Source organism: Pseudarthrobacter sp. NPDC092419 (genome assembly GCF_044755045.1).
Lineage (GTDB): Bacteria > Actinomycetota > Actinomycetes > Actinomycetales > Micrococcaceae > Arthrobacter.
On the sequence record NZ_JBIVQF010000007.1, the window covers coordinates 1 to 112076 of the forward strand.

A 112076-nucleotide genomic window follows, 5' to 3' on the forward strand; every position below is an offset into this window, starting at 1 on the left:
TCCAGGGTGTGAACGATGTCCCGACTCACCGGTGAAGCATCAACTGGGAACGATGTCCCGACTCATGTGAGAACTATGTCGTGAAACTAGACACCTCATCTGCCACCCTTGTGAGAGCCTCCGGAACCACCAGGTTCCGGGGGCTTTTTCGTGCCCTTGGTGGTGTCCGGCTTTTCCCCGTTAAAAGGTCAAATCCCCGCGGCGTTTCACGGGGAATTGACCACCAGGCGGGGAGTGAAACCAGCCGTCGACACTGCCCGCAGCGTCGGCGTAGGCTGGCAGCATCGGCGTATGAGCCCCGATGCCCTGCGTCGATACTTTCATCGATGAAGGAGGATCCAATGAGTGCTGTGCGTGAGTTTATGACCACGGACGCGCGCTGTATCAAGGAAAGCCAGTCCCTCGTGGACGCGGCCCGGATGATGATGGACCTGGATTGCGGATCGCTGCCCATCTGCGGAGACGACGGCAAGCTGACGGGCATGGTCACCGACCGGGATATCGTCCTGAAGTGCGTTGCCACCGGCCGTAACCCGGCTGAGATGATGGCACGCGAACTCGCTACCGGCCGGCCGCACTGGGTTGACGCCGATGCCACTATCGACGCCGCGATTGAGCTGATGGAAAGGCACCAGATCAGGCGGCTGCCGGTCATTGCCGATCACAAACTGGTGGGCATCATCAGCCAGGGCGATATTGCACGGAATTACACCGAGCAGCGGGTTGGCGAGTTGGTGGAACATATTTCGGAGCGCCACCCCGCCTAAAGCGCGAACGCCCTACTGACCGCACCAATGGCCGCTTGCCGGCCATGTCCGCGGATCGGACCCCTTTCTTGGGGCCGGATCCGCGGACAGCTTTTTTAATGCGCCCACGCCAGCTTCGCGGGCCAACAGCTTCTGGGGTCAGTTCAGCGCAATCAGCAGCATCTGGCTTGTCCCGGGAATGCAGGTCTGCAGGATGGCCCGCGGGAATCCGCCGAACACCGCCACCACATCGTTGGTCGTCCCGGGATTGGGGACCTGGCCGCGGCCTGTCACGGTGTACGTTCCATAACCCGGCAGGCTCACGGTTTCGCCCACCCCGATACCGGAAAAACGTGCCCACCCGCCGCAGAAGTCGTGCTCGGTGATGAACAGCGAGTAGCCGTCGTTAGGGGTGAAGTGGATGGGCCCGATGCACGCGTCGATCAGTTCCTGACCGCCGGACCCGGCGACATGGATGGTCCGCACTGCGGGTGCAGGCGGAGGAGCAGGTGCCGGTGCCGGAGCCGGGGGCGGAGCAGGGGCGGGCGCGGGTGCTGGAGCGGGTGCAGGGGCAGGCGCGGGTGCTGGAGCCGGAGGGGGTGCGACGGCGGCGGCAGCTGCCTTCGCGGGCGACGGCGCCACGGCGGCCTTCTTGACAGAAGCCGGAGTTCCCGTCTGGGATGGGGCGGCCGGGCCGGCGCCCGTTCCTGAACTGCCGGCCGGGCTCGCGGCGGGATCGGCGAAGGCGTCGATGGGGAGGGCGGGGTGCACACGCCTGGCGGTGTAGTCCGCCAAAGCCGGGCCGTCGGGCGCAACTGCGCCGGCCGCCGTCGTACCCGCCGTGGCGGTTCCTGCGTCCTGTCCGTTGAATACTTCAGGCGTTGCGCTGAGGCTGAGGGTTGCGATGGTCAAGACTGCAACAAGGGCGCCCGCCGCCGCTCCCGCCCGGCGGCCGGGGTAGGGGAGCCCGGGGCCGGCAGGTCCGGTGCCTGGCGAAGGGGCGGTGAAGTCACTAGGGGGAATGGTGTTGAAGGGGTCCTCTTGCGGGTTCATGGGTAGGCCGTCCAGCTGCGGTCCTCCGGCCGGGGCGCGCCGCGTCACAGGCGGATACTCGGCACCCGGAGTCGGACAGGTGATCAGGGTGCGCCGGTGGCCCCGGCATCACGCCGGAGCCACCAGGGCGGAAGCGACCGCATACCCAGAAAATACGGAAGCCTGAACGGGACCGGATCCCGGCAGCTAACCCGGGAGACCCGCCCTTGCGTGGTCCTAGGAATCCCGAGTCTAGGAACGGGCCCCGGCGCCCGGCACGAGTACGCGGTACCCGGAAATCCGTGAGATTCGCTGGAGGGCCCGCACGGGTGTACTCAACTGGGGCAGCGGACTACCTGCCTGACGGGCGGGCTGCCCGCTGCCCGTCGCGTCTTGTTACTAGCGGGTAACATAGGCGCCATGCACCTGATTCTGCGAACCATCCTGATGCTTTTCCGCTCTGCCAGGCGGGCGCCGCTGACCATCTGGGACACGTCATCGCTGCCGATGCGCGTCCTGCCCACTGACGTGGACATCGCAGTCCACGTCAACAACGGCATGTATTTTTCGCTGATGGACCTGGGCCGGTTCGACCTCATGGTCCGCAGCGGTGTGTGGAAGCGGATGCGCCGGCGCGGATGGTCTCCGGTGGCGGCGGGGGAGACCATCGCGTTCCGGAAGTCCCTCCAGCTATGGCAGCGCTACACCGTCGAGACGCGCATCATCGGGCTGGACACCAAAGCGGTCTACTTCGAGCAGCGCATGGTGTCCGACGGCGAAATTTACGCGCGCGCGCATATCGCCACCCGGCTGGTCGCCAAGGGGCGGCCGGTCAGCCAGGACGAGATCCTGGAAGAATTCGGGCAGCCTCCGGCCCGCCTGGAACTGCCCGAGTGGATCCATGAGTGGCGGACCGCCAACAGCCTCCCGGGCGCCCGCACCCCGGCGCCGCACGCCTGGCACTCCTGAGCGTCAGGCCCCGACGTCGCGCCGTTCCAGTGCCGCGGCCGCCAGCACCACCAGCGCCGCGGAGAGTGCCCACAGCCATCCGGCGGCGGACCAGTCGGCGCCGCTGGCCACCGGCGAGTTCCCGTAGGCCCAGTGGTACGGGCTCAGGTTCAGCAGCCATTCCACGTCCTCGCTCTGGCGGCCGACGGCGTTGAACACGTACCCGAGGACGCCCACCGCCGCCCCGGCTGCTATGCCGTCGGTCTTCCGCCCGGTCACTGCGCCGGCACACAGGGCCGCCGTGCCGCTCAGGAGTGCCAGCCCGGCGAAAAGGACCGAGGCGCCGAAAAGGTTCTCCATCTTGATGCCCAGCTGTGAGGGCTCGTTGAGGAACCAGACGAGCAGGAAGACCCAGGCCGAGAGCACAACGATCCGCAGCGCCAGGGCCAGTGCCCGTTCCAGCACCACCTGCACCCGCCGGACGCCGTGTGCCAGCGTCAGTTCAAGCTGGCCGGATTCCTCGTCTCCGCCCACGGCGGCCGCACCCCAGGCGACGGATGCAATGGTCATCAGGAGGAAGCCCAGCAGCCCGTACAGTGTGGCCTGGGTGTAGCCGGGCCCGGTGGCGATCTGGTCGTAGTTCAGCGCCTTGGTCATTTCCGCCGGAAGGGCATCGATCATGTCCTGCATTTGTGCGCTGTCGCCGATGGACGGATAAAGCGGCAGGTACAGGAAGCATGCGCCCGCCAGCCCGGCGGCCCAGGCGAGGGTGGAGCGCCACGAGTCCACGAAGGAACGGCGGAACAGGGGAAGCGAAGTTTTCATCGCCCCTCCTCCTGCGGAACCGAGTACATCTTCAGGACGGCGTCCTCCAGGTCCGGTTCCTCCAGGACCAGGTCTACGAGCTCCAGCCAGCCCAGCATCCGGACCAGCGGCTGGATAGGGCCGGAGAGGGTCGCTGACAGCGTGACCGAGCCGTCGGACTCAAGCACCTCCACGTTTCCGACGCCGGGCACCTCACTGAGCAGCGCAACGGCGTCGTCCGCTGAAATTGCATGCGCCGTGAACCGGACGCGCCGCTGGGCACCTTCCCGGAGGCCGCTGACTGATTCGACGGCGATGATGCGCCCGTCGCGCAGGATGGCGACGGTGTCGGCGGTCTGCTGCACCTCGCTGAGAACGTGGGAGCTGAGGAATATGGTTTGGCCCCGGTGCCGTGCTTCGCGGACCATGGCGTGGAACTCCTGCTGCACCAGCGGATCCAGGCCGCTGGTGGGCTCGTCCAGGACCAGCAGCTCGGGCTGGTGCATGAACGCCTGGACCAGGCCCAGCTTCTGCTTGTTGCCTTTGGACAGCTTGCGGGTGTGCCGGTCCAGGTCCAGTCCCAGGCGTTCGGCCAGCTCGTCGACCCGTCCGGGCGGAACGGGACCGCTGATGGCCTGGTAGTGGTTCAGGAGCTTCCGGCCGGTGACCCGGCCCTCCAGGAACAGCTCGCCCGGCAGGTAACCGATGCGCCGCCGCAGCTCCGGACCGCCCGCCCGCGGGTCCGTGCCCAGCACCCGGACTTCGCCGCCACTGGGCCGGATGATGTCCAGCAGGCACCGCATGGTGGTGGTCTTGCCGGCGCCGTTGGGCCCGATCACGCCGAACACCGAACCGGGCTCTACCGTGAAATCCACGCCGTGAAGCACCTCCCGCCGGCCAAAGCTCTTGGTCAGGGACCGTGCCGAAATCGCGGCGGTCATGAGCCCTCCTGTCGCACGCACGCTTCACTGTTGCCCTCAGGGTAAGCGCCGCAGGGTGCACTGTATACGGCCTAACGTCCCGTATTCCCGATGACGCGGGGAGCGAACACCGCCCCAAATGCGGAACCATTCCGCGTACCGTGGACACATGGCTACCCTTGACATCACAGGTGAACAGTTCGCATCTACCATCGAAGGCAACGACATTGTCCTGGTGGACTTCTGGGCGGAGTGGTGCGGTCCCTGCAAGCAGTTCGGGCCCACGTACTCTGCTGTTTCCGAGAAGCACCCGGACGTAGTGTTCACCAAGGTGGACACGGAGGCTGAGCAGCAGCTCGCCGCCGAGGCCGGCATTTCTTCCATCCCCACCCTGATGGCGTTCCGCGAAAAGGTGCTGGTGTTCTCCCAGCCCGGTGCGCTGAACGCCCAGCAGCTGGAGCAGGTTGTGGAGGCCGTGAAGGGCCTGGACATGGAAGAGGTCCACGCACACGTGGCGCGCCAGCGGGAAGAAGCCGCCGCCGCCGCAGGCAAGCCGGCAGGCCAGCAGGACGGCACCCAGATCCCGGACGCCTAGTCCCTTAAAACCATCGACTGCTCCGTAAGTGCCACCTGAACCTTCAAAAGGGCACTTACGGAGCAGTCGATGCTTAAGGCCGGCCGCGCTAGATCCGCTCCACCTTCACGGGTTCGGCCAGCAGCGCGCTGAGGGATTCGTTCAGGTCCTGCACCGCGATGCCCTTGGAGTGCTTCTCAAGGTCCTCCTCCGACGCCCAGCGCTCGGTCAGCACCAGCTTTTCCTCGGTGGCTTCGGTCAGCTCGTAGCGGATGCAGCCGGGTTCGTTCACCACTTCGTCAATGGCGATTTCCAGGGCGAGCTTCACGCGGAAGAACTCGCCGTCGTTGGGGATGAACGTGGCCTGCAGGTCGATGGGTGCACTCATGCGTTTCAGAATACCGGCCGGCGCCGGCCCGATGCGGTAGCGTGCCTTCCATGCGCGCTTACACCGCCGGCGACACTGACGTCCCGCTGCTCGAAGAGACCATCGGCCACAACTTTGAACGGATTGCAGCGCAGTTCCCGCTGCATGACGCGCTGATCGAGGCGGCCCCGGTCCCGGGTGCGGATGCCCGGCGATGGAGCTACACCAAGATGAACGACGACGTCGACCGCCTGGCGCGCGCCCTGCTCGCCTTGGGCATTGCCAAGGGGGAGCGGGTCGGCATCTGGAGCCCCAACTGCGCCGAATGGACCCTCCTGCAGTACGCCACCGCCAAGGTGGGCGCGATCCTGGTCAACGTCAACCCGGCCTACCGCAGCCACGAGCTTGAGTTCGTGGTTAAGCAGAACGGCATGCGGATGCTGGTCGCCGCGCCCTCGGACCGCAACAGCGACTACGTGGGCATGGCCCGCGGCGCGCTCACCACCTGCCCGGAGCTGCGCGAACTCGTCTTCCTGCCGGCGCCGGGCGGGGAAGGGCCCGGCGGGGATGTGTACGACGCCGGCGTCCCCCTCAGCGAGGCAGAGCTGACGTACGCCGAGCTGCTTCGGCGCGCTGACGCCGTCGGGCATTCCGTGCTGAAGGAGCGCATGGCGGAACTTGACCCGCACGACCCGATCAACCTGCAGTACACCTCCGGAACCACCGGTTTCCCCAAGGGCGCGACGCTCACGCACCACAACATCCTGAACAACGGCTACGCCATCGGGGAGCTGCTGGCCTATACGGAGCACGATCGCGTGGTGATCCCGGTGCCGTTCTACCACTGCTTCGGCATGGTGATCGGCAACCTCAACGCGCTGAGCCACGGCGCTGCCACCATCATTCCGGGCCGTGGATTCTCGCCCGCCGCGGCACTGGAAGCCGTGCAGGACTTCGGCGGGACGTCTCTGTACGGGGTCCCCACGATGTTTATCGCCGAGCTCGCGCTGGAGGACTTCGGCTCCTACGACCTCTCCACGCTGCGGACCGGCGTCATGGCGGGCTCGCTGTGCCCCATCGAGGTGATGAACCGGGTCATTTCGGAGATGAACATGAAGGACGTGGCCATTTGCTACGGCATGACCGAAACCTCGCCGGTGTCCACCATGACCCGGCAGGGGGACACGCTCCGGCACCGCACCGAGACCGTGGGGCGCACCATGCCGCGGCTGGAGTCGCGGATTGTGGACCCGGCGTCTGGGGAGGTCCTGGAACGGGGGCAGATCGGCGAGCTGTGTACGCGCGGCTATGCCGTGATGGCCGGGTACTGGAACCAGCCGGAGAAAACGGCCGAGTCCATTGACGCCGACGGCTGGATGCACACCGGGGACCTGGCCCGGATGGATGAGGACGGGTACGTGGTGATCGAGGGCCGGATGAAGGACATGGTGATCCGCGGCGGCGAGAACATCTACCCGCGCGAGATCGAGGAGTTCCTCTATACCCACCCGGCCATCCAGGACGTGCAGGTGATCGGGGTCCCGGATGCGAAGTACGGGGAGGAGCTCATGGCCTGCGTGATCCTCAAGCCCGGAGCTGAAACCCTGGACGCGGCGGCGGTGGCGCAGTTCTGCCGCGGGAAGCTGGCTCACTACAAGATTCCCCGGTACGTGGAGGTCCGCGAGAGCTTCCCCATGACGGTGTCCGGAAAGGTCCGCAAGGTGGAGATGCGCGAGGAAGCCGTGGCCCGCCTCCGCCTGTAACCGTCAGTGGCGGCGGTGGTCCTGGATGGTCATCCGCGGGCCGAACGTGGGCTTGCGGAAGCCGCTGGCCTGGATCATCCGTACCACCCGCTGGCGGTGGCCGGTCCAGGGCTCCAGCAGCCGCAGCATGCCGGCGTCGTCCGTCCGGTGGCCGGTCAGTGCGGCACCCACGTAGGCGGCCAGGTGGTAGTCGCCCACGGAGATCGAGTCGGGGCAGCCGTGCGTGCGCTGCACCACCTCCGCCGCGGTCCAGATGCCGATGCCGGGGATGGTCTGCAGCTTGGCAGCTGCCTCCGCCGCGGGCAGCGCTGCCAGGCGTTCAAGCGCGACGGCGGACCGCAACGCCCGCATCACGGTGGCCGACCGCTGGGGTCCTACGCCCGCCTGGTGCCACTCCCAGCTGGGGACCTGCAGCCACTGGGCGGGGGTGGGGGCCAGCCGGAGCCCTGCGGGAGCGAGGGGAGCTGCCGGCGGTGGGGACCCGAACTTGTGCACCAGGTACCGGTAGGCCCGGCGCGCTTCGATGACCGTGACCTTCTGCTCCAGGATGATCGGCACCAGCTGGTCCACCATGCGCCCGCTGGCGGGCAGCCGCACGGCGCGGCTCTGCCGCCTGGCTTCACGCACCATCCGGGGGAGCGTGGCATGGAAGGCGGGTTCGTCGAAGCCGGACCAGTCGTCGCCGGAACCGAGGAGCCGGGGCACTGCAGCCACCGCAGCGGCCGCACCGGGACCCCACGCCCGGGCGTCGACTGCGCCGCCGCCCGCGGGGGCGAGGCGCAGCGTCACCGGGCCGTCCGGCGTCGTAAACGCATTCCACACCACGCCACCCTGCACGCTGAAGGAGGGGTCGCTGGCGCCGCGCAGCAGGGGCCCGAGAGTGCGGAGGAGATCCAATCCGCTGCCGGAATGCCACCGCAGGGAGGCGTCCGCCGCGGCGGCGGGCCGGGCGGTTGCGGCTGCGATGGTCATGCCTCCATCGTCCCACGCCGCCCCGACATCACCGGAAGCGGTAGCTTAGTATCCATGAAGTACGCCCAGTCCGTTTTGGACCTCATTGGCAATACCCCGCTCATCAAGCTGAACCACGTCACGGACGGCATTAAAGCCACTGTTCTGGTCAAACTTGAGTACGTGAACCCCGGCGGATCCATCAAGGACCGCATCGCGGTGAAGATGATCGAGGACGCCGAGCGCGACGGCAAACTCCAGCCCGGCGGGACCATCATCGAACCCACCTCGGGCAACACCGGTGTTGGCCTGGCGCTCGTGGCCCAGCAGAAGGGCTACAAGTGCATCTTCGTGGTCCCGGACAAGGTGGGCGAGGACAAGCGCGCCGTGCTCCAGGCCTACGGCGCGGAAGTCGTGGTGACCCCCACGTCCGTCCCGCCGGACAGCCCGCAGAGCTACTACGGCGTCTCGGACCGGCTGGTACGCGAGACCCCCGGCGCGTATAAGCCTGACCAGTTCTCCAACCCCGCGGCCCCCGGCAGCCATTACGAGACCACCGGCCCGGAGATCTGGCGCGACACCGACGGCAAGGTCACCCACTGCGTGATCGGCGCCGGCACCGGCGGCACCATCACGGGCACGGGCCGCTACCTCAAGGAGGTGTCGGCGGACCGTCCGGACTCCGACGGCGGCGTGGTCAAGATCATCGGCGCGGACCCCGAAGGTTCGGTCTACTCAGGCGGCACCGGACGCCCGTATTTCGTCGAGGGCGTGGGCGAGGACATGTGGCCGGGCAACTACGACAAGTCCGTCCCGGACCGGGTGATCGCGGTCAACGACGGCGACTCGTTCGCCATGACCCGCCGGCTGGCCCGGGAGGAGGGCCTGCTGGTGGGCGGCTCGTCCGGCATGGCGGTGGTGGCTGCGCTTGAGGCGGCAAGGGACCTGCCCGAGGAGGCTGTCGTCGTCGTGATCCTGCCCGACTCCGGCCGCGGGTACCTGGCGAAAATCTTCAACGATCAGTGGATGCGCTCCTATGGTTTCCTCTCCGGCGGCGAGGAAACGTCCGTGGGCGAGGTGATCAAGTCCAAGAACGGCGAACTGCCGGATCTGGTGCATATCCACCCCAACGAGTCGGTCCGGGACGTCATCAACATCATGAATGAGTTCGGCGTCAGCCACATTCCGGTCCTCTCACAGGAGCCGCCCGTGGTGATGGGTGAGGTGCTGGGCGCGGTGGATGAGCGTTCGCTCACGGCCAAGCTGTTCCGCGGCGAGGCGAAGCTGACGGACAAGATTTCCGAACACATGGGCCCCAAGCTGCCCGTGATCGGCTCGCTGGAGACCATCTCAGCCGCCCGCGAAATGCTCTCCGACGTGGACACCCTGATGGTTACGTTTGTGGGGGCACCGGTGGGAATCATCACCCGCCACGACCTCCTGGCATACCTCAGCAACTGACCTGCGCCAACCCGAAAAGGAGCACCATGACTGCCTCTGAGAACCAAGGCTTCAACACCCGCGCCGTGCACGCCGGCCAGGCTTTCGAACCGCGCACCGGTGCGGTGGTCCCGCCGCTGCACTTCAGCTCGACGTATGCCCAGGACGGCATCGGCGGGCTCCGCGACGGCTACGAGTATGGCCGCGGCGGCAACCCGACCCGCGATGCGCTGCAGGAGCAGCTGGCGGCGCTGGAGCTGGGCACCCACGCATATTCGTTCGGTTCCGGGCTCGCGGCAGAGGACTCGCTGATCCGGGCCCTTACCCGCCCGGGCGACCACATCGTGCTCGGCAACGATGCGTACGGCGGCACGTACCGGCTGATCAGCCGCGTGCTAGGGGAGTGGGGCATCGGGAACACCCCGGTGGACATGGCGGACCTGGATGCCGTGGCCAAGGCGGTGGCCGCGCAGCAGACCCGCATCGTCTGGGTGGAGACCCCCTCCAACCCGCTGATGAAGATCACCGATATCGCTGCGCTCGCCAAGGTAGCGCACGACGCCGGGGCCCTCCTTGTCGTGGACAACACCTTCGCTTCTCCCTACTTGCAGAACCCGCTTGCCCTGGGCGCCGACGTCGTGGTCCACTCCACGACGAAGTACATCGGCGGGCACTCCGACGTCGTCGGCGGCGCCGTGGTGGTCAAGGACGCGGAGCTGGCGGAGAAGATCGGCTTCGTGCAGTTCGCCGTCGGCGCCGTATCCGGTCCGATGGATGCCTTCCTGACCACCCGCGGCCTGAAGACCCTGGGCGTGCGGATGGACCGGCACAGCGAGAACGGCCAGGCCGTGGCCGAATGGCTGCTGGAGCGCCCAGAGGTGGAGGCCGTGCTGTACCCGGGCCTGCCCTCGCACCCGGGCCATGAACTGGCGAAGCAGCAGATGAAGAAGTTCGGCGGCATGGTGTCCGTGCAGTTCAAGGGCGGCGAGGCGGCGGCGCGGGCGGTTGCGGAAAACACCTCCGTGTTCACGCTTGCCGAGTCCTTGGGCGGCATCGAGTCGTTGATGAACTACCCGTCCGAGATGACCCACGCGTCCGTCAAGGGCACCGAACTGGCCGTCCCGGTCAACCTGCTCCGGCTCTCCTGCGGCATCGAGGACGCTGAAGACCTGATCGCGGACCTCGAACAGGCGTTCCGCTCCATCCCGTAGCCACCCGGCCACGCCGAATGGAGACGCCAGTAGGCTGGCAGCATGGAACCTCCCGTCGAAGCACCTGTCCGTCCCGTTGCGCTCATCACGGGGGCCGGGCGGCTGGCAGGCATCGGCGCGGGCATTGCCCGGCACCTGGCGGCGGACGGCTGGGACCTGGCCCTGGCGTACTGGCACCCCTACGATGCCCGCATGCCGTGGGGAAGCCAGCCGGACGACGTCGTACGCCTGACTGCCGAGCTGGAAGTCATCGGCGCCCGCGTCCATCTGCTTCCCTCTGACCTGGCTGATCCCGCCGTCCCGGACCGGCTGGTGGCGGACGCCGTAGAGCTGGCCGGGCCGCTGCAGGGGCTGGTGCTGAGCCATGCGGAATCGGTGGATTCGGGCATCCTGGACACCACGCTTGAGTCGTTCGAGCGCCACTTCGCGGTCAACACCCGGGCCAGCTGGCAGCTGATCGCGGCGTTCGCGCGGCAGGCAACGGACGACGGCGGCGCGATCGTTGCGCTGACCAGTGACCACACAGCGTTCAACCTTCCCTATGGGGCCTCGAAGGGGGCGCTCGACCGGATCATCATTGCCGCGGCGCGGGAGCTGGGACCGCAGGGCATCTCGGCCAACGTGCTGAACCCGGGGCCGGTTGATACAGGCTGGATGGCCCCGGAACTGAGGGAGGCACTCGCCGAACGCCAGCCGACCGGACGCCTGGGCACGCCCGCGGATGTCGCCGCCACGGTGGCCTTCCTCCTCTCGCCGGCCGGGCGCTGGGTGTCCGGCCAGCTGGTCAAGGCGGATGGCGGGTTTTCAGCCTGACGGTTGGGGCGGGACGCCGCTGGAGCTGACGCGGTGGCCTTGGTAGCTCCAGACGCCGGACGGTCATGGCCGGCTCGAACTCTTCGAATACATCCGTCCCCCACACAGCCGCGGGCCCCTACACTGGTGCCATGGAAACCGCCTCCGTCCTCGCAGTGTGCCGCGTCCACCAGCTCCTCGAGGATGAGAGCGCGGTCGGGATCACTGCCATCGACAAGCGCCCGACGGAAGGTCCCGTGAAAATCCACAAGCTGGGCCTCCGCGGCGACATTCAGGCCGACCGATACAACCACGGCGGTGAAGATCAGGCTGTCTACGCCTATTCCCAGGCTGACGCTGAATTCTGGTCGCAAGCGCTGGGCCGCGAGCTTCCGCCGGGCGTCTTCGGCGAGAACCTGCGGGTGGCCGGCATCGAGGCCACCGGCGCGGTGATCGGGGAGCGCTGGAAGATCGGCTTGGATGTCGAACTCGAGGTCACCTCCCCGCGCGTCCCGTGCGCCACGTTCCAGCGGCGCATGGACCAGCAGCAGTGGGTCAAGCGGTTTACCGAAGAAGGCCGTGTGGGCACCTACCTGCGCGTCATCCACACCGGTGCTATTCAGGCCGGGGACCACATCCACCGCACCTTCGTCCCGCGCCACGGCATCACCGTGGGGCAGTGGTTCAGCGAGCCCACGCCGGACCTGGTGGAGGCCCTGCGCGACGCCGAGGCCGATGGCGAGATCCGCCTCCAGGATGAGTACCACACCAAGTTCGACGCCGTCCTGCGCCGATTCGGCAGGTGACCCGGGCGAAGCATCCCGGCGCACGGCGGGCCATGTGCGCAAGCTCACCGCCGCCGTCGTGCGCTGAATTTCCGGTACGGCGCCCCGGTGCCCTACACTTGAAATATCCCCCACTCCGGAAATCCCTTATTCCTGCCCAATTTTTGAGGCAGGACTGGTAAGTGTTGGGGCCCGCGCAAGCGATGCGGGCATTTTCATAGGGAGAGCCGGCTAAAGAAAACGCTGTACAGACTGCTGGGATAGCAGCCAAGAGATGCAGCGGGAAGTCCTGCCACGGGATTGCGAAAGCGCCGGACTTCTGTGACCGGCCGGTCAACGTATGCCCGGCACCCACGGCACACGTACTGCGGCTCCGCTCACCTCGGGTAGTGCCGCCTGGCCCCCTATGGATGAGGAATCTTTCCCTATGCCCGAAAACCAGAACGAAAATTACGACGCCGACACCACAGTGATCGACGCTCCTGCAGCTTCCGCTGCCCCCGCCGAAGCGCCCGCGGCTCCCGCCGCCGAGGCTGAGGCAGAGGACAACTCCGTCAAGTTTGCCGACCTCGGCATCGACGGCCGCGTCCTCGCCGCCCTCCAGGATGTCGGCTACGAAAAGCCATCCCCCATCCAGGCCGCCACCATCCCGCTGCTGCTCGAAGGCCGCGACGTTGTGGGCCTGGCACAGACCGGTACCGGCAAGACTGCAGCATTCGCAGTGCCGGCACTGTCCCGCCTGGCTGAACTGCACGACCTCAACGGCCCGTCCCGCAAGACGCAGGCCCTGGTCCTGGCCCCCACCCGTGAACTTGCGCTCCAGGTGGCGGAGGCGTTCACCTCCTACGCCAAGCACATCGACGACTTCACCGTGCTGCCCGTCTACGGCGGCTCCGCCTATGGCCCCCAGCTGGCCGGCCTGCGCCGCGGCGCCCAGGTTGTTGTCGGTACCCCCGGCCGCGTGATCGACCACATCTCCAAGGGCTCGCTGGACCTGTCCGAACTCCAGTACCTGGTACTGGACGAGGCCGATGAAATGCTGCGCATGGGCTTCGCCGAAGACGTGGAGCAGATCTTCCAGCAGACCCCGGAAGACCGCCAGGTGGCGCTGTTCTCCGCCACGATGCCCAGCCAGATCCGCCGGATGTCCAAGCAGTACCTGAACAACCCCGAAGAGGTCTCGGTCAAGACCAAGACCTCCACGGGCGCCAACATCCGTCAGCGCTACCTGCAGGTCATGGGCCCGCACAAGCTGGACGCCCTGACCCGCATCCTCGAGGTGGAAGAGTTCGACGGCGTCATCGCCTTCGTGCGCACCAAGATGGCGACCGAGGACCTGGCCGACAAGCTGAAGTCCCGCGGTTTCCAGGCTGCCGCCATCAACGGCGACATTCCGCAGCAGCAGCGTGAACGCACTGTTGACGCGCTGAAGGAAGGCCGCATCGACATCCTGGTGGCCACCGACGTCGCCGCCCGCGGCCTGGACGTTGAGCGCATCAGCCACGTGGTCAACTACGACATCCCGCACGACACCGAGTCCTATGTGCACCGGATCGGCCGTACGGGCCGCGCGGGCCGCAACGGTGATGCGATCCTCTTCATGACGCCCCGCGAGAAGTACCTGCTGCGCGCCATCGAGAAGGCCACCCGCCAGCCGGTTGAGCAGATGCACCTGCCCACCGCCGAGACCGTGAACACGCTGCGCCTGGGCAAGTTCGCCGAGCGCATCACCGAGACCCTCGCCTCCGAGGATGTCTCGATGTTCCGCGACCTCATCGCCTCCTACGAGGAAGAGCACAAGGTGCCGGCAGCCGAAATCGCTGCAGCCCTTGCCGTGATGGCCCAGGGCGGCCAGCCGCTCCTGGTCAAGGAACTGCCGGCAGCTCCCGAGTTCCAGAAGCGTGAACGGTCCAAGGACGGCTTCGGGTCCCGCGGGCCCACCCGCCAGCTCACCGAGGGCAATGCCACCTACCGGATCGCGGTGGGACGCCGCCAGCGCGTCATGCCCGGCTCCATCGTGGGCGCCATCGCCAACGAAGGCGGCATCTCGTCCTCGCAGATCGGCGGCATCGACATCCGTTCGGACCACTCCCTGGTGGAGCTGCCCGCGGACCTCAGCCCCGAGCAGCTGCGCGCATTGTCCCGCACCCGGATCGGCGGCGAGCTGATCCACCTTGAGCTGGACAACGGCCGCCGTCCCTCCGGTGAGCGCGGCGCCTACCAGGGCAACCGCGGCGGTGACCGCGGCGGCAACTTCAAGGGCAGCGGCGGGTTCAAGCGCGAGTTCCGCAAAAGCGACGGCGAGCGGTCCTCTGCGGACCGTGGCGGACGTTCGTACAGCGAGCGCTCCTCCAGTGATTCCCGTTCCTTCGGCCACGGTGACGGTTCCCGCAAGCCCCGCGGCAATGACAGCGGACACCGCGATTTCAACCGCAAGGGCAAGTGGTAAACCTTCCGCAAGGTAGGTGACTGACGACGGCGGCGGACCGGCTGAATGCCGGCCCGCCGCCGTCGCCCGTTAACGCGGGCACACACTGCCGGGAGTGCGGTTGGTGTGGTGATGGACACATTGCCGCCCGGCCGGGTCGGTGAGGGGTCCTCCAAGGGGATTTCCGGCGTCGGCCGTCCTGATGGTGAAACCGTTAAAAGCCGCTAAAACCTGGGGAAAATCGAGGTGATGCGCACCTCTCTCAGGCAGGCTGCGAGCCCCGGGGGAAGGCCGGTTCCGCCGATTTGTTGGTGGTGAAATCTTCCGGTAGAGTATTTACTCGTTGCCCCCCTAGCTCAGTGGTAGAGCGCGTTCTTGGTAAGAACGAGGTCACCGGATCGATTCCGGTGGGGGGCTCTGAATGAGGGCCTGTGTCAAGGCGGTTTTGACCGGCTTGACGCAGGTTTTTCTCATTCGTGGCGGTGTAGCTCAGTTGGTTAGAGCGCACGACTCATAATCGTGAGGTCGGGAGATCGAGCCTCCCCACCGCTACATAGATAAGCCCCCGGAATCCGCGAGGATCCGGGGGTCTTTCGTTAACCGTTCCCCGGCGGCACCCATCCAAGCCGGCGGCTCAAGTCCCGGGTCGCGTTCTCCAGGGCGCCCACGAGGATGCGCTGCAGGTCCGCATCAGCGGCGGACGGTTCGGCCAGGCTGTAGGCGTGGGTGACCGCGATGGAGGCCACGACCCGCCCGGTCCTGTCGTGCACCGGTTTCGCGATGGACGTTAAGCCTTCCGTGACCTCGCCGAACTCGCGGGCGAACCCGGCCCGCCGCACCGCCGAGAGCTGCTCCTGCAGTTCGCCGTACGTGGCCGGACCCCGGCCGGTCCGCCGGATGAACGCGAAGTTGGGTGGGAACAGCGCGCGCAGTTGGTCGTTGCCGATGCCGGCCAGGATCACCCTGCCGGAGGCTGTCAGGTGTGCCGGGAGCCGGACGTCCTTCGCGGTGACCAGTGGTGCGCGCAGGGGAGCGGTCTGCTCGTGGATGTAGAGCGTCTCGTGGCCGTGCAGTACGGCCAGGTGTGCTGTTTCGCCCACCTTTGCCACGAGCCGTTCCAGGACCGGGCGGCCGTACCGGGCCAGCGGCGCCTGGAGACCGAAAGCCTGGCCGATTTCCCGCGCGGCGATGCCCAGGGCGTAGGCCTGTTCCTCAGGCAGGTGCGTCACGTAGCCCAGTGTCTGCATGCCCCGCAACAGCCGGAAAGTGGTGGACCGCGGGGCATCGACGGCCTCCGCTATCCTTGCCGCCGACACCGGGTTTGCCTGGGTGGCCAGGAAGCTCAGGATCAGCAGGGGACGCAACGAGCTGTCCACGCCACACCTCCCTGTGAGCCGAATCTCATATGTGAGACTCCATAGTCCCGGATTCCATTGTCCCTGATCCGGTTCCGCGGTGGGATGGTTGGGTACACGAAAATGCCGGACCCACTCCGTGGCCGGCAAAAGTCAGGAGACAAGTCCGATGGCCATCACCTCCGAGGCCCCGCGCACCACATCGCGTCATATGTGGAAGCTTTTTGTTTACAGCGGCATTGGCGCCTTCATGTTCTTCGTTCCGGTGACCATCGGTGCCAAGAACACCATCATGCTGGACCACATCGTTACGTTCCTCCAGGCCGGCATCGGCCCGGTCCTGCCCTACTACGCGCTGGCCGTCATCGTCGCCGGAGCAGCGTACCCGTTCATTACCGGAACCTGGAAGAAGACTCCCGTCGATGTGATCTTTTCCCTGTTCAAGGTGGTGGGCATGGCGGTGGGCTTCATGATGGTCTTCCGTGTTGGCCCCGCCTGGCTGTTCGAACCCGGCATGGGCCCGTTCCTCTTCGACAAGTTGGTCATCCCCGTGGGCCTGCTGGTACCGATCGGTGCTGTCTTCCTGGCCCTCCTGGTGAGCTATGGCCTGCTCGAGTTCATTGGCGTCCTGGTACAGCGGGTCATGCGGCCCATCTGGCGGACACCGGGGCGTTCAGCGATCGACGCCGTCGCCTCCTTCGTGGGCAGCTACTCTTTGGGACTGCTCATCACCAACCGGGTCTATAAAGAGGGCAAGTACACCGCCCGCGAGTCCGCAATCATCGCCACCGGTTTCTCCACTGTCTCTGCGACGTTCATGGTCATTGTCGCCAAGACCCTGGATCTCATGGGCCAGTGGACCGCCTACTTCTGGATCACCTTCCTGGTGACGTTCCTGGTCACCGCCATCACGGTCCGGATATGGCCCCTGAACAGCATCCCGGACGACTACCACCCGGACGCCGTGCCCCAGCCGGAAGAGCAGATCACCGGCCGCCGCCTCCAGGTTGCCTGGCGCGAAGCGCGAGCTACGGTGGACGCGGCTCCGTCCCTCGCGGCCAACGTGTGGACCAACGTCCGCGACGGCCTGCTGATGGCCATGGCCATCCTGCCGTCCATCCTTTCCATCGGCCTGCTGGGCCTGGTCCTGGCCACTTACACTCCGGTCTTCGACTGGGTGGGCTACATCTTCTACCCGTTCACCTGGGCCCTGCAGCTGCCCGAGCCCATGCTGGTGGCCAAGGCAAGCGCCGTGGGCGTGGCCGAGATGTTCCTGCCGGCCCTGCTGGCGGCAGAAGCCGCCCCCGTGGTGAAGTTCGTCATCGGCGTGGTGTCGGTTTCCGGGATCATCTTCTTCTCCGCCCTGGTGCCCTGCATCATGGCCACGGACATCCCCATCCCGGTGTGGAAGCTCGTGGTGATCTGGTTCCAGCGGGTTGCCCTGACCCTGATCCTGGTCACTCCCATCGCGTTCCTGCTGTTCCCCTCCTAGCCGCACCCCGACGTCGGGCTTAACCGGCTTTGGCCCGCATAAGCGGTGTGCAGCAGCACCGTTCATGCGGGCCAAGGCCGGTTTTGCGAAAGAGGTCCTCCGCTACCGCGCCTCCTGAACCTTGGCAGCTGTGACGCGGCCCTGCACGCCCCACACAGTGAACGCCAGCGCTGCCAGGGCAGTGGCCACCAGCAGCAGGAGCCCGATCGAGTAGCTGCGCGTGGCGGCATCGTACGTGGCGCCCATGATCAGCGGCGGGAAGTACCCGCCCAGGCCGCCGGCTGCGCTGACCACGCCGCTGATGCTGCCAACCTTGCCCTGCGGTGCCAGCACCCCTACCCACGCGAACACTCCGCCCGTTCCCAAGCCCAGTGCTGCGGCCATGCCGACGAACGTCAGGCCGGCTGGGATCTCGCCGTCGGGCCGCATGTTGACCACCCAGGCCAGGACGGCGACGGCGGCCAAGGATGCCACGACCACCGGCTTAGGCCCGAACTTGTCCGCCAGCACGCCGCCAATGGGCCGCGCCAGCACAGCCGCCAGCGCGAATCCGGCGGTCCGGGCACCGGCACCGGCGGGATCGAAGCTGTAGATATCGCGCAGGTAGGTAGGCAGGTACGTGGCAAACGAAACGAACCCGCCGAACACTACCGCGTACAGGAAGCACATCTTCCACGTCACCGGCGTCCGGGCGGCATCCAGGAGCTTGGGCACGACCGGCACGTGGTGGGGTTCCCAGTCCGGCGCCTCTTTCATCAGGAACCAGACCAGTGCGGCCATGGCGGCCAGGACTCCGGCGATGAGCAGGTGGGTCGGGAAATAGCCGATGCCTGCTACCAAGCGCGGGTTCAGGAACGCCGCGAGGGCGGTGCCGCCCATGCCGGCGCCGAACACTCCGGTGGCGAAGCCGCGCCGGGAGGGGTCGTACCAGGCGCTGACAAAGGGAATTCCGACGGCGAACACGGTACCTGCCACGCCCAGCAACAGTCCCGCGCCCAGCACCAGCGCGAACGAACTGAGCAGCCCGCCGATGGCCACGAGCATGAGCGGGATGATGGAGGCCAGCAGAACGAAGCTGAACATGGCCCGCCCGCCGTACTTGTCCGTCAGGGCTCCCACCACGATCCTGCCCAGCGAGCCCACGAACACGGGCATGGCCACCAGGATTCCCGTGGTGGCGGGGGTGAGCTCAAGGTTCTGGGTGTAGAAGGCCCCCAATGTTGCCACGGAGTTCCAGGCCCAGAACCCGGCCACGGAAGCGGCCGTGGCCAGCACCAGGTTGAGGGTGCGGCCGCTGGTGACGGCGGGGGATGTTCCAGACACGGTGGCTCTCCTTGAAGTATGTGCGGGCGGGACCGAGTGCCCCGGTCAGCGGTTGCGGGTGTCCCGGTCCGGCGTGCCGACGGGCTGCCAGCCCCGGCCACGGCGGTCCTTGTCACGGGAGCGGTAGACGATGTACGGGCGGAAGAGGTAATGCAGAGGGGCAGTGAACGCATGGACCAGCCGGGTGAATGGCCACAGGAAGAACAACACCATGCCCACCAGCGTGTGCAGGTGGAAGGAGAACGGAGCGGCGGCCATGGCGGCCACGTCCGGCTGGAAGATGAACAGCGAGCGGAACCAGGGGGCCACGGTCTCGCGGTAGTTGTGCCCGTGCTCGCCTTCGAAGACGCTCGCCAGCGTGGTCCACAGCCCGAACAAGATGGCAGCGGTGAGCACCACGTACATGGCTTTGTCGTTCCGGGTAGTGGCCATGAACACCGGGCCACTGGTCCGCCGCCGGTAGATCAGCAACGCGATCCCGCCCAGCGTGCCAACCCCCGCGATCCCGCCGACGAACAACGCGTTGAAGTGGTAGAAGTCCTGGCTGATCCCCACCGCCTCGGTCCAGGACTTGGGAATTACCAGGCCAAAGAAATGCCCGGCCACTACGGCCAGCAGCCCGAAGTGGAACAGCGGGGAAGCGATCCGCAGCAGTTTGGACTCGTACAGCTGCGAGGAACGGGTCGTCCAGCCGAACTGGTCGTAGCGGTAGCGCCACACCAGCCCGCCCACCAGCACCACCACCATCAGGTACGGCAGGACGCCCCACAGCAGGGTATCCAAGGGAGTCACTACGACGGCGGATCCGGGCGCGGTCTCAAAAGCCGGCATGGTCAGGCCCTCCTTACGGGCAATAGCCGGGGATCGTACGGGTCAAGGCCTACCGCTTCGGTGGGAGGTCCCAGGCCAGCCATGCGCATGACGTCCTGCTCGTCGCGGGGCGATTTGCCCGGCAGCGTGGCGCAGAGGGCCTCCAGGATCTTCGTGTGTGGCAGGCCGTCCCGCGCCAGGCCCAGACGGAGCATCTCCAGGCTGGGGCGGTAGCGGACCAACAGGGCATGGCCCGCCTCGAAATCCACCCGGGCCGCGTACTCCAGCACCATGGGCAGGTAATCCGGCAGTTCACCCTGGGTGTCCACCAGGATGTCGCTTTGCCGGTAGGCCTCCTTGAACGTGCCCAGGACCTCGCCGCGGCGCCGTGTGTCCCCATCCGTCCAGTAGCTCAGGTGCAGGGCGTGCCGTTTGCCCAGGTCGAACTCCCGGACATAGAAGGCCTGGAGCTCCATCGCAGGCGTGCCTTCGAGCTGGTCGAGCACGGCCTCGAAGCCGGCTGTGACACCAGGGAACTCTGCCAGCGCGGCGCGGATCAGCGGCACCCTGGCCACCAGGTCCTCGTCGGGATAGGACAGGCACCACGCGGCCGCAAGGTACAGTACCTGGCTGCGGCGGCTCATGGGCGGTCCTCCGCTGTGGACACGGGAGAGCCGGAGGGGCCGGAACGCTCCGGGAACAGCCCCGGCGGTGCTCCGTTGCCGTCCCAGTTGAGCAGGTTCACCCGGCCCCGCAGCGCCGAGTTGTCGGCAGCCGCGCCGGAGGTCTGCCGGTCGCGGAGGGCGTTGAACGTTTCCACGGCCACCGGGACGGGCCGGCCGCTGCCCTCCCCAAAGGGGGCTGAATCCTGCATGCCCGGGCCGCCGTCGAAATCCAGCGAGCAGCCCATCTCCTCGAGGTCGTGCGCCTGCTCCACGTGGGCCTTGGGAATGACGTAGCGTTCGTCGTATTTGGCGATGGCCATGAGCCGGTACATCTCGTACATGGTCTGCCCGTCCATGCCCACGGACTCCGGAATGGATTCGTCCGGGTCCTCGCCCATGCTGATGCCGCGCATGAACGAGCGCATGGCCGCGAGTTTCCGCAGCACCGCCGTCACCCGTTCGGTGTCCCCGGCCGTGAAGAGTTCGGCAAGGTATTCCACGGGGATCCGCAGCGCGTCGATGGCGCCGAACAGATTTCCCTGGTCCTCGCCGTCGTGCCCCTGCTCGCGCAGGAGGTCCACTACGGGGGAGAGGGGCGGCACGTACCAGACCATCGGCATGGTGCGGTACTCCGGGTGCAGCGGCAGGGCCACCTTATACACCTTGGCCAGCGCATACACGGGCGAGCGGCGGGCGGCATCCAGCCAGTCCTCCGGGATGCCCTGCGCCCGGGCCTCGGCCTGGACGGCGGGATCGTTGGGGTCCAGCAGGACGTCCATCTGGGCGTCGTAGAGTTCCTTCGGGTCGGTGACCGAGGCCGCAGCGGTGACCGCATCGGCGTCGTACAAAAACAGCCCCAGGTACCGCAGCCGGCCCACGCAGGTCTCGGAGCAGACGGTGGGCAGCCCCACTTCCACGCGCGGATAGCAGAACGTGCACTTCTCGGCCTTGCCGGTCTTGTGGTTGAAGTAGATCTTCTTGTACGGGCAGCCGGTGATGCACTGGCGCCAGCCGCGGCAGCGGTCCTGGTCCACCAGCACGATCCCGTCCTCCACCCGCTTGTAGATGGCGCCGGAAGGGCAGGACGCCATGCAGGACGGGTTGAGGCAGTGCTCGCAGATCCGCGGAAGATAGAACATGAACGTCTGCTCGTAGGCGAACTTGATCTTGTCCTCAGATTCGCGCCGGACCTTCTCCACCAGCGGGTCCAGGTGGCCGTTTTCCGCGGAGCCGCCCAGGTTGTCGTCCCAGTTGGCGGACCAGGTGATCTTGGTGTCCTCGCCGGTGATCAGGGATTTGGGCCTGGCCACGGGGAAGTCATCGCCCAGCGGTGCATCCACCAGGGTTTTGTAGTCGTAGGTCCACGGCTCGTAGTAGTCCTTGAGCTCAGGCTGCACCGGGCTGGCGAAGATGCCCAGCAGTTTCTTCACCCGGCCGCCGGCCTTGAGGACCAGCTTGCCGCGCTTGTTCAGGGTCCAGCCGCCGTACCAGCGGTCCTGGTCTTCGTAGCGGCGCGGGTACCCCTGCCCGGGCCGGGTTTCAACGTTGTTGAACCAGACGTACTCGGTGCCGGCACGGTTGGTCCAGGCCTGCTTGCAGGTCACGGAGCACGTATGGCAGCCGATGCACTTGTCCAGGTTCATCACCATGCCCATCTGGGCCATGACACGCATCAGTACTGCACCTCCTGTGAGCGGCGGCGGACGGTGGCCACCATGTCCCGCTGGTTTCCGGTGGGGCCGAGGTAGTTGAACGCGTACGCCAGCTGCGCGTACCCGCCGATCAGGTGGGACGGCTTCACGAGCAGCCGTGTCACGGAGTTGTGGATGCCGCCGCGGCGGCCCGTGGCCTCGGATTTGGGCACATCGATGGTGCGTTCCTGCGCGTGGTGGACGTACACAACCCCGGCGGGCATCCGGTGGCTGACCACGGCCCGTGCCACCAGCACGCCATTGATGTTCACGCATTCCACCCAGTCGTTGTCCTTGACCTCGATGGCGTCCGCGTCCGCCGGGCTCATCCAGACGGTGGGTCCGCCGCGGGAAAGCGAGAGCATCAGCAGGTTGTCCTGGTACTCGGAGTGGATGGACCACTTGGAATGCGGCGTCAGGTACCGAACCACCACTTCCATGGACCCGTCGCGGCCCAGCTTGGGTTCGCCGAACAGCCGGTGCATGTCCAGCGGCGGCCGGTAGATGGGCAGCGACTCGCCGATATCCGTGATCCAGTCGTGGTCCAGGAAGAAGTGCATCCGGCCGGTCAGGGTGTGGAAGGGCTTGAGCCGTTCAATGTTTATGGTGAACGGCGCGTAGCGGCGGCCGCCGGTTTCGGAACCGGACCATTCCGGTGAGGTGATCACCGGCACCGGACCGGCCTGCGTCTGGGCGAAGGTGATGAACTTTTCCTCGGATCCCTCGGCCAGGTCCGCCAGCTTCTGCCCGGTCCGCACCTCCAGGTCCTTGAACCCCTGTACCGAGAGCGCGCCGTTGGTGGTGCCGGAGAAGGCCAGGATGGCCTCCGCCATCTTCGCGTCTGTGTCCAGGGCGGGGAGTCCGTCCGCAGCGCCGCCGAGCATCACGCCGTTCGCGCGCCGCAGCCGCTCCAGAGGGCCGTCCAGTTTATAGGTGACGTTCTTGACGGTGAAGCCCAGCTTTCCGGCGAGGGGACCGACGGCGGCCAGCTTCTCCGCGATGGCCGTATAGTCACGCTCCACGACGGAAAAGACGGGCATGTTCTGGCCGGGTACCGCGGGAATGTCCGGGTTGCGCCAGTCGCGCACCACGCCGCCGGGCTGGGCCAGCTGGCCCGGGGTGTCGTGTTGCAGCGGCACGCTCACCAGGTCCCGGCGGACGCCCAGGTGGGTCTTGGCCAGCCGGGAAAACTCCTGCGCCAGCAGGTGGAAGGTATCAAAGTCGGTCTTGGTTTCCCACGGCGGGTCGATGGCCGGGGTGAAGGCGTGCACGAAGGGGTGCATGTCCGTGGAGGAGAGGTCGTGCTTTTCATACCAGGTTGCGGCGGGGAACACCACGTCGGAGAGGAGCGTGGTGGATGTCATCCGGAAGTCCGCGGAGACCAGCAGGTCCAGCTTCCCTTCGGGCGCCTGGTCGTGCCAGGCGACGTCCCGCGGCTTGAGCTCCGGCGGGTTGTCCTGGCCCATGACGTTGTTGTGCGTGCCCAGCAGATTCCGCAGGAAGTATTCGTTGCCCTTGGCGGAGGAGCCGAACAGGTTGGAGCGCCACAGCACCAGGGTGCGCGGCCAGTTGGCGGGGGCGTCCACGTCCTCGATGGCAGGGTTCAGGGTGCGGTCCTTCAGCGACTGGGCAATGTACGCGGGCGCGTCAGGCACCGCTCCGCTTGCGACGGCGGCCTCCGCCTCGTCCGCGACGTCCAGGGGGTTGCGGTCGAACTGGGGATAGAAGGGCATCCAGCCCAGCCGCGCCGACTGGGCCAGCGCATCCGCCGTGTGCAGCCCGTCCAGGCTGCCCGTGGACAGCGGGGACTTCAGCGCGTCCGCGGAGTAGCCGTCCTGCCGCCACTGGTCCGTATGCATGTACCAGTAGCCGGTGCCGATCATGGTCCGCGGCGGCCGGGACCAGTCCAGCGCGTTGGCCAGCGACACCCAGCCGGTCACGGGCCGGGTCTTTTCCTGGCCCACGTAGTGCGCCCAGCCGCCGCCGTTGCGTCCCATGCAGCCGGTGAGCATCACCAGGGCCAGGATGGCGCGGTAGGTGGTGTCGCCGTGGAACCACTGGCAGATGCCGGCGCCCATGATGATCATGGACCGGCCCTTGGACTGCTCGGCGTTCCGGGCGAACTCCCGGGCCACCCGCACGCAGGCCTGGGCGGGAACGCTGGTGATCTCCTCCTGCCAGGCGGGGGTGTAGGGCGTGGCCGCATCGTCGTACCCTGCGGCCCAGTCACCCGGCAGTCCCTCGCGGCCCACGCCGTACTGGGCCAGCATCAGGTCGAAGACCGTGGTCACCAGGTGCCCGCCCACTTCCATCACAGGCACCCCGCGGCGGAGCACGGAACCCGCCCCGCCGGCGTCCTCGAAGCAGGGGAGCAGGACCTCGGCGCTCTCGCCGGACACCTCGCGCAGGGACAGCGCCGGTTCCAGCCCCTCGAGGTCCAGGTTCCACTTGCCTTCACCGCTGCCGGAGTAGCGGAAGCCCAGGGACCCGTTGGGGACCGCTGCCCTGCCGGACTTCCGGTCGAACAGGACGGTGCGGAACGCCGCATCCTCGGCCCCGGCCTCGCCGGGGACGTCCAGGGCGGTGAGGAATTTCGACGGCGCCAGCCCGCCGCCGTCGTTCGCCTCCAGCGTGACCAGGAAGGGCAGGTCCGTGTACTGCTTGACGTAATCCGTGAAGAAGGGGACCTGCCGGTCCACGAAGAATTCCTTGAGCATCACGTGGCCCATGGCCATCGCCAGGGCTGCATCCGTGCCGGCCTGGGCGGGCAGCCACTCGTCCGCGAACTTGGTGTTGTCCGCGTAGTCAGGGCTTACGGTGACCACCTTGGTGCCCCGGTAGCGGACCTCCGCCATCCAGTGCGCGTCGGGGGTCCGGGTGACGGGGACGTTGGAGCCCCACATCATGAGGTAGCGGGCGTCCCACCAGTCGCCGGACTCGGGAACGTCCGTCTGGTCCCCGAATACCTGCGGGCTGGCCACGGGGAGGTCCGCATACCAGTCGTAGAAGGACGTCATTACCCCGCCGATCAGCTGGATGAAGCGCGTCCCCACCGCGTGCGACACCATGGACATCGCGGGGATTGGGGAGAACCCGGCGCAGCGGTCCGGGCCGTAGGTCTTGATGGTGTTCACGTGCGCGGCGGCGGCAATCTCGATGGCTTCCTGCCAGGACACCCGGACCAGCCCGCCCTTGCCGCGGGCCTGCTGGTACCGGCGCCGCTTCACAGGATCCGCCGCGATCTCCGCGAACGCCAGGACGGGGTCGCCCAGCCGGGCCTTCGCCTCGCGGTACATCTCCACCAGGACGCCGCGGGCATAGGGGAAGCGCACGCGCGTGGGGGAGTAGGTGTACCAGGAGAAAGCCGCACCGCGGGGGCAGCCGCGGGGCTCGTACTCCGGGCTGTTGGGGCCCACGGAAGGGTAGTCGGTCTGCTGGGATTCCCAGGTGATGATGCCGTCCTTGACGTACACCTTCCACGAACAGGAGCCGGTGCAGTTCACACCGTGCGTGGAACGGACCACCTTGTCGTGACTCCAGCGGTCGCGGTAGAAGACGTCGCCGCGCCGCCCGCCCTCGCGGAACACCGCCCTGCCGTCATCGGTCTGGTCCCATTTCGTGAAGAAACGGCCCAGTTTGAGCAGTGCGTCTGAGGCGGGTCCATCCAACCCGGCGTGTGGTCCGGCAGCCATGCCTTCCAAGCTAGGCGGGGGCCGGAAACCCGGAACAGGGCACAAAGGCCCTGTTCAGGGCCTTTTCCGCTTCTGAAGGAGGCACCTGGCAGGCAGAATGGTGGAATGACACGCATCGGCATTATCGGTGGCCACGGGAAAGTGGCCCTCCTCCTGTCCGAACTCCTCACCGGCGAGGGTCATTCCGTCACCTCGTTCATCCGCAACCCCGGCCATGCCGGCGATGTCGCTTCGACCGGAGCATCGCCGTCGGTCCTGGATGTGGAATACGCGACGACGGCGGAAATCGCCGAAGCGCTTAAGGGGCACGACGCTGTGGTCTGGTCCGCCGGGGCCGGGGGCGGCAATCCCGCGCGCACCTACGCGGTGGACCGCGACGCGGCGATCCGGTCCATGGATGCCGCGGTCCAGGCAGGCGTGGACCGGTATGTCATGGTCTCCTACCTGGGCGCCGGCAAGGATCATGGAGTGCCGGAAGACAGCAGCTTCTTTCCGTACGCAGAGGCCAAAGCGGCTGCGGATGAGTACTTGCGGGGCACCGGCCTGGCCTGGACCGTCCTGGGCCCGGGCGCGTTGACGGACAATCGCGGATCGGGGTTGATCGACGTCGGCCCTTCACCCGACGGGGGCCGGGACACTTCCCGGGCCAACACGGCCATGGTGGCGGCCGCTGTGCTGGACCTGCCCCAAACCGCAGGCCGGACCATCGAATTCCGCGACGGGGACCTGCCGGTGGCTGCCGCCCTGGACAGCCAGGAACCGACCTAAGGGCGGGCGCGCGCGCCGATTTCCAGGTCCAGGGAGTTCTTCTCCACGTAGTCCAAGGCGCACCGCACCGCGCCCGCGGCCACGATGGCATCGCCCAGCGGTGACAACTCGACCCGTGGGGGTGTGGCGGTGAACTGCGCCAGGCGTTTGCGGATGTCCGGCAGCATGCGGCCGGCCGAGTTTGCCACGCCGCCGCCGATGACCACCAGTTCCGGGTTGAGCATTGTGGCCACGGTACCGATGACCCGGGCCATCCTGTCCGCCAGCCGGTCAAGGATCCTGCCGGCCACGGAGTCACCGCCGGCGGCAGCCGCGAAGACGTCCTCCGCTGCCAGGCCGCTGGCCGGGATGCTCCGGAGCGCCGTGGGTTCGCCTCCGGCGACCGCTTCCGCGGCCCAGGACCTGGCCAGGTGCGCGATGCCGAAGGTGTCACCCACGCCCTCGACCAGGTCCAGGTACGCCAGCTCGCCGGCGCTGCCGCGGCTGCCATGGACCAGCCGGCCGCCCTCCAGCACGCCCGAGCCCAGGCGTTCGCTGGCCAGGATCACCACAACGTCGTCCACGCCGGCCGCGGTGCCGCGCCAGCGCTCGCCGAGCGCCGCAAGGTTTGCGTCATTTTCCAGCAGCACCGTCCAGCCGCGCCGCTCCTGCAGGGCCGTCTTCAATCCGATGTCGAACAGGCCCCAGAACTCCTGCGTGGCCAGCACGTTTCCATGCCGGTCCACGGGTGCGGCGACGCCGGCGCAGGCAGCCAGAACCTCGTTAGGGTCCGCCTCCGCCTCTGCGAGGGCGGCCAGCGCCACGTCCTCGATGACGGCCAGGCGCCCGGCGCCGCCGACGGAGGCAGCGAACGGACGGCCCGCCCGGCCGAGGGCCGTGCCTCTCAGGTCGGAGACCACCACGGACACCTTGGCGTAGCCGATGTCCAGGCCAAGGACGACGCCGGCGCGGTCGTTCAGTTCGAAACGCCGGGCAGGGCGGCCCTTCTGGGCAGTCCCTGCCGCCCTGTTGCTTTCCAGCTCCCGGATCCAGCCGCGCTCCATCAGGTCTTCGCAGACGGCGATGCCCGTGGCGCGCGTCAGTCCGGTCGCGGCCATGACTTCGGTGACGGTGACCGCCTGCGAAGCGCGCATGAAGTCCAGCACCGCTCCTGCGCTGACCCGGCGGAGCAGGCCGGGGGTAGCCGGGATCCAGTCGGGCATGCTGTTGACCTTTCTGCGGGCAGGGCCAGATAATGTGGAGAGTAATAAATTTAGAACCAATATAAATATAACCACAGCCACGAAAAGGATCAGCCTTGTCCACCACTGCCACCCTGGCAACCCTGTCCGATTCCGACCGCCTGGCCGACCCCAATTGGTGGCGCCAGGCCTCCGTCTACCAGATCTACCCGCGGAGCTTCTCGGACTCCAACGGGGACGGCATCGGCGACCTCAAGGGCATCACCGCAAAGGTCCCCTACCTGAAGTCCCTGGGGATCGACGCCGTGTGGCTAAGCCCGTTCTACCCCTCAGCGCTCGCCGACGGCGGCTACGACGTGGATGACTACCGCGATGTCGACCCGAAGCTCGGCACCCTTGCCGACTTCGACGAAATGGCCAAGGCAATGCACGCCGCCGGCATCAAACTCATCGCGGACATCGTGCCCAACCACTCATCGGACCGCCACGAATGGTTCAAGGAGGCGCTGGCGTCCCCCAAGGGATCCCCGGCCCGCGACCGCTACATCTTCCGGGACGGCAAGGGCCCCAACGGTGAGTTCCCGCCCTCGGACTGGGACTCAGTGTTCGGCGGCCCCGCCTGGGAGCGGATCACGGAACCGGACGGCACGCCGGGCCAGTGGTACATGCACATTTTCGCCAAGGAACAGCCGGACCTGAACTGGGCCAACCGCGAAATCCGCGAGGACTTCCTCAAGACCCTGCGCTTCTGGTCGGACCGCGGCGTGGACGGCTTCCGCGTTGACGTGGCGCATGCGCTGACCAAGGACCTCACAGAGCCCCTTCTGTCCAAGCTGGAACTGAGCGCCGCCAACACCGGCGTGGACGGATTCGACGACGGCTCGCATCCGTTCTGGGACCGCGACGAGGTCCACGAGATCTACACCGAGTGGCGCGAGGTCTTCAACGAGTACAACCCGCCGCGGACCGCCGTGGCCGAGGCCTGGGTGCACGCTTCCCGCCGCGCCCGGTACGCCAGCCCCGAGGGCCTGGGCCAGGCCTTCAACTTCGACCTGCTGCAGGCCGACTTCAACGCCGCCGAGTACAAGGAGATCATCACCCGCAACCTTGCCGAGGCCGCCGCGACCGGCGCGTCCTCCACGTGGGTGTTCTCCAACCACGACGTGGTCCGCCACGCCACCCGCTACGGCCTGCCCCAGGTCTCCAAGGCCAAGGCCGGCGCCAAGGGCCAGGACGGCAAGGACTGGCTGCTCGCCGGCGGCCCGGCCGACCAGCTGGATACGGACCTGGGGGAACGCCGCGCCCGCGCCGCCACCCTGCTGATGCTGGCCGTCCCCGGATCGGCCTACCTGTACCAGGGTGAAGAGCTCGGGCTCCAGGAAGTCGCCGACATCCCCGAGTCCGAGCGCCAGGATCCCTCCTTCTTCCGCAACCGCGGCGTCGAAGTGGGCCGCGACGGCTGCCGCGTGCCGCTGCCCTGGAAGGTTGACGGGCCCTCCTTCGGGTTTGGCGACGGCGGCGCGCACCTGCCGCAGCCGGAGTGGTTCAGCAAGTACGCAGTAGAGGCACAGGACGGCGCAGAGGGTTCCACGCTGGAGCTCTACCGCGCCGCCCTGAAACTCCGACGCGAACTGCAGACCGGGGAAGAGCTCACCTGGCACGAGACCGGCAACCCGGAGGTCCTCCACTTCAGCCGCCCCAACGGCTGGCAGTCCGTGACCAACTTCGGGGACACCGCCGTCGAACTTCCCGCCGGCACCGTCCTGGTCAGCAGCGCGCCGCTGGAAGGCAGCACCCTGCCCGCCAACACCACCGCCTGGCTGCGCGCCGGGGACCAGGCCTGATGCAGGAGCTCATTTACGGCTGCATGGGGCTGGGCGGCACCTGGTCCGACGAACCGCACGGCAGCGACCATGTGGAGGAGGCCGCGGCCGCCATCGACGCTGCACTGGATGCCGGAATCACCCTCTTCGACCATGCGGACATCTACCGCAACGGCAAGTCGGAGGCGGTGTTCGGTGAAGTCCTGGCGGCCCGGCCGGAGCTGCGGGACCGGATCCGGCTGCAGACCAAATGCGGCATCCGGCTCAGCGAACCGGGGATGCCCGGGTACTACGACCTCAGCCGGGACGCCATCCTGGAGCGGGTCAACGCCAGCCTCAAGCGGCTCCGGACGGACTACGTGGATGTCCTCCTGCTGCACCGCCCCGATCCCCTGGCGGACCCCGCGGAGGTGGCCGGCGCCGTCGGACACCTCATGGCGGAAGGCAAGGTCCGGCAACTGGGTGTGTCCAACATGTCCGCGGCGCAAATCGAAGTGCTGCAGGACCAGCTGGAGACGCCCGTGGTGGCCAACCAGCTGGAAATGAGCCTGCTCAAGCGGGCCTGGCTGGAGAGCCACGTGCTGGTCAATCACGCCGAGCACCTGGACTACAGCTTCCCGCACGGCACCGTGGAGTACTGCATCCGGAACGGCATCACGCTCCAGGCATACGGCTCCCTCGCCCGCGGACTGTACACGGGCGCTGAACCGGACAGCCCGTCGTCGGCCGAAACCGCCACCGCTGAACTGGTGGCCAGGCTGGCTGCCGACTATGGCACCTCCGGTGAAGCCGTGCTGCTGGGCTGGCTCATGAAGCACCCGGCCGGCATCGCGCCCGTGATCGGGACGATCAACCCCGGCCGGATCCTGGCCTGCCGGGACGCCGGCCGGGTGGCGCAGGCCATGACCCGGACCGAGTGGTACCAGCTGTGGGTCGCGGCACGGGGAAGCAACATCCCCTAACCCAACTGGGTAGTAGTAAGTGCCGTTTCGGCATGCCATAACGGCACTTACTGCTACCCACATGCGGAATAAGTCCCTTTAGTTCTTATTGGTCCCCGCCCGGCGGCCGTTTTCTTGGCACTGCCGGTCCCCGGCCAGATACGGTAGGAACATGACGTCTACCATCGCCGCCGAGACCGTAAGGCCGGAACGCAATATCCCCGCAGAAATCGCCCGCTCCTGGCTCCTCGTGAACGCCATGAAGACGGAACTGTTCGACCAGTCGGCAGGTTCACGCGCGGACTCGATCATTCTGGATATTGAAGATGCCGTAGACCCCTCCCAGAAGGACCAGGCCCGTGGCCACGTGGTTGACTGGCTGACGGCAGGCGGCAAGGCCTGGGTGCGCATCAACGATGCCACCAGCCCGTTCTGGGCGGATGATCTGGCGGGCCTGCGCGGCACGCCGGGCCTGTTGGGCGTCATGCTCGCCAAGACTGAATCCGCGGACCAGGTCACCGAAAGCTTCCACCGTATGGACGGCAAGACTCCCGTGATCCCACTGGTCGAGTCCGCCCTCGGCATCGAGGAAGCCAACCACATCGCCAAAGCCCAGGGTGCGTTCCGCCTGGCCTTCGGTTCCGGCGACTTCCGCCGTGACACCGGCATGGCCGCCACACCCGAGGCCATGGCCTACCCCCGGGCCAAGCTCGTGGTCGCCAGCCGCGTGGGGAACCTGCCGGGTCCCATCGACGGCCCCACCGTTGGCACCAACCACCCCATCCTGCGCGAGCAGACCGGTATCACCGTGATGATGGGCATGACCGGCAAGCTCTGCCTCGCCATCGACCAGACTCCGGTGATCAACGAAGTCATCAGCCCCACGCCGTCCGACGTCGCCTGGGCTACGGACTTCATGAACGACTTCGAAGCAAACGGCCGGGTTATCCGCGACGGGTCCGACCTGCCGCGCCTGGGCCGGGCCGAGAAGATCATGAAGCTCGCAGTGGCCTTCGGGGTGAAGCCGGCGCTGTAGTGCCGGCCGCTAGACTGGCACGGTGCTGAACGAATTCTGGGCCACTGCGCCTACCCGCTACAAAGTCCTGGTTTTCAGCGCAATGGGGCTCATCGCCGTCGGAATTATCCTCAACCTGGTGGGCAACACCAACGGAAACCAGGCGCTGGCCATGGCGTCGCTGCCGCTGATCGGGCTCGGCCTGGTGCTGCACATCGTGGGCCTCGTGGTACGCGGCCAGGCCATACGAAAGAACCTCCGACGCTAGTTGCCGCTGCCTTTCCGCCCTACCAATGGCGGGCGATAGGCTTGAGGCCATGACTATCAATCCGGACCTGCAGGGGCGCAGCTACCCCGCCGCAGAGGTGTACGACGTCGGCCGCGAGAAGATCCGCGAGTTCGCCCGCGCCGTCAAAGCCACCCACCCTGCGCACTTCGATGTCGACGCAGCGAGGGCCCTAGGCCACAGCGACCTCGTAGCGCCGCCCACGTTCGCCATCATCATTGCCCAACGTGCCGACGCCCAGCTGATCGAGGACCCGGAAGCCGGCATCGACTTCTCCCGGGTGGTCCATGCGGACCAGCGCTTCACGCACCACCGGCCCATCCTGGCCGGCGACCGCCTGGTGGCCGAGCTGCACGTGGACGGGGTCCGGGCCATGGGCGGCGGAGCCATGCTCACCACCCGCTCGGAGATATACGCGCTGGGCGAGGGTGACTCCCGCCAGCACGTCACCACCACCACGTCATCCATCCTGGTCCGCGGAGAGGGACAGTAGCCATGAGCCCCACCTTTACTGAACTCAGCACCGGCCAGGAGATCGGCAGCCGTACCGTCGAGGTCACCCGCACAGACCTGGTCAAGTACGCCGGCGCCTCCGGGGACTTCAACCCCATCCACTGGAACGAAGCCTTCGCCACCAGCGTGGAGCTGCCCGGGGTCATCGCGCATGGGATGTTCACCATGGGAGCGGCCGTCCAGCTGGTGACCGACTGGGCCGGCGACCCCGCCGCCGTCGTCGATTTCCAGACGCGCTTCACCAAACCGGTGCTGGTCACCGACACCACCGGAACGCCTGATCCCGGCGCCATCATCGAGGTCAGCGGCACCATTGGAAAGCTCGACGCCGATGCGGGCACCGCGCGCGTTGACCTCACCGTGGTTTCGGGCGGACAGAAAGTCCTGATGAAGGCCCAGGCCCTCGTCAGGGTCTCCTGAGTCTCGTCCCATGACCGCCCGGACCGGCGTCAGGCCTTCCGCCGTCGAGGTCACCCAGTGGCGCAACGCCGTGGTGGTGGCCTATGCGGCCAGCGGCATCGCGTTTGCCTCCTGGGTGGCGCGACTGCCTGCCATCCGGGACGGACTGGGGCTGACGCCGGGGAACGTGGGGCTGCTGCTCCTCTGCCTGACCCTGGGCTCCTTCCTGTCCGTGTCCGCTTCCGGGCTGATCGTGCTGCGGCTCGGCTCGCGGCGGACCATCAGGACCGGAAGCATCATGGTGGGCATCGGCCTCGCGGTCGCCGGTTTCGGCACATCGGTGCTGATCAGCCCGCTGGTCACGGGCGTGGGCCTCGCAATCATTGGCTTGGGCACGGCCAGCTGGAACACGGCCTCCAACGTGGAGGGCGCCGCCGTCGAACGCGCCGTGGGCCGCCACATCATGCCCCGGCTGCACGGTTCGTTCAGCATCGGAACCGTGGCGGGCGCCGGGCTGGGCGCCTGGGCCGCCGCAGTTTCCATCCCGGTGTTCTGGCATCTTGCCGCAGCCGGTGCGGTCGTTGCCATTTCAGTGACGACGGCGGCAGCCTGGTTCCGCGCGGACCTCACTCCGCACGGGGGCGAACGCAGCTATGCGCCGGACACCTTCGGCGATCCTTCCACCGGGCCCATCCCGGTGATTCCGCCCGGCGGGTCGGCGGCCGGCGAGGCGCCGCTGGACAACAAGCGCAAGATTGCCCAGGCCTGGCGTGACCGCCGCACGGTGCTGCTCGGGGTCCTGGTGCTGGGCCTGGCCCTTGCGGAGGGGGCCGCGGGGGACTGGGTGGCGCTGGCCCTGGCTGACGGGTACGGGCAGAGTGACGCCGCGGGCGCCGCGGGATATGGCCTGTTCGTGGCCTTCATGACCATCGGCCGCTTTGCCGGGACTGTGGTGCTGGACCGCTACGGCCGGGTTCCCGTCATGCGGGGGTGCGCGGCGATGGCGGTCCTGGGCCTGGCCCTGTTCGTGTTCGCCCCGGCACCATGGGTGGCGTACGCAGGTCTCGCTGTGTGGGGGCTCGGTGCGTCCCTCGGTTTCCCGGTGGGGATGTCCGCGGCCGCCGACGACCCGGCCAAGGCTGCCGCCCGGGTCTCCGTGGTGTCCACTATCGGCTACGGGGCGTTCCTGTGCGGGCCGCCGCTGCTCGGCCTGCTGGCAGAGCACGTGGGCATCCTGCACTCGCTGCTGGCCGTCATGGTGATGCTGGTGGTCAGCTTCCTGCTCTCCCCGGTGGCCCGGAAGGTTACCTAGGATTCCCTAGTATTGTGGCAGGGTGACTCCCACGATGCTCTCCCAGCTGACCACGTCCGCCGTCGGAGGCCCCGCCGCCACCTACATTGAGGCCCGGACCGAGGCGGACATCATCGATGCTGTCCGTTCCGCGGACGCGGCAGGGGAGCAGGTCCTCATTATCAGCGGCGGCTCTAACCTCCTGATATCCGACGGCGGGTTCCCGGGTACCGTTATCCGGATCGCCTCCGAGGGATTCACGGTCAACGCGGAGGATTCATGCGGTGGGGTGTCGGTGGTGGTCCAGGCCGGCCACAACTGGGACGCCCTCGTGGAGCACGCCGTCCGGCACGCCTGGTCCGGGATCGAGGCGCTCTCCGGAATCCCCGGCTCCACCGGTGCCACGCCCGTCCAGAACGTCGGTGCCTACGGGGCGGATGTCTCCCAGACCATCGCGTCCGTTCGCACCTGGGACCGTGAGCGCAACGCCGTGCAGACGTTCACCAGCTCCGAACTCAAGTTCGGCTACCGCGATTCCATCCTGAAGCAGACCACAGTCAACGGCTCGCCGCGCTACGTGGTGCTGACCGTGGAGTTCCAGCTGCCCCTGGGCCGGATGAGCGCGCCCATCCGCTACGCCGAGCTGGCCCGGTCCCTGGGGGTCGAAACAGGCAAGCGGGCCTACGCCAACGACGTCCGCCGAGAGGTGCTGCGGCTCCGTGCGTCCAAGGGCATGGTGCTGGATGCCGGGGACAGGGATACCTATTCGACGGGGTCGTTCTTCACCAACCCGGTGGTGTCCGGGGATCTGGCAGCGGGCCTTCCCGAGGGAGCGCCGCGATACCCTGCGGGGGAGGATGGACTCGTGAAGCTCTCGGCTGCGTGGCTCATCGACCAGGCCGGCTTCGGGAAGGGCTACGGGCTGGATCCGGACAGCGTTTCCGGGGGGCGTGCGTCCCTCTCCACCAAGCACACCCTCGCCATCACCAACCGCGGGGCAGCCACCGCCGCGGACATGGTGGCCGTCGCGCGCGAGGTGCGTGCCGGCGTCGAACGCCGTTTTGGCATTGTGCTGCACCCCGAACCGCTGCTGATCGGCCTGGAACTCTAACCCCCGGCCCGCCCCCGGCCCCGTAACCGGCCCGCCCCCGCATGAACGGTGTAGGCCAACCGCGTTCATGCTGCCCCGGGCCGTCCATGCCCGCATGTCGGTCGGCGACCGTAGGATTGGGGGCATGGCTGCGCTGGCGGGCAAGCGCCTCAACGGCAGGATCATGGGACGGCTCAGGCTGGCCTCGCAGTTGCTGCTGCCGTCGCTCACCGATGAGCGTCCGGAGGCGGCTGACATAGTCCGATGGATGACGGCCATGCAGGCGCAGGATTTCCAGGCCGCGCTGTGGGCTGTCGGGGTCCGGCTCCAGGGAGGGGGACTCAGCATGGTGCGGGCGGCCTTGGACTCCGGGGCCATCGTCCGGTCCTGGCCGATGCGCGGCACTCTGCACCTGGTGGCGCCCGAAGACCTTCGCTGGATGCTGGAGCTCACCGCGGACCGTCTGACCAAGGGCATGGCCGCCCGCCACCGGGAACTCGGGATCACCTGGGCGGACGTGGAGAAATGCCGGGACCTCGTTCTGGACCATATATCGTCCGCGGGACCGGTCAGCCGAAGTGAGCTGTTTGCCCTGTTCGATGCCGCCGGCCAGGCCACGCAGGGCCAGCGCGGCATCCATATCCTCGGCACACTCTGCCGCCATGGCTGGCTGGTACTGGGACCGCTGGCCGGCAACCAGCAGCTGTTGGTGGCCTTTGACGACTGGATCCCCGCATCGCGCCGGCTGGAGCGTGCGGAGGCGGTTGCCGAATGGCTGCTCCGCTACTTCCGCAGCCACGGGCCCGCCACCGTCCATGACTTCGCCTGGTGGACGCAGCTTCCGCTCACCGAGGTCCGGGCCGCCCTGGCGGAAGTCCGCGGGCAACTGGCGGAGCTGGAGTTCGATGGTTCCGCCTACTGGATGTCGCCCGGGACGGCGGCACTGCAGGACGCGACAGTCCCCGCTGGCCGGTCAGTCCTGCTGCTGCCCGGCTTCGATGAGTTCCTGCTGGGCTACAAGGACCGGAGCCTGGTGCTGCCGCCGGAGTACGCCGACCACATCGTTCCCGGCGGCAACGGGGTGTTTAAGAAGACAGTTGTGGCTGCTGGCGAGGTGATCGGCACCTGGGCCGTGGAGGGAAAGGGCCGCCGGGCCGCCGTCGTACATGATCTCTTTGGCGACCGTCAGCCCGGTCCGGCCGCGCAGGCTGCCTTCGAACGCGCTGCCCGCCGGTACCTGGAATTCCTGGCCACTTGACGCACACTCCCGTATGACCGGTCCGTGCCGGCTTGACCGGCGTTGGCCAACCGCGCCCATGCGGCCACGGACCGCTCATGGCGCCAGGCTATCCACATAGCCGCGCCCGGGGCTACCCGTCCAATAGCCGCCCGGCGAGTGTTGAACCATGAATTCCCAAAAGATCCGGGCCGTAGTGGACGGCCGGTGGCCGCAGGTGGATGTTGCGTCAACCCGGCACCTGGCAGCGGCCGGCCTGGAGAGCCGGCTGGTCAAGAAAGCAACGGACGACGGCGCGCTGTTGCGGCTTCGCAGGGGTGCCTACGTTCGGCGGGGCTACTGGGACAGCCTGAAACCGTGGGACCAGGACCTGCTGCGGGTCCTCGCGCACTTCGAATCGACGGGCGGCGATTCCCGGTACAGCCACATCAGCGCGGCCCGGCTGCACCGCTGCGATGTGTGGGAGGTGGGCCCGTTGATCCATGTCACCACCGGCTACTCGAACTCCCGGGCCAGCGCAGGCAAGGATGTCAGGACGCACCGGCTGCCGTTGGCGGACCATGAACTGGCCAGCGTGCGGACGACGGACGGCCGGGAGGTCCTGACCACCAGCCTCGAACGAACCGTGCTGGACTGCGCCCGGACCCTGCCGCTGGACCGGGCCGCGGTGATCGGGGACCACGCCCTCCGCAAAGGTGCCAGCCTGGAGCGCATGCGGCAACTCCTGGATGAGAGTCCCACCAAGCGCGGCAGCAGAAGGGCGGCGGACCTGCTGGAGGTGATCGACGGGCGCTCGGAGTCGGCGGGGGAGACCCGGACCCGGCTGCTGCTGCGCTCCTTTGGCCTGGACAGCTTTATTCCTCAGGTGGAGATTCCCACGGGCCAGGGACTCTTCCGGGCCGATTTCGCGGACCTTAAGGCCAGGGTCATCATCGAATTTGACGGCCGCGCCAAGTACTCCGACTACAAGCCCGCAGAGGAGGCCCTCCTCAGCGAACGGTGGCGGGAAACAGCGCTGCAGGAGCTCGGCTGGTCAGTGTTCCGGATCAAGTGGCCGCAGCTGGACCGGCCCGGCGAGCTGCGGAGGCGGCTCTTCGCGTTCCTGGCCACGCAAAAGCGGCCTTGGCCCGCATGAGCGGCGCTTGGAAGCGCCGGTTATGCGGGTCAGGGCCGCTTAAGGCAACCGAGGCCTACAGGTTGCCCGTGGCGATGTTGAGCATGCGGCGCAGCGGCTCGGCGGCGCCCCAGAGGAGCTGGTCGCCCACGGTGAAGGCGCTGATGTACTGCGGCCCCATTTCCATCTTGCGGATGCGCCCCACCGGGATGTCCAGGGTGCCGGAGGCGGCGACCGGGGTCAGGTCGGCCATGGACGCTTCCTTCGTGTTGGGAACCACCTTGGCCCACTGGTTGTCCTCGTCCAGCAGCTTCTCGATCTCGGCGACCGACAGGTCCTCGCGGAGCTTCAGCGTCAGGGCCTGGGAGTGGGAGCGCATGGCACCGATGCGGACGCAGAGGCCGTCCATGATCACGCGGTTTTCCTCGGAGGTGCCCAGGATCTTGTTGGTCTCAACCCCGGCCTTCCACTCTTCCTTGGACTGGCCGTTGCCCAGGTCCGCGTCGATCCAGGGGATCAGCGAACCGGCCAGCGGCACGCCGAACTGGGTGGCGTCGATGTCCGTGCGCTGGTGGGCGAGCACCTTGCGGTCGATCTCCAGGATGGCCGACGCCGGGTCGTCCAGTTCCGTGCTGACCTCGGCGTTGAGCGTGCCGAACTGGCTGAGAAGCTCACGCATGTGCCGTGCCCCGCCGCCGGAAGCGGCCTGGTACGTCATGGAGGTGCCCCATTCCACCAGCCCGTTCTTGAACAGGCCGCCCAGGCCCATGAGCATGCAGGAAACGGTGCAGTTGCCGCCGATGAAGTCGCGGGTGCCGTTGACCAGGCCCTTGTCGATGACATCGCGGTTGATGGGGTCCAGCACGATGATCGAATCTTCGTTCATGCGCAGGGTGGAGGCGGCGTCGATCCAGAGGCCGTCCCAGCCGCGGCCGCGCAGCTCCGAGTGGACACGCTTGGTGTAGTCCCCGCCCTGGGCGGTGACGATAATGGGCAGCTTAGCCAGGGTGTCGACGTCGAACGCGTCCTCGAGCTTGCCGGCGCTGCCTGCTGCTGTACCAGCAAGCGAGGGCGCGGCACCTCCCGCGTTGGAAGTGGAGAAGAACACCGGGTTGATGTTGGCGAAGTCGCCCTCGTCCTGCATGCGCTGCATGAGGACGGAACCGACCATGCCGCGCCATCCGACCAGGCCGACGGAAGGGGTAGCTGCTGTAGTCATTGGACCAGTTTAGACTTCGCAGCCGGGGCGGCGCAGTCGGTTACGTCACGCCCGGCGAAGCGGGCCCGGCTGGCGAAGCGGACCCCGGCTGCCCGGTATGGCTACTGCCGGTCCGGGTCCTCCAGTACCGCGGTCTTCCGGGCACGGAGCGCGAAGTAGGCTCCGAAGGCGAAGACCTGTGTCACCACCACCAGCACGATGGCACCGGCAATCTTGTTCCCGCCCAGGATCATGGTCAGCCCCACAATCGCGGACAGCAGCGCCAGCAGTGGCAGGAGCATATAGCCCAGGATGAAAAGCGTTTCGGGTTTCTTCAGCATGTTCCTAGCCTTGGGTCCGTGACCATTTGGTGAAGCGGTAGCGCGTGCCGTTGGCGCCGGTCAGCCAGCCGTCCGGAGGGACGGAGGCTGTTGCCTCCCAACCGGGGCCAAGCTCCGGGGCGTAAGTGTCGCCGTCGGCCGATACGTCGATGGTGGTGACCACCGCTGTGTTGGCGAGTTCGGCGGACTGCCGGAAAATCTCGCCGCCGCCCACGATCCAGACGGTTTCGCCGCCGTCCACGAACTGCGATTCCAGCAGCGCGTCATCCAGGGAGGAAACCACGACGGCGCCCTCTGCCTCGGGCGTTTCGGCCCACCCTTCCTGCCGGGTGATCACAATGTTGGTGCGGCCAGGCAGCGGACGGTACTTGTCCGGAAAGGACAGCCAGGTTTTGCGGCCCATCACCACGGGGTGGCCCATGGTGAGGCGGGTGAAGTGCTTCAGGTCCTCGGGCAGGTGCCAGGGCATGTCCCCGTCCTTGCCGATGACGCCGTCCGGCGTCTGCGCCCAGACGAGCCCGACGCCGGTGATGGAGGTGGCGAGCTCCTCCGTGAATGCCTGCGGGTTCCCGGTGCTCATACGGCAATCGGGGCTTTGATGGTGGGGTGGTGCCGGTAACCGACCACGTCGAAGTCCTCCAGGGTGTATTCGAAAATCGAGGCGGGTTTGCGGGTTATTTTAAGCTGCGGGTACTCATACGGTTCCCGGTCCAGCTGCTTGAGCACCTGGTCCATGTGGTTTTCGTAGATGTGCACATCGCCGCCGGTCCAGACGAATTCTCCCGGTTCAAGGCCAACCTGCTGTGCCACCATGCACGTGAGCAGGGCGTAGGAGGCGATGTTGAACGGAACGCCCAGGAACATGTCCGCCGAGCGCTGGTAGAGCTGGCAGGAGAGCTTGCCATCCGCCACGTAGAACTGGAAGAACGCGTGGCACGGCGGCAGCGCCATGTCCTTGAGTTCGGAGACATTCCAGGCGGAGACGATGTGGCGCCGGGAATCGGGGTTGGACCTGAGACCCTCGATGAGCTCGGCGATCTGGTCGATGTGTCCGCCGTCAGGGGTGGGCCAGCTGCGCCACTGTACGCCGTACACGGGGCCGAGGTCGCCGTCCGCGTCCGCCCATTCGTTCCAGATGGTGACGCCCTGGTCCTGCATCCACTTGACGTTGGTTTCCCCGCGCAGGAACCACAGGAGCTCCACGGCCACCGACTTGAAGTGCACCCGCTTGGTGGTGATCAGCGGGAAGCTCTTGCTGAGGTCAAAGCGCAGTTGCCGGCCGAAAACGCTGGTGGTTCCGGTGCCGGTACGGTCCGACTTATGGGTGCCGTTGGCCAGGACATCGCGCAGGAGGTCTTCGTAAGGGGTTGGGATGCTCACGGTTCAAGTCTACTTTCGAAAGCGCGGGGTCTGGTGGTCAACCCTAATCGTCAAACGGCTTGAACTGTTCCACCGCCACGATCCGGTCCTTGCCGCCATGGGCAACGTGGCACACCACCAGCTCGCCGGGCGAGAGGTATGGCTCGTTGGCCGGCAGCAGTGTCTGCAACTGCTTGCCCATGTGCTTGGCCAGTTGGCCGAAGACCGTGGGCAGTGCCGGGCGGTGGGTGCAGACTACTACCGGCCGCTGCTTGTCGAAGAGGTTCTCGATTACTCCGGCAGTCTTCTTGGGGCTGCGGTGGTGCCGATGCTCCGTGAGGGCCTCAACGAGCTTCACCTTTGCGCCGCTGACCTTGGCGTAGGGGGCAACCGTGGCCACGCAGCGCGTCCATGGGCTGGTCACCACCCGGGCGGGCTGCCAGGTCTGCAGAAGCCTGCCGACCGCCTGGGCCTGCCGGGTGCCCGTGGCGGCGAGCGGCCGCTCGCCCTCTGCCTTGGTCCAGGAGGAACGAGGTTTGGCCTTGGCATGCCGGAGCACCAGCAGTGGCCACGTGTCCAGCTCCCGGCGCCGGTACATTTCCCACAGATACTCCAGCGGCAACAGGTCCGAGGGGTTGGAGAGCAGTGAAGCCGCCTTTTCCGGCGTGCACCACATCACGCTGTCCACCTCCTTGCCGTCCGGCTCCAGGCGGTTTCCATTGACCTTGAGGGCCCAGTAATGGACCACCTTCAAGCCCGACTGGACGTGGTAGTGGATCGGAGGAAGCGGAATCCCCAGCTGCCCGGTGAGGCCGATCTCCTCACGGACCTCCCGCACTGCACACTCGGGAATGGTTTCTCCGTCATCGATCTTGCCTTTGGGCCATGACCAGTCGTCATAGCGCGGCCGGTGGATCAACAGGACTTCCAGCCGGTCCTTGGCAACCCGCCACGGGATAGCCCCCGCTGCCGTGACGGCGATGGGTTCTCCCGGGTGGTCTGTCTGGTCGGCTACGAGCGCATCGCTGGACAAGACTGCGCCCTTACCGGCGGCTGAGGCTGCGCTGCCGGGGACGGGAAGCCAGCAGCCAGGACTGGACGTCCTCCAGCGGCTTGCCATCGTCCGAAAGGTGGTGTCGGGTCCAGTGTCCTTCGTTGTCCAGGTGCCAGCTGGCGGTTTCCGGTGCCATGTAGCGCTGCAGCAGGCCCAGCACGTACGCGATGTCATCCGGGCTGCCCAGCTGTACCAGGGCTTCCACCCGGCGGTCAAGGTTGCGGTGCATCATGTCCGCCGAGCCGATGTACACCACCGGGTCCCCGCCGTTTGCGAACGCAAACACGCGCGAGTGCTCCAGGAACCTGCCCAGGATGGAGCGGACCGTGATGTTGTCGCTCAGGCCCGGAACGCCGGGGCGGAGCGAACAGATGCCACGGACCACCACGTCCACCTTGACCCCGGCCTGCGACGCCCGGTACAGCGAATCGATGATGGCCTCGTCCACCATGGAGTTCACCTTGATCTGCACCCGGGCCGGAAGGCCGGCACGGGCGTTGCGGATCTCGGTCTCGATCCGGTCAATCAGGCCGGACCGCACGGACCGCGGTGCCACCAGCAGGCGCTTGAACGTGGACTTGGGCGCGTACCCGGAGAGCTGATTGAACAGCTTGGACAGGTCCTCGCCCACCTGGTCGTTGGCGGTGAGCAGGCCCAGGTCCTCGTAATAGCGCGCGGTGCGGGGGTGGTAGTTGCCGGTGCCGATGTGGCAGTAGCGGCGCAGCCCGTCCACCTCCTGGCGGACCACCAGCGAGAGCTTGCAGTGCGTCTTAAGTCCCACGATGCCGTACACCACGTGGACGCCGGCCTGTTCCAGCTTGCGGGCCCAGGAAATGTTTGCCTGCTCGTCGAACCGTGCCTTGATTTCCACGAGTGCCAGGACCTGCTTGCCCGCCTCCGCGGCGTCGATGAGCGCATCCACGATAGGGGAGTCGCCGGACGTCCGGTACAGGGTCTGCTTGATGGCCTGGACCTTAGGGTCCGCCGCGGCCTGTTCCAGGAACGCCTGGACCGAGGTGGAGAAGGAATCGTAGGGGTGGTGCAGCAGGATGTCGCGTCGCCGCATCGCAGCGAAGACGTTGGCCGCCTTTGAGGTCTCGGACTCGTTGAGGTACCGGGATGTGTGCGGGACGTGCTTGGGGTAATGCAGGTCCGCGCGGTCAATGGCCGCAATCACGGACAGGCCGCGGAGGTCCAGCGGGGCCGGGACGGAGTACACCTCGGCCTCTTCGACGCCAAGTTCGCGGATGAGGAGCGCCCGGATGTTCGGGTTGATGTCGGTGGTGACTTCGAGCCGGACGGGCGGGCCGAACCGGCGCCGCAGCAGTTCCTTCTCCAGCGCCTGGAGGAGGTTCTCGGCGTCGTCCTCTTCCACCTCCACGTCCTCGTTGCGGGTGACTCGGAAGGTGTGGTGCTCAAGGACTTCCATACCGGGGAACAGGCGGTCCAGGTGGACGGCGATGACCTCTTCCAGCGCGATGAAGCGGGCCACCCGGCCCGGGACGGCGCCGGCGCGCGGCCCGTCGATGGAGATCAGGCGGGGCAACTGGTCCGGAACCTTGACGCGGGCAAAGAGTTCCTTGTCGCTCACCGGGTTCCGGACCACGACCGCCAGGTTCAGGGACAGTCCGGAAATGTAGGGGAAGGGGTGGGCGGGGTCCACTGCCAACGGGGTGAGGATCGGGAAGACCTTTTCCGCGAACATGACGCTCAACTGCTGCTTGGCGGCGTCGTCCAGCTCATCCCAGTGCATGAGGTGGATGTGTTCGTAAGCCAGTGCCGGGCGGATCTGGTCAGCGTAGACCTGCGCGTGGCGCTGCTGCAGCCGGTGCGCCTCTTCGCTGATCCGTTCCAGGACCTCCACCGGGCTCAGGCCGGCGGGGGAGGGGACGGCCAGTCCGGTGGCGATGCGGCGTTTTAGTCCGGCCACCCGGACCATGAAGAATTCGTCCAGGTTGGAGGCGAAGATCGAGAGGAAGCCGACGCGTTCCAGCAGGTGCAGGGTGGGGTCTTCCGCCAGTTCCAGGACCCTGGAATTGAAGGCGAGCCAGCTCAGCTCCCGGTCCAGGAAGCGGTCCGGGCGGATGTCGCCCTCGGGCTGCAGGTTCGGTGCGAATTCGGGAATGTCGATCCGGTCCTGGGTGGCCCGTGAAGCTGGAACCTCGGAGGAGCCGAAGCGGGCGCGTACAGGTGCCGCAACATCCTGGGGAGTGGCGGTTCCGGACGGTTCCGGGGTCATGGCGTCTCCTTTGCCTGGCGCCTGGACCGGCTGGTCCGGCCTGCGCGCCCTGTTTCAACCTTACAAGTTTTCCGGCCTGCAGCAGGGGCGGATTACGCTCCTCTCCGGCCCGCCATTCTAGGCGGTGCCCAGCTCCAGCGGCCCGTACATGATGTCCATGTCCCAGCGGGTGAATCCCAGACTGCGGTAGAGGGCCACGGCGGCCGCGTTGTCCGCATCCGTGTAGAGCATGACGGCGTGCAAACCCAGGTCCTGCAGGTACCTGATGCCGGCAACGGTGAGGGCCTTGCCCAATCCCATTCCCTGCGCGTCGGGGGCGACGCCCACCACATAAACCTCGCCGATCGCCGGATGCTGCCCGTGCCTGGGGTGGACCTTCGTCCAGTGGAACCCCAGCAGGCGCCCGTTCCGGTCCTCGGCGAGCAGGAATCCCGCAGGGTCGAACCAGTCCTCCGCCATGCGGGCCTCGAGGTCAGCCCGCGTCAGGCTGCCCTGCTCGGGGTGGTGTGCGAACGCCGCGCGGTTTACTGCCAGCCAGGCGTCCTCGTCCCGGCCCGGCAGGAACGGCCGCAGCGAGACGCCCTCCGGAAGCGCCGTCTCGGGCAGCCGGGAACCCGCCGTCGTCATCCGCATTTTCCAGAGTTCACGCACCGGGCCGAACCCATAGCGGGCGGCGAGGTCGGCCGCGGCCTCGTGGTTGCCGTGGGACCAGGCCTTCAGACCGTCCAGTCCGCGGGACTCCCTGAGTGCGCCCACCAAGCGGTCCGCCACGCCCTGGTTGCGGTAGCTGGGGTGCACGGCAATTTCCAGGACTCCGGTGCCGTCAGGTTCATCGATGACGACGGCGAACCCCGCCAAATCCTCGCCCGTCGCCGGATCGGAATCCTCGTCAGGGGCATAGAGCGCCAGAGTGAGGAGCGTGTGGGAGCCGGTATCGGCGGAGCGCATGGTCACCAGGGTCTGCTCCGAAATGGACGGGTTGCCATCCGACTCTTCGGCGGCAGCAAGGAGGTCGCGGCAATCCTTCAGGAGCTGCCGGTCAACCCCGCCGCGGACAACCTGGACGGGCCATTTCTCGGGGTGCGCTGGAGTCATGAAGCAAGGCTATACGGGTTCGGCCGGATCCGGTCGAGCGCGTCAGGCCTCGGTGAGTTCGTCTTCCTGCTGGCGCATCAGCGTCAGGCGGTAACCCACGTTCCGGACCGTGCTGATCAGGTTCTCGTGGTCGGCGCCGAGCTTGGCGCGCAACCGCCGGACGTGGACGTCCACGGTACGGGTGCCGCCGTAGTAGTCGTAGCCCCACACCTCGGTCAGGAGCTGCTGACGGGTGAACACCCGGCCCGGGTGCTGCGCCAGGTACTTCAGGAGCTCGAACTCCTTGAAGGTAAGGTTCAGGGCCGCGCCGTTGACGCGGGCGGTGTAGCTGGCTTCATCAATGACTACACCGGCGGCACGGATCTCGGTGGGGGTCTCGTCCGCTTCCGGCATGGCCCGGGCAACTGCGAGCCGGATCCTGGCCTCCACCTCCGCAGGGCCCGCCGAATCCAGCACGATGTCGTCTACGGCCCACGCTGAGGATACCGCCGCCATGCCGCCCTCGGTCAGAATCAGCATCAGCGGCGCGCTCAGGCCGGTTGCCTTAAGGAGCTGGGTGAGGGACCGGGCGCCCACCAGGTCTTTGCGGGCGTCGAGCAGGACGATGTCGCACGGATCGGTTTCCAGCAGGGCGGTGGGTTCCGCGGGGAGGATATGGACGCGGTGGTTCAGCAGTTCCAAGGCAGGAAGGATGTCCACCGAAGAGCCGGTGCTGTTCGTCAGTAACAGGATGTGCGACATTATTCCTCCAAGGGCCGTCCGCGCATCATTGGGCGACTGAGCTGAACTTTGATTATACCCGGCAGGCCTTTCCAAGCCACGGATCCGGCCCTCCGGCAGGGACGTTTTACGACATATCCGTTTCATATAAGGCAGGATTGGGGCAGGGGCCGAATGCCCCGCAACGCGGCGCCGCCGCCCTGCGCCAGGGCATACGCGCCCAGCCACGGTCCACGCCACGATGGGAAAGCAACGCAGTGAGTGCACAGACTAAGCCCCGGCCGGTTCCCGCATGACCGCCGAACTGCAGGCCCCGGTCCGGTCGCTCGGTTCGTGGGTGATTGGCGTCGTTGGAATCGCCGGACTCGTGGCGATCATCGCCGGCGTCTATTCCTCTGTCGCCGTCCTGGTCACCGTGGCGGTCCTGACCGCCGTCGCCGTGGGCATCGGCTGGCCGCACTTCCTCCGCATTCCCGCCAAGAAGACCCTCGCTGCCGTCATCGCCCTCCCCGGCGTCGGCTCGGCGCTCGCCGCAGCCTCCGCGCCCGCCCCCGGCTACCTGGACCGGACGCCTGCCTTCATTGCGCTCGGCATCATGGCGGTCTTTGTAGTCCAGCTGATCCGCGGAACCGGGCAGGCCCAGAGGCTGGAGTCCACGCTGGGCTGTTCCGCCGGCGTGCTCCTGTCCTGCCTGGGCGCCGGCTGGATTGCCGGGGCCCGCTTCAACGGCGTCCGCGAGATGCTGCTGGTGGCCGCCATCAGCGCCGCCGTCGCCCTCCTGGTCGGGCTGATCCGCTGGCCGGACAACATCGTGGCGCCGCTGGAAATCTCCCTCGCCGGCCTGGCCGGTCCGCTCGCCGGGCTGGTGCTCTCGGACATCGCCGTCCTGCCGGCCGCGATCTTCGGCGTGGTGGTGGGGGCGGTGCTCGCCAGCTTCCGCCGGCTGGTCACGCTGCGGGGTGCCCCGCTTAACATTCCGGCCGCTGTGGCCATCGGCCTCGCACCGGTCTCTGCCGTGGGGTCCCTTGCCTACTTCATAGACAAACTACTCATCTACTAACGGTTAGGATGGCATCATGTCCGTACTTGCATTTGAAATCTTCTTCCTTGTCCTGCTCGGCATCGCGAGCCTGGCCATGGCCTGGTTCGCAGGCTTCGTGGTTTACCGCCTCTTCAAGGGCCAGAAATAGGCTGCTGGGTTCCCGGTCTTTCCCTACCGCGAGGTAATTGCTGTGCCCATTGAGATTCCTACAGACCTGACACCCGAACTCGTTCCCCTTTCCTGGCTCATCGGTGAGTGGGAAGGGCGCGGCCGGCTGGGCAGCGGGGACGAGGACTCCGAGCACTTCCTGCAGCACGTCTCGTTCACCCACAACGGGCAGCCGTATCTGCAGTACCGCGCGGAGAGCTGGCTGACGGACGACGACGGCACGCGCCTGAGGCCCCTCACCGTCGAGACGGGCTTTTGGGCACTGGAGCGCAAGCAGCTGGAGGCCGACGGCGGCCCGGGCCTTGTTCCCTCCGACATCGTCCCCGTGCTCAAGAGCGCGGAAGAGGTCGAGGCGCTGCGGAACAAGGACGGCGGCTTCGATATCTCCGTCTCCATCGCGCATCCCGGCGGAATCTCAGAGCTGTACTACGGGCAGATCAAGGGCCCGCAAATCCACCTGACCACGGATATGGTCATGCGCGGGAGCCACTCCAAGGCCTACACGGCAGCCACCCGAATCTTTGGACTGGTGGACGGCAACCTGCTGTGGCGCTGGGATGTAGCCACCGGCGAGGAAGGCGGCAAGGGCCTCGAGGCCCACGCTTCGGCCTTCCTGAAGAAAGTGTCCTGACACCGGCCGGCACCAGCCGGGCGGGCAGTATCAACGCGAGGAGCGGTGCCGTGGAAGCAGGACAAGCCGGTGATTACAGCGGACTCAAGGCGGTTTTCTTCAACGGGACCCTGAAGAAATCACCCCAGACCTCCAACACGGACGGGCTGATCGCCATCAGCCGCCGCATCATGGAAAAGCAGGGCGTCACCACCCGGCTGATCCGCACTGTGGACCATGACATCGCCAGCGGCGTCTACCCGGACATGACGCAATACGGCTGGGCCACGGATGAATGGCCGGAACTCTACCCCGCGGTGCAGGAAGCCGACATCGTGGTGCTGGCCGGCCCCATCTGGCTCGGTGACAACTCCTCGCAGACCAAGAAGCTGATCGAACGGCTGTACGCGCATTCCGGGGAACTCAACGGCAAGGGCCAGTGGGCGTTCTACCCCAAGGTGGGCGGCGCCCTGGTCTCCGGCAACGAGGACGGCATCAAGCACTGCGCCATGAACCTCCTCTACAGCCTGCAGCACATCGGCTTCAGCATCCCGCCCCAGGCGGACGCCGGCTGGATCGGTCCGGTGGGCCCCGGCCCCAGCTACCTGGACGAGGGGTCCGGCGGGCCGGAGAGCGACTTCACCAACCGCAACGTCACCTTCATGACCTGGAACCTGATGCACCTGGCCGGCATCCTGAAAGCGGCAGGCGGCTACCCGGCCTACGGCAACCTGCCTGAGGAATGGGATGCCGGCACCCGTTTCGATTTCGATAACCCGGAATACCGGGGACCCTAAAGGACGTTTTCCCAGTATGACTACCCCCAGCCCCCTGTTGTCGCGCCCTGGCGCGGTCGAAGCCGTCGGCGCGGACGCCGGAGTTGCCGCCCACTACGGTGAGCCCCTCCGCGAGCAGCGCGCCTTGGCGGCCGGTACCGCCGTCGTCGACCTTTCCCACCGCGGCGTGGTGACGGTGACCGGCCCCGACCGCCTCAGCTGGCTCAACACCCTCTCCTCCCAGCAGGTGACGGCGCTGAAGCCGGGGGAGTCGAGCGAACTGCTGCTGCTGAGCGTGCAGGGGCGCATCGAGTTCGACGCCCGGGTAATTGACGACGGCGGGACCACCTGGCTGATCGTCGAGGCTGCCGAAGCCGGTCCGCTGGCGGAGTTCCTGAACCGCATGAAGTTCATGCTGCGGGTGGAGGTGGCGGATGTATCCGCCGGCTGGGCCGTGCTGGGCAGTACCCGGGCGGTGCCCGAATGGTCCGGCCTGCTGGCCTGGCAGGATCCATGGCCGCACGTCGGTGCCGGCGGATACTCCTACGCAACCGTTACCGAGGAGGGGCACCCAGGGCTGGAGCGGCCCTGGTTCGAATACCTCGTGCCCGCCGCGGAGCTGGAACAGACGGTTGGGCAGCGTCCCCTGGCCGGGGTCATGGCGGCGGAGGCGCTGCGCATTGCCGCCTGGCGGCCGCGGATCGGTGCCGAAACGGACGATAAAACCATTCCCCACGAGCTGGACCTCATCCGTACCGCCGTGCACTTGGCCAAGGGCTGCTACAAGGGCCAGGAAACCATCGCCCGCGTGCACAACCTGGGACACCCGCCGCGGCGCCTCGTCTTCCTGCAGCTGGACGGGTCCCAGCACACCATGCCGGCCGCCGGCAGCCCGGTCCTGGCCGGGGAGCGCAAAGTCGGTGCCGTGACGTCCGTGGCGCAGCATTACGAGATGGGCCCGGTGGCCCTCGCAGTCGTCAAGCGTTCCGTAGCGCCCGATGAGATACTGACTGTCCAGGATGGCGACGAGCCGTACACCGCCGTCCAGGAGCTCATCGTTGCCCCGGACGCCGGCCAGGTGGTGGGGCGTCAGACCGGATTCCTCAGGGGGCCACGCGCATGACCGGAACCAACGCCGCGACGTCCGGCGCCTCGCCGGAAACGCCCGACGACGACGCCCTGGCTTTGGCGCATACGCTTTTCCAGGCTGCCAGGGAAGGGAACACGGAGCTGCTGGGTGCCTACCTCGCCGCAGGTGCCCCGGCCGGGCTCACCAACGCCGCCGGGGACTCGCTCCTGATGCTCGCGGCCTACCACGGGCACGCTGACGCCGTGGCGCTGGTGCTCCGGCACGGCGCCGACGCCAACACGGCAAACGACCGCGGCCAGACCCCGCTGGCGGGTGCCGCGTTCAAGGGATACACGGACGTGGCCCGGATGCTGCTGGACGCTGGGGCGGACCCCGACGCCGGAGCTCCTTCCGCCCGCGCCGCGGCCCAGATGTTCGCCCGGACGGAGATCCTGGACCTCCTCGGCTGACCCGCTGCCACGTGTAACCGGTTTGTGTCGTACCCCACACGTCCCACTAGACTCTAGGGTGAGCTCAGCGTGGCGCTCTGCCAGTTATCCCCTCTCTTCCAGGATTTGAGCCGAAACATGAAAATTGGAATCCTCACCAGCGGTGGCGACTGCCCCGGTTTGAACGCGGTCATCCGCGGCGCCGTCCTCAAGGGCATTGCCATCCACGGCCACGAGTTCGTCGGTTTCCTCGACGGCTGGCGCGGTGTTGTTGAGGGCGACATCATCGACATCCCCAGGACCATGGTGCGCGGCATCGCCAAGCAGGGCGGCACCATCCTGGGAACCTCCCGCACCAACCCGTTCGAAAACGGCGGAGGCCCTGATGTCATCAAGGCGCACATGGACCGCCTGGGCATCGACGCCATCATTGCGATCGGCGGTGAAGGAACCCTTGCCGCGGCCAAGCGCCTCACGGATGCGGGCCTGAAGATCGTCGGTGTGCCCAAGACCGTGGACAACGACCTCGACGCCACCGACTACACGTTCGGCTTCGACACAGCCGTCCAGATTGCCACCGAGGCCATCGACCGGCTCCGGACCACCGGCGAGTCCCACCACCGGTGCATGATCGCTGAGGTTATGGGCCGCCACGTTGGCTGGATCGCGCTGCACGCGGGGATGGCCGCAGGCGCCCACGCCATCCTGATTCCGGAACAAAAGGTCAGCATCGAGCAGATCACCGAGTGGGTCAATGAAGCCCACGCCCGTGGCCGCGCGCCCCTGGTAGTGGTCGCGGAGGGCTTCGTGCCGGAGCACATGGAATCCCCGCACTCGGAGCGCGGCCTGGACACCTTTGGCCGGCCCCGCCTCGGCGGCATTGCGGACCAACTGGCCCCTGAGCTGGAAGCCCGCACCGGCATCGAAACCCGCGCCACCATCCTGGGCCATATCCAGCGGGGCGGCGTCCCGTCCGCTTTCGACCGTGTCCTGGCCACCCGCTTGGGCATGGCTGCCATCGATTCGGTAGTCGAGGGCTACTGGGGCACCATGGTTGCACTGAAGGGCACGGACATTGAGCACGTCGCGTTCGAGAAAGCGCTTGGCCAGCTCAAGACGGTGCCCCAGAACCGCTATAACGAAGCTGCGGTCCTGTTCGGCTAAGACCGCCGGCCCGGCCTAGGCTGGGAGGATGACACTCGACGCCGGTTCCGCCGCCATCATCCACCTTGCCTGGGCGCGCCGCCTGGGTCTGACGGACCATGCCTTTAGTGAGGCCCTGGCCTCCGGCGAACGGATCGTGCGGGTGGATGAGGCGGCGTCAACGGCCGAGTTCGTCCGGTTGTTCGGTGTCTCTGCGCTGGTGGGTCCGCAGTGGCTCGTCGATGCCGCTGCGGACATCCCGGACGCGGAAATGGCCCAGCACGTCACGCTCCTGACACTGACCCGGTCCCATGGCGGCCACGGACTCGGAGCGGCGGCGTTGTTCTTCGCGGACGACCTTCCGCTGAAACAGCCTTCCGAAGAAATGACTGTTTCCCACGGGAATCCCGAAGCCATCGAGCTGGAGGGACACTGTCCGCCCGACGACGTCAACGAGGTTGGCCTCTCGGACCTGGAGAACCGCTACACCATCGTGCACGAGATCGAGGGCGGGCGGGTGCCACTGGCCTGCGGCGCCTTCACGGAATGGGAAGGACTGCTGGCCCAGCTGGGTGTGCTGGTGGATCCGGACTGGCGACGCCGCGGTCTGGGCCTCCTTGCGGCGTCCATCGCTGCCCACGAGGCCCTTGCCGCGGGCCTCACGCTGCAGTGGCGGACGGACGTCAGCAACACCGGATCGCTCGCGCTGGCCCGGAAACTCGGCTTCACCGCCGGGGGAATCCAGACCAGCGTCCTCTTGGGCCCATCCTGAACGGGCACTTCTCTCAGCAGGCCCTTCCGGCGCGGGCGCCAGCTAGCGGCCGTTGAGCGAGCGCCGCTCCAGGAAGGACTGGAGGAGAATGGTGTTCCGCTGGTCCGGGATGATGACCCAGGCGATGACGTAAAACACCCAGGCCGGCCCCGGCAGGAGCGAGAGCACCAGGAACGCGATCCGGACGTACGCCACGTCCACGTTCAGCTTGGCTGCGATGCCGCCCAGCACCCCGCCGATCCAACGTTCCGGGCCGCGCTTCAGGCCGAGGCCCCTGACGATGCTGAAGAACTTGTCCATGGATTAAGACTTCCCTGTTGCGGAGCCATTGTCACGTTTCCGGGCGGACAGGACACCGCCCAGGACCAGCGCCGCGCCTGCACCGATCATGAGGCCGATTAGCACGTAGGTGCCGTTAAGGACTACCAGGCCAAGCTGGGCCACGATGATGAGCGCCGCGAGGGCCAGGACGATCAGCCCCCACACGATGGTTCCCACCCGGGCAGGTGCCGGGCCGCCGCTGACGGGACCCGCCGTCGTCGGATTTTCCGGTACCGGACTCTCGTTGCTCATCTCAATTGCCTTCCTGGATGGTGACGTTGCTGAATGCGCCGTCGATTTCGATGACGAGGTGGCCCCCCGGCTCACCAGTGTTGTAGTTGCTTTCCCGCTGGGTGGTGCCGCCGCGCCGGCCGCCGGGCTCGTTGAGGTTGCCCATGGTCATGTCTGTCTTGACGTCGACGGGCACGTCGTCCGGGATGACCACCGTAACGTTGCTGGCGGTGACGTCGAGCGGAATCACGACGTCGGAGGGCAGCGGGGAGGCCAGGTTCAGGCCGGTGAGGTCAACAGTTCCGCGGCCCGCCGTGATGTCGAAGCCTTGGGCCGCTTCCTCAACACTGATGGGCGTCCAGTCCACTTCCTGGAACCGCGCCCGGTCCCCGATGCCGATGACGCTGGAGATCCCGCCGGCAATCAGCGCCACGACGGCGAAGAAGCTCAGGATCCCGGAGGTGCGGCCACGGGCTCCGGAAATGAGGATGCCCAACCCAAGGACCGCCGCCGCCGAAGCCCAGACGAGGGCGTTCGGGGAGGTCCCCAGGCTGACGGCGCCGGTGGCGTCCAGCGCCTTGAGGCCGCCGCCCACCAGCAGGGCCAGGCCCGCGGAAATGGCTACGGCCGGTGCGCCCGGCCCCGCCGGCCGGGGGCGGGCAACGGGAGGAGTGTAGGTGTAGCTGTACGCGTAGTCCGGCGTGCCGTAGTTCGGCGCTGCCGGGTACTGCTGGGGCGGACGGGAGCCCGTGTTCCGCTGGGAGAGGTAGTAAACAAGGTAGATTGCGCCGCCCACCCAGACGACAGTCCAAAGGAAGCCGCCGAAGCCGTGGTTGTTCCATCCCCATACGCCGCCGCCCAGGCCGGTCAGGCCGAGGATGGTGGCGATCAGGGCGCCGGTCATCCCGCTGGACCAGCGTCCGGCGCCGGCTTCCTGGGCGTGGATCCGACCGTCGGGTTCGGGAAGGAGCGCCCAGGCGAGGCCGTAGAGGAGCACGCCGACGCCGGCGAAGATCGTCAGCACGATGAAGACACCGCGGATGATCAGCGGGTCCACGCCGAGCCGGTATGCAATGCCTCCGGACACGCCGCCAATCCACCGGTCTGCACTCCGGTAAACGCCGTGGCTCCGGATCCAGCTGAAGAAGTCAGTCCGTGGTGCGACGCCCGGCGGGAGGCTCCCGGGGCCTGGCGGGGGCGTTCCGTTGGAAGGCGGCGCCAGGCCAGGCGGGGGAGGGGGAGGGGCCTGGCCCGGGCTACTGGTACCGGCTGTGGCGGGCCAGCCTTGGGCTGGAGCGTTGTCGGGGCCAGGGAACGGGGTGTCGTTCGAGTCGTTGCCGTCCGGGGACGGAGTGTGCGGATTCATACCAAAATCCTCCCGCTGCCGCACGTTCCGGCTCTACTGGGGGATACCCTGAACCATCCCTGACCGTTCCCCGGTTGGCGGCCAATTCGGGTCCGGGAGACCCTGATCCGTGCTTGGATTGACCTATGGCAACAATCCCCGCCGGACAGCCGCCGGAATGGCCCGTCGCTGCATGGCCAGGTGCGGAAGCGCGGGTCCCGGCGCGGCCGCGCCTTGTCCGCAGCACCGACCGTGTCATCGCCGGCGTCTGCGCCGGCCTGGCGGCGCACCTCGGCTGGCCGGTTCGGAACGTCCGCATCGGCATGGCCATCGCGGCGCTGGCAGGCGGCGCCGGATTCCTCTTCTATGCCTGGCTGTGGATTATGGTTCCCACCGCGGACGAAGCCGCGCGCAGGGAAGCCCGCCGGCCGTCGTCGCCGGTTGCTCCTGCCGCAGCCGGCCCCGTGCCTCCGACGGAAGGGGCCAGCGCGCCGTCCGCGCCCTGGTTCCGCCCCGGAGGCCTGCGCTACGGCAAAGAGATCCTGCTGGGCATCGGACTGCTCCTGGTGGCCGGCATCATGATCGCGCAGCTCTTGGGCGTGGATGTGCCGCTGGGGACGCTGATCCCTGCGGCCGCGGTGTTGGGCGGAGCCTCCATCGCGTGGATGCAACTGGACGAAACCCGCCGCGCCGGCCTGGTGGACACGACGAAGGCGGACCAGGCCGGCGGCTGGGCCCGGCTCGTTGCCGGCCTGGCGCTGGTGGTTGCGGGCGTGCTGGTGATGGTTTCCGGCTCCGGTTCGTGGGAACAGACATGGCTGGCCCTGCTCGCGTCCGTGGCTGTACTGGGCGGGGTGGTGCTGGTGCTGCTGCCCTGGGCGCTCAAGTTCTGGCGTGAACTGGAGTCCGAGCGCGCCGGCCGCGTCCGCGAGATGGAGCGCGCCGAGATCGCCGCACACCTGCACGATTCGGTCCTGCAGACCCTTGCGCTGATTCAGCGGCGGGCAGGAAACGAGCACGACGTCGTCCGGCTGGCTCGGGCGCAGGAACGTGAACTTCGCGGGTGGCTCTTCCAGGATCCGGGCCGGGACGCAGGGCAGCTTTCGGACCGGATCAAGGCGGTTGCCGCCGAAGTGGAGGACCTCTTGGGTAACCCTGTGGAGGTGGTGGCGGTGGGTGACGCCGCAATGACCGAGGCGCACGAGGCCCTGGTCCAGGCGGTCCGGGAAGCCGTGCTGAACGCTTCCCGGCACGGCGGCGGCCCGGTGTCCGTGTACGTCGAAGCCGCCGCATCCCAGGTGGATGTGTTCGTCAAGGACCGCGGACCGGGTTTCGACCTCCAGGACCTGCCGGCGGACCGGCTCGGCGTGCGCGAATCGATTATTGGCAGGATGCAGCGGCACGGCGGGTCGGCCACCATTCTCAGCAGCCCGGACGGAACCGAGGTCCGGCTGCGGCTGCCGGTGGCTGCACACAACGTGGAAGGAACCCCATGAACATCGCCTCCGGCAGTGCCGACCCAGCAACCTCCGTCCGCGTGGTGATCGTGGACGACCACGCCATCTTCCGGTCCGGTCTTAAGGCCGATCTTGGACCGGCCATAGAGGTCGTCGGCGAGGCGGCAACCGTCGAACAGGCCATCGCCGTGATCGCCGACAAACGCCCGGACGTGGTACTCCTGGACGTCCACCTTCCCGGCGGCTTGGGCGGCGGCGGACGCGAGGTCATCGCCGGGTCCGCCGCGCTCCTGGGCAGCACAAGGTTCCTGGCATTGAGCGTCTCCGATTCCGCGGAGGATGTGGTGGCCGTGATCCGCGCCGGCGCCCGCGGCTACGTCACCAAGACCATCTCCGGCGCGCAGATCACCGATGCCGTGTTCCGGGTGGCCGGCGGCGATGCCGTATTCTCGCCGCGGCTGGCCGGGTTTGTCCTTGACGCGTTTGGTACAGCGCCCGCAGACATCGCCGACGACGAACTCGACAAGCTCTCCGCCCGGGAGCTGGAGGTTATGCGCCTCATTGCCCGCGGCTACAGCTACAAGGAAGTGGCGAAGGAGCTCTTCATCAGCGTCAAGACGGTGGAAACCCACGTGTCTGCGGTGCTCCGCAAGCTTCAGCTCTCCAGCCGGCACGAACTCACCAGATGGGCTGCGGAGCGCCGCCTCCTTTAACCACTCCTCTTAACCCACCCCAACCCACTACGGACGCTCTCTCACTTCCTGCATGAAAAACGCAATCGCTCTCGCACTTTCCCGGGGAAAGTGCGAGAGCGATTGCGTTAATGCCGCAGGAAGTGAGAGAGCGTCCGGGGCCTACTGGGCCTTGCCGAGGAACTCCTGGAGGCGCTGCACGCCCGTGGCCAGGTCTTCGTCGCCCAGGGCGTAGGACAGCCGCAGGTAGCCTGAGGGGCCGAAGGCCTCGCCGGGAACCACGGCCACCTCAACCTCGTCCAGGATCAGCGCCGCCAGCTCTGCGGAGGTCTGCGGCGTGGCAGTGCCCGCCGCCGTCGGGAATTCCTTGCCCAGCAGCCCGCGGACGTCCGCGTACACGTAGAAGGCACCCTTCGGCGTCGGGCATTCCACGCCCTCGATGGCGTTGAGGCCGGCGACGATGGCCTTGCGGCGGCGGTCAAACGCCACCTTCATCTCATCCACGGCTGTCAGCGGGCCGGATACGGCGGCGAGGGCAGCGATCTGCATGATGTTGGAGACGTTGGACGTTGCGTGGGACTGCAGGTTGGTGGCCGCCTTGATGACGTCCGCCGGCCCGATCATCCAACCCACGCGCCAGCCGGTCATGGCGTAGGTCTTGGCCACACCGTTGAGGATGACCACCCTGTCGCCGAGCTCCGGGGCTGCGGTGGCAATGGACGTGAAGGGAACGCCGTCGTACGTCAGATGCTCGTAGATCTCGTCGGTGACCACCCACAGGCCCTTCGCGGCGGCCCACTTGCCGATCTCCGCGACCTGCTCTGGCGAGTAGACGGAACCGGTGGGGTTGGACGGCGAAACAAACAGCAGGATCTTCGTCTTCTCCGTGACCGCGGCTTCCAGTTGCTCAACCGTCACCAGGTAGTCCTGCTCCGGGCCGGCGAACACCTCGACGGGAACGCCGCCGGCCAGGCGGATCGCCTCCGGGTACGTCGTCCAGAACGGGGTGGGGACAATGACCTCGTCGCCCGGGTCCACCAGCGTGGCGAAGGTGTTGTACACAGCCTGCTTGCCGCCGTTGGTCACCAGGACCTGGGAAGGGTCGACGGCGTAGCCGGAGTCCCGCTGCGTCTTCTCGGCGATGGCCTTCTTCAGCTCGGGCAGCCCGCCTGCGGGGGAATAGCGGTGGTACTTCGGCTGGCCGGCGGCCTCGACGGCCGCGTGGACGATGTAGTCCGGGGTGGGGAAGTCCGGCTCGCCCGCTCCGAACCCAATGACCGGCCGGCCCGCTGCCTTCAGCGCCTTGGCCTTGGCATCGACGGCCAGGGTTGCGGATTCGGCAATGGCGGAAATGCGCTGGGAAACGCGGGCGGCAGACATGGCAGGTCCGTTCTACGCTTGCAGCCGGGAGGCTGAATGTGGGATTCGACGTGATCTACTCTATGCTGATCTGCGGATCCTCCGGGGAGCCCGTTCTGATTTGTGACTGACCGCCTGCCGCATCCCGGCAGCGGGAGGGCATGACCGGCGCGGCACGCGGCAGGACCGGGATGAGCTGGTTCGACTAACGCGCAGATGTTGCGTAGACTGGTTCACCGGTGTTGAAAACACGGATGATGGCGTGCGCCCCAGTGACAGCTGGCGGTTCGTGCAGGAAACGTGGAATTCGCTCCATAGGGTAGTGGCGCAATTGGTAGCGCAGCGGTCTCCAAAACCGCAGGTTGCAGGTTCGAGTCCTGTCTGCCCTGCGCAAGCTGTCCCGGACACAATCCGGGGCAAGCGCAGCAACCATGGTTCTGATCAGGGCCGGGTAATCCAACACTTTGCAGATGAGCGAGGACCAGGTGACCGAAACAGCTGCCAGCAGCTCCAAGGGCCGCCCAGCTAAGAAGGACGCCAAGGCAAACTTCTTCGCCCGCATTGCACTTTTCATTCGCCAGATCATCGGCGAATTGAAGAAGGTTGTTGCACCTACCCGCAAGGAACTGATCAATTACACGATCGTGGTGCTGGTATTCGTGGCCATCATGATGGTCATCGTCAGCCTGCTGGACCTCGGTTTCGGAAGCGCTGTCGGCTGGCTCTTCGGCGGTACAGGCCCCACGGACAGCTAAGGCTGAAAGGTCCGCAGGCTGCGTGTTCCACCTTCGGGAAACCGGAGGGAAACACCGGTGTGCGGAATTGAGCCATTTAAATAGGCATGTTAGGCAATGAGGAAGCAGGAGACCAAGTGTCTGAGCAGGAGCTCGAGGTAACCGAGACTGAGCTGGAAGAGTCCGCGGACGTCACGGCGGAAGCCGGCGACGCGTCTGAGGTTGAGTCCTCCGCGCCCGAATCCGACGCCGCCGATTCCGACGCTGCCGCCGATCCGGACGTTGCTGACGAGGACGCTGCTGACAGCGCGGTTGCAGAAACGGACGACGACGACGCCATCGAAAGTGCCGACGTCGTCGGTGATTCGGAAGAGGCCGGGGACGCCCTGGCCGCCGCCGCTGCGACCGCAGCCGCTGACCCTGCCGAAGAGTTCAAGGCCAAGCTGCGCCGTCAGGAGGGTGACTGGTACGTCATCCACTCCTACGCCGGCTACGAGAACCGCGTGAAGGCGAACCTCGAGACCCGCATCCAGACCCTGGACATGGAAGATTACATCTTCGAAATCCAGGTGCCGATGGAAGAAGTCGTTGAGATCAAGAACGCCCAGCGCAAGGTCATCAACCGCGTCCGCATCCCGGGTTACGTGCTGGTCCGCATGGACCTGACGGACGCTTCCTGGGGCGCCGTCCGGCACACCCCGGGTGTCACCGGCTTCGTGGGTAACGCCCACAACCCGGTCCCGCTGCGCCTGGACGAGGTCTTCTCGATGCTCGCCCCGGTCTTCGAGGAAGAGCAGGCCGAGAAGGGCAAGCCGGTCAACAAGCAGCACCAGGCGCCCGTGGATGTGGACTTCGAGGTCGGCGAGTCCGTCATCGTCAAGGAGGGCCCGTTCGAGACCCTCCCCGCCACGATTTCCGAAATCAAGGTCGAATCCCAGACCCTCGTGGTGCTGGTTTCCATCTTCGAGCGCGAAACGCCCGTCACCCTGGCGTTCAACCAGGTCACCAAGATCTGATTATCCAAAGAATTCGTCCCGGCGCTGCCCGCTTAGCGGTGCCGGAACGGCCGGCCGCCTCGCCATGGCGGCCAAAAACCTGAGGCACGCTCCTGTGCCCCAGGACGTTATTGAGAGAAGGACCCTACATTGGCTCCCAAGAAGAAGGTCACCGGCCTCATCAAGCTGCAGATCCAGGCAGGTGCCGCTAACCCGGCCCCGCCGATCGGTCCCGCGCTTGGCCAGCACGGTGTCAACATCATGGAATTCTGCAAGGCGTACAACGCTGCCACGGAATCCCAGCGCGGCAACGTCATCCCCGTGGAAATCACCGTCTACGAGGACCGTTCCTTCACGTTCATCACCAAGACCCCGCCGGCTGCAGAGCTCATCAAGAAGGCTGCAGGCGTTGCCAAGGGTTCGTCCACCCCGCACACCGTCAAGGTTGCCAAGCTGACCCAGGCCCAGGTCAACGAGATCGCCAGCACCAAGATGGAAGACCTCAACGCGACCAGCCTCGAAGGCGCAGCGAAGATCATCGCCGGTACCGCCCGCTCCATGGGCATCACGGTCGAGGGCTAATAACCCCCTTCCAGCCGTTCAGGGTCGTGCCATTGGCCACGACGAACGGCGCCGCCGGGAAACCGGCACCATCGAAACATTGAAATGTTGGTCATCCGGCCCGGATAACGCTCCGGATCACCGACTGTGGCAGGGCCCAGCGCGGTCCGCAGACCACAACTGCACAAGGAGAAATAAGCAGCATGGCAAAGCGCAGCAAAGCATATGAGGCAGCAGCCGCCAAGATCGACGCGGAGAAGTTCTACGCGCCGTTCGAGGCAGTAACGCTCGCCAAGGACACCAACCCGTCCAAGTTCGACGCCACCGTTGAGGTTGCCTTCCGCCTGGGCGTTGACCCACGTAAGGCCGACCAGATGGTCCGCGGTACGGTCAACCTGCCCCACGGCACCGGTAAGACCGCCCGCGTCCTGGTGTTCGCTACCGGAGACAAGGCTGAGGCAGCAATCGCGGCCGGCGCCGACTTCGTTGGTTCCGACGACCTGATCGAAAAGATCGCCGGCGGCTGGACCGACTTCGACGCGGCCGTCGCCACTCCCGACCTCATGGGCAAGGTTGGCCGCCTCGGTAAGGTGCTGGGTCCCCGTAACCTGATGCCGAACCCCAAGACGGGCACCGTGACCGCAGACGTCACCAAGGCTGTCAACGACATCAAGGGCGGCAAGATCGACTTCCGCGTCGACAAGCACTCCAACCTGCACTTCATCATCGGCAAGGTGTCCTTCGACGCCGTCAAGCTTGCCGAGAACTACGCAGCAGCACTGGAAGAGGTCCTTCGCCTGAAGCCGTCCGCTTCCAAGGGCCGCTACATCCAGAAGGCTACGGTTGCCACCACGTTCGGCCCCGGCATCTCCGTCGACCCCAACGTCACCAAGGTGCTCACCGAGGCATAAATCTTCGCTGTAAGCCCCGCTCCGAAAGGGGCGACGAAAACCGCCCGGCGCATGCGCCGGGCGGTTTTCCGCTTAAGGCCTCCGGCTTAACCCGGCGGCCCCAACCGGCATATGCTGGCAGAATGCCCCCATTGGCAAGAGACGTGAAGATCGAACAGCTCTGGATTCCTGAGTCGCTGGAAGCCGCGGATGCCGCTGACTTCCTGGCCGCCGTCGAGGTGGGCCGGAAGGTGCGCATGCAGACGTGGGGGAGCGACGACCTCGCGTACGGCCCCCTCGAGAAGCTCTTGGAATTCCAGGACCCCTACGAGCGGCAGCTGATCCTGGTGGCCAAAGTGGATGGCGCCATCGTGGGCACCGTGGACATCGCCCTTCCGCTGACGGACCACCTGGACATCGCTGAGTTCACCCTGGACATCCTCCCCGAATACCAGCGGCAGGGTGTGGGGCGCCGCCTGCTGGAAGCGGCCGAGCACTTCGCCCGGGGCGAGGGCCGCACCATGATCCTGGTGGACACCAACCACCCCGGCGCTTCGCTGCACGAGTTTGAGCCCGAGCAGCTGGTCCCCGGGTCCGGCCAGGGGTTTGTGCCGCTGGAAAGCCGGGAGGTCGAGTTTGCCCGCAAGATGGGCTACACCCTGCAGCACATCGAGCAGTTCAGTTCGTGTGCCCTTCCCTTGGACACCAAGCTGGTCGCGGACCTGCAGGCGGAGGCGGAGGAGGCCAACCGCGGCCGGTACCGGCTCCATCACTGGACGGACCGCTGCCCCGAGCGCTGGCTGGAGGCGGTGGCAGCCCTGGAGAACCAGGCGGGCGCGGACGTGGATCCGGACCTTGATGTGCCGGTGGAACAGGAGATGGTGTTCGACGGCGGCATCCTCCGGGAAGCCGAAGATGTCGCCATCGCGCAGGGACGGCGGACGGTGGTTACCGCCGTCGAGCACCTCGCCACCGGCACCCTGGCAGGGCTGACCACCATCACAGTCCTTGCGCACCGCGCGGACGTGGTCTTCCAGGACGACACGATCGTCCTGCAGGAGCACCGGGGCAACAAGCTGGGCCTGCTCATCAAGGTGGCCAATATGGAGCGCCTCACCGAGCAGTTCCCCGATGCCCGCGTGATCTATACCTGGAACGCCCCGGAAAACCGGTACCTGCTGACGGTCAACAAGCAGCTTGGCTTCCATACCGCAGGCGTCACCGGGATCTGGCAGAAAGAGCTGCCGCGGCTGCACTCAAGCACCAGCTGAAGGGCTGGCAAGCCCCCGATTTGGTGCACTGCGCCGCCTCCCGTAGACTGGGATGACCAAAGACCGTCGGTTGTTGGAAATCCACTCTCTCGAACATGGCTCACTTCTGCAGTCATGCGCGGGAGGCCCAGTGGTTTTCCGGACGAAGGACCCTCAACGCAGGGCGGCCGGCGCAGGTGAACGAAGCAACGCTCCACGGGCTACCGTGTTGAGCCAAGCCCCGTGCATCTGCGCGGGGCGTTTTTAGTTTTAGCTCTTCTGAGCGGGGACCGTCGAATACCGGCACTATCCCCGGAAGGAGGGTTATGGCAACGCCTACCAAGGTTTCAGCAGTAGCTGAGATCACTAACGATTTCAACGAATCGAACGCCGCTGTCCTGACCGAATACCGCGGGCTCACCGTTGCACAGCTCAAGCAGCTGCGTGTTTCTCTCGGCCAGGACACCAAGTTCGCGGTCGTCAAGAACACCCTGACCGCCATTGCAGCCAAGGAAGCCGGTGTCGAAGCATTCGACGGCCAGCTTGCCGGCCCCACTGCAATCGCGTTCATCAAGGGTGACGCAGTTGCCGCTGCCAAGAGCCTGACGGATTTTGCCAAGGCCAACAAGCAGCTGGTCATCAAGACCGGTTACTTCGAGGGCAAGGCACTGAACGCCAGCGAAGTTGCTGCCCTGGCAGCACTCGAGTCCCGCGAGCTGCAGCTCGCCAAGGTTGCAGGCGTCCTCAAGGCACCCGCCGCCGCAGCTGCACGCATCATTGACGCACTGCGCCTCAAGCTTGAAGAAGAGAACGGTGCACCGGCAGCTGCCGAGGCTCCTGCCGCTGAAGAAGCTCCCGCCGCTGAAGCAGAAGCCGGTGCAGAAGCACCCGCCGAAGCCGCAGCTGCCGAAGAGAACTAATTCTCTTTACCCCACAAGACTCCGGTGTGACGCACGGCCCTGCGCCGCTGAACACCACAACAGGAAGGACGCCTACCATGGCGAAGCTCAGCAACGAAGAGCTCATTGAAGCTTTCAAGGAACTGACCATCATCGAACTCTCCGAGTTCGTCAAGCTCTTCGAAGAGACCTTCGAAGTTACCGCTGCTGCTGTTGCAGTTGCTGGCCCCGCTGCCGGCGGCGCTGCAGAAGAAGCTGAAGAGAAGACTGACTTCGACGTCATCCTCGAAGCTGCAGGCGACAAGAAGATCGCAGTGATCAAGGAAGTCCGCGCCATCACCTCCCTGGGCCTCAAGGAAGCCAAGGACCTGGTTGACGGTGCCCCCAAGGCTGTCCTCGAAGGTGCCAACAAGGAGACCGCCGAGAAGGCCAAGGAGCAGCTCGAGGCTGCAGGCGCCACCGTTACCCTCAAGTAACAGCGCTTACCCCGCGAAAACCCCGTCCACTCCGGTGGGCGGGGTTTTCTGCGTCCTAGACAGGATCGGAGATGTCAGCCACCACGGCGTCCAGGGCGGACGTCAGGGCGTCGGCGTCGACGAAGGCGCTATAGCCGTGGGCGCCGGCCCCCATGGAGATCCGCCGGCCGGTGATGCTGGCATCCGCATAGACGGGCCACGCGGTGACGCTTCCCAGCGGGGTTATGGTCCCGCGTTCGTACCCTGTTGCCTCCAACGCCATGTCCGCCGGCGGCAGCGACAGCTTATTGACCCCCACAAGGGTCCGCAGCTTCGGCCACGAAATCTGCCGGTCGCCGGGAATCAGGGCGAAGAGGAAGCTGCCGTCCTTGTGCTTGACCACCAGGGATTTGACGATGTCCGCGGGGGAGATTCCCATGCCGGCCGCCGCCTCCTCGAGGCTCAGGGCGGCCGGGCGCTCCACCACCTCCACGTGGAGCCCCCGCGCCGCGGCGTCGGCCAGAAAGCGTTCACGTCCGACGCCGTTCCCCGCCTCCCCGCCAGAGGGCACCATCAGTCGCGGTACAGCAGTAGGGCTTCGCCCTGTCCGCCGCCGCCGCACAGGGCCACGGCTGCCTTGCCCTTACCGCGGCGCTTCAGCTCGTGGGCTGCGTGGGTGGCCAGTCGGGCGCCCGAGGCGCCGATCGGGTGGCCCAGCGCGATAGCGCCGCCGTGGATGTTGCACTTCTCCAGCGGGTAATCCAGGTCCTTGAGGGACTGGACCGCGACGGATCCGAAGGCCTCGTTGATTTCGATGAAGTCCAGGTCCGCGGTGTTCCAGCCGGCGCGGCCCAGGGCGTGAGCGATGGCGTTCGCGGGCTGGGAGTGCAGGGAGTTGTCCGGCCCAGCCACCTGCCCGGGCTTGCCAACCACGGCCAGGTACTCGAGTCCGTGCTGTTCCGCATAGCCCCTTGAGGTCAGGACGAGCGCAGCGGCGCCATCGGACAGTGGAGAGGAGTTTCCGGCCGTGATGGTTCCGTCCGTGACGAACGCAGCGCGAAGGCCGGCGAGCGATTCCACGGACGTGTTGGGCCGGACGCCTTCGTCGGTTTCGACCTGCAGCGGATCGCCCTTGCGCTGCTTGACGCTCAAAGCGACGATCTCGTCGTCGAACGTTCCGTTCTTGGCCGCCAGCGCCGCGCGCTGGTGCGACTGGGCGGCCACTTCGTCCTGGGAGGTCCGGTCGATGCCGAGCGACAGGTTGCGCTTCTCAGTGGACAGGCCCATCGACTCGCCATCGAAGGCGTCGGTCAGCCCATCGTGGGCAGCCGAATCCAGGGCATTGATGGTGCCGTAGGTCCACCCTTGGCGCGACCCGGGAAGGACGTGGGGTGCGCGGGTCATCGATTCCTGGCCGCCGGCCACCACCACGGTCGCCTCGCCGGATCGGATCAGCCGGGCCGCGTCGATCACTGCGGTGAGGCCGGAGAGGCAGACCTTGTTCAGGGTGACGGCGGGAACGTTCCAGCCGATACCGGCGGCCACCGCGCTTTGGCGTGCCGGGTTCTGGCCGGCCCCTGCCTGCAACACCTGACCCATGACCACGGCGTCCACCTGGTCCGCGTCGACCCCGCTCCTGGCCAGCGCGGCCCGGATGGCGTGGGCTCCAAGGTCCACGGCGGTGAAGCTGGCCAGCTGGCCATTGATCCGGCCCTGCGGGGTCCGCGCTGCTGCGATGATGACAACATCGCTGTTGTCGGGGGTGTTGCCCATGGTTATCTCTTCCCATCTGATCCGGTGTAAGGCCACTAAGGCTATCGTGACCCCGGTCACCCAACTATTCAAACCCGGTCCCCGGGACCCGCGGGGGAGGGTCCGTGCCGGCATGTCCGGGTGGCCAAAGAATCCGTGCTTGCAATCCGGCCGGATGTGGGGTAGACAGGTAGGCTGTTTTGCCGTATCGTAGATATTTGCGTCTTCCCTGTTTACCTTCAGCCTTCATATAGCGGTGGGCTTCGCCTGGCAGCTGGCAATCGACGTGCCGCGACACTTGTCGCAGCACGGCCGGCACGGGCCCCGGGTCATATAGCGGAACCGGATGGTAGCGCTGCGGAGTCACTTCGCAGGGTGCACAGCGGGGGAGATCTGAAAACGCCTGAAGGTCTGTGGAAGGATCCCTCTTGGTCGCCTCGAGCACCTCTAATAACGAAACCGCTAACACCGCCGACAGCACTGATGGTGCCACTCGCCGGCTCTCATTCGCAAAGATTCACGAACCTCTTGACGTTCCGAATCTGCTTGCCCTGCAGACGGACAGCTTTGACTGGCTGGTCGGCAACGAGCGCTGGCAGGCACGCGTAGCGAAGGCCGTCGAAGAAAACGATCTCAGCGTCGCCACCACGTCCGGCCTGTCGGACATCTTCGAAGAGATCTCCCCGATCGAGGACTTCCAGGGCACCATGTCCCTGAGCTTCTCCGATCCGGAGTTCGCTGACCCCAAGTACACCATGGCCGAATGCAAGGACCGGGACGCTACGTACTCGGCTCCGCTGTACGTCAAGGCCGAGTTCATGAACAACAACACGGGCGAAATCAAGCAGCAGACCGTGTTCATGGGCGACTTCCCGCTGATGACGGAGAAGGGCACCTTCGTGGTCAACGGCACCGAGCGTGTCGTCGTCTCCCAGCTGGTCCGTTCGCCGGGCGCCTATTTTGAGCGTGCCGCCGACAAGACCAGCGACAAGGACATCTTCACCGCGAAGATCATCCCGTCCCGCGGCGCCTGGTTCGAGCTCGAAATCGACAAGCGCGACCAGGTCGGCGTACGCCTGGACCGGAAGCGCAAGCAGTCCGTCACGGTGCTGCTGAAGGCCCTCGGCTGGACCGAAGGCCAGATCCTCGAAGAGTTCGGCCAGTACGACTCCATGCGGGCAACCCTGGAGAAGGACGCCACCGAAACCCGCGAAGACGCCCTGCTGGACATCTACCGCAAGCTGCGTCCGGGCGAGCCGCCCACCGTCGAGGCTGCCCAGTCCCTGCTGGACAACCTGTACTTCAACTCCAAGCGCTACGATCTGGCCAAGGTTGGCCGCTACAAGATCAACCGCAAGCTTGGCATCGACCGCTCCCTTGGCGACAAGGAAGCTTCGGTCCTGCACGTTGAAGACATCGTGGCCATGATCAAGTTCCTCGTTGCGCTGCACGCAGGCGAGAAGACCATCAAGGGCACCCGCGACGGCCAGGAAGTGGACCTGCGCGTCGACATCGACGACATCGACCACTTCGGCAACCGCCGTATCCGCGCCGTCGGCGAGCTCATCGAGAACCAGGTCCGCACCGGCCTGTCCCGCATGGAGCGCGTTGTCCGCGAGCGTATGACCACCCAGGACGTCGAGGCCATCACGCCGCAGACCCTGATCAACATCCGCCCCGTGGTTGCAGCCATCAAGGAGTTCTTCGGAACGTCCCAGCTGTCGCAGTTCATGGACCAGAACAACCCGCTCTCGGGCCTGACCCACAAGCGCCGCCTGTCGGCCCTTGGCCCCGGTGGTCTGTCCCGTGACCGCGCCGGCATGGAAGTCCGTGACGTGCACCCGTCCCACTACGGACGCATGTGCCCCATCGAAACCCCTGAAGGCCCGAACATTGGTCTGATCGGTTCGCTGGCATCCTACGGACGCATCAACCCGTTCGGCTTCATCGAGACCCCGTACCGCAAAGTCAAGGACGGCGTTGTTTCCGACGACGTCCAGTACCTGACGGCCGACGACGAGGCTGAGGTGCTGATCGCCCAGGCCAACGCGCCGCTGGACGAGAACAAGCGCTTCGCGGAGGAGACCGTCCTGGTCCGTGCCCGTGGTGGTGGAGGCGAGCCCGTGCTGGTCCCCGCCGAGGATGTCGAGTTCATGGACGTTTCCCCGCGCCAGATGGTGTCCGTGGCTACCGCCCTGATCCCGTTCCTCGAGCACGACGACGCCAACCGCGCACTCATGGGTGCCAACATGCAGCGCCAGGCCGTGCCGCTGGTCCGTTCCGAGGCCCCGTTCGTGGGTACCGGCATGGAGCGCGCCGCTGCCGTTGATGCCGGTGACGTTGTCATCGCCAAAAAGGCCGGCGTGGTCACCGAGGTGTCCGCCGAGCTCGTCATCATGCTCAACGACGACGGCACGGAGACCAACTACCGCATCAACAAGTTCGCCCGCTCCAACCAGGGCAACTGCTACAACCACCGTGTCCTGGTGAACGAAGGCCAGCGCCTCGAGGTTGGTGGCATCATTGCCGACGGCCCGGCAACGGACCAGGGCGAGCTTGCCCTCGGTAAGAACCTGCTCGTGGCATTCATGTCCTGGGAAGGCCACAACTTCGAGGACGCCATCATCCTCTCGCAGCGCATTGTTGCCGAGGACGTCCTTTCCTCCATCCACATCGAGGAGCACGAGATCGATGCCCGCGACACCAAGCTTGGTGCCGAGGAAATCACTCGTGACATCCCCAACGTGTCCGAGGAAGTCCTGGCGGGCCTGGACGAGCGCGGCATCATCCACATCGGTGCCGAGGTCGAAGCCGGCGACATCCTGGTCGGAAAGGTCACCCCGAAGGGTGAAACCGAGCTGACCCCGGAAGAGCGCCTGCTGCGCGCCATCTTCGGCGAGAAGTCCCGCGAAGTGCGCGACACCTCCCTGAAGGTGCCCCACGGCGAGTCCGGCACCGTCATCGGCGTCCGCGTCTTCGACCGCGACAACGACGACGAGCTGCCCCCGGGCGTCAACCAGCTGGTCCGCGTCTACGTGGCTGCCAAGCGCAAGATCACCGACGGCGACAAGCTCGCAGGCCGCCACGGCAACAAGGGCGTTATCTCCAAGATCCTTCCGGTCGAGGACATGCCCTTCCTTGCGGACGGCACCCCCGTTGACATCGTCCTGAACCCGCTGGGTGTTCCGGGCCGTATGAACGTGGGCCAGGTCCTGGAAACCCACCTCGGCTGGGTTGCCAAGACCGGCTGGAAGATCGAGGGCGAGCCGGAATGGGTCAAGCAGCTTCCCAACCTGCCGCGTGAGAGCGGCCAGACCACCGTCGCCACCCCGGTGTTCGACGGTGCCCGCGAAGAGGAAATCACGGGCCTGCTGGACTCCACCAACGTGACCCGCGACGGCGACCGCCTGATCGACTCCTCCGGCAAGACCCGTCTCTTTGACGGCCGCTCCGGCGAGCCGTTCCCGGATCCGATCTCGGTCGGCTACATGTACATCCTGAAGCTCCACCACCTGGTGGACGACAAGATCCACGCGCGCTCCACCGGCCCGTACTCCATGATCACGCAGCAGCCGCTGGGTGGTAAGGCACAGTTCGGTGGCCAGCGCTTCGGTGAAATGGAAGTGTGGGCGCTCGAAGCTTACGGCGCCGCCTACACGCTCCAGGAGCTCCTCACCATCAAGTCCGATGACATCCACGGCCGCGTCAAGGTCTACGAAGCCATCGTCAAGGGCGAGAACATCCCCGAGCCGGGCGTTCCCGAGTCCTTCAAGGTCTTGATCAAGGAAATGCAGTCGCTGTGCCTGAACGTGGAAGTGCTTTCCACGGACGGAACCACAATTGAAATGCGTGACTCTGATGACGCAGTCTTCACGGCTGCGGAAGAACTGGGCATCGATCTGTCTCGCGCAGAGCCCAGCTCCGTAGAAGAGGTTTAGCAGGTGGGCTTACGACGGCGGGTGCCCACCCGCCGTCGTAAGCTCCCTCCCTCATCCCGCACCCAAGACTTCAGAATTTAGAGAACAAGAGAGAACAGGGACCCTATGTCCAGCGAATCCTCCTTCGGCCTCATGCAGATCGGCCTCGCCACCGCGGAAGACATCCGCGGCTGGTCTTACGGCGAGGTTAAGAAGCCGGAAACCATCAACTACCGCACGCTCAAGCCCGAGAAGGACGGCCTCTTCTGCGAGAAGATCTTCGGCCCGTCCCGCGACTGGGAATGCTACTGCGGCAAGTACAAGCGCGTGCGCTTCAAGGGCATCATCTGTGAGCGCTGTGGCGTCGAAGTCACCCGCGCCAAGGTCCGCCGCGAACGCATGGGCCACATTGAACTGGCCGCACCGGTCACGCACATCTGGTACTTCAAGGGTGTTCCCTCCCGCCTGGGCTACCTCCTTGACCTGGCCCCGAAGGACCTTGAGAAGGTCATCTACTTCGCTGCCTACATGATCACCAGCGTTGACGAGGCTGCCCGCCACGAGGAACTGCCCAACCTGCAGGTTGAGCACGACATCGAGAAGAAGCAGCTGATCGACAACCGCGACTCCGACATCGCGGCGATCGCCCGCGACCTCGAAGGCGAAATCGCCCGCCTCGAGGGCGAAGGCGCCAAGGCTGCCGACAAGAAGAAGGCCCGCGACTCCGCCGACCGCCAGATGGCCAACGTGCGCAAGCGTGCCGACGCCGACATCGAGCGCCTCGAGCAGGTCTGGGACCGCTTCAAGAACCTCAAGGTCGCCGACCTCGAAGGTGACGAAGGCCTGTACCGCGAACTGCGCGACCGCTACGGCATGTACTTCGAAGGCTCCATGGGTGCCGAAGCCATCAAGAAGCGCCTTGAGAACTTCGACATGCAGGCCGAGTCCGAGGCACTGCGCGACATCATTGCCAACGGCAAGGGCCAGCGCAAGACGCGTGCCCTCAAGCGCCTGAAGGTGGTCAACGCGTTCCTGACCACCAACAACAGCCCGCTTGGCATGGTCCTCGACGCCGTCCCGGTGATCCCGCCGGAACTGCGCCCCATGGTCCAGCTGGACGGTGGCCGCTTCGCGACCTCCGACCTCAACGACCTGTACCGCCGCGTGATCAACCGGAACAACCGCCTCAAGCGCCTGCTTGACCTGGGCGCTCCGGAGATCATCGTCAACAACGAGAAGCGCATGCTTCAGGAAGCTGTTGACAGCCTCTTCGACAACGGCCGCCGCGGCCGTCCCGTCACCGGCCCGGGCAACCGTCCGCTGAAGTCCCTGAGCGACATGCTCAAGGGCAAGCAGGGCCGTTTCCGCCAGAACCTCCTCGGCAAGCGCGTCGACTACTCCGGCCGTTCGGTCATCGTCGTCGGCCCGCAGCTGAAGCTGCACCAGTGCGGCCTGCCCAAGCAGATGGCCCTGGAGCTCTTCAAGCCGTTCGTGATGAAGCGCCTGGTTGACCTCAACCACGCGCAGAACATCAAGTCGGCCAAGCGGATGGTTGAGCGCTACCGCCCGCAGGTCTGGGACGTCCTGGAAGAGATCATCACCGAACACCCGGTGCTGCTCAACCGTGCACCTACCCTGCACCGCCTGGGTATCCAGGCGTTCGAGCCGCAGCTTGTTGAAGGCAAGGCCATCCAGCTTCACCCGCTGGTGTGTGGTGCGTTCAACGCCGACTTCGACGGCGACCAGATGGCAGTGCACCTGCCGCTGAGCCCCGAGGCGCAGGCTGAGGCGCGCATCCTGATGCTGTCCTCGAACAACATCCTGAAGCCCTCTGACGGACGTCCGGTCACCCTGCCTTCGCAGGATATGATCATCGGCCTCTACCACCTGACCACCAAGCGCGTTGGTTCCGCAGGTGAAGGCCGCGTCTTCGGTTCGGTTTCCGAAGCCATCATGGCCTTCGATGCCCGGGAGCTGCACCTGAACTCGCAGGTCAAGATCCGCCTTGAAGGCTTCGTACCGTACGCTGGCTGGGAAGCTCCGGAAGGCTGGGAGCCGGGTCAGCCCGCACTCGTCCAGACCTCCCTGGGCCAGGTTCTCTTCAACGAGACCCTGCCCGAGGACTACCCCTGGGTTGAAGCTGTTGCCGACAAGGGCGAACTGTCCCGCATCGTCAACGACCTCGCCGAGCGCTACCCGAAGGTCGTCACCGCGGCAACGCTGGACAACCTGAAGGATGCCGGTTTCTACTGGGCCACCCGCTCCGGCGTCACCGTTGCCATCTCGGACATCGAGGTTCCGGCCGCCAAGCCCGAGATCCTCGCCGGTTATGAGGAGCGCGCCGCCAAGATCCAGGGCCAGTACGACAAGGGCCTGATTGACGACGACGAGCGCCGTCAGGAACTGATCGAGATCTGGAACAAGGCCACCAACGAGATCGCTTCGGTGATGCGCGAGAGCCTGTCCCCGATGAACACGATCAACCGCATGGTGTCCTCCGGTGCACGTGGTAACTGGATGCAGGTCCGCCAGATCGCGGGTATCCGTGGCCTGGTGGCCAACCCGAAGGGTGAGATCATCCCGCGTCCCATCAAGTCCTCCTACCGCGAGGGCCTGTCGGTGCTGGAATACTTCATCGCCACCCACGGTGCACGTAAGGGTCTTGCCGACACTGCGCTGCGTACCGCCAACTCGGGTTACCTGACCCGCCGTCTGGTGGACGTCTCGCAGGACGTCATCGTCCGCGAAGAGGACTGCGGCACCGAGCGTGGCCTGGTTACGCCCATCGCCGTCGCCGATTCCAACGGTGAGCTGGTCCTGGACGAGAACGTCGAGAACAGTGCCTACGCACGTACGCTGGCTGTCGACGTCGTCGACTCCGAGGGCAAGGTCCTCGCAGCCGCCGGCACCGACTGCGGCGACGTCGTCATCGACGAGCTGTTCAAGGCAGGCATCACTGAGGTCAAGGTCCGCTCCGTACTTACCTGTGAGTCCAGCGTCGGCACCTGCGCGCTCTGCTATGGCCGTTCGCTGGCCACCGGCAAGACCGTGGACATCGGCGAGGCCGTCGGCATCATCGCTGCACAGTCCATCGGTGAGCCCGGTACCCAGCTGACCATGCGTACGTTCCACACCGGTGGTGCAGTTTCCGCCAGCGGTGGCGACGACATCACCCAGGGTCTGCCCCGTATCCAGGAGCTCTTCGAAGCCCGTACTCCGAAGGGTGTTGCGCCGATTGCCGAGGCAGCCGGCCGCATCACCATCGAAGAGTCCGAGCGCCAGATGCGCCTGGTCATCACCCCGGATGACGGAACCGAAGAGATCGCGTACCCGGTCCTGCGCCGTTCACGCCTGCTGATCGAAGACGGCGACCACGTTGCCGTCGGCCAGAAGCTGATCAACGGTCCTGTGGACCCCAAGCAGGTCCTGCGCATCATGGGTCCCCGTGCCGCACAGAAGTTCCTGGTGGACGAAGTGCAGGGCGTGTACCGCAGCCAGGGCATCGGTATCCACGACAAGCATGTCGAGGTTATCGTCCGCCAGATGCTGCGCCGCGTCACGGTCATCGAGTCCGGCGAATCGGACCTGCTCCCCGGCGAACTCGCCGAGCGCAGCCGCTTCGAGGACGCCAACCGCCGCGTTGTATCCGAGGGCAAGACTCCGGCATCCGGACGTCCCGAGCTCATGGGTATCACCAAGGCGTCGCTGGCCACCGAGTCCTGGCTGTCCGCAGCTTCCTTCCAGGAGACCACCCGCGTCCTGACGCAGGCGGCCATGGAAGGCAAGAGCGATCCGCTGCTTGGCCTCAAGGAGAACGTCATCATCGGTAAGCTGATCCCGGCCGGCACGGGCCTCCCGCGCTACACCGAGGTCACTGTCGAGCCCACTGAAGAAGCGAAGGCCAACCTGTTCACTGGCCCCAGCGCATTCAGTGACTTCTCGTACGACACCCTGGGCGGCGACGGAGCTCCTGAGTTCCACGCCATCCCGCTGGATGACTACGACCTGGGCAACGACTTCCGGTAAACGGTGATTCTTGCCGGCCCCGTCTCGCCCTGCTTTGGCAGGGGGAGGCGGGGTCTCCTCTTTAACCCAACTGGGGGAGTGGGGCGGCCGATTAAGGGGTGGGGGCCGTCCATGCTAGACTTGTTACCAATTGTTATTGTGGCAGTGGATGAGTGCGCCGGTTCCAGCTGAAAGGTTGAGCCAGAGCGACGTTTCCGGTTTGCAGGGTTCTTGTGCAACGTATGCCACATTTTTGCATGCCTAGGGAACATTGCAGACGCTTTGACGGCCCTGGTGTGCGATCCGACTATTAAAGGCTTCGCCTTCGCCGCCTGGAGTTCAACTTCAAGGCCCGGGCGGCGGGGCAACGCAACAAGAGAGTGGCCGGAAGCGGCTGCTCCGGATAAAACGGAGAACACGAGAGTGCCTACGATTAACCAGCTGGTCCGCAAGGGCCGCACGCCTAAGGTCTCAAAGACCAAGGCTCCCGCGCTTAAGGGCAGCCCGATGCGCCGCGGTGTTTGCACCCGCGTCTACACCACCACCCCGAAGAAGCCGAACTCGGCTCTGCGTAAGGTGGCACGTGTGCGCCTCAACGGCGGCGTGGAAGTAACCGCCTACATCCCCGGTGTTGGCCACAACCTGCAGGAGCACTCCATTGTGCTCGTTCGCGGTGGTCGTGTGAAGGACCTTCCGGGTGTCCGCTACAAGATCGTCCGTGGCGCCCTCGATACCCAGGGTGTGAAGAACCGTAAGCAGGCACGCAGCCGCTACGGCGCAAAGATGGAGAAGAAGTAATATGCCTCGCAAGGGTCCGGCCCCCAAGCGGCCGCTCGTTTCGGATCCGGTTTACGGCTCCCCGCTGGTAACCCAGCTCATCAACAAGGTGCTCGTTGACGGCAAGAAGTCCACGGCAGAGCGCATCGTTTACGGTGCACTCGAAGGCGCACGCGCCAAGTCCGGCGGCGACCCCGTTGCAGCCCTCAAGAAGGCCATGGACAACGTCAAGCCTTCCCTCGAGGTCCGCTCCCGCCGTGTCGGTGGCGCCACCTACCAGGTTCCGGTTGAGGTCAAGCCGGGCCGTTCCACCGCACTCGCACTGCGCTGGCTGGTCGGCTACTCCAAGGCCCGCCGCGAGAAGACGATGACCGAACGCCTCCAGAACGAAATCCTGGATGCATCCAACGGTCTCGGTGCCGCTGTGAAGCGTCGCGAAGACACCCACAAGATGGCCGAGTCCAACAAGGCCTTCGCACACTACCGCTGGTAATACTTCCCGGACGCCGCCGGCTCAACCGAGCCGGCGGCGAACGTGTAGTCCATCCCAAAAGGAGACCCCGTGGCACAGGACGTGCTTACCGACCTTAGTAAGGTCCGCAACATCGGCATCATGGCCCACATTGATGCCGGCAAGACCACCACCACCGAGCGCATCCTGTTCTACACGGGTGTGAACCACAAGATCGGCGAAACGCACGACGGCGCTTCGACCACTGACTGGATGGAACAGGAAAAGGAACGCGGCATCACCATCACGTCTGCCGCCGTGACCTGCTTCTGGGAAAACAACCAGATCAACATCATCGACACCCCCGGCCACGTGGACTTCACCGTTGAGGTTGAGCGCTCCCTGCGCGTCCTCGACGGCGCGGTTGCCGTCTTCGATGGCAAGGAAGGCGTTGAGCCGCAGTCCGAGACCGTTTGGCGCCAGGCTGACAAGTACAACGTTCCCCGCATCTGCTTCGTCAACAAGATGGACAAGCTGGGTGCTGACTTCTACTTCACCGTAGACACCATCATCAGCCGCCTCGGCGCCAAGCCGCTGGTCATGCAGCTGCCCATCGGTGCAGAGAACGACTTCATTGGCGTCGTGGACCTGCTCTACATGCGCGCACTGGTTTGGCCCGGCGACGCAAAGGGCGACGTCACCATGGGTGCCAAGTACGAGATCCGCGAGATCCCGGCTGACCTCCAGGAAAAGGCTGAAGAGTACCGCGCAGCGCTCGTTGAGACCGTTGCAGAGTCCTCCGAAGAACTCATGGAGAAGTACCTCGAGGGCGAAGAGATCTCGATCGACGAGCTCAAGGCCGGCATCCGCAAGATGACCATCAACTCCGAGCTGTACCCGATCTTCTGCGGTTCTGCGTTCAAGAACCGTGGCGTTCAGCCCATGCTCGATGCCGTGGTGGACTACCTGCCGAACCCGCTCGACGTCCCGCCGATGGTCGGCCACGACCCCCGCGACGAAGAGAAGGAACTGACCCGCAAGCCTTCCGCTGAAGAGCCCTTCTCCGCACTGGCCTTCAAGATTGCCGCGCACCCGTTCTTCGGCCAGCTCACCTTCATCCGCGTGTACTCCGGCCACGTGGAAGCAGGCGCCCAGGTGGTCAACTCCACCAAGGGCAAGAAGGAGCGCATCGGCAAGCTCTTCCAGATGCACGCCAACAAGGAAATGCCCGTCGAGGGCGCTACCGCCGGCCACATCTACGCTGCGATCGGCCTGAAGGACACCACCACCGGTGACACCCTTTGCGACGCTGCCAACCAGATCGTCCTGGAATCCATGAGCTTCCCGGAGCCCGTGATCTCGGTTGCCATTGAGCCGAACACCAAGGGTGACCAGGAGAAGCTCTCCACGGCCATCCAGAAGCTCTCCGCTGAGGACCCCACCTTCCAGGTGTCCCTCAACGAAGACACCGGCCAGACGATCATCGCCGGCATGGGCGAGCTCCACCTGGACATCCTGGTGGACCGCATGCGCCGCGAGTTCAAGGTCGAGGCCAACGTGGGCAAGCCCCAGGTTGCCTACCGCGAAACCATCAAGCGTGCTGTGGAGCGTCACGATTACACGCACAAGAAGCAGACCGGTGGTTCGGGCCAGTTCGCAAAGATCCAGATCGCGATCGAGCCGCTGGACACCGCCGAGGGCGAGCTGTACGAGTTCGAGAACAAGGTCACCGGTGGCCGTGTTCCGCGTGAATACATCCCGTCTGTCGACGCTGGTATCCAGGATGCACTGAATGACGGTGTCCTGGCCGGCTACCCGGTGGTCGGCATCAAGGCGACGCTGGTTGACGGCGCCTACCACGATGTTGACTCTTCGGAAATGGCGTTCAAGATCGCCGGCCGGATGGCTTTCAAGGAAGCCGCCCGCAAGGCGAACCCTGTTCTGCTCGAACCGCTGATGGATGTCGAGGTCCGCACCCCTGAGGAATACATGGGTGAAGTTATCGGTGACCTCAACTCCCGCCGTGGCCAGATGCAGTCCATGGAGGACGCACAGGGTGTCAAGGTCATCCGCGCGCACGTTCCGCTGTCCGGCATGTTCGGCTACATCGGTGACCTGCGTTCGAAGACCCAGGGCCGCGCTGTGTACTCCATGACGTTCAACAGCTACGCCGAGGTCCCGAAGGCAGTTGCCGACGAGATCATCCAGAAGACCCGCGGCGAATAGTCCTTCGGACGCTCGCAGCGAACAACCTCGGCTGGGCCTTCCGGTTCCGGAAGGCCGAGCCGGTGCAGATGGCCGGAAGCGGCCGGCACAGTCCGTTCAACCGGATTCCGGCCATCTGCACGAACAGGCTCAAGGGACTAGTATTAGTTCCTGAATCTGCAATTTCACCAATCCAAAGCCCCCCAAGTAGACTTGCCTGAGTTTCTGCCGCGAGAAGCGCGGCCGAAGGGCAAGCCATTTGAAAACGTTCTAGGAGGAACCTGTGGCAAAGGCAAAGTTCGAGCGGACTAAGCCGCACGTCAACATCGGCACCATCGGTCACGTTGACCACGGTAAGACGACGCTGACGGCCGCCATTTCCAAGGTGCTGTACGACAAGTACCCGGATCTCAACGAGAAGCGCGACTTCGCGTCGATCGACTCTGCTCCCGAAGAGCGTCAGCGCGGTATTACCATCAACATCTCCCACGTGGAGTACCAGACCGAGAAGCGTCACTACGCACACGTTGACGCCCCCGGTCACGCTGACTACATCAAGAACATGATCACCGGTGCTGCCCAGATGGACGGCGCAATCCTCGTGGTTGCTGCTACCGACGGCCCCATGGCACAGACCCGCGAGCACGTTCTGCTCGCCCGCCAGGTTGGTGTTCCCTACCTGCTGGTCGCGCTGAACAAGTCCGACATGGTTGAGGACGAGGAACTCCTCGACCTCGTCGAAATGGAAGTTCGCGAACTGCTCAGCTCGCAGGGCTTCGACGGCGACGAGGCACCCGTTGTGCGCGTTTCCGGCCTGAAGGCGCTGGAAGGCGACCCCGAGTGGGTCAAGTCCGTTGAGGACCTGATGGCTGCAGTCGACGAGTCCGTTCCGGACCCCGTACGTGACCGCGACAAGCCGTTCCTGATGCCGATTGAAGACGTCTTCACCATCACCGGCCGTGGCACCGTTGTTACGGGCCGCGCCGAGCGTGGAACCCTCGCCATCAACTCCGAGGTCGAGATCGTCGGTATCCGCCCGGTCCAGAAGACCACGGTTACCGGTATCGAGATGTTCCACAAGCAGCTCGACGAAGCATGGGCCGGCGAGAACTGTGGCCTGCTGCTCCGTGGCCTGAAGCGCGACGATGTCGAGCGTGGCCAGGTTGTCGTCAAGCCGGGTTCCATCACCCCGCACACCGACTTCGAGGCAAACGTCTACATCCTCTCCAAGGACGAAGGCGGACGCCACAACCCGTTCTACTCGAACTACCGCCCGCAGTTCTACTTCCGTACGACGGACGTTACCGGCGTTATCACCCTGCCTGAGGGCACGGAAATGGTTATGCCCGGCGACAACACTGAGATGACCGTTGCGCTCATCCAGCCGATCGCAATGGAAGAGGGCCTCGGCTTCGCAATCCGTGAAGGTGGCCGCACCGTTGGTTCGGGACGTGTTACCAAGATCATCAAGTAACTCTTGCTGAACTGAAGGACAGCCCCGCTGCTACTGCAGCGGGGCTGTCTTTTCTTTAACGCGTTCCGTCACCGGCCGCTGTTACTGTTGCAGGGTCGAAAGGAGTCCACCGTGGACTGGCCCATCTTCCTGATCATCGCCGCAGCCGTGGTGGCCGGCGTGTTCTGGGCGAAGAAGTATTTCCGGCACGAGATTGACCGTGCCAAGCGGATCAACCGGGCCAACAAGAACCAGTAGGACTAGTCCCGCGTGACCTTCCGTGCCATGGAGAGCGTCCGGTACCAGTAGAAGGACTGCTTCGGGGTTCGTTTCTGTGTTTCGAAATCGACATGGACCAGCCCGAACCGCTGTGAATAGCCGGCGGCCCACTCGAAGTTGTCCATTAGTGTCCACACGTAGTAACCCCGCAGGTCCACGCCGTCAGCGGTGCCCCCGGGAGCCGTCGCATCAAGGGCTGCGCGCAGGTGTGACGCCAAGTAGCTGACCCGCCGCCCGTCGTCGTACGTCCCCGAGACCGTGTCCGGCTCCGGGAAGCTGGCACCGCCCTCGGTGATGTAAACAGGCGGCAGGGCGGATTCATAGCGGTCCCGGAGCTCCGCGAGGAGGACCCCGAGGTGGTCCGGTGCCACGGGCCAGCCGAAGCCGGTGCTGCCGTACTCCGGGTAGCCCACCTCGTGGAATGGCAGCCTGGCTACCGACTTATGTACGTCGGCCGGGATCGAGGCGCTGCCCCGGCCCAGAGCTACCCTCACCGGGAAGTAGTAGTTCAGGCCGTAGAAGTCCAGCGGCTGGTGGATGGTGCGCAGGTCCTCGTCCGAAATACGGCCTATCGAACGCAGCCAGGGGCGGGCATAGAGCGGGAGGCGGGGGTAGCGGCCCAGCAGCACCGGATCCGCGTAGATTCGGTTCATGAGGAGGTCGTACAGCCGGGCCACCAGGCGGTCACCCGGCGTCCGTCCCGCCGGCCGTACCGGCGCGTGCAGGTTGGTGATGCCAACTGTGCCGGTCACGCCGGCTGCTCGGAGGGCCTGCGCGCCGAGCCCATGGGCCAGGAGCTGGTGGTGGATGGCCGGCAGCGCATCGAACAGCAGCGCGTGTCCGGGGGCGTGGACGCCCAGCGCGTAGCCGTTCAGCGTGACCGATACCGGCTCGTTCAGGGTGACCCATTGTGCGACGCGGTCGCCGAACCGTTCGCCGGCGGCCGCTGCGTACTCGCCAAACCGCAGCGCGGTCTCGCGGCTCAGCCAGCCGCCGTCGTGCTCCAGCGGCAGCGGCGTGTCCCAGTGGTACAGCGTAGCCATGGGGGAGATACCGGCGGCGAGGAGCTGGTCGATCAGGCGGTCGTAGAAGTCCAGGCCCTCGTTGTTGATAGCCCCGCGGCCGTCCGGCTGGATGCGGGGCCAGGACAGCGAGAAGCGATAGGAGTCCACTCCGAGTTCCCGCAACAGGGCCACGTCCTCCGGCAGCCGGTTGTAGTGGTCGCAGGCTACTGCGGGGGAGTGCCCGTCAATGATGGTCCCCGGTTTCTCGGCGAAAGCGTCCCACCCGGACGGTCCGCGGCCGCCGGTGCGGAGCGCGCCCTCGATTTGGAACGCGGCGGCTGCCACGCCCAGGACGAACGACGGCGGGATGCGGCTGGCAAGGTCAGTCGCCGAATCGGTGCTTTCCAGCGTCATCCCACTATCATCCATTCACGGAGCGGGACAGGCAATGGTTGCGCCAAGCCATGTGGATAAGGGCTGATTCGCTTCTGCCGCAGATTTCCGGCATACTAGATGAGTTGTTCAAGCGCTTCTTCGCGTCCCGATCCGGATAATGCCGGATGCCAGGGTCCAAGTGGAAGACCAAACATAACCCACCCCAATGGAACTGCGGAAATATGCGTGAAACTGCGCGACACGCCCGACCGCGGGGGTCGGTTGCGCCGGCAAGGTGAGGAACCCGGATTCATCCGGATTCAGTTTGTGCGGCGGTGGTGGTTACGACCTCAAATGCTTCGGCAGCCATACAACGAGTAAGTGAACAGGGCAGCCCTAACCAGGGGAAGCACAGACTGAAAGAGAGTCAGGCGACATGGCGGGACAAAAAATCCGCATCCGGCTGAAGTCATACGACCACGAGGTCATTGACGTTTCAGCACGGAAGATCGTTGAGACGGTCACGCGCGCAGGCGCAACGGTAGTGGGCCCCGTGCCGCTGCCGACGGAGAAGAACGTGTACTGCGTGATCCGCTCTCCGCACAAGTACAAGGACAGCCGCGAGCACTTTGAAATGCGCACGCACAAGCGTCTTATCGACATCATCGATCCCACGCCCAAGGCCGTCGACTCGCTCATGCGCCTCGACCTGCCGGCCGACGTGAACATCGAAATCAAGCTGTAGGGAGGTGCTGAGAGACTATGACCGCAACCCGTAACGTAAAGGGCCTGCTGGGCACGAAGCTCGGCATGACCCAGGTCTGGGACGAGAACAACAAGCTCATCCCCGTCACTGTGGTCCAGGCAGACTCGAACGTCATCACCCAGCTGCGCAACGCTGAGACCGATGGCTACGTCGCCGTTCAGATCGGCTATGGCCAGATCGACCCCCGCAAGGTCACCAAGCCGCTGGCTGGTCACTTTGAGAAGGCAGGCGTCACGCCTCGCCGCCACGTCGTCGAACTCCGTACCGCAGATGCTGCTGAGTACGAGCTGGGCCAGGAGCTCTCCGTTGAGCTCTTCGAAGCCGGCCAGAAGATCGACGTCATTGGCACCACCAAGGGTAAGGGCTTCGCCGGTGTTATGAAGCGTCACGGCTTCTCCGGTGTCGGCGCTTCCCACGGTGCCCACAAGAACCACCGTAAGCCCGGTTCAATCGGTGGCGCATCCACCCCGAGCCGCGTCTTCAAGGGCATGAGAATGGCCGGCCGCATGGGCGCCGTTCGCCACACCACGCTGAACCTCACGGTCCACGCGGTTGACGTCGAGAAGTCGCTGCTCCTGATCAAGGGTGCCGTTCCCGGTGCCCGCGGCCAGGTCGTCTTCGTACGCACTGCCGTGAAGGGAGCCTAGTTCAATGGCTAACACTGTCCAGGTTGACCTGCCTGCAGAGATCTTCGACGTTCAGACCAACGTGCCGCTGCTGCACCAGGTTGTCGTTGCCCAGCTCGCTGCTGCTCGCCAGGGTACCCACAAGACCAAGACCCGCGCCGAGGTTTCCGGTGCAGGCCGCAAGCCGTTCAAGCAGAAGGGCACCGGCCGCGCCCGTCAGGGTTCTATCCGTGCTCCGCACATGACCGGCGGTGGCGTTGTCCACGGTCCCACCCCGCGTGACTACAGCCAGCGCACCCCCAAGAAGATGATTGCTGCTGCACTGCGCGGCGCACTGTCTGACCGGGCACGCAACGGCCGTATCCACGTTGTTGCAGACCTGGTTGAAGGCTCCAAGCCCTCCGCCAAGACTGCACTGGCTACACTGCGCGGCGTTTCCGACCGCAAGAACCTGCTGGTCGTTATCGAGCGCGCCAACGATGTTGCTGCACTGTCCGTGCGCAACCTCGCCGGTGTTCACGTTCTGTACGCAGACCAGCTGAACACCTACGACGTTCTCGTGTCTGATGACGTTGTCTTCACCAAGGCTGCCTACGACGCATTCGTTGCCGGCAAGGCAGTGGCAAAGAACGAGGAGGATGCCAAGTGAGTGCAGCCACCATCAAGGATCCGCGCGACGTTGTGCTTGCACCCGTCGTTTCGGAAAAGAGCTACGGCCTGATCGACGAGGGCAAGTACACCTTCCTGGTGGACCCCCGTTCGAACAAGACCGAGATCAAGCTGGCCGTGGAGAAGATTTTCTCCGTCAAGGTCGAATCGATCAACACCATCAACCGTGCCGGTAAGCGCAAGCGCACCAAATTCGGATGGGGTACCCGCAAGAACACCAAGCGTGCGATTGTCACCCTCAAAGAAGGCACCATCGACATCTTCGGCGGTCCGCTCTCGTAGCGGAGACCACTTTAACGAGGAAATAAATTATGGGAATCCGTAAATACAAGCCGACTACCCCGGGCCGTCGTGGCTCGAGCGTAGCGGACTTCACCGAAATCACGCGGTCGACGCCGGAAAAGTCGTTGGTACGTCCGCTGCCCAAGAAGGGCGGCCGTAACAACACCGGTAAGATCACCACCCGTCACAAGGGTGGTGGACACAAGCGCCAGTACCGTCTGATCGACTTCCGTCGTCACGACAAGGACGGCGTCAACGCCCGCGTTGCCGAAATCGAGTACGACCCGAACCGTACGGCTCGCATCGCGCTCCTGCACTACGTTGATGGCACCAAGCGTTACATCATCGCTCCCAACAAGCTGTCCCAGGGTGACGTTGTAGAAGCAGGTGCCGGCGCTGACATCAAGCCCGGTAACAACCTGCCGCTGCTGAACATCCCGGTGGGTACCGTTATCCACGCAGTTGAACTGCGTCCGGGTGGCGGCGCCAAGATGGGCCGCTCCGCCGGTGCATCCATCCAGCTCGTTGCCAAGGAAGGCCGCTTCGCCCAGCTGCGCCTGCCTTCCGGCGAAATCCGCAACGTTGACGTGCGCTGCCGCGCAACGGTCGGCGAGGTCGGCAACGCCGAGCAGTCGAACATCAACTGGGGCAAGGCCGGCCGTATGCGGTGGAAGGGCGTTCGCCCGACCGTCCGTGGTGTCGCCATGAACCCGGTTGACCACCCGCACGGTGGTGGTGAGGGTAAGACGTCCGGTGGACGTAACCCCGTCAACCCGAACGGTAAGCGGGAAGGCCGCACGCGCCGCCCCAACAAAGAGAGCGACAAGCTTATTGTGCGTCGCCGTCGTACTGGCAAGAACAAGCGATAGGAGCCTGGACACATGCCACGCAGCCTGAAAAAAGGTCCTTTCGTTGACCAGCACCTCTTTGTGAAGGTAGCCAGGGAAAACGAAAAGGGCACCAAGAACGTCATCAAGACCTGGTCCCGCCGTTCGATGATCATCCCCGACATGCTCGGACACACGATCGCCGTACACGACGGACGCAAGCACATCCCGGTGTTTGTCACTGAGTCGATGGTCGGGCACAAGCTCGGCGAATTCGCTCCCACGCGGACTTTCCGCGGCCATGTCAAGGACGACCGTAAGGGCAAGCGCCGCTAGGCGCCTGCACTTACGTCAAAGACGAGAGAAGGAAAGCAATGGAAGCCAAGGCAATTGCGCGTCACATCCGCGTAACGCCTATGAAGGCCCGGCGCGTCGTCAACCTTGTTCGTGGATTGCAAGCGAATGAGGCTCTGGCAATTCTGAAGTTTGCCCCGCAGGCAGCTTCGGAGCCGGTATTCAAGGTAGTACAGTCGGCAATCTCCAACGCCCGGGTCCTCGCGGACCGCGACGGCGTTGCGTTTGACGAAGGTGACCTCATCATCAGCGAAGCGTTTGTTGATGAAGGCCCGACCATGAAGCGGTTCCAGCCGCGTGCCCAGGGTCGTGCATTTCAGATCAAGAAGCGCACCAGCCACATCACCGTGGTAGTCGCTACCCCGGAGAAAGAGGAGGCTCGCTAAGTGGGACAGAAAGTAAACCCGCACGGGTTCCGACTCGGCATCACCACCGATCACGTATCGCACTGGTTCGCTGACAGCACCAAGGCCGGACAGCGGTACAAGGACTTCGTTCGCGAAGACATCCGCATCCGCCAGCTCATGTCCACGGGCATGGAGCGCGCAGGCATCGCCAAGGTCGAGATCGAGCGCACCCGTGACCGCGTCCGCGTGGACATCCACACGGCACGTCCGGGCATCGTCATCGGCCGCCGCGGAGCAGAAGCAGACCGCATCCGCGGCGAGCTCGAAAAGCTCACCGGCAAGCAGGTCCAGCTGAACATCCTCGAGGTCAAGAACCCCGAGATGGAAGCACAGCTTGTTGCCCAGGGCGTTGCTGAGCAGCTGACTTCCCGCGTGGCTTTCCGCCGTGCGATGAAGAAGGCCATGCAGTCCGCACAGCGTGCAGGTGCCAAGGGCATCCGTATCGCCTGCTCCGGTCGACTGGGTGGCGCTGAAATGTCCCGCTCGGAGTTCTACCGCGAAGGCCGTGTGCCCCTGCACACCCTCCGCGCGAACATCGACTACGGCTTCTACGAAGCCAAGACCACCTTCGGCCGCATCGGCGTGAAGGTTTGGATCTACAAGGGCGACGTCACCGCCAAGGAACTGGCCGCCCAGGCCGCTTCCGCCCCGTCCCGCGGCCGCTCCGGCGACCGTCCGGGCCGTCCGGGTGGCGCTGACCGTGGTGACCGCCGCCGTCGTAACGACCGCCCGGCCGCCGAAGCAGCTCCTGCTGCCGAGGCACCCGCGGTTGAGGCTGCACCCGCTGCAGCAGTAGAAGGAGGACAGGCTTAAATGCTTATCCCACGTCGAGTCAAGCACCGCAAGCAGCACCACCCGGGTCGTTCCGGCGCTGCTACGGGCGGCACCAAGGTCACCTTCGGTGAGTACGGCATCCAGGCCCTGAGCCCGGCATACGTCACGAACCGTCAGATCGAGTCTGCACGTATCGCGATGACCCGCCACATCAAGCGTGGCGGTAAGGTCTGGATCAACATCTACCCGGACCGTCCCCTGACCAAGAAGCCGGCCGAAACCCGCATGGGTTCCGGTAAGGGTTCGCCGGAATGGTGGGTCGCAAACGTCAAGCCGGGCCGGGTTCTCTTCGAGATCTCCGGCGTCGAAGAATCGGTAGCACGCGAGGCACTCCGCCTGGCAATCCACAAGCTCCCGTTGAAGGCACGCATTCTGCGTCGCGAAGGTGGTGAATAGAAATGGCAGTAGGATCCAAGGATCTGGCTCCCGCACAGCTGGACGGTTTCGACAACGAGCGTCTCGTTGAAGAACTCCGCAAGGCCAAGGAAGAGCTGTTCAACCTGCGTTTCCAGTCCGCCACCGGTCAGCTGGAGAACCACGGTCGCCTGCGCGCGGTAAAGAAGGACATCGCTCGCATCTACACCGTTCTCCGTGAGCGCGAGCTGGGCATTCGTGCCGAGGTTGCCGCACCGGTTGTGGAAGCCAAGGAAGAGAAGAAGTCCAAGAAGGCTGCAACCAAGAAGGCCGAGAAGGCTGAAACGGTTGAGACCGAGGAGGATGCCAAGTGAGTGAAAAGGACCAGAACGTGACGGAAACTGCTACCGCAGCCACGGCTGAGCAGCGCGGTTACCGCAAGACGCGTCGCGGCTACGTGGTCTCGGACAAGATGGAAAAGACCATCGTTGTCCAGGTTGAGGACCGCGTGAAGCACGCACTGTACGGCAAGGTCATCCGCCGTACCTCCAAGGTCAAGGCGCACGATGAGAACAACACCGCCGGCATCGGCGACCTCGTTGTCATCGCCGAGACCCGTCCGCTGTCCGCCACCAAGAACTGGCGGCTCGTGGAAATCCTCGAGAAGGCCAAGTAGCAGCTGCTGCTTCGCCGTGTGGCCCCTGCTCCGTTCGCGGAGCGGGGGCTTCCTCGTTTAACTCCCACGGGCTTCCGTCGCGTCACGGAGAGCATGCTTTTGGAACGCGTACGACGGCGGGACCGCGGCTTTCCGGGGAAGCGGCACCCCGGGTGGGCCAAAAGGCTGCCGTGCGTGACGCCGTCGTCCGTCTTGCGGGGGAGCGCTGCCGGGTGATATGGGGATCCCGCCGAAACGTGCTAGGATATTGAGTTTGTATGGCGCCTTTTGCGCGCCGTCATCAACCTCGTAAACAAGCGTGCCGCAGCATAGTGCCCCCTTGCGCCCAGGAGCAGTCCTGGACCGGATGGGAGCAACTGCTTCCGGCACGGGAGTTTAGGCCTGGTCTGGCAAAATCCAGGCAGGTCAAGAGACACCCCGATCAACCGTTCCGCAAGGCTCATTCCGTAGCAAGATCACGGCCTGAGAACCGGCGCGACGCAAGGAGTAAATAGTGATTCAGCAGGAGTCGCGGCTCAAGGTCGCCGACAACACGGGTGCTAAGGAAATCCTTACCATTCGCGTTCTCGGTGGATCCGGTCGTCGCTACGCAGGCATCGGTGACGTCATTGTCGCCACCGTCAAGGATGCAATCCCTGGCGGCAACGTAAAGAAGGGCGATGTTGTCAAGGCAGTCATCGTCCGTACCAAGAAGGAACGCCGCCGTGCGGATGGTTCCTACATCAAGTTTGACGAGAACGCAGCTGTGATCCTGAAGGGTGACGGTGACCCCCGCGGTACCCGTATCTTCGGACCGGTTGGTCGTGAACTCCGTGACAAGAAGTTCATGAAGATCGTTTCTCTGGCTCCGGAGGTGCTCTAGTCCATGGCTGCAAAGATCAAGAAGGGTGACCTGGTTCAGGTCATCACTGGCGCCAAGGCTGAGCGCGGCGGCGACCGCGGCAAGCAGGGCAAGGTCCTGCGCGTGTTCACCGACACCAACCGCGTGCTGGTCGAAGGCGTCAACCGCGTCACCAAGCACACCAAAGCCGGTCAGTCGCAGCGCGGCACCAACACCGGTGGCATCGAGGTCGTTGAGGCCCCGATCCACATCTCCAACGTGGCTCTGGTAGACCCGTCCACCAAGAAGCCCACCCGCGTTGGCTTCCGCACCGAAACCGTTGAGCGCAACGGCAAGAAGCGCGAAGTCCGCATCCGCGTGGCCAAGAGCTCAGGGAAGGACATCTAATGACTGAGACTCTCGAGACTCCGGCAACGAAGATCGTTCCTCGTCTGAAGACCAAGTACGCCGAATCCATCAAGAGCACGCTCATTGAGGAATTCAAGTACGAAAACGTCAACCAGGTTCCGCGCCTCGTCAAGGTTGTTGTGAACATGGGTGTTGGAGATGCCGCCAAGGACTCCAAGCTGATCGACGGCGCTGTCCGCGACCTCACCCAGATCACCGGCCAGAAGCCGCAGGTAACCAAGGCCCGCAAGTCCATCGCACAGTTCAAGCTGCGCGAAGGCATGCCCATCGGTGCACACGCAACTCTGCGTGGCGACCGCATGTGGGAATTCCTGGACCGCCTGGTCACCCTCGCCCTGCCCCGTATCCGGGACTTCCGTGGCCTGAGTGGCAAGCAGTTCGATGGCAACGGCAACTACACCTTCGGTCTGACCGAGCAGGTTATGTTCCACGAAATCGACCAGGACAAGATCGACCGCGTCCGCGGTATGGACATCACGGTTGTTACCACTGCCAAGACCGATGACGAGGGCCGCGCGCTGCTGAAGGCGCTTGGTTTCCCGTTCAAGGCCGAAGACTAATCCAACTACGTAAAAGGTCCGGCGGTGCTGCCTGAGGGCACTCCGCGGAAACCGTTACGAGGAAGGGCAAGAGCCCACCATGACAATGACAGATCCTGTCGCAGACATGCTCACGCGTCTGCGCAATGCAAACTCGGCATACCACGACACCGTGTCCATGCCGTACAGCAAGCTCAAGGCACGCGTTGCTGACATCCTGAAGGCAGAAGGCTTCATCGCCGGCTGGAAGGAAGAGGACGCTGAGGTTGGCAAGAAGCTGACCATCGAGCTCAAGTTCGGTCCGAACCGCGAGCGTTCCATCGCTGGCGTTCGCCGTATCTCCAAGCCGGGCCTGCGTGTTTACGCAAAGTCCACCAACCTGCCGCACGTGCTCGGTGGCCTGGGTGTCGCAATCCTGTCCACCTCTTCCGGCCTCCTGACTGACAAGCAGGCCGGCAAGAAGGGCGTGGGCGGCGAAGTCCTCGCGTACGTCTGGTAACGGGAAAGGAAGAGAATAATGTCACGTATTGGACGTCTCCCCATCACCGTTCCTGCCGGCGTTGAGGTCAAGGTTGACGGCTCTGTCGTCAGCGTCAAGGGTGCCAAGGGCGAGCTGAACCACACTGTGGCCAGCCCGATCGAGGTCACTCTGGAAGCAGACACCCTGACTGTCGCCCGCCCGAACGACGAGCGCGCCTCCCGTTCACTCCACGGCCTGACCCGCACCCTGATCTCCAACATGATCGAGGGCGTTACCAAGGGCTACGAGAAGAAGCTTGAAATTGTCGGTACCGGTTACCGCGTTCAGGCCAAGGGATCTGACCTTGAGTTCGCTCTGGGTTACAGCCACCCGGTCAGCGTCACCGCTCCGGCTGGCATCACCTTTGCAGTTGAGGGTCCGACCAAGCTCTCTGTTTCAGGTATCAACAAGCAGCAGGTCGGCGAGGTTGCTGCCAACATTCGCAAGCTGCGGAAGCCGGACCCCTACAAGGGCAAGGGCATCCGTTACGCCGGCGAGGTCATCCGCCGCAAGGTCGGAAAGGCTGGTAAGTAACCATGGCCATCTCAATTAACAAGAAGCGTACGAACAAGAGCAAGTCTGCTTCGCGCAGCCGCCGCCAGCTTCGTATCCGTAAGCGCATCTCCGGTACGGCTGTACGTCCTCGTCTGGTCGTCAACCGCTCCGCACGCCACGTATTCGTCCAGGTTGTCGATGACACCAAGGGCCTGACCGTAGCGAGCGCCTCCACCCTGGAAGCCGACCTTCGTGCATTCGACGGTGACAAGACCGCCAAGGCCAAGCGCGTCGGCGAACTGGTTGCCGAGCGTGCCAAGGCTGCAGGTATCGAAGCTGTTGTCTTCGACCGTGGTGGCAACAAGTACCACGGCCGGATCGCCGCCGTCGCTGACGGTGCACGTGAAGGTGGGCTGTCGCTGTGACGGAAGCAAACAAGGAAAAGGACACTGTGTCTGCAGATCAGAAGGCGACTGAAGCCGTAGCTGCCGCTGAGACCACTGCCCCCGCAGCTGCCGACGACCGCCGTGGCGGCGCTCGTCGCGGCGAGCGTGGCGACCGTGGCCAGGGCCGCGGCGACCGTGGTGGCCGTGGCGGCCGCGACGGCGGCCGTGAAGCCGAGAAGAGCCAGTTCGTAGAGCGCGTTGTCACCATCAACCGCGTTTCCAAGGTGGTCAAGGGTGGTCGTCGCTTCAGCTTCACCGCCCTGGTCGTCGTTGGTGACGGTAACGGCATGGTCGGCGTGGGCTACGGCAAGGCCAAGGAAGTTCCCGCTGCAATCGCGAAGGGTGTTGAAGAGGCCAAGAAGTCCTTCTTCCGCGTCCCCCGCGTTGGCAACACCATCCCGCACCGCGTTCAGGGTGAAGCCGCTGCCGGCGTCGTAATGCTGCGTCCGGCCTCTGCCGGTACCGGTGTTATCGCCGGGGGCCCGGTCCGTGCAGTACTGGAGTGCGTGGGCATCCACGACATCCTCTCCAAGTCGCTCGGTTCCTCCAACGCGATCAACATCGTTCACGCGACCGTTGACGCGCTGAAGCGCCTCGAAGAGCCGGCAGCAGTGGCAGCACGCCGCGGCCTGCCGCTGGACGAGATCGCTCCCCAGGCGCTGGTGAAGGCTCTCCTGAACCCGAAGGCAGGTGCCTAGTTATGGCTAAGAACCTGGTCCCCTCCGACGTTCAGTTGGAGATCACTCAGATCAAGTCCGCCATTGGCGGCAAGCAGAACCAGCGCGAAACCCTGCGGTCCCTCGGCCTGAAGCGGATCGGACACACCGTTGTCCGCACCGCCGACGCCGTGACCGTTGGCATGCTCAACACGGTTCCGCACCTGGTAAAGGTAGAGGAGGCGAAGTAAATGGCAGAGAAGACTGCTGATAAGGCGCAGGCTGCTGAGAAGCAGAATGCCCTGAAGGTTCACCACCTGCGTCCCGCCCAGGGTGCCAAGACCGCCAAGACCCGTGTTGGTCGTGGTGAGGCTTCCAAGGGTAAGACCGCCGGTCGCGGTACCAAGGGTACGAAGGCCCGCTACCAGATCAAGGCTGGCTTTGCCGGCGGCCAGCTGCCGCTGCACATGCGCCTGCCGAAGCTGCGCGGTTTCAAGAACCCGTTCCGCGTTGAGTTCCAGGTTGTGAACCTGGACAAGCTCAACGAGCTGTTCCCCGAAGGTGGCGCTGTCACCGTGGAGAACTTGGTCGAAAAGGGCGCCGTTCGCAAGAACCAGCCCGTCAAGGTGCTGGGCACCGGCGACATCACCGTCAAGGTTGACGTCACCGCCCACGCATTCTCGGCCAGCGCGGCTGACAAGATCGCTGCTGCAGGCGGAAGCACCACCACCCTCTAGGGTGATGGGGCAAAAGCCTGTACGTTGAACTCCCGGTGTCCGGGCCTTCGGGTCCGGATACCGGGAGTTTTCCATTTCCGCCGGTCGTGTTTTCGCCGCCATCCGGCGCATCCGGGCTGCTGCCGATTGTTCGCATGGCGCATGCAACGGTTAGACTCGGTTGTTGGGATTTATAGATCCCGATCACATCACTCTTCTTCACACCACAGGAGGACGCTTGCTTAGCGCATTTGGCCGGGCCTTTCGCACGCCTGATCTGCGACGCAAGTTGTTGTTCACGCTGGGAATCATCACCATCTTCCGCTTGGGCGCCTTCATTCCCTCGCCTGGTGTGGACTACCAGAATGTCCAGCAATGCTTGCAGAACGGTCAAACGGCAGGCGGGCTGTACCAGCTCGTAAACCTGTTCAGCGGCGGGGCCCTGCTGCAGGTGTCGATCTTTGCCCTGGGCATCATGCCGTACATCACGGCCAGCATCATCGTGCAGCTCCTCCGGGTGGTCATTCCCCGCTTCCAGGAGCTGTACGAGGAAGGCGCGGCGGGTCAGTCCAAACTCACCCAGTACACGCGCTACCTCACCATTGCACTGGGCCTGCTGAACGCCACCACCCTGGTATCGCTGGCCCGTTCAGGGCAGCTCCTGCCCGGCTGTGCATTGCCCATCATCCCCAATGACAGCGTGGTCACCACCATTCTGCTCATCATCACGCTGACCGCGGGCACCGGCCTCATCATGTGGATGGGCGAACTGGTCACGGAGAAGGGCGTGGGCAACGGTATGTCGCTGCTCATCTTTACCTCCATTGCTGCCACGTTCCCCACCTCGCTGGGCGCGATCTGGACCTCGCAGGGCCCGGGGACTTTCTTCATCGTCCTGGGCATCGGCCTGCTGACGGTGGCACTGGTGGTCTTCGTGGAACAGTCGCAGCGACGCGTTCCTGTGCAGTATGCCAAGCGGATGATTGGCCGCCGGACCGTCGGCGGAACCAGCACCTACATCCCCATCAAGGTCAACATGGCCGGTGTTATCCCGGTGATCTTCGCCTCCTCCATGCTCTACCTGCCCGGGTTGATCTCGCAGTTCAACCAGCCGCAGGCCGGCGAGCAGATGCAGCCGTGGGTCGAATGGATCAACAACAACCTGGTCCGCGGTGACCAGCCGATCTACATGGTTCTGTACTTCGCCATGATCGTGTTCTTTACCTACTTCTACGTCGCGATCACCTTCAACCCTGAAGAGGTCTCGGACAACATGAAGAAGTACGGCGGTTTCATTCCGGGTATCCGCGCCGGGAAACCGACCGCTGACTACCTGCAGTACGTGCTCTCCCGTATCACGCTCCCCGGCGCCCTCTACCTGGGCTTCGTGGCGCTGATACCGCTGGTGGCACTGGTGCTGATCAACGCAAACCAGAACTTCCCGTTCGGTGGCACCTCGATCCTGATCATGGTGGGCGTTGGTCTGGAAACCGTCAAGCAGATTGATGCGCAGCTACAACAACGTCACTACGAAGGGCTTTTGCGATGACGAGAATGCTGATTATTGGACCTCCCGGTTCCGGCAAGGGAACGCAGGCGGAACGGATTTCGGAGCGCCTCGGCGTCGTGCCGATTTCCACCGGGGATATTTTCCGGGCCAACGTCAAGGGTGAGACCCCGCTTGGCATCGAGGCCAAGAAGTACATGGACGCCGGCGACTTCGTTCCGGACAGCGTGACCAACAAGATGGTCCGCGACCGCCTGGGCGAGTCTGACGTCGAGAGCGGCTTCCTTCTGGACGGCTACCCCCGGACCACCGCGCAGGTGGACTACCTGGACCAGATCCTCGCGGAGGGACAGGAGAAGCTGGACGTCGTCCTGCAGCTCACCGCCGATGATGAGGAACTGGTAAGCCGCCTCCTGGGCCGTGCCAAGGAAACCGGCCGGAGCGACGACAATGAGGCCGTCATCCGCCACCGCCTTGACCTCTACCACGAGCAGACTGAAGCCGTGGTAGCCAAGTACGCCGAACGCGGCATCCTGACCCAGGTCGACGGCATCGGCGCCATCGACGAAGTGACGGACCGCGTCATGCAGGCCATCAAGGCAGCACAGGCAGCCTGATCCAGGCCACCGGACATTGAGGCTCCTCCCCGATCAAGGGAGGAGCCTCAGCCATTTGAAAGGACACACCATGGCGTTTGGCCAGCCCCGCATCGAGTACAAGACGAACGAGCAGATGCGCACCATGCACGAAGCCGGACTGGTGCTGAGCCGTGCCCTGGACGCTGCCGTGGCAGCCGCCGTGCCGGGGGTCACCACCAAGCACCTGGACGACGTCTTCGCCGCTGTTCTCAACGAGGCGGGCGCGAAGTCAAACTTCCTTGGGTACCACGGCTTTCCCGCAACGATCTGCACCTCCGTTAATGAGGAAGTGGTGCACGGGATTCCCGGCAGCCGAGTCCTGGAGGATGGCGACATCATCTCCATCGACGGCGGCGCGATCGTTAACGGCTGGCATTCCGATTCGGCGCGGACCGTCATCGTGGGCACGGCCAGCCCTGAGGACCAGCGCCTTTCGGACGTGACGCGCGCGGCGATGTGGCGTGGGATAGCCGCACTGGCTACCGGCACGCACGTAGGCGACATCGGCGCCGCCATCGACGACTATGTCTCGTCAGTTCCGGGCAAGCCCCTGGGCATCCTCGAAGACTACGTGGGCCATGGCATTGGCTCCGAAATGCACATGGCGCCGGACGTCCTGAACTACCGCACCAGCCACCGCGGCCCCAAGATCAAGCCCGGCCTCTGCCTGGCAATTGAGCCCATGCTGGTGCTCGGCGGCATCGAAACGGCCGTCCTGGAGGACGACTGGACCGTGGTCACCACGGACGGCAAGCGTTCCTGCCAGTGGGAGCACTCCGTCGCAGTCCACGAAAAGGGCATCTGGGTGCTTTCAGCGCCCGACGGCGGTGCGGAGCACTTGGTGCCCCTCGGCGTCACCCCGGTACCGATCCCGTAAGGTCCGCGCCGCTTGTCGATGCCCGCTACGGTTTCGGACATGCGCCCCTCGATCCCGGGGTGCGGAAGTCCGAAACCGTAGCGGACGTCCGGATCTGAATAATCCCTGGCGGCCACCCACTACGGTGGCGGCCAGGGATTTTGCGTATCAGGAGGACTAGGCCTTCAGCTTGGGCTTGACGTCCTTGGTGTAGAGGCCTTCGAGCGTAGTCTTCAGTTCGGTCATGGTCGCTTTGACATTGGCCTTCTGGGTCAGGATCTTAGCCGCTGCCTTGGCCATCTCCTGGTCAGCGCCGGGAAGGAAGGCCCTGGCGTTGTCCTGGACCCGGGTGACGGCCAGCTGGTCCATGGCGGTCTTGATCTGCGGCGTCTTGGCCAGGACCGCGGTCATATCGGCTGACTTGCGGGTGGGCATGTAACCGGTAGCCGCAGAGAACTCAGCGGTGTTCTCCGGCTCCGTCACGAACTGCAGGAACATGGCAGCCGCCAACTGCTCCTCGCGGGTCACGCCACTGGGTATCCCCAGGCCGGCGCCGCCTGTGGGGCAGACCTCCGTCTTGGCCTTGGAGCCGCCCGGCAGGAATCCCACGCCCACGTTGAAGGACGCGGATTTGAGGATGCCGATCAGCGACCCAGTGGAGGACACGGTGGCGGAAGCGAGGCCGGCCGCGAAGTCATCCGCGGAGTCCTTGGACGAGACCCCGGCCCAGCTGTCCTTGTAGACCGAGTCCTGGACTTCCTGGAGGGCGGCAACGGATTCCGCCGAATCGCAGGTGATGTCCCAGTCCTTGGACCACGCGCCTCCTTCGCCCCAGAGATTGTTCTGCAGCGTCCAGCCGGCGTAGCCCGCCAGGGCCGGGTGCATGAACGCGTACTGCGCGCCGGAGGCGGCCTTGAGCTTGGGCGCCCACTCGGCGAATTCCTGCCAGGTCGCCGGCGCCCTGTCCGGCAGGCCTGCGGCCTTGAAGTGGTCCTTGTTGTAGTAGAAGAGCGGGGTGGAACGGCCGTAGGGCAGCGCCCACTGCTTGCCGTCGTACTTGTAGTCGTTGACCAGTGACGTACGGAAATCGTCCAAAGGAACGTTCAGTTGGCTGATGAGTGAGTCCAGCGGAATGATGCTGTCGTTCAGGTAGTAGCGGAACCACCAGACGTCTGAGAGGACCACCAGTGCAGGCAGGCCTGATTTCGCCGCCTGTGCCGTCTGGAACTTCTGGGCGATTTCCTCGTAGTTGGCTCCTGCGGTCACGAGGTTGACCTTGATGTCCGGGTATTTCTCCTGGAACTTCGAGATCATGGCCTTTTCTACGTCCTGCGACTTACCGGGGTGGTTGGACCAGAAGTCGATGGTCGCCGCGGGCTTCACATCCTTGAAATCCAGGTCTGCGGCCGTTGTTGACGAGTTCCCGCCGGTGGAGGGGCCGCCACAGGCGGTCAATGCGGCGACTCCCGTTCCTGCGCCCGCCAGGGAGAGGAAGAGCCTGCGGCCAAGCGCAGGGATTACTGGGTTTGCTGCCAAGGTAATGCCTTTCTGTGGACCGGGACAGTGTGCTGTAGCGCAGCCGCGCCCGTTTCTTGATGCGGTGGAGGGGAGAAAGATTTACGTACGATGGCGGTCGGCTGGTTAGGTCAGCCGGTGACGCTTCCCTGGGTCAGGCCTGCCACGATGTAGCGCTGCAGCATGGCAAAGACGACGAGGATGGGCAGGATCACCAGTACCGCGCCGGCCATCATGATGCCCCAGCCGGCGCCGTTGCCTTCGGAGTTCTGCAGGAGCGTGAGGCCCACTGGCAGGGTCATGCTTTCGGGCCGGTCCGTGATGATCAGCGGCCAGATGTATTCGTTCCACTCGCTGACCACGGTAACCAGGGCAACGGTGGCGATGGACGGCAGCGATACCGGCACCACCACCTGCCACAGCCGGCGCCAATGCCCGGCACCGTCGATTTCGGCCGCTTCGAGGATGGAGCCGGGAAGGGTGAGGAAATGCTGGCGCAGCAGGAAGGTGCCGAATGCCGTGCCGAGCCCCGGAAGGATAATCCCCCACAGGGTGTTCTTGCCGCCGAGGCCCGCGATCAGGATGTAGTTCGGCAGGATCGATACTTGCGGCGGAACCATCAGCGCCACCAGGATCAGGACGAAGATCAGCTTCTTGGCCGGGAACCGCACGAACACCAGGGCGTACGCGGTCAGGACGGCAAGCACCACTTTGATGGTGGAGCCGATGAGGGTGACCAGGGTGCTGTTGAGGAAGAACTGCCCAAAGGGGACCGTGGTCATGGCCACCCGGTAGTTCTCCGGGTTAAGCGATTCCGGCAGCACCCTGAGGTCCAGGGTTACGATTTCGCCCGGCTGCTTGAAGGAGCTGAGCACCATCCACAGCAGCGGGAGGAAGACCACGAGGGTGGCTGCCGCCAGCGGAAGGTACCCGCCGGCCAGCGTCCGGGCCAGGTTCGCCCAGGAAAACGGGCCGGCCGGCACGCCGGAGGCGCCGCCGTCGTGCGTTCCCTGTGGCCGGGGACTGGTTGCGATGCTCATGAATAATGCACCTTCCGCTCCACGAAACGGAGCTGCAGGACTGTGATTACCAGCAGGATGGCGAACAGCACCACGGAGATGGCTGCTGAATATCCGGCCCGGTTGTAGGCGCCGAAGGCCTGGAGGTACGCCTCGTAAATAAGGGTGCTGGTACCGGCTCCCAGCGGTGTCATTATCCGAATGAGGTCAAAGGCCTGCAGGGAACTAAGCATCGTGGTGATGAGGAGGAAGAACGTGGTGGGCGAGAGGAGCGGCAGCGAAATGCTCAGGAAGCGCCGCATGTTTCCGGCGCCGTCCAGGGCGGCGGCCTCCATGACGTCCTTCGGCAGCGACTGGAGCCCCGCGAGGAATACCACCGCGCAGTAGCCGAGGTTCTTCCACACGTAGACGATGATCACCATGGCCAGCGAGAGCTGTGGATCGTTGATCCACTGCGGACTCTGCTGCCCCAGGCCGCGCAGCAGCCATGCAAGCACTCCGTAGCCGGGGTCGAAGATGAAGAGCCACACCAGGCCGACGCCCACGCCCGAAAGGACGTAGGGCGCAAAGACCGCGGCCCGGGCAAAGGTCGTCCCCCGGACCTTCCTGTTAAGGGCGAGTGCCACCAGCAGTCCCAGCACCATGGATCCGCCCACCGTCAACAGCGTAAACACTGCTGTGGTGCCCAGGACGTTGGCCGCATCAGGGCTGGTGAAGAAGGTCAGGTAGTTGTCCAGGCCCACCACTACGGCTGAGGCTGAGCCCAGCGTCCAGTCCAGCGTGGAGTAGTAGATGTTGTTGAGCAGCGGGAGGTAGGTGAACGTCCCGATCAGTGCGAGGTTAGGCAGCGCCAGGGCAAGGAAGACACCGAAATCCCGGCGGGACCGGGCCGACCAGCGCTTGTGGGGGACGGGGCCTGGCGCAGCAGCGTCCGGTGCGGGCGGCGCGGCGGTGCTGGTCTCCGAGAGGTGAATAGTCATGGATCTCTCACGGAATGGGCCTGGCTTCAGGCCGGCGGGAGGGGAGTCGGTTCTCACTTCACCACATTCCTTCAGTCGCAAAGCCGGAATACCGGCCGCTTCGCCGAGTATTGGCCGAGCCTTCCCTCCACGTTCACCGATCGTTCTGCCCCTTCCCAACTGGGTCGCGACCTAGTTGGGGAGTGGGGGGAGAATAGGTGGCATGGGAGCGGCGGGAGCTATCACTGACGTGCCGGGGATCCGGGTGGGCCATGAGCAGAAGTCCGACGGCGGCTGGCTGACCGGCGTGACGGTGGTCCTCCCACCGCCGGGGACGGTGGGCTCCGTGGACGTGCAGGGCGGCGGGCCCGCCACGCACGAGACCGATGCGCTCGATCCCACCACCCTGGTCAGCCAGGTGGACGCCGTCGTTCTCACCGGAGGCAGCGCTTACGGCCTTGCGGCAGCAGCGGGAGCGCAGCGCTGGTGCGAGGAACAGGGTCGGGGTTTTGCCGTCCCCGGGGGAGTGGTGCCGATCGTCCCGGCGGCCGCGATCTTCGACCTCGGCAGGGGCGGGGACTTCTCGGCGCGCCCGACGCCGGACATGGGCTATGCGGCCACGGCCGCCGCCGCTTCGCAAGGGGAAGGGCATGAGGTAGCCCGCGGAAATGTCGGTGCCGGCACCGGTGCTCTCATAGGGAGGGGTCGGTTTAAAGGCGGAATCGGCGCGGCCTCCGTCACGTTGGAGGACGGCATTGTCGTGGGGGCACTTGCTGTGGTGAACGCGCTCGGCCTGCCGTTCGACGCGACCGCCCAGCAGCCTGAGCCCGGCCGCGGTGCCCCGCTCAACACCACTCTTGTCGTTGTCGCCACCAACGCCGCCCTGGACGTCGCCGAATGCAAGAGAACGGCTTCCGCCTCGCACGCCGGGATCGCAAGGGCGCTCAACCCAAGCCACACGCTGGCGGACGGGGATACCGTCTTCTGCCTGGCGACCGGGGCGGTGGCACTCGGCGGTGCCGATGAAGCTGCCCGCCGCCTTGGCATGATCACCCTGCAAAGTGCGGCAGCCGACGTCGTACGTTCCGCGGTCCTGGACGGGGTGGCGCGCGCTGAAGCCGTGCACACTGCCGCGGGAGAATATGGTGCGTACCGCAGTGTTTAGGTTATGATTGCCAATTTCTCATTTCCGGCCGGACAGGGTAGTGTTGTTTGTTGGTTGTCTGGACCGCCGCGCCCTTTTGGGCTCCGGAACCGGCAATCGATCCAACAAAAACGTTCGTGGCCATGCCCGGTGCAATCCGGCAGGGCTGCGGCAACAACAGTTAGCGGAGGGTATGGCCAAGAAGGACGGGGTCATTGAGATCGAAGGCGTTGTGACCGAGGCGCTGCCTAACGCGATGTTTCGCGTTGAGCTCACCAACAAGCACATCGTCCTGGCACACATCTCTGGAAAGATGCGTCAGCACTACATTCGAATCCTTCCGGAGGACCGCGTAGTGGTGGAGCTGAGCCCGTACGACCTCACCCGTGGTCGTATCGTCTACCGCTACAAGTAAATTGCTGGGCGGCGCCAGCGCAAGCCGGCCGCTGCTCCAGCTGACCAACTGTTACACGCAAAGGAATGCCATGAAGGTCAAGCCGAGCGTCAAGCAGATCTGCGAAAAGTGCAAAGTGATCCGCCGTAATGGCCGGGTCATGGTGATCTGCGAGAACCCGCGCCACAAGCAGCGCCAGGGCTAATTTCCTTCTCTGAAGGAAATCCTGGGTTGCTAACCCACGCAAGTAAATAAAGGCAGCACAAGCTGATCTGGAACACCAAGCTCTAACGAGTCCGGACAGCTAACCCCCGGTCGGAGGCTGGGGCCGTACGGAATGTGCGGGTGTACTGCCTACGACCTCCGGTTTATCAAGGAGTACTGCCACTATGGCTCGTCTCGCTGGCGTAGACATTCCCCGCGAAAAGCGGCTGGAAATTGCGCTTACTTACATCTACGGCGTGGGCAAGACCCGTGCACACGAAACCCTGGCTGCCACTGGCATCAGCGCTGACGTCCGCGTTAAGGACCTCACCGATGCACAGCTGGTTGAGCTGCGTGACTACATTGAAGGCAACTACAAGGTTGAGGGTGACCTTCGCCGCGAAGTAGCAGCCGACATCCGCCGCAAGGTTGAAATCGGCAGCTACGAAGGCCTGCGCCACCGCAAGGGCCTGCCCGTACGCGGTCAGCGTACGAAGACCAACGCACGTACCCGCAAGGGCCCGAAGCGTACCGTCGCCGGCAAGAAGAAGGCTCGTTAAAATCCCGTCCGGGATTTTTGACGGAGCTTTCCCCAATAACTTTCTGTAGGAGAAAAAATGCCCCCGAAGACTCGTGGCGCGGTTCGCAAGCCGCGTAAGAAGGACAAGAAGAATATCGCGCTGGGCCAGGCGCACATCAAGAGCACGTTCAACAACACCATCGTGTCCATCACGGACCCGACCGGTGCTGTGATCTCCTGGGCTTCCTCCGGTGAGGTTGGCTTCAAGGGCTCGCGTAAGTCCACCCCCTTCGCAGCACAGATGGCTGCCGAAGCTGCTGCAAAGCGTGCCCAGGAGCACGGCATGCGCAAGGTTGACGTTTTCGTCAAGGGACCGGGCTCCGGCCGCGAGACCGCAATCCGTTCGCTGCAGGCCGCTGGCCTCGAGGTTGGCTCCATCCAGGACGTCACCCCCGCAGCACACAACGGCTGCCGTCCGCCCAAGCGCCGCCGCGTCTAAGGTTTCCAGCGCTGTTTGAGCTTGCCCGGACCAGCGATGGACCGGGCAAGCCCAGCGCGTTAAGTCTTCAGACCGAATTTCCACCACCTGTGTTGCGTCATATAGCGGATGCTCGCCGAAAGGAAACCTAAGTGCTCATTGCACAGCGCCCCACCCTCTCCGAAGAGGTCGTCTCCGAAAACCGCTCGCGTTTCATCATTGAACCGCTGGAACCGGGCTTCGGCTACACCCTTGGAAACTCCCTCCGCCGTACCCTGCTCTCCTCCATCCCCGGTGCCGCTGTAACCAGCATCCGGATCGATGGCGTGCTGCACGAGTTCACCACGGTTCCGGGTGTCAAGGAAGATGTCACTGAGATCATCCTGAACATCAAGAGCCTGTCGGTTTCCTCCGAGCACGATGAGCCGGTTGTTGCCTACCTGCGCAAGCAGGGCCCCGGAGTCGTCACCGCCGCGGACATTGCTCCGCCGGCCGGCGTCGAATTCCACAACCCGGATCTGCACATTGCCACGCTGAACTCGAAGGGCAAGTTCGAACTCGAACTGACCATCGAGCGCGGCCGCGGCTACGTTTCGGCAGCTCAGAACAAGTCCGGCGATGCAGAGATCGGCCGTATTCCGGTCGACTCCATCTACTCGCCGGTGCTGAAGGTTACTTTCCGCGTGGAAGCAACCCGTGTCGAGCAGCGCACCGACTTCGACAAGCTGATTGTCGACGTCGAGACCAAGCCGGCCATCGCCCCGCGCGACGCCGTGGCTTCCGCAGGCACCACCCTGGTGGAACTGTTCGGTCTGGCCCGTGAGCTGAACACCGCAGCTGAAGGTATCGAGATCGGCCCGTCGCCGACGGACGCTGCCCTGGCAGCCGACATGGCACTGCCGATCGAGGATCTGGACCTCACCGTCCGGTCCTACAACTGCCTCAAGCGTGAGGGCATCCACACCGTGGGTGAACTCGTTGCCCGCTCCGAGGCTGACCTGATGGACATCCGCAACTTCGGTGCGAAGTCCATTGACGAGGTCAAGGCAAAGCTGGTTGAACTGGGCCTGTCCCTCAAGGACTCGCCTCCCGGTTTTGACCTCGCAGCACGCGCCGCAGCAATCGAAGAGGACGACGCCGCCTTCGGCGACGACGAACTCTAAACCAGATCCTGGCCGCCGGGCAGCACCACGGAGTGCAGCCCACGGCTTCCATATGAGGAGAAACAATTATGCCTACCCCCACTAAGGGTCCGCGCCTCGGAGGCGGCCCGGCTCACGAGCGCCTCATGCTCGCGAACCTGGCAGCAGCACTGTTCGAGCACAAGCGGATCACCACCACGGTGACCAAGGCCAAGCGCCTGAAGCCGTACGCTGAGCGCCTGGTGACCTTCGCCAAGCGTGGCGACCTCGCTTCCCGCCGCCGCGTTCTCGGCCTGATCAGCAACAAGGGCGTCGTCCACGAGCTGTTCACCGATATCGCACAGGCAGTGGAGAACCGCGACGGCGGCTACACCCGCATCACCAAGATCGGCAACCGCAAGGGCGACAACGCTCCCATGGCTGTTATCGAACTGGTGCTGGAGCCCGTTTCCGCCAAGCAGGCCGTAGTTGCTGAAGCAACCGCAGCTGCCAAGCGCGATGCAGACAAGGCTGCTCCGGCTGCCGAGGAAGCTCCCGAGGCCGAGGTTGTTGAGACCGAAGCTGCCGAAGCTCCTGCCGCTGAGGAAACTGCTGCTGAAGAGACCGCAACCGAAGAGGCTCCTGCCGCTGAGGAAGCTGCCGAAGCACCCGCTGCCGAGGAGAAGGACGCGAAGTAATTCGCTGTCCGCTTCGCATAGACTTGAGTCTATGAACCACCAAAAACCCGCGGCCCCCGTATCAGGGGGCGGCGGGTTTTTGCGTATCCGGCTTGATCTTTCGTACGACGGCGGCCCCTTCAGCGGGTGGGCCCTGCAGCCTGGCCGGCGGACCGTCCAGGGGGTCCTTGAGGAGGCGCTGGAGCTGCTGGTGCGCCGGCCCGTGCGTGTAACCGTCGCCGGCCGCACGGATGCCGGCGTCCATGCACGTGGCCAGGTGGTCCATCTGGACCTCAGCGAGGCCGAGTGGCTGGGACTGCCGCGCGGGCATGAACTGGACCCCGCCGTCGCGCTTCTCCGTCGGCTCCGCGGCGCGCTGAGCCGCATCCTGGGTGACCTCACCGGCGCGGTCGAGGTGCACAGCGCCGCGCCGGCGCCTGTTGGATTCGACGCGCGGTTCTCGGCTCTGTGGCGCCGCTACAGCTACCGGATCGCAGACGGTCCGGCGCTCTGGGACCCGCTGGAGCGGTACTTCACGCTGTGGCACAAGAACCCGTTGGACGTGTCACTGCTCAACGAGGGCGCGGCCAAGCTGCTGGGCCTGCAGAATTTCCTGTCCTTCTGTAAACCGCGTGAGGGGGCCACCACGGTCCGGGAACTGCAGCGATTTGAGTTCCGGCGCAGCGAGGACGGGGTGATCGTTGCTACCGTTCAGGCGGACGCCTTCTGCCACAACATGGTGCGGGCGCTGATCGGTTCCGCGCTGTACGTGGGGGAGGGCGCTGTGGAGCCGGGTTGGTTGTATGACCGGCTCCTGGCGCAAAAACGGGACGCGAAGTCCGTCCTGGCAGCCCCTCACCCGCTCGTGCTGGAGGAAGTGGCATACCCGTCAGACGGCGAACTCCTGGCCCGCGCCGAGCTGACCCGGGCGCTGCGGGAGTAATCGGTTCTAGAACGACGGCGGCGGGCCGTCTGCTGGCAGCGTCAGGGTGAACGTGCTGCCCTGGCCCTTGCCGCTCTGGCAGGAGATGGTGCCGCCGTGGCGTTCCACGATCATCTTGGTGATGGACAGCCCCAGGCCTGCGCCGGAAATCGAGGAGTTCCGCGCCGTCTCTGTCCGGAAGAACCGTTTGAACACCTTGGCGGCGTCTTCACTGCTCATACCCATGCCCGTGTCGCTGACGCTGAGCCGGATCCACTCGTCGCTGGCCCAGGCGCTGATGCTGACCTGGCCGCCGCCGGGGGAGTACTTGATGGCGTTCGACACCAGGTTGTCCAGCGCCTGCCCGATCCGCAGCGGATCCGCGTAGGCCCACAGCGGGGAAGGGACATCTGCGGTCAGCCGTATGTTCGCCCGCTCTGCCTGCGTCCGGGCTGAACCCACGCTGGTCTCCACCAGACTGGCCAGGTCCGTCCGCTTAGGGTGCACATTGAGTGCGGCCGAGGCAGAGGCGGTGAGGTCCGAAACGAGGGCCAGCAGGCGTTCGGAGTTCCGCTGGATCACCGTGAGCCGCTGGACCAGGTCGGCAGCAAGGCTGGGGTCTTCCAGGATCAGGTCAATGTTGCCGAGGATGGAATTGAGCGGGCTCCGGAATTCATGGGAAACATTGGACACGAGTTCTTCGTTTGCCGCCAAGGCCTCCACGAGATTGGTCACGTCACTGTAAACAACTACGGCGCCAGTGCGGTTCCCGTTGTCCGAAATCAGGGGACGGGCTGCGGTGGAGATGGCGCGCTGGTCTCCGTCTTCGCCGATCCAGACCAAGTAATCGGAAAAGGATTCGCCGGCAATGGCGCGCTGCAGGGGGTGTTTGTGCCGGGACAGGGGCGTGCGTTTGTCCAAGGCGTAGATCGCCTGGCGTTCCTGGTTCTGCGGGTCTTCCGTCTGGGCCACCAGTTCATGGAACAGCCGCTGCCGGTCGTTGGTCAGCAGGTGCCGGCCCTGGGGGTCGACGGCGATAATCCCGACGTCGGTGGCGTCTAGGACCGTCTGAAGCAGCCGTTCGCGTTTGTTGCTGGCGTCCAGGAGTTCCCGTAGTTTCGCGTCCTTCTGGGCGAGCTCGCGCTGCTGCATCCGGAGGTTAATGCTTGCGAAGCGGATTGCCAGCGACACGGCCAGCATCATGAGGGGAAACAGGATGGCGGAAGTGATGTCCGTGGCAGTGACGGCCGGAAACTTCAGAAGCAGGCTGGGCACCATGATCAGCAGTGGACCGATAAAACTGAGGACCAGGCTGGTGCGGGTGATCATTCCAGAGGCGGAGAGCCAGATGACCGGGAAAACCACCAGCACGGCAAGCCCGGGCAGGAGGGGCATCGCTCCGTTGCGCATCAGTCCAATAGCCAGAAAATCAAGTATAGGAATGAGCAGGTAAGGCCTATGCGGCAGGCGTTCCCATGGGACGGCAAAGCTCGCCAGGAATAAAAGCATATGGAGGAGTACGCCGGCAATGTAAAGCGGGTTGGAGAGCAGGGTGGGCCAGGCAAAGGGAGTAGCTATAGCCAGCGCCGTCACGATCAATGTGAGCGGCAGTTGGCACAAGGCGGTCTGCCCACGAAGTCCTATCTCGCGGAAGAAACGGCCCGGTCCACGCTGGAAATACGACTCAGCCATGAACGCGGTTCAGGCCCCGCATATAGTCCTGCCAGCTACAAAATTCCGCGCACGGCGGTTCCACGATCCCCATCTTCACCAAGCCCCATCTTCTCGGTTCGTATTACACATCCACTGTCATGGTAATTGACTTTTTCTAATCAATCTTCCCTCTGATGTCATCAGGCCTGCTTACTAGTAGCGTATAAAGGGTAAGAGCAGCATGTCACCGGCGCTGGGCTGGTGAGGGGGACATGTTTGCCTTGCATGGGGATAGCAGATGGATGATCTAGGTGTAGCTGTAGTAATTGAAGACGACGCGGATGTGCGCAACCTCCTCGAAGGGGTATTGAGTCAAGCCGGTTTCGAAGTCCACACAGCATCCGATGGCAAAGCCGGTGTCGAGGTGGTCCGGGAAAAGGACGCCCACGTTGTTACGCTCGACGTGGGCCTGCCGGATATCGACGGATTTGAGGTTCTGCGCCGAATCCGCCACTTCAGCGACGCTTATGTGGTCATGCTGACGGGCCGGACCGAAGAACCGGATCTGCTTTCTGCCCTCAACGCCGGCGCCGATGACTACATCGCCAAGCCGTTCCGGCCGAGGGAACTCCGTGCACGGGTCGCGGCGATGCTGCGCAGGCCCCGTCATGAGGTCAGCACAGCCGCGGCCGTGCCCGCTACCCCGGCAGCGGCTCCCAGGGAGGACCCAGCCGTGTTCCGGCACAATGGGCTGGTCCTTAACTACCGGACGCGTACCGTGGAAGTGCAGGGCGAGCCCCTGAACCTGACCAGGAGCGAATTCGACCTGCTCCACGTTCTGTTGCGTGGCCGCGGGGCCGTGTGCAGCCGGGCGGACTTAGTCCGGGCGGTCCGCGGGGAGTTCTACGATCAGGACACGTACATCAGCGAAGCGGATGAGCGGGCGGTGGAGGTTCACGTGGGCAACCTGAGGAGAAAGCTGAAAGAAAACCAGCATTCACCGCGGTGGCTGCAGACTGTTCGTGGCGTGGGCTACCGGCTGGCGCCGGCCAGGACCGACGCAGTGTAATTACCGCGAGTCCCTACCTGTGTTCCAGGTCCTGTCCGCCGGCCACGATATAGGTGGACTGGAGCTCGGACACGGTCTGGCTGCCATCGATGGCCACCCGCTCCATGAGGAGCCGTCCCTGTCCGAAATCGCCCTGCCGGACGACATTTTCGAGGAGTTCGGCCAGCTTGGAGAGCCGCTCGCCGCCCAGCATGGCGGAGGTGATCTTCAGGCTGATGGCGGCGTCGAGGCAGGCTGCTACGTCCTGGCGTTCCACGGCCGACGCGAGCCGCGTGTACCGCTGGTCCCACATGTCCGCGTAGTCCTGCGCGAAGCGCTTGGCCAGGGCGGGTCCGGCGAGTTCTGCTTCCAGATCGTCCAGTACGGCCACGTTAACGAGCGGCAAGAGATCCACCGCCTCCAGTGACGGTGCGGGTTCCGCAACCGGAGGCACCCACGACGGGAAAGCAGCGGCTGTGCTGCTCTCCTCGCTGGTGGCGCCGGGATCTGGGCTGTACATGGTTCAAGGCTACTTCCTGCAGTTCTGTTGAGGTGGTGAATTCGGGTGATCCTGTGGAAACCTTGAGGGTTGCCGTAGGTTTGTGGCTCACTGCCCGCTGAACGTGATGACGGTGTTGACCACCGCCGGGCCCAGGATGGCAATGAAGAGCACAGGGAAGATGAAGAACAGCAGCGGAAAGAGGATCATGACGGGCAGCTTCATGGCCTTTTCCTCCGCGCGCTGGCGGCGTTTGACACGCATCACCTTGGCCTGGATCCGCAGGACCTGACTGATGGCAATGCCATAGGTGTCTGCCTGGATGACGGCCTGAACGAAGCTGCGCAGCTCGGGGATGTTGGTCCGGTCCGCCAGTGCTTGATAAGACTCACGGCGGCTGCGGCCGACCTGCATGTCCTGCAGGGTGCGTACCAGTTCCTCCGCCAGCGGGCCCTTGCCGTTGGCTCCCGCACGGGCCATCGCACCCTCGAATCCGAGGCCGGCCTCGACGGAAATAAGCATCTGGTCCAGGGTGTTGGCCAACTCTAGTTGCATGGTCTTCTGGCGCTCCTGACCCTTGCTGTAGAGCAGGAGGTCGGGGATGAAGTATCCCAGGACCACCACGAACAAGCCGGCGAACTTCATCATGGGGGTTCCGCCGGTCATGGTGAGATACAAACCCAGGGTGGCGCCGATGACGCCTAGTCCAAGTTTGGAACCGAGCACTTTTCCCAGCGGCATGGACTCGGGCCGTCCAGCCAGCGAAAGCAGCCGGTCAAGAAAAGCAACGTAGGTCGGCGGCGTGAGGCGCCTGCCTACGGTTTCCAGAAGGCCGGGTGAGGTGACGTCTTCCACGACGACGGGCGCGGCGCCGCGTGCCAGCAGCTCGCTTGCCGCGGTGCGCCCCGGCTTATCCACGGTGAGGACGGACCAGGTCAGACCTGCCAGCGGGACGCAGACAAGGAAAATGGCGAGGAGAACAACAATGCTCATGGCTGCCTCAGAACTTCAGGTCGATGATTTTGCGCATCCACAGCGAACCGATGATCATCAGGATGAAGGATGCCCCGATCAGGCCCCAGCCCAATGGGTGGGTAAAGAGGGAGTTCATGTAGTTGGGGCTTACGGCTAGCAGCATCGCCACGATGCCGAAAGGCATGGCAATCAGGATGTAGGCGGAAAACTTTCCCTCCGCCGCAAGGGACTTGATGTGCCCCTTGATTTCGCTGCGCTCGCGGATGGTTTCGCCAACCTGGTCCAGGACTTCCGCGAGATTGCCGCCCACCTCGCGGTTGATCTGGATTGCCTGGGAAATCCAGACAAAGTCCTCGTTCTTCATACGCTCGGCTGTGTCATTCAGGGCGGACAACAGGTCCCGGCCCAGGCTGGTCTCCGTGATGACCCGGCGCATTTCCTCCGAAGTAGGCTTCTGGGATTCGGTAGCGGCGGCATCAATAGCGCGTAGGATACTGTGGCCAGCGCGGAGGCCGCCGGAGAGCAACTGGAGGGTGTCGCCCAGCTGGGTGTCGAACGCTGCGCGGCGCTTGCCCGCAAGGAACCCCAGCGCGAGCTTGCCCACAAAAGGAGCCATCAGCGCCAAGAGGAGTCCCACCAGTGGACCAACCGTCACGAGCCCAACCAGCATGCCAACTCCGGATCCGATGCCGATCAGCAGGAAGAATTCCGCCTGACTAAGCCGCAGCCCCGCTTCCTCCAAGTCCGCTTGGGAGAAGGCCTTGACGGTGCGCCCTTCCAAGACCCGTTCGATTGACCGCACAGCGGAGCCGGCAAAGCGGGTGAGGAATGACGGCGGCTCCGTTTCAAACGGACGACGGCGGTCCAGCGGCACCGCGGGTGCGCCCGGCACGAGCACGGCGAAGCCCAAGAGGACGACCGCCAACAGGACACTAAGGGTTCCGAGGGCAAGTGTCATGGCGCTACCGTCACCTGCCTGCCGGAGCCTGCGGAGCCGCGAACACGCCGGGCGAGACATGGATGCCCATGTCTTCGAACCGGTCGATGAAGCGAGGCCGGATACCCGTAGCCACGGGCTTCCCAAGGAAACGGCCATGTCCGTCCACGCCGGCCGAGTAGTCGAAGACGAAGGCGTCCTGGAGGGTCACGATGTCCCCTTCCATGCCTTGGACTTCCGTGACGTGGGTGATCCGTCGGGATCCGTCGCGAAGCCGGGAAATCTGTACGACGAGGTTGACGGCCGATGCTATCTGCTCCCGGATGGCGCGCAAGGGCAGGTCCATGCCCGCCATGAGCACGAGGGTTTCCAGACGGGCTACGGCGTCGCGCGGTGAGTTGGAGTGCACGGTGGATAGGGAGCCGTCGTGGCCGGTGTTCATGGCCTGCAGCATGTCCAGGGACTCCCCGCCGCGGACCTCACCGACCACGATCCTGTCGGGGCGCATACGCAGTGAGTTCCGGAGTAGCTCGCGGATGGTCACCTCGCCCTTGCCTTCGGTGTTGGGCGGCCGGCTCTCGAGCCGGACCACGTGTTCCTGCTGGATCTGCAATTCCACGGCATCCTCGATCGTGACGATGCGCTCATCGTGGGGCAGGAAGGAGGAGAGGACGTTGAGCAGGGTGGTCTTACCCGTACCGGTACCACCGGAGACGATGATGTTGAGCTTAGCCTTGACGCAGGCGTTAAGCAGTTCAGCCATTTCGGGGGTGAGGGTGCCGAAATCGATGAGGTTCTGGACTGTCAGGGGAGTCTTGCTGAATTTACGAATGGTCAGCGAGGAACCGCCCACAGCCAACGGCGGAATAACCGCATTAACACGGGATCCGTCTTCGAGGCGGGCATCCACCAGCGGGGACGATTCGTCGATGCGGCGGCCCACCTTGGATACGATCCGCTCGATGACCTTGCGGAGGTGCTCTTCCGAGCTGAAGCGGGAATCGGATAGCGTCAGCTTGCCCTTCCGTTCAACATAGATCTGGTCCATGCGGTTGACCATGATTTCGGAGACGTCGGGGTCGTCCAACAGACGCTGGAGAGGGCCATAGCCCAGAACATCGTCGGCCACATCCTGGACGAGGCGGGTGCGTTCCTCCGGCGACAATGGCACCTGTTCGGCATCGATGATGCGCATCAGTTCTTCCTTGGCGGAGGTGCGCAGCTCGTGTTCGGTGGCAGCCGCGTCGTTAAAGCGCGTGCCCATCCGTTCGAAAAGTGCGGTGGCCGCCCGGTGTTTCAGCGCTGCGAAGACATCCACAGGCTGCGCCTTAGGCGCTGGCCGGGGGCCGCCGCCGGACGCTGGAGGCGCAGTTTTTGGCGCGGCAGGCTTGATCTTGGCTGCGGACGGCGCGGGGCTGACGTACCGGGATTCCCGGCTGGGCTCCGGAGCGGTCGCCGCGTCGGGCGCGGGGGACGGCTGGGGCGATTCCAGCAGGGCTGTGCCCTTGCCGGAGCTTTGATTGCGGTTGTTGCCGTCCTGGGCTGGGTTGTTCCGGCCCTGGACAGCATTGATCCGTTCGGAGAGTTTCATCTGATAACCACCCTTCGGTGCAGTTTCCGCTGGGTCTGGGTACGCCAGGCCGGGTTGAAGCGTTCCACCAGGTGGCGGAGGCTCTTGACGGCAGGGTCCCGCTTGGATTCCTGGAGGACAGGGACGCCCCGGTTGGTAGACAAGGCCACGGCTTTAGACCGGGGGATGCTCACGTCGACCGGGGCGCCGATGGTGGATTCAACGTCCTGGATGGTGAGCCCGGACTTTGCATCCGCCATATTAAGGACCACGTGCCGTGATTCGGGCATGATCTCGAGCTGCCGGAGTACTTCCAGGCCGGACCGGAGGCCGCGGAGGCTGGGTATGTCCATGCCGCTGACCCAAACGGCATCGGTGCACTGTTCCATGGCTGCCAGGCCGATTTCCTGCATTCCTGGGGCTGTGTCCACCACTACGTACTGGAACTCCTGGGAGAGCTGCTCCAGCAGGCGGGTGACGTGTTCGGGCGTGATGTGGTCCGCGTCCACCGGGTTGGGCGGTGCGCACAGGGCGTAGATCCCGGCCGGGTGCACCGTGAGGAAGGCTTTCAGCACCAGGGAGTCCTGGCTGGCTGCCGGCGTGACCGCGTCTGTGACTGTGTGCTCGGGGTCGAGGTACAGGCCCGAGGCGACGTCGCCGAACTGGAGGTCCAGGTCAACGATGACCACGCTCATGGGCGCGATCCGGCTCAGACCGATGGCGATGTTGGTGGCGATGGTGGTCTTGCCAACACCGCCCTTGGGGGAGAAGACCCCAATCACCAGGCCCTTGCCGCCGTTTTCCGCGGGCGGCTCCTCATGATTGCGGTGGCGGGTGGCGAAGGACTGGCAGGCACGCTCAAGCAGTACGCGGATTTCCGCAGCCTCTGCGTGGGGGCTGAGGATATCGCGGATGCCGGCCCGCATGGCGTGTAGAACCAGGTCGGGGTCATCGTCACTGACCAGCACCACGCTGAGCTCGGGCAGCTGGACGTCGAAGACCTTGGCGAACGTGAGGGCGTCTTCGTAGGGCACATCCGGCCCAATGATAAGCACCTCCGGCTGTTCCTCGTCCAGCAACGAGAACAGTTCGACGGGGCCGGCCGGGAGAATGTCCGAGGCGATGGTCTGGACGCTGCCGCGTATCCCGTTCGAGACGGCGTCGCGCAGCTTCTGGTCGAACTCGACGTTGGGGGAAAGCAGGACGAAGCGGCTCACTTGTAGATCACTTCTTTGCGCTCGATAGGGGATCCGTTGTCCTTGGCGTCCAGCGGTTCCTTCGTGAGCCAAAGCCGCCCGAACTCCGAGGCAAAGACGATCTTGCCGGCGTCGATGTCGTTGACGGCAACCGTGAGCATCAGGGAACCCTCTGGAAGGGTGGTGTCCTGGGGGTTTGATCCGTCCTCGGCTTCCTCCGTACTCGCTGCCTGCGGGGCGCGCTGGACGGCGGTGACGAGGGCTTTGCGGATGCTCATCTGGGTGGTCGCGTCCTTTTCGTTTGCCGGATCAGCACCCGCTTCGAATGACAGGAACATACCCACCCGATCACCGACGGCAATCCGGCCACCGGCGATGCGCTGGGGTTCGAGCTGGAAAGAGACTTCTTGCATGCCGGCGGGTACTTCAACGGCTCCGCTCTCCTTGGCTTCTTCCGGAGCGACAAGGCGCTCGGCCAGAAGCTGCTCTCCTGGGATTAAGTCCACGGCGGCCACAGTGCCGGCTTTGTCGTCCAAGGTGGATAGGGCCGAGGTGGCCTTGCCCGCCGCCGGAACACTCTGGGTCTCCAGCGAAGCCGTCATTTCTTCGACGGGAGTGCCAGCAGGGATGGCGGTCTTTACCACGAGGACATCGACAGGTTGCGTCCCGGCCAGCGCGCGTTGGTCGGCGCCTTGTGCATATACGACGATCAGGATGGCTCCCACGATCGCCAGGGCAACCGCAGCAGTTCCGGCGAGCATGCGAGACTTCACGTTCTACTCCTAACGAAGGTTCTTGTTCTTTGGATTTACAGGACGGGCCGTGCAATGGTTGCGCCGTACTCGTCCACTGGGCCCAAGGTATAACCGTCGGCCAACGACGTGTATTTGATGAACTTGCCGATGATGCCGCGGCACTCTCCCCGGCATTCGTTGGAGGAGGTGACCCCGGGGGCCGAACCGGCACGGTTCTGGAAAGTGTTGGGAGCGATGCTGTCGCCGCTGAACTTCCAGCCAGTGACCTCGAACGCTGCGAAGGCCACCATGCTATAGATGGCACCGTTACCGGTACCGGTTACTTTGTTGAAGATGGGCAGGAGGACTGTGACCGTGCGGCCGGCGCTGATTTCGCTGGCCCATTTGTTCAACGTGTCACTACAGTTGGCGGGCGCGTTGTTGCCTGGGTCGCTGCCGCCTTCACTGACGGCCAAGTCGATGGAGCCGCCGCACTTGCCGGGGTCCTGGACCAGCCAGCCGAAGCCGCCTTCCACGGCGGCGCCCGATGGCCCGTAATTGCAGTCGGGATTGGCGTTCTTGCCGTGGTCCTGGAGCCGCTGCAGCTCGCCGTCGATCTTGTCCTTTACCTGGCATACGGAAAAGGCGAGGGGAAACGCGGTGCGCCCGGCCCGGGCGCTGCCCCACACAGCCGAGCCACGCGCTCCAACTTCTGCGGAGGGGATACCTAAGGCGTTCGCGAAGAATAGGGACACTGAATTTTCCACTCCGCCAGGTTCCTTCGCAGCCGTGGTCACGGAGACCTTACGGGCTGTTTTGTCGAGCTGGACGGAGTAAACCTTGCTTATTCCGTCCAAGGCGTTCTTGCTGGCCAGCTCGCTGGTCAGTGTGGAGGTAGTGGAACATTGGCTGCTGGCAGAGTCCCGGGCACACTTTTGGGCCAGCGCAACAGCAGAAGCGTCAGCGCCGTTCTGAAGCTGGGCGCGCTCTGAATAGATGACGCCCACATCTACGGCGATGGCCACAAAGCCCAGCAGAGCTACCAGGAGGAGGGCGACGATGACGCTGACTGCCCCGCGCTCAGGGTTTCTGGCCGCTATCCGCCGCACAGCATGACCCCTTTTCCTTGGAGGGGGAACGGCCCCGCGATTCCGGTGATGGTGGCCAAGGTGTAATTAATGGTGAGCGTGACTTGGTTACCAGCACTGCATACCTCGCTGCTGAGCGTGATGTCGGAGCTGGGAATGCTCGTGCTAACAGATGCTGCCGCGTTCTTCGCGGCGGTTCTGGCAGCGGCAGGATCGTTGGAGATTGCCATCACCCGGGCCCCGTCCCGCGCGGCGTTTGTCAAGGTGATCTGGGCGTTGTAGGCCCGGCCGAATTCGACCGTTCCAAGAACCAACAACAAGAGGAGGGGCAACAGGATAGAGAATTCGACGGCGGCCGCGCCGCGTTCGGAACCGCTCTTCACCTGTTGCTCCTCCTCTCCTTGGAAGACTGTTGTCCGGGGTTAGCGGACAATCGGATGGCCTTATCTATGTGGTCGCGGGCTTGGGCTTGACCGAGCCTGAGATGTTGTTGAAGAGATCGGTGAGGTTCGTGCCGAGCGCTGTTACGGCGATGATGATGACGACGGCGATGAGGCCGACCATGATGCCGTATTCAACCGCGGTGGCGCCCTTTTCGCTGCGGAGGCGGTTCTGCAGGTTGAAGCCGAGGGTCTGGAGGGTTGCGATGAGGGAAAGCATGATTTTTACTCCTGAGCGAGTGTCGTTGGGGTGGCTGGTCCGTCACCAGCTCTAAAAAGAAGTTAGCAAGCAAAAAAGCACTTAAGACGGGATCTTGGAACTTCCTGCGCAAAGGCTTCACGAGTTGGGTAAATCCTGCGTTTTCGCTTCGGCCCCTGCGTTTCGGGCGATTGACTTTGGTTCGTTTGCTTAGTGCACGAGCTTAGGGCTGTTAGTGAGCGAGATTAGGCCGCCGTTAGGGTCGGGAAGGCCTTGTGGTCCATGGGCGGTTGCGCGAACCAGGACCGTGGTCGTTACGTTGCGGCGGGGGCGGGGGCGGCCGGCGGTTTGACCTTGCCGGAGATGTTATTGAAGAGGTCTGTGAGATTGGTCCCGAGCGCGGTCACCGCAATGATGATGACAACGGCGATGAGGCCGACCATGATTCCGTACTCCACCGCGGTGGCGCCCTTTTCTG

The 112076-nt window shown here is 65.1% G+C and carries 117 protein-coding genes and 3 tRNA genes (1 of these 120 running past the window's edge); 79 read left to right on the forward strand and 41 right to left on the reverse strand.

Annotation, left to right across the window (positions count from 1 at the left end):
• The first annotated feature begins 341 nt into the window (after window positions 1-341).
• On the forward strand, window positions 342-767 hold the full coding sequence (locus ACIQC0_RS11785; RefSeq protein ID WP_377214598.1) for a CBS domain-containing protein: 426 nt from the start codon (window positions 342-344) through the stop codon (window positions 765-767).
• 138 nt (window positions 768-905) lie between these two features.
• Here ACIQC0_RS11785 and ACIQC0_RS11790 read toward each other — a convergent pair whose 3' ends face one another.
• On the reverse strand, window positions 906-1658 hold the full coding sequence (locus tag ACIQC0_RS11790; RefSeq protein ID WP_400535115.1) for a peptidoglycan-binding protein: 753 nt from the start codon (window positions 1656-1658) through the stop codon (window positions 906-908).
• Between the two features lie 540 nt (window positions 1659-2198).
• On the opposite strand from ACIQC0_RS11790, the gene ACIQC0_RS11795 reads away from it, so the two are divergent.
• Window positions 2199-2747, forward strand: coding sequence for an acyl-CoA thioesterase (locus tag ACIQC0_RS11795; RefSeq protein ID WP_400535117.1), 549 nt, complete (start codon window positions 2199-2201; stop codon window positions 2745-2747).
• A gap of 3 nt (window positions 2748-2750) precedes the next feature.
• Here ACIQC0_RS11795 and ACIQC0_RS11800 read toward each other — a convergent pair whose 3' ends face one another.
• Window positions 2751-3551, reverse strand: coding sequence for an ABC transporter permease subunit (locus ACIQC0_RS11800; RefSeq protein ID WP_400535119.1), 801 nt, complete (start codon window positions 3549-3551; stop codon window positions 2751-2753).
• Window positions 3548-4471, reverse strand: coding sequence for an ABC transporter ATP-binding protein (locus ACIQC0_RS11805; RefSeq protein WP_377214602.1), 924 nt, complete (start codon window positions 4469-4471; stop codon window positions 3548-3550). The genes ACIQC0_RS11800 and ACIQC0_RS11805 overlap by 4 nt, the downstream gene beginning before the upstream one ends.
• 148 nt (window positions 4472-4619) lie before the next feature.
• On the opposite strand from ACIQC0_RS11805, the gene trxA reads away from it, so the two are divergent.
• Window positions 4620-5045: a thioredoxin gene (trxA, locus tag ACIQC0_RS11810; protein WP_400535121.1), complete on the forward strand. Its 426-nt coding sequence runs from the start codon at window positions 4620-4622 to the stop codon at window positions 5043-5045.
• A gap of 88 nt (window positions 5046-5133) precedes the next feature.
• On the opposite strand, the gene ACIQC0_RS11815 is transcribed toward trxA, so the two are convergent.
• Window positions 5134-5412 (reverse strand): putative quinol monooxygenase, encoded by a 279-nt coding sequence (locus tag ACIQC0_RS11815; RefSeq protein ID WP_400535123.1) that lies wholly within the window; start codon window positions 5410-5412, stop codon window positions 5134-5136.
• Window positions 5413-5462: 50 nt separating this feature from the next.
• Here ACIQC0_RS11815 and ACIQC0_RS11820 point away from each other — a divergent pair, with 50 nt between their 5' ends.
• Window positions 5463-7154, forward strand: coding sequence for an AMP-binding protein (locus tag ACIQC0_RS11820; RefSeq protein ID WP_400535125.1), 1692 nt, complete (start codon window positions 5463-5465; stop codon window positions 7152-7154).
• Window positions 7155-7157: 3 nt separating this feature from the next.
• Here the strand turns inward: ACIQC0_RS11820 and ACIQC0_RS11825 are convergent, their stop codons facing one another.
• Window positions 7158-8126 (reverse strand): DNA-3-methyladenine glycosylase family protein, encoded by a 969-nt coding sequence (locus ACIQC0_RS11825; RefSeq protein WP_400535127.1) that lies wholly within the window; start codon window positions 8124-8126, stop codon window positions 7158-7160.
• 54 nt (window positions 8127-8180) lie between these two features.
• On the opposite strand from ACIQC0_RS11825, the gene ACIQC0_RS11830 reads away from it, so the two are divergent.
• The 7 genes from ACIQC0_RS11830 (at window position 8181) to ACIQC0_RS11860 (ending at window position 15313) form a co-directional block, all read left to right on the forward strand.
• The gene (locus ACIQC0_RS11830; protein WP_377214607.1) at window positions 8181-9566 is read left to right on the forward strand and encodes a cystathionine beta-synthase; all 1386 of its coding nucleotides are present in this window, start codon (window positions 8181-8183) and stop codon (window positions 9564-9566) included.
• A gap of 26 nt (window positions 9567-9592) precedes the next feature.
• Window positions 9593-10756 carry a cystathionine gamma-synthase gene (locus tag ACIQC0_RS11835; RefSeq protein ID WP_400535129.1) on the forward strand — a complete coding sequence of 388 codons (1164 nt, stop codon included), beginning with the start codon at window positions 9593-9595 and terminating at the stop codon, window positions 10754-10756.
• Between the two features lie 42 nt (window positions 10757-10798).
• The gene (locus ACIQC0_RS11840; protein ID WP_400535131.1) at window positions 10799-11569 is read left to right on the forward strand and encodes an SDR family oxidoreductase; all 771 of its coding nucleotides are present in this window, start codon (window positions 10799-10801) and stop codon (window positions 11567-11569) included.
• Window positions 11570-11700: 131 nt separating this feature from the next.
• A complete protein-coding gene (locus tag ACIQC0_RS11845) occupies window positions 11701-12354 on the forward strand; it encodes an MOSC domain-containing protein (RefSeq protein ID WP_400535133.1) in 654 nt (217 codons plus the stop codon).
• A gap of 406 nt (window positions 12355-12760) precedes the next feature.
• Entirely contained in the window at window positions 12761-14782 is a 2022-nt protein-coding gene (locus ACIQC0_RS11850; protein ID WP_400535135.1) for a DEAD/DEAH box helicase, read from the forward strand.
• 324 nt (window positions 14783-15106) lie between these two features.
• Window positions 15107-15178, forward strand: a tRNA-Thr gene (locus ACIQC0_RS11855).
• Between the two features lie 61 nt (window positions 15179-15239).
• Window positions 15240-15313 (forward strand) — tRNA-Met (locus ACIQC0_RS11860).
• 44 nt (window positions 15314-15357) lie between these two features.
• Here the strand turns inward: ACIQC0_RS11860 and ACIQC0_RS11865 are convergent.
• The gene (locus tag ACIQC0_RS11865; protein ID WP_400535137.1) at window positions 15358-16137 is read right to left on the reverse strand and encodes an IclR family transcriptional regulator; all 780 of its coding nucleotides are present in this window, start codon (window positions 16135-16137) and stop codon (window positions 15358-15360) included.
• A gap of 148 nt (window positions 16138-16285) precedes the next feature.
• Here ACIQC0_RS11865 and ACIQC0_RS11870 point away from each other — a divergent pair, with 148 nt between their 5' ends.
• Window positions 16286-17608 (forward strand): YjiH family protein, encoded by a 1323-nt coding sequence (locus ACIQC0_RS11870; protein ID WP_400535139.1) that lies wholly within the window; start codon window positions 16286-16288, stop codon window positions 17606-17608.
• A gap of 102 nt (window positions 17609-17710) precedes the next feature.
• On the opposite strand, the gene ACIQC0_RS11875 is transcribed toward ACIQC0_RS11870, so the two are convergent.
• Genes ACIQC0_RS11875 through ACIQC0_RS11895 form a run of 5 tightly spaced genes read right to left on the reverse strand, consistent with a single transcriptional unit; the run spans window position 17711 to window position 25789 of the window.
• Window positions 17711-18931 carry a nitrate/nitrite transporter gene (locus tag ACIQC0_RS11875; RefSeq protein ID WP_400535141.1) on the reverse strand — a complete coding sequence of 407 codons (1221 nt, stop codon included), beginning with the start codon at window positions 18929-18931 and terminating at the stop codon, window positions 17711-17713.
• 45 nt (window positions 18932-18976) lie between these two features.
• Window positions 18977-19762 carry a respiratory nitrate reductase subunit gamma gene (narI, locus tag ACIQC0_RS11880; protein ID WP_377214615.1) on the reverse strand — a complete coding sequence of 262 codons (786 nt, stop codon included), beginning with the start codon at window positions 19760-19762 and terminating at the stop codon, window positions 18977-18979.
• A 2-nt stretch (window positions 19763-19764) separates the two neighbouring features.
• Entirely contained in the window at window positions 19765-20385 is a 621-nt protein-coding gene (gene narJ / locus ACIQC0_RS11885; protein ID WP_400535143.1) for a nitrate reductase molybdenum cofactor assembly chaperone, read from the reverse strand.
• Complete coding sequence (gene narH, locus ACIQC0_RS11890; RefSeq protein ID WP_400535145.1) at window positions 20382-22079, reverse strand: nitrate reductase subunit beta; 1698 nt, start codon at window positions 22077-22079, stop codon at window positions 20382-20384. Before narH ends, narJ begins: the two co-directional genes overlap by 4 nt.
• Window positions 22079-25789 carry a nitrate reductase subunit alpha gene (locus tag ACIQC0_RS11895; RefSeq protein ID WP_400535147.1) on the reverse strand — a complete coding sequence of 1237 codons (3711 nt, stop codon included), beginning with the start codon at window positions 25787-25789 and terminating at the stop codon, window positions 22079-22081. Before ACIQC0_RS11895 ends, narH begins: the two co-directional genes overlap by 1 nt.
• 105 nt (window positions 25790-25894) lie before the next feature.
• Here ACIQC0_RS11895 and ACIQC0_RS11900 point away from each other — a divergent pair, with 105 nt between their 5' ends.
• Window positions 25895-26557, forward strand: coding sequence for an SDR family oxidoreductase (locus ACIQC0_RS11900; RefSeq protein ID WP_400535149.1), 663 nt, complete (start codon window positions 25895-25897; stop codon window positions 26555-26557).
• Here ACIQC0_RS11900 and ACIQC0_RS11905 read toward each other — a convergent pair.
• A complete protein-coding gene (locus ACIQC0_RS11905) occupies window positions 26554-27759 on the reverse strand; it encodes an ROK family protein (protein ID WP_400535151.1) in 1206 nt (401 codons plus the stop codon). The two genes, ACIQC0_RS11900 and ACIQC0_RS11905, sit on opposite strands and share 4 nt — an antisense overlap.
• Window positions 27760-27854: 95 nt before the next feature.
• Between ACIQC0_RS11905 and ACIQC0_RS11910 the strand changes: the two genes are divergently transcribed.
• The 10 genes from ACIQC0_RS11910 to ACIQC0_RS11955 all read left to right on the forward strand — a co-directional run bounded on the left by ACIQC0_RS11910 (window position 27855) and on the right by ACIQC0_RS11955 (window position 37468).
• The gene (locus ACIQC0_RS11910) at window positions 27855-29582 is read left to right on the forward strand and encodes a glycoside hydrolase family 13 protein (RefSeq protein WP_400535153.1); all 1728 of its coding nucleotides are present in this window, start codon (window positions 27855-27857) and stop codon (window positions 29580-29582) included.
• Entirely contained in the window at window positions 29582-30523 is a 942-nt protein-coding gene (locus ACIQC0_RS11915) for an aldo/keto reductase family oxidoreductase (RefSeq protein ID WP_400535155.1), read from the forward strand. The genes ACIQC0_RS11910 and ACIQC0_RS11915 overlap by 1 nt, the downstream gene beginning before the upstream one ends.
• A 151-nt stretch (window positions 30524-30674) precedes the next feature.
• Window positions 30675-31538 (forward strand): HpcH/HpaI aldolase/citrate lyase family protein, encoded by an 864-nt coding sequence (locus ACIQC0_RS11920; protein WP_377214623.1) that lies wholly within the window; start codon window positions 30675-30677, stop codon window positions 31536-31538.
• 22 nt (window positions 31539-31560) lie between these two features.
• Window positions 31561-31785: a DUF3188 domain-containing protein gene (locus ACIQC0_RS11925; protein WP_377214624.1), complete on the forward strand. Its 225-nt coding sequence runs from the start codon at window positions 31561-31563 to the stop codon at window positions 31783-31785.
• A gap of 49 nt (window positions 31786-31834) precedes the next feature.
• On the forward strand, window positions 31835-32296 hold the full coding sequence (locus ACIQC0_RS11930) for a MaoC family dehydratase N-terminal domain-containing protein (protein WP_400535158.1): 462 nt from the start codon (window positions 31835-31837) through the stop codon (window positions 32294-32296).
• A gap of 2 nt (window positions 32297-32298) precedes the next feature.
• Window positions 32299-32736 carry a MaoC family dehydratase gene (locus ACIQC0_RS11935; RefSeq protein ID WP_400535160.1) on the forward strand — a complete coding sequence of 146 codons (438 nt, stop codon included), beginning with the start codon at window positions 32299-32301 and terminating at the stop codon, window positions 32734-32736.
• A gap of 10 nt (window positions 32737-32746) precedes the next feature.
• Window positions 32747-34027 carry an MFS transporter gene (locus tag ACIQC0_RS11940; RefSeq protein ID WP_400535162.1) on the forward strand — a complete coding sequence of 427 codons (1281 nt, stop codon included), beginning with the start codon at window positions 32747-32749 and terminating at the stop codon, window positions 34025-34027.
• Between the two features lie 22 nt (window positions 34028-34049).
• Window positions 34050-35117, forward strand: a complete 1068-nt coding sequence (locus ACIQC0_RS11945) for a UDP-N-acetylmuramate dehydrogenase (RefSeq protein ID WP_400535164.1) — start codon at window positions 34050-34052, stop codon at window positions 35115-35117.
• A 124-nt stretch (window positions 35118-35241) separates the two neighbouring features.
• A complete protein-coding gene (locus tag ACIQC0_RS11950; RefSeq protein ID WP_400535166.1) occupies window positions 35242-36354 on the forward strand; it encodes a winged helix DNA-binding domain-containing protein in 1113 nt (370 codons plus the stop codon).
• A gap of 148 nt (window positions 36355-36502) precedes the next feature.
• Window positions 36503-37468: a hypothetical protein gene (locus ACIQC0_RS11955; RefSeq protein ID WP_400535168.1), complete on the forward strand. Its 966-nt coding sequence runs from the start codon at window positions 36503-36505 to the stop codon at window positions 37466-37468.
• Between the two features lie 55 nt (window positions 37469-37523).
• Here the strand turns inward: ACIQC0_RS11955 and asd are convergent, their stop codons facing one another.
• From asd to ACIQC0_RS11995, 8 genes are all read right to left on the reverse strand, one after another.
• Complete coding sequence (gene asd / locus ACIQC0_RS11960) at window positions 37524-38666, reverse strand: aspartate-semialdehyde dehydrogenase (RefSeq protein WP_377214631.1); 1143 nt, start codon at window positions 38664-38666, stop codon at window positions 37524-37526.
• A gap of 101 nt (window positions 38667-38767) precedes the next feature.
• Entirely contained in the window at window positions 38768-38986 is a 219-nt protein-coding gene (locus tag ACIQC0_RS11965; RefSeq protein WP_377214632.1) for an NF038396 family protein, read from the reverse strand.
• Window positions 38987-38990: 4 nt separating this feature from the next.
• Window positions 38991-39566, reverse strand: coding sequence for a dihydrofolate reductase (locus tag ACIQC0_RS11970; RefSeq protein WP_400535170.1), 576 nt, complete (start codon window positions 39564-39566; stop codon window positions 38991-38993).
• The gene (locus tag ACIQC0_RS11975; RefSeq protein WP_400535172.1) at window positions 39563-40366 is read right to left on the reverse strand and encodes a thymidylate synthase; all 804 of its coding nucleotides are present in this window, start codon (window positions 40364-40366) and stop codon (window positions 39563-39565) included. Before ACIQC0_RS11975 ends, ACIQC0_RS11970 begins: the two co-directional genes overlap by 4 nt.
• A 43-nt stretch (window positions 40367-40409) precedes the next feature.
• Window positions 40410-41378 carry an NUDIX domain-containing protein gene (locus tag ACIQC0_RS11980; protein ID WP_377214635.1) on the reverse strand — a complete coding sequence of 323 codons (969 nt, stop codon included), beginning with the start codon at window positions 41376-41378 and terminating at the stop codon, window positions 40410-40412.
• Between the two features lie 10 nt (window positions 41379-41388).
• Entirely contained in the window at window positions 41389-43638 is a 2250-nt protein-coding gene (locus ACIQC0_RS11985; RefSeq protein ID WP_377214636.1) for an RNA degradosome polyphosphate kinase, read from the reverse strand.
• 117 nt (window positions 43639-43755) lie between these two features.
• Complete coding sequence (gene mshD / locus ACIQC0_RS11990; RefSeq protein ID WP_400535174.1) at window positions 43756-44733, reverse strand: mycothiol synthase; 978 nt, start codon at window positions 44731-44733, stop codon at window positions 43756-43758.
• A 42-nt stretch (window positions 44734-44775) separates the two neighbouring features.
• Window positions 44776-45474, reverse strand: a complete 699-nt coding sequence (locus tag ACIQC0_RS11995; RefSeq protein ID WP_377214638.1) for a winged-helix domain-containing protein — start codon at window positions 45472-45474, stop codon at window positions 44776-44778.
• Window positions 45475-45745: 271 nt separating this feature from the next.
• Here ACIQC0_RS11995 and ACIQC0_RS12000 point away from each other — a divergent pair, with 271 nt between their 5' ends.
• From ACIQC0_RS12000 to ACIQC0_RS12030, 7 genes are all read left to right on the forward strand, one after another.
• Complete coding sequence (locus ACIQC0_RS12000; RefSeq protein WP_400535176.1) at window positions 45746-46513, forward strand: permease; 768 nt, start codon at window positions 45746-45748, stop codon at window positions 46511-46513.
• 172 nt (window positions 46514-46685) lie between these two features.
• A complete protein-coding gene (locus tag ACIQC0_RS12005) occupies window positions 46686-47294 on the forward strand; it encodes an FABP family protein (RefSeq protein ID WP_377214640.1) in 609 nt (202 codons plus the stop codon).
• Window positions 47295-47344: 50 nt separating this feature from the next.
• On the forward strand, window positions 47345-48070 hold the full coding sequence (locus tag ACIQC0_RS12010; protein WP_400535178.1) for a flavodoxin family protein: 726 nt from the start codon (window positions 47345-47347) through the stop codon (window positions 48068-48070).
• A gap of 16 nt (window positions 48071-48086) precedes the next feature.
• Window positions 48087-49172: a YgfZ/GcvT domain-containing protein gene (locus ACIQC0_RS12015; protein WP_400535180.1), complete on the forward strand. Its 1086-nt coding sequence runs from the start codon at window positions 48087-48089 to the stop codon at window positions 49170-49172.
• The gene (locus tag ACIQC0_RS12020; RefSeq protein ID WP_377214643.1) at window positions 49169-49588 is read left to right on the forward strand and encodes an ankyrin repeat domain-containing protein; all 420 of its coding nucleotides are present in this window, start codon (window positions 49169-49171) and stop codon (window positions 49586-49588) included. Before ACIQC0_RS12015 ends, ACIQC0_RS12020 begins: the two co-directional genes overlap by 4 nt.
• 117 nt (window positions 49589-49705) lie before the next feature.
• Window positions 49706-50731 (forward strand): ATP-dependent 6-phosphofructokinase, encoded by a 1026-nt coding sequence (locus ACIQC0_RS12025; RefSeq protein ID WP_377214644.1) that lies wholly within the window; start codon window positions 49706-49708, stop codon window positions 50729-50731.
• A 28-nt stretch (window positions 50732-50759) separates the two neighbouring features.
• A complete protein-coding gene (locus tag ACIQC0_RS12030) occupies window positions 50760-51482 on the forward strand; it encodes a GNAT family N-acetyltransferase (RefSeq protein WP_400535182.1) in 723 nt (240 codons plus the stop codon).
• Window positions 51483-51524: 42 nt separating this feature from the next.
• Here ACIQC0_RS12030 and ACIQC0_RS12035 read toward each other — a convergent pair whose 3' ends face one another.
• From ACIQC0_RS12035 to ACIQC0_RS12045, 3 genes are read right to left on the reverse strand one after another with little or no spacing between them, the layout of a single operon-like run.
• Window positions 51525-51782, reverse strand: coding sequence for a PspC domain-containing protein (locus tag ACIQC0_RS12035; RefSeq protein WP_377214646.1), 258 nt, complete (start codon window positions 51780-51782; stop codon window positions 51525-51527).
• Between the two features lie 3 nt (window positions 51783-51785).
• Window positions 51786-52055, reverse strand: a complete 270-nt coding sequence (locus tag ACIQC0_RS12040; protein ID WP_377214647.1) for a hypothetical protein — start codon at window positions 52053-52055, stop codon at window positions 51786-51788.
• Between the two features lies 1 nt (window position 52056).
• Window positions 52057-53121, reverse strand: coding sequence for a PspC domain-containing protein (locus tag ACIQC0_RS12045; protein WP_400535185.1), 1065 nt, complete (start codon window positions 53119-53121; stop codon window positions 52057-52059).
• 404 nt (window positions 53122-53525) lie between these two features.
• On the opposite strand from ACIQC0_RS12045, the gene ACIQC0_RS12050 reads away from it, so the two are divergent.
• Together ACIQC0_RS12050 and ACIQC0_RS12055 are read left to right on the forward strand one after the other, a co-directional pair.
• Window positions 53526-54875, forward strand: coding sequence for a PspC domain-containing protein (locus tag ACIQC0_RS12050; RefSeq protein WP_400535187.1), 1350 nt, complete (start codon window positions 53526-53528; stop codon window positions 54873-54875).
• Window positions 54872-55549 (forward strand): LuxR C-terminal-related transcriptional regulator, encoded by a 678-nt coding sequence (locus tag ACIQC0_RS12055; protein ID WP_377214650.1) that lies wholly within the window; start codon window positions 54872-54874, stop codon window positions 55547-55549. Before ACIQC0_RS12050 ends, ACIQC0_RS12055 begins: the two co-directional genes overlap by 4 nt.
• Before the next feature lie 141 nt (window positions 55550-55690).
• Here ACIQC0_RS12055 and ACIQC0_RS12060 read toward each other — a convergent pair whose 3' ends face one another.
• The gene (locus ACIQC0_RS12060) at window positions 55691-56908 is read right to left on the reverse strand and encodes a pyridoxal phosphate-dependent aminotransferase (RefSeq protein WP_400535189.1); all 1218 of its coding nucleotides are present in this window, start codon (window positions 56906-56908) and stop codon (window positions 55691-55693) included.
• Between the two features lie 295 nt (window positions 56909-57203).
• On the opposite strand from ACIQC0_RS12060, the gene ACIQC0_RS12065 reads away from it, so the two are divergent.
• The 8 genes from ACIQC0_RS12065 to rplL all read left to right on the forward strand — a co-directional run bounded on the left by ACIQC0_RS12065 (window position 57204) and on the right by rplL (window position 62692).
• Window positions 57204-57276, forward strand: a tRNA-Trp gene (locus tag ACIQC0_RS12065).
• Window positions 57277-57357: 81 nt separating this feature from the next.
• Window positions 57358-57642: a preprotein translocase subunit SecE gene (secE, locus tag ACIQC0_RS12070; protein WP_377214652.1), complete on the forward strand. Its 285-nt coding sequence runs from the start codon at window positions 57358-57360 to the stop codon at window positions 57640-57642.
• 116 nt (window positions 57643-57758) lie between these two features.
• Window positions 57759-58637 carry a transcription termination/antitermination protein NusG gene (nusG, locus tag ACIQC0_RS12075; protein ID WP_400535192.1) on the forward strand — a complete coding sequence of 293 codons (879 nt, stop codon included), beginning with the start codon at window positions 57759-57761 and terminating at the stop codon, window positions 58635-58637.
• 129 nt (window positions 58638-58766) lie between these two features.
• Entirely contained in the window at window positions 58767-59198 is a 432-nt protein-coding gene (gene rplK, locus ACIQC0_RS12080) for a 50S ribosomal protein L11 (RefSeq protein ID WP_377214654.1), read from the forward strand.
• A gap of 182 nt (window positions 59199-59380) precedes the next feature.
• Window positions 59381-60088: a 50S ribosomal protein L1 gene (rplA, locus tag ACIQC0_RS12085; RefSeq protein ID WP_377214655.1), complete on the forward strand. Its 708-nt coding sequence runs from the start codon at window positions 59381-59383 to the stop codon at window positions 60086-60088.
• Window positions 60089-60210: 122 nt separating this feature from the next.
• Complete coding sequence (locus ACIQC0_RS12090; RefSeq protein ID WP_400535195.1) at window positions 60211-61338, forward strand: GNAT family N-acetyltransferase; 1128 nt, start codon at window positions 60211-60213, stop codon at window positions 61336-61338.
• Window positions 61339-61643: 305 nt separating this feature from the next.
• The gene (gene rplJ, locus ACIQC0_RS12095; protein WP_377214657.1) at window positions 61644-62237 is read left to right on the forward strand and encodes a 50S ribosomal protein L10; all 594 of its coding nucleotides are present in this window, start codon (window positions 61644-61646) and stop codon (window positions 62235-62237) included.
• A 77-nt stretch (window positions 62238-62314) separates the two neighbouring features.
• Window positions 62315-62692, forward strand: a complete 378-nt coding sequence (gene rplL / locus ACIQC0_RS12100) for a 50S ribosomal protein L7/L12 (protein ID WP_377214658.1) — start codon at window positions 62315-62317, stop codon at window positions 62690-62692.
• Between the two features lie 55 nt (window positions 62693-62747).
• Here rplL and ACIQC0_RS12105 read toward each other — a convergent pair whose 3' ends face one another.
• Window positions 62748-63245, reverse strand: coding sequence for an aminoacyl-tRNA deacylase (locus ACIQC0_RS12105; RefSeq protein WP_400535198.1), 498 nt, complete (start codon window positions 63243-63245; stop codon window positions 62748-62750).
• Window positions 63245-64444, reverse strand: a complete 1200-nt coding sequence (locus ACIQC0_RS12110) for an acetyl-CoA C-acetyltransferase (protein ID WP_400535200.1) — start codon at window positions 64442-64444, stop codon at window positions 63245-63247. The genes ACIQC0_RS12105 and ACIQC0_RS12110 overlap by 1 nt, the downstream gene beginning before the upstream one ends.
• Before the next feature lie 407 nt (window positions 64445-64851).
• On the opposite strand from ACIQC0_RS12110, the gene rpoB reads away from it, so the two are divergent.
• The 7 genes from rpoB to ACIQC0_RS12145 all read left to right on the forward strand — a co-directional run bounded on the left by rpoB (window position 64852) and on the right by ACIQC0_RS12145 (window position 77489).
• Window positions 64852-68361 carry a DNA-directed RNA polymerase subunit beta gene (rpoB, locus tag ACIQC0_RS12115; protein WP_377214661.1) on the forward strand — a complete coding sequence of 1170 codons (3510 nt, stop codon included), beginning with the start codon at window positions 64852-64854 and terminating at the stop codon, window positions 68359-68361.
• Window positions 68362-68466: 105 nt separating this feature from the next.
• Window positions 68467-72366: a DNA-directed RNA polymerase subunit beta' gene (locus ACIQC0_RS12120; protein ID WP_377214662.1), complete on the forward strand. Its 3900-nt coding sequence runs from the start codon at window positions 68467-68469 to the stop codon at window positions 72364-72366.
• Window positions 72367-72768: 402 nt separating this feature from the next.
• Window positions 72769-73143, forward strand: a complete 375-nt coding sequence (gene rpsL, locus ACIQC0_RS12125; protein ID WP_009358312.1) for a 30S ribosomal protein S12 — start codon at window positions 72769-72771, stop codon at window positions 73141-73143.
• Window position 73144: 1 nt separating this feature from the next.
• Window positions 73145-73615 carry a 30S ribosomal protein S7 gene (gene rpsG / locus ACIQC0_RS12130; protein ID WP_003803829.1) on the forward strand — a complete coding sequence of 157 codons (471 nt, stop codon included), beginning with the start codon at window positions 73145-73147 and terminating at the stop codon, window positions 73613-73615.
• 69 nt (window positions 73616-73684) lie between these two features.
• A complete protein-coding gene (fusA, locus tag ACIQC0_RS12135) occupies window positions 73685-75799 on the forward strand; it encodes an elongation factor G (protein ID WP_377214663.1) in 2115 nt (704 codons plus the stop codon).
• A gap of 262 nt (window positions 75800-76061) precedes the next feature.
• On the forward strand, window positions 76062-77252 hold the full coding sequence (tuf, locus tag ACIQC0_RS12140) for an elongation factor Tu (RefSeq protein ID WP_377214664.1): 1191 nt from the start codon (window positions 76062-76064) through the stop codon (window positions 77250-77252).
• Between the two features lie 111 nt (window positions 77253-77363).
• A complete protein-coding gene (locus tag ACIQC0_RS12145; protein ID WP_400535204.1) occupies window positions 77364-77489 on the forward strand; it encodes a hypothetical protein in 126 nt (41 codons plus the stop codon).
• A 2-nt stretch (window positions 77490-77491) separates the two neighbouring features.
• Here the strand turns inward: ACIQC0_RS12145 and ACIQC0_RS12150 are convergent, their stop codons facing one another.
• Entirely contained in the window at window positions 77492-78928 is a 1437-nt protein-coding gene (locus tag ACIQC0_RS12150) for a GH1 family beta-glucosidase (protein WP_400535206.1), read from the reverse strand.
• A 397-nt stretch (window positions 78929-79325) separates the two neighbouring features.
• Here ACIQC0_RS12150 and rpsJ point away from each other — a divergent pair, with 397 nt between their 5' ends.
• The 23 genes from rpsJ to map all read left to right on the forward strand — a co-directional run bounded on the left by rpsJ (window position 79326) and on the right by map (window position 92327).
• A complete protein-coding gene (gene rpsJ / locus ACIQC0_RS12155) occupies window positions 79326-79634 on the forward strand; it encodes a 30S ribosomal protein S10 (RefSeq protein WP_003803825.1) in 309 nt (102 codons plus the stop codon).
• 17 nt (window positions 79635-79651) lie between these two features.
• Window positions 79652-80302 (forward strand): 50S ribosomal protein L3, encoded by a 651-nt coding sequence (rplC, locus tag ACIQC0_RS12160; RefSeq protein ID WP_377214667.1) that lies wholly within the window; start codon window positions 79652-79654, stop codon window positions 80300-80302.
• Between the two features lie 4 nt (window positions 80303-80306).
• Window positions 80307-80930: a 50S ribosomal protein L4 gene (rplD, locus tag ACIQC0_RS12165; protein ID WP_377214668.1), complete on the forward strand. Its 624-nt coding sequence runs from the start codon at window positions 80307-80309 to the stop codon at window positions 80928-80930.
• Window positions 80927-81232: a 50S ribosomal protein L23 gene (gene rplW / locus ACIQC0_RS12170; RefSeq protein ID WP_009358306.1), complete on the forward strand. Its 306-nt coding sequence runs from the start codon at window positions 80927-80929 to the stop codon at window positions 81230-81232. Before rplD ends, rplW begins: the two co-directional genes overlap by 4 nt.
• Before the next feature lie 29 nt (window positions 81233-81261).
• Entirely contained in the window at window positions 81262-82101 is an 840-nt protein-coding gene (rplB, locus tag ACIQC0_RS12175; RefSeq protein ID WP_050684394.1) for a 50S ribosomal protein L2, read from the forward strand.
• 12 nt (window positions 82102-82113) lie between these two features.
• Complete coding sequence (gene rpsS, locus ACIQC0_RS12180; RefSeq protein WP_003803803.1) at window positions 82114-82395, forward strand: 30S ribosomal protein S19; 282 nt, start codon at window positions 82114-82116, stop codon at window positions 82393-82395.
• A 38-nt stretch (window positions 82396-82433) separates the two neighbouring features.
• Entirely contained in the window at window positions 82434-82799 is a 366-nt protein-coding gene (gene rplV, locus ACIQC0_RS12185) for a 50S ribosomal protein L22 (RefSeq protein ID WP_009358304.1), read from the forward strand.
• On the forward strand, window positions 82800-83633 hold the full coding sequence (rpsC, locus tag ACIQC0_RS12190) for a 30S ribosomal protein S3 (RefSeq protein ID WP_377214669.1): 834 nt from the start codon (window positions 82800-82802) through the stop codon (window positions 83631-83633). It abuts the gene before it with no gap.
• Window positions 83634-84050 carry a 50S ribosomal protein L16 gene (gene rplP / locus ACIQC0_RS12195; protein ID WP_050054315.1) on the forward strand — a complete coding sequence of 139 codons (417 nt, stop codon included), beginning with the start codon at window positions 83634-83636 and terminating at the stop codon, window positions 84048-84050.
• Between the two features lie 2 nt (window positions 84051-84052).
• On the forward strand, window positions 84053-84382 hold the full coding sequence (rpmC, locus tag ACIQC0_RS12200; RefSeq protein ID WP_018760452.1) for a 50S ribosomal protein L29: 330 nt from the start codon (window positions 84053-84055) through the stop codon (window positions 84380-84382).
• A complete protein-coding gene (gene rpsQ, locus ACIQC0_RS12205; RefSeq protein WP_009358300.1) occupies window positions 84379-84684 on the forward strand; it encodes a 30S ribosomal protein S17 in 306 nt (101 codons plus the stop codon). Before rpmC ends, rpsQ begins: the two co-directional genes overlap by 4 nt.
• Window positions 84685-85177: 493 nt before the next feature.
• Entirely contained in the window at window positions 85178-85546 is a 369-nt protein-coding gene (gene rplN / locus ACIQC0_RS12210; protein ID WP_009358299.1) for a 50S ribosomal protein L14, read from the forward strand.
• A 3-nt stretch (window positions 85547-85549) separates the two neighbouring features.
• Entirely contained in the window at window positions 85550-85912 is a 363-nt protein-coding gene (gene rplX, locus ACIQC0_RS12215) for a 50S ribosomal protein L24 (RefSeq protein ID WP_400535210.1), read from the forward strand.
• Window positions 85912-86493, forward strand: coding sequence for a 50S ribosomal protein L5 (gene rplE / locus ACIQC0_RS12220; protein WP_066277862.1), 582 nt, complete (start codon window positions 85912-85914; stop codon window positions 86491-86493). The genes rplX and rplE overlap by 1 nt, the downstream gene beginning before the upstream one ends.
• 79 nt (window positions 86494-86572) lie before the next feature.
• On the forward strand, window positions 86573-86971 hold the full coding sequence (gene rpsH, locus ACIQC0_RS12225) for a 30S ribosomal protein S8 (protein WP_079596674.1): 399 nt from the start codon (window positions 86573-86575) through the stop codon (window positions 86969-86971).
• Window positions 86972-86989: 18 nt separating this feature from the next.
• On the forward strand, window positions 86990-87526 hold the full coding sequence (gene rplF / locus ACIQC0_RS12230) for a 50S ribosomal protein L6 (protein WP_377214671.1): 537 nt from the start codon (window positions 86990-86992) through the stop codon (window positions 87524-87526).
• 2 nt (window positions 87527-87528) lie between these two features.
• The gene (gene rplR, locus ACIQC0_RS12235) at window positions 87529-87912 is read left to right on the forward strand and encodes a 50S ribosomal protein L18 (RefSeq protein ID WP_079596676.1); all 384 of its coding nucleotides are present in this window, start codon (window positions 87529-87531) and stop codon (window positions 87910-87912) included.
• Window positions 87909-88631 carry a 30S ribosomal protein S5 gene (gene rpsE, locus ACIQC0_RS12240; RefSeq protein WP_377214672.1) on the forward strand — a complete coding sequence of 241 codons (723 nt, stop codon included), beginning with the start codon at window positions 87909-87911 and terminating at the stop codon, window positions 88629-88631. Before rplR ends, rpsE begins: the two co-directional genes overlap by 4 nt.
• 2 nt (window positions 88632-88633) lie before the next feature.
• Window positions 88634-88840, forward strand: coding sequence for a 50S ribosomal protein L30 (gene rpmD, locus ACIQC0_RS12245; protein ID WP_377214673.1), 207 nt, complete (start codon window positions 88634-88636; stop codon window positions 88838-88840).
• The gene (gene rplO, locus ACIQC0_RS12250) at window positions 88841-89326 is read left to right on the forward strand and encodes a 50S ribosomal protein L15 (protein ID WP_400535214.1); all 486 of its coding nucleotides are present in this window, start codon (window positions 88841-88843) and stop codon (window positions 89324-89326) included.
• 217 nt (window positions 89327-89543) lie between these two features.
• Window positions 89544-90854, forward strand: coding sequence for a preprotein translocase subunit SecY (gene secY, locus ACIQC0_RS12255; protein ID WP_377214675.1), 1311 nt, complete (start codon window positions 89544-89546; stop codon window positions 90852-90854).
• 5 nt (window positions 90855-90859) lie between these two features.
• Window positions 90860-91429 (forward strand): adenylate kinase, encoded by a 570-nt coding sequence (locus tag ACIQC0_RS12260; protein WP_400535338.1) that lies wholly within the window; start codon window positions 90860-90862, stop codon window positions 91427-91429.
• A gap of 70 nt (window positions 91430-91499) precedes the next feature.
• Entirely contained in the window at window positions 91500-92327 is an 828-nt protein-coding gene (gene map / locus ACIQC0_RS12265) for a type I methionyl aminopeptidase (RefSeq protein ID WP_400535217.1), read from the forward strand.
• A 156-nt stretch (window positions 92328-92483) separates the two neighbouring features.
• Here map and ACIQC0_RS12270 read toward each other — a convergent pair whose 3' ends face one another.
• The 3 genes from ACIQC0_RS12270 to ACIQC0_RS12280 all read right to left on the reverse strand — a co-directional run bounded on the left by ACIQC0_RS12270 (window position 92484) and on the right by ACIQC0_RS12280 (window position 95820).
• A complete protein-coding gene (locus tag ACIQC0_RS12270; protein ID WP_400535219.1) occupies window positions 92484-93842 on the reverse strand; it encodes an ABC transporter substrate-binding protein in 1359 nt (452 codons plus the stop codon).
• Between the two features lie 110 nt (window positions 93843-93952).
• Complete coding sequence (locus ACIQC0_RS12275) at window positions 93953-94861, reverse strand: carbohydrate ABC transporter permease (RefSeq protein WP_377214678.1); 909 nt, start codon at window positions 94859-94861, stop codon at window positions 93953-93955.
• Window positions 94858-95820: a carbohydrate ABC transporter permease gene (locus tag ACIQC0_RS12280; protein ID WP_377214679.1), complete on the reverse strand. Its 963-nt coding sequence runs from the start codon at window positions 95818-95820 to the stop codon at window positions 94858-94860. The genes ACIQC0_RS12275 and ACIQC0_RS12280 overlap by 4 nt, the downstream gene beginning before the upstream one ends.
• 202 nt (window positions 95821-96022) lie before the next feature.
• Here ACIQC0_RS12280 and ACIQC0_RS12285 point away from each other — a divergent pair, with 202 nt between their 5' ends.
• The 8 genes from ACIQC0_RS12285 to ACIQC0_RS12320 all read left to right on the forward strand — a co-directional run bounded on the left by ACIQC0_RS12285 (window position 96023) and on the right by ACIQC0_RS12320 (window position 101280).
• On the forward strand, window positions 96023-96964 hold the full coding sequence (locus ACIQC0_RS12285) for a P1 family peptidase (RefSeq protein ID WP_377214680.1): 942 nt from the start codon (window positions 96023-96025) through the stop codon (window positions 96962-96964).
• 172 nt (window positions 96965-97136) lie between these two features.
• Complete coding sequence (infA, locus tag ACIQC0_RS12290) at window positions 97137-97358, forward strand: translation initiation factor IF-1 (RefSeq protein WP_009358723.1); 222 nt, start codon at window positions 97137-97139, stop codon at window positions 97356-97358.
• Window positions 97359-97428: 70 nt separating this feature from the next.
• Window positions 97429-97542, forward strand: coding sequence for a 50S ribosomal protein L36 (rpmJ, locus tag ACIQC0_RS12295; RefSeq protein WP_009358722.1), 114 nt, complete (start codon window positions 97429-97431; stop codon window positions 97540-97542).
• Window positions 97543-97726: 184 nt separating this feature from the next.
• Complete coding sequence (rpsM, locus tag ACIQC0_RS12300) at window positions 97727-98101, forward strand: 30S ribosomal protein S13 (RefSeq protein ID WP_003803743.1); 375 nt, start codon at window positions 97727-97729, stop codon at window positions 98099-98101.
• A gap of 57 nt (window positions 98102-98158) precedes the next feature.
• Window positions 98159-98560 (forward strand): 30S ribosomal protein S11, encoded by a 402-nt coding sequence (rpsK, locus tag ACIQC0_RS12305; protein WP_009358720.1) that lies wholly within the window; start codon window positions 98159-98161, stop codon window positions 98558-98560.
• A 131-nt stretch (window positions 98561-98691) separates the two neighbouring features.
• Complete coding sequence (locus ACIQC0_RS12310) at window positions 98692-99702, forward strand: DNA-directed RNA polymerase subunit alpha (RefSeq protein WP_377214681.1); 1011 nt, start codon at window positions 98692-98694, stop codon at window positions 99700-99702.
• Between the two features lie 68 nt (window positions 99703-99770).
• Entirely contained in the window at window positions 99771-100358 is a 588-nt protein-coding gene (gene rplQ / locus ACIQC0_RS12315) for a 50S ribosomal protein L17 (RefSeq protein ID WP_377214682.1), read from the forward strand.
• Between the two features lie 31 nt (window positions 100359-100389).
• A complete protein-coding gene (locus tag ACIQC0_RS12320) occupies window positions 100390-101280 on the forward strand; it encodes a tRNA pseudouridine synthase A (RefSeq protein WP_400535223.1) in 891 nt (296 codons plus the stop codon).
• A 6-nt stretch (window positions 101281-101286) separates the two neighbouring features.
• Here ACIQC0_RS12320 and ACIQC0_RS12325 read toward each other — a convergent pair whose 3' ends face one another.
• A complete protein-coding gene (locus ACIQC0_RS12325; RefSeq protein ID WP_377214684.1) occupies window positions 101287-102669 on the reverse strand; it encodes a sensor histidine kinase in 1383 nt (460 codons plus the stop codon).
• Window positions 102670-103210: 541 nt separating this feature from the next.
• Between ACIQC0_RS12325 and ACIQC0_RS12330 the strand changes: the two genes are divergently transcribed.
• Window positions 103211-103981, forward strand: coding sequence for a response regulator transcription factor (locus ACIQC0_RS12330; RefSeq protein WP_377214685.1), 771 nt, complete (start codon window positions 103211-103213; stop codon window positions 103979-103981).
• Between the two features lie 13 nt (window positions 103982-103994).
• On the opposite strand, the gene ACIQC0_RS12335 is transcribed toward ACIQC0_RS12330, so the two are convergent.
• The 10 genes from ACIQC0_RS12335 to ACIQC0_RS12380 form a co-directional block, all read right to left on the reverse strand.
• Entirely contained in the window at window positions 103995-104480 is a 486-nt protein-coding gene (locus tag ACIQC0_RS12335) for an Hpt domain-containing protein (RefSeq protein WP_377214686.1), read from the reverse strand.
• An 87-nt stretch (window positions 104481-104567) separates the two neighbouring features.
• Entirely contained in the window at window positions 104568-105452 is an 885-nt protein-coding gene (locus tag ACIQC0_RS12340) for a type II secretion system F family protein (protein WP_377214687.1), read from the reverse strand.
• Between the two features lie 7 nt (window positions 105453-105459).
• Window positions 105460-106392 carry a type II secretion system F family protein gene (locus ACIQC0_RS12345; protein ID WP_377214688.1) on the reverse strand — a complete coding sequence of 311 codons (933 nt, stop codon included), beginning with the start codon at window positions 106390-106392 and terminating at the stop codon, window positions 105460-105462.
• Window positions 106393-106402: 10 nt separating this feature from the next.
• Entirely contained in the window at window positions 106403-107962 is a 1560-nt protein-coding gene (locus ACIQC0_RS12350; protein WP_377214689.1) for a CpaF family protein, read from the reverse strand.
• Window positions 107959-109158 carry a CpaE family protein gene (locus ACIQC0_RS12355; RefSeq protein WP_377214690.1) on the reverse strand — a complete coding sequence of 400 codons (1200 nt, stop codon included), beginning with the start codon at window positions 109156-109158 and terminating at the stop codon, window positions 107959-107961. Before ACIQC0_RS12355 ends, ACIQC0_RS12350 begins: the two co-directional genes overlap by 4 nt.
• Window positions 109155-109910, reverse strand: a complete 756-nt coding sequence (locus tag ACIQC0_RS12360; RefSeq protein ID WP_377214691.1) for a Flp pilus assembly protein CpaB — start codon at window positions 109908-109910, stop codon at window positions 109155-109157. Before ACIQC0_RS12360 ends, ACIQC0_RS12355 begins: the two co-directional genes overlap by 4 nt.
• 35 nt (window positions 109911-109945) lie before the next feature.
• Complete coding sequence (locus tag ACIQC0_RS12365; protein ID WP_377214692.1) at window positions 109946-110980, reverse strand: pilus assembly protein TadG-related protein; 1035 nt, start codon at window positions 110978-110980, stop codon at window positions 109946-109948.
• Window positions 110968-111342: a TadE/TadG family type IV pilus assembly protein gene (locus ACIQC0_RS12370; protein ID WP_377214693.1), complete on the reverse strand. Its 375-nt coding sequence runs from the start codon at window positions 111340-111342 to the stop codon at window positions 110968-110970. The genes ACIQC0_RS12365 and ACIQC0_RS12370 overlap by 13 nt, the downstream gene beginning before the upstream one ends.
• A gap of 64 nt (window positions 111343-111406) precedes the next feature.
• A complete protein-coding gene (locus tag ACIQC0_RS12375) occupies window positions 111407-111619 on the reverse strand; it encodes a Flp family type IVb pilin (protein WP_377214694.1) in 213 nt (70 codons plus the stop codon).
• A gap of 293 nt (window positions 111620-111912) precedes the next feature.
• Window positions 111913-112076: the 3' portion of a Flp family type IVb pilin gene (locus ACIQC0_RS12380; RefSeq protein ID WP_377214695.1), read on the reverse strand. 40 nt of this gene lie beyond the right edge of the window; 164 of the gene's 204 nt are visible here — the last part of the coding sequence; its start codon lies beyond the right edge, outside the window; it ends in the stop codon at window positions 111913-111915.

Bases quoted from the DNA above. Each gene is read 5' to 3' on its own strand.
- ACIQC0_RS11785 (WP_377214598.1), top strand. From the start codon at position 342: ATGAGTGCTGTGCGTGAGTTTATGACCACGGACGCGCGCTGTATCAAG.
- ACIQC0_RS11795 (WP_400535117.1), top strand. From the start codon at position 2,199: ATGCACCTGATTCTGCGAACCATCCTGATGCTTTTCCGCTCTGCCAGG.
- ACIQC0_RS11800 (WP_400535119.1), bottom strand. From the start codon at position 3,551: ATGAAAACTTCGCTTCCCCTGTTCCGCCGTTCCTTCGTGGACTCGTGG.
- ACIQC0_RS11805 (WP_377214602.1), bottom strand. From the start codon at position 4,471: ATGACCGCCGCGATTTCGGCACGGTCCCTGACCAAGAGCTTTGGCCGG.
- trxA (WP_400535121.1), top strand. From the start codon at position 4,620: ATGGCTACCCTTGACATCACAGGTGAACAGTTCGCATCTACCATCGAA.
- ACIQC0_RS11815 (WP_400535123.1), bottom strand. From the start codon at position 5,412: ATGAGTGCACCCATCGACCTGCAGGCCACGTTCATCCCCAACGACGGC.
- ACIQC0_RS11820 (WP_400535125.1), top strand. From the start codon at position 5,463: ATGCGCGCTTACACCGCCGGCGACACTGACGTCCCGCTGCTCGAAGAG.
- ACIQC0_RS11825 (WP_400535127.1), bottom strand. From the start codon at position 8,126: ATGACCATCGCAGCCGCAACCGCCCGGCCCGCCGCCGCGGCGGACGCC.
- ACIQC0_RS11830 (WP_377214607.1), top strand. From the start codon at position 8,181: ATGAAGTACGCCCAGTCCGTTTTGGACCTCATTGGCAATACCCCGCTC.
- ACIQC0_RS11835 (WP_400535129.1), top strand. From the start codon at position 9,593: ATGACTGCCTCTGAGAACCAAGGCTTCAACACCCGCGCCGTGCACGCC.
- ACIQC0_RS11840 (WP_400535131.1), top strand. From the start codon at position 10,799: ATGGAACCTCCCGTCGAAGCACCTGTCCGTCCCGTTGCGCTCATCACG.
- ACIQC0_RS11845 (WP_400535133.1), top strand. From the start codon at position 11,701: ATGGAAACCGCCTCCGTCCTCGCAGTGTGCCGCGTCCACCAGCTCCTC.
- ACIQC0_RS11850 (WP_400535135.1), top strand. From the start codon at position 12,761: ATGCCCGAAAACCAGAACGAAAATTACGACGCCGACACCACAGTGATC.
- ACIQC0_RS11870 (WP_400535139.1), top strand. From the start codon at position 16,286: ATGGCCATCACCTCCGAGGCCCCGCGCACCACATCGCGTCATATGTGG.
- narI (WP_377214615.1), bottom strand. From the start codon at position 19,762: ATGCCGGCTTTTGAGACCGCGCCCGGATCCGCCGTCGTAGTGACTCCC.
- narJ (WP_400535143.1), bottom strand. From the start codon at position 20,385: ATGAGCCGCCGCAGCCAGGTACTGTACCTTGCGGCCGCGTGGTGCCTG.
- narH (WP_400535145.1), bottom strand. From the start codon at position 22,079: ATGCGTGTCATGGCCCAGATGGGCATGGTGATGAACCTGGACAAGTGC.
- ACIQC0_RS11895 (WP_400535147.1), bottom strand. From the start codon at position 25,789: ATGGCTGCCGGACCACACGCCGGGTTGGATGGACCCGCCTCAGACGCA.
- ACIQC0_RS11900 (WP_400535149.1), top strand. From the start codon at position 25,895: ATGACACGCATCGGCATTATCGGTGGCCACGGGAAAGTGGCCCTCCTC.
- ACIQC0_RS11905 (WP_400535151.1), bottom strand. From the start codon at position 27,759: ATGCCCGACTGGATCCCGGCTACCCCCGGCCTGCTCCGCCGGGTCAGC.
- ACIQC0_RS11915 (WP_400535155.1), top strand. From the start codon at position 29,582: ATGCAGGAGCTCATTTACGGCTGCATGGGGCTGGGCGGCACCTGGTCC.
- ACIQC0_RS11920 (WP_377214623.1), top strand. From the start codon at position 30,675: ATGACGTCTACCATCGCCGCCGAGACCGTAAGGCCGGAACGCAATATC.
- ACIQC0_RS11930 (WP_400535158.1), top strand. From the start codon at position 31,835: ATGACTATCAATCCGGACCTGCAGGGGCGCAGCTACCCCGCCGCAGAG.
- ACIQC0_RS11935 (WP_400535160.1), top strand. From the start codon at position 32,299: ATGAGCCCCACCTTTACTGAACTCAGCACCGGCCAGGAGATCGGCAGC.
- ACIQC0_RS11940 (WP_400535162.1), top strand. From the start codon at position 32,747: ATGACCGCCCGGACCGGCGTCAGGCCTTCCGCCGTCGAGGTCACCCAG.
- ACIQC0_RS11950 (WP_400535166.1), top strand. From the start codon at position 35,242: ATGGCTGCGCTGGCGGGCAAGCGCCTCAACGGCAGGATCATGGGACGG.
- ACIQC0_RS11955 (WP_400535168.1), top strand. From the start codon at position 36,503: ATGAATTCCCAAAAGATCCGGGCCGTAGTGGACGGCCGGTGGCCGCAG.
- asd (WP_377214631.1), bottom strand. From the start codon at position 38,666: ATGACTACAGCAGCTACCCCTTCCGTCGGCCTGGTCGGATGGCGCGGC.
- ACIQC0_RS11965 (WP_377214632.1), bottom strand. From the start codon at position 38,986: ATGCTGAAGAAACCCGAAACGCTTTTCATCCTGGGCTATATGCTCCTG.
- ACIQC0_RS11970 (WP_400535170.1), bottom strand. From the start codon at position 39,566: ATGAGCACCGGGAACCCGCAGGCATTCACGGAGGAGCTCGCCACCTCC.
- ACIQC0_RS11985 (WP_377214636.1), bottom strand. From the start codon at position 43,638: ATGACCCCGGAACCGTCCGGAACCGCCACTCCCCAGGATGTTGCGGCA.
- mshD (WP_400535174.1), bottom strand. From the start codon at position 44,733: ATGACTCCAGCGCACCCCGAGAAATGGCCCGTCCAGGTTGTCCGCGGC.
- ACIQC0_RS11995 (WP_377214638.1), bottom strand. From the start codon at position 45,474: ATGTCGCACATCCTGTTACTGACGAACAGCACCGGCTCTTCGGTGGAC.
- ACIQC0_RS12000 (WP_400535176.1), top strand. From the start codon at position 45,746: ATGACCGCCGAACTGCAGGCCCCGGTCCGGTCGCTCGGTTCGTGGGTG.
- ACIQC0_RS12015 (WP_400535180.1), top strand. From the start codon at position 48,087: ATGACTACCCCCAGCCCCCTGTTGTCGCGCCCTGGCGCGGTCGAAGCC.
- ACIQC0_RS12020 (WP_377214643.1), top strand. From the start codon at position 49,169: ATGACCGGAACCAACGCCGCGACGTCCGGCGCCTCGCCGGAAACGCCC.
- ACIQC0_RS12025 (WP_377214644.1), top strand. From the start codon at position 49,706: ATGAAAATTGGAATCCTCACCAGCGGTGGCGACTGCCCCGGTTTGAAC.
- ACIQC0_RS12030 (WP_400535182.1), top strand. From the start codon at position 50,760: ATGACACTCGACGCCGGTTCCGCCGCCATCATCCACCTTGCCTGGGCG.
- ACIQC0_RS12035 (WP_377214646.1), bottom strand. From the start codon at position 51,782: ATGGACAAGTTCTTCAGCATCGTCAGGGGCCTCGGCCTGAAGCGCGGC.
- ACIQC0_RS12040 (WP_377214647.1), bottom strand. From the start codon at position 52,055: ATGAGCAACGAGAGTCCGGTACCGGAAAATCCGACGACGGCGGGTCCC.
- ACIQC0_RS12050 (WP_400535187.1), top strand. From the start codon at position 53,526: ATGGCAACAATCCCCGCCGGACAGCCGCCGGAATGGCCCGTCGCTGCA.
- ACIQC0_RS12055 (WP_377214650.1), top strand. From the start codon at position 54,872: ATGAACATCGCCTCCGGCAGTGCCGACCCAGCAACCTCCGTCCGCGTG.
- ACIQC0_RS12060 (WP_400535189.1), bottom strand. From the start codon at position 56,908: ATGTCTGCCGCCCGCGTTTCCCAGCGCATTTCCGCCATTGCCGAATCC.
- secE (WP_377214652.1), top strand. From the start codon at position 57,358: ATGAGCGAGGACCAGGTGACCGAAACAGCTGCCAGCAGCTCCAAGGGC.
- rplA (WP_377214655.1), top strand. From the start codon at position 59,381: ATGGCAAAGCGCAGCAAAGCATATGAGGCAGCAGCCGCCAAGATCGAC.
- ACIQC0_RS12090 (WP_400535195.1), top strand. From the start codon at position 60,211: ATGCCCCCATTGGCAAGAGACGTGAAGATCGAACAGCTCTGGATTCCT.
- rplJ (WP_377214657.1), top strand. From the start codon at position 61,644: ATGGCAACGCCTACCAAGGTTTCAGCAGTAGCTGAGATCACTAACGAT.
- rplL (WP_377214658.1), top strand. From the start codon at position 62,315: ATGGCGAAGCTCAGCAACGAAGAGCTCATTGAAGCTTTCAAGGAACTG.
- ACIQC0_RS12105 (WP_400535198.1), bottom strand. From the start codon at position 63,245: ATGGTGCCCTCTGGCGGGGAGGCGGGGAACGGCGTCGGACGTGAACGC.
- ACIQC0_RS12110 (WP_400535200.1), bottom strand. From the start codon at position 64,444: ATGGGCAACACCCCCGACAACAGCGATGTTGTCATCATCGCAGCAGCG.
- ACIQC0_RS12120 (WP_377214662.1), top strand. From the start codon at position 68,467: ATGTCCAGCGAATCCTCCTTCGGCCTCATGCAGATCGGCCTCGCCACC.
- rpsG (WP_003803829.1), top strand. From the start codon at position 73,145: ATGCCTCGCAAGGGTCCGGCCCCCAAGCGGCCGCTCGTTTCGGATCCG.
- ACIQC0_RS12150 (WP_400535206.1), bottom strand. From the start codon at position 78,928: ATGACGCTGGAAAGCACCGATTCGGCGACTGACCTTGCCAGCCGCATC.
- rpsJ (WP_003803825.1), top strand. From the start codon at position 79,326: ATGGCGGGACAAAAAATCCGCATCCGGCTGAAGTCATACGACCACGAG.
- rplC (WP_377214667.1), top strand. From the start codon at position 79,652: ATGACCGCAACCCGTAACGTAAAGGGCCTGCTGGGCACGAAGCTCGGC.
- rplD (WP_377214668.1), top strand. From the start codon at position 80,307: ATGGCTAACACTGTCCAGGTTGACCTGCCTGCAGAGATCTTCGACGTT.
- rplB (WP_050684394.1), top strand. From the start codon at position 81,262: ATGGGAATCCGTAAATACAAGCCGACTACCCCGGGCCGTCGTGGCTCG.
- rpsS (WP_003803803.1), top strand. From the start codon at position 82,114: ATGCCACGCAGCCTGAAAAAAGGTCCTTTCGTTGACCAGCACCTCTTT.
- rplV (WP_009358304.1), top strand. From the start codon at position 82,434: ATGGAAGCCAAGGCAATTGCGCGTCACATCCGCGTAACGCCTATGAAG.
- rplP (WP_050054315.1), top strand. From the start codon at position 83,634: ATGCTTATCCCACGTCGAGTCAAGCACCGCAAGCAGCACCACCCGGGT.
- rpmC (WP_018760452.1), top strand. From the start codon at position 84,053: ATGGCAGTAGGATCCAAGGATCTGGCTCCCGCACAGCTGGACGGTTTC.
- rplX (WP_400535210.1), top strand. From the start codon at position 85,550: ATGGCTGCAAAGATCAAGAAGGGTGACCTGGTTCAGGTCATCACTGGC.
- rplE (WP_066277862.1), top strand. From the start codon at position 85,912: ATGACTGAGACTCTCGAGACTCCGGCAACGAAGATCGTTCCTCGTCTG.
- rpsH (WP_079596674.1), top strand. From the start codon at position 86,573: ATGACAATGACAGATCCTGTCGCAGACATGCTCACGCGTCTGCGCAAT.
- rplF (WP_377214671.1), top strand. From the start codon at position 86,990: ATGTCACGTATTGGACGTCTCCCCATCACCGTTCCTGCCGGCGTTGAG.
- rplR (WP_079596676.1), top strand. From the start codon at position 87,529: ATGGCCATCTCAATTAACAAGAAGCGTACGAACAAGAGCAAGTCTGCT.
- rpmD (WP_377214673.1), top strand. From the start codon at position 88,634: ATGGCTAAGAACCTGGTCCCCTCCGACGTTCAGTTGGAGATCACTCAG.
- rplO (WP_400535214.1), top strand. From the start codon at position 88,841: ATGGCAGAGAAGACTGCTGATAAGGCGCAGGCTGCTGAGAAGCAGAAT.
- ACIQC0_RS12260 (WP_400535338.1), top strand. From the start codon at position 90,860: ATGCTGATTATTGGACCTCCCGGTTCCGGCAAGGGAACGCAGGCGGAA.
- map (WP_400535217.1), top strand. From the start codon at position 91,500: ATGGCGTTTGGCCAGCCCCGCATCGAGTACAAGACGAACGAGCAGATG.
- ACIQC0_RS12275 (WP_377214678.1), bottom strand. From the start codon at position 94,861: ATGAGCATCGCAACCAGTCCCCGGCCACAGGGAACGCACGACGGCGGC.
- ACIQC0_RS12280 (WP_377214679.1), bottom strand. From the start codon at position 95,820: ATGACTATTCACCTCTCGGAGACCAGCACCGCCGCGCCGCCCGCACCG.
- ACIQC0_RS12285 (WP_377214680.1), top strand. From the start codon at position 96,023: ATGGGAGCGGCGGGAGCTATCACTGACGTGCCGGGGATCCGGGTGGGC.
- infA (WP_009358723.1), top strand. From the start codon at position 97,137: ATGGCCAAGAAGGACGGGGTCATTGAGATCGAAGGCGTTGTGACCGAG.
- rpmJ (WP_009358722.1), top strand. From the start codon at position 97,429: ATGAAGGTCAAGCCGAGCGTCAAGCAGATCTGCGAAAAGTGCAAAGTG.
- rpsM (WP_003803743.1), top strand. From the start codon at position 97,727: ATGGCTCGTCTCGCTGGCGTAGACATTCCCCGCGAAAAGCGGCTGGAA.
- rpsK (WP_009358720.1), top strand. From the start codon at position 98,159: ATGCCCCCGAAGACTCGTGGCGCGGTTCGCAAGCCGCGTAAGAAGGAC.
- rplQ (WP_377214682.1), top strand. From the start codon at position 99,771: ATGCCTACCCCCACTAAGGGTCCGCGCCTCGGAGGCGGCCCGGCTCAC.
- ACIQC0_RS12320 (WP_400535223.1), top strand. From the start codon at position 100,390: ATGAACCACCAAAAACCCGCGGCCCCCGTATCAGGGGGCGGCGGGTTT.
- ACIQC0_RS12325 (WP_377214684.1), bottom strand. From the start codon at position 102,669: ATGCGCAACGGAGCGATGCCCCTCCTGCCCGGGCTTGCCGTGCTGGTG.
- ACIQC0_RS12330 (WP_377214685.1), top strand. From the start codon at position 103,211: ATGGATGATCTAGGTGTAGCTGTAGTAATTGAAGACGACGCGGATGTG.
- ACIQC0_RS12335 (WP_377214686.1), bottom strand. From the start codon at position 104,480: ATGTACAGCCCAGATCCCGGCGCCACCAGCGAGGAGAGCAGCACAGCC.
- ACIQC0_RS12340 (WP_377214687.1), bottom strand. From the start codon at position 105,452: ATGAGCATTGTTGTTCTCCTCGCCATTTTCCTTGTCTGCGTCCCGCTG.
- ACIQC0_RS12345 (WP_377214688.1), bottom strand. From the start codon at position 106,392: ATGACACTTGCCCTCGGAACCCTTAGTGTCCTGTTGGCGGTCGTCCTC.
- ACIQC0_RS12350 (WP_377214689.1), bottom strand. From the start codon at position 107,962: ATGAAACTCTCCGAACGGATCAATGCTGTCCAGGGCCGGAACAACCCA.
- ACIQC0_RS12375 (WP_377214694.1), bottom strand. From the start codon at position 111,619: ATGCTTTCCCTCATCGCAACCCTCCAGACCCTCGGCTTCAACCTGCAG.